78 protein-coding genes and 1 tRNA gene (1 of these 79 cut by a window edge) are annotated in these 93,773 nt (G+C 35.9%); 22 read left to right on the top strand and 57 right to left on the bottom strand.

The genetic code is table 11. The annotated features are described in order from the left end of the window. Nucleotides 1–91: 91 nt before the first annotated feature. From BMX24_RS19390 to BMX24_RS19340, 11 genes are all read right to left on the bottom strand, one after another. A complete protein-coding gene (locus BMX24_RS19390) occupies nucleotides 92–616 on the bottom strand; it encodes a hypothetical protein (RefSeq protein WP_089795807.1) in 525 nt (174 codons plus the stop codon). An 87-nt stretch (nucleotides 617–703) separates the two neighbouring features. Continuing rightward, complete coding sequence (locus tag BMX24_RS19385; RefSeq protein ID WP_089795805.1) at nucleotides 704–1,507, bottom strand: phospholipase D-like domain-containing protein; 804 nt, start codon at nucleotides 1,505–1,507, stop codon at nucleotides 704–706. A 102-nt stretch (nucleotides 1,508–1,609) separates the two neighbouring features. Further along, complete coding sequence (locus tag BMX24_RS19380) at nucleotides 1,610–3,019, bottom strand: hypothetical protein (protein ID WP_089795803.1); 1,410 nt, start codon at nucleotides 3,017–3,019, stop codon at nucleotides 1,610–1,612. 355 nt (nucleotides 3,020–3,374) lie between these two features. Further along, the gene (locus BMX24_RS19375) at nucleotides 3,375–4,397 is read right to left on the bottom strand and encodes a hypothetical protein (protein WP_139176908.1); all 1,023 of its coding nucleotides are present in this window, start codon (nucleotides 4,395–4,397) and stop codon (nucleotides 3,375–3,377) included. Nucleotides 4,398–4,811: 414 nt separating this feature from the next. Then, nucleotides 4,812–5,798: a toprim domain-containing protein gene (locus BMX24_RS19370; RefSeq protein ID WP_089795799.1), complete on the bottom strand. Its 987-nt coding sequence runs from the start codon at nucleotides 5,796–5,798 to the stop codon at nucleotides 4,812–4,814. 267 nt (nucleotides 5,799–6,065) lie between these two features. Continuing rightward, complete coding sequence (locus BMX24_RS19365; protein WP_089795797.1) at nucleotides 6,066–7,304, bottom strand: primase-helicase family protein; 1,239 nt, start codon at nucleotides 7,302–7,304, stop codon at nucleotides 6,066–6,068. Nucleotides 7,305–7,375: 71 nt separating this feature from the next. After that, complete coding sequence (locus BMX24_RS19360) at nucleotides 7,376–7,654, bottom strand: helix-turn-helix domain-containing protein (RefSeq protein WP_089795795.1); 279 nt, start codon at nucleotides 7,652–7,654, stop codon at nucleotides 7,376–7,378. 199 nt (nucleotides 7,655–7,853) lie between these two features. Then, nucleotides 7,854–8,591 carry a hypothetical protein gene (locus BMX24_RS19355; protein WP_089795793.1) on the bottom strand — a complete coding sequence of 246 codons (738 nt, stop codon included), beginning with the start codon at nucleotides 8,589–8,591 and terminating at the stop codon, nucleotides 7,854–7,856. A 143-nt stretch (nucleotides 8,592–8,734) separates the two neighbouring features. Further along, the gene (locus tag BMX24_RS19350; protein ID WP_089795791.1) at nucleotides 8,735–9,490 is read right to left on the bottom strand and encodes a DUF2321 domain-containing protein; all 756 of its coding nucleotides are present in this window, start codon (nucleotides 9,488–9,490) and stop codon (nucleotides 8,735–8,737) included. 89 nt (nucleotides 9,491–9,579) lie between these two features. Next, entirely contained in the window at nucleotides 9,580–10,314 is a 735-nt protein-coding gene (locus BMX24_RS19345) for a hypothetical protein (RefSeq protein ID WP_089795788.1), read from the bottom strand. 15 nt (nucleotides 10,315–10,329) lie between these two features. After that, entirely contained in the window at nucleotides 10,330–11,571 is a 1,242-nt protein-coding gene (locus BMX24_RS19340; protein WP_034693124.1) for a site-specific integrase, read from the bottom strand. Between the two features lie 905 nt (nucleotides 11,572–12,476). Here BMX24_RS19340 and BMX24_RS19335 point away from each other — a divergent pair. After that, entirely contained in the window at nucleotides 12,477–12,938 is a 462-nt protein-coding gene (locus BMX24_RS19335; RefSeq protein WP_089795787.1) for an Lrp/AsnC family transcriptional regulator, read from the top strand. A 379-nt stretch (nucleotides 12,939–13,317) separates the two neighbouring features. Here the strand turns inward: BMX24_RS19335 and BMX24_RS19330 are convergent, their stop codons facing one another. The 5 genes from BMX24_RS19330 to BMX24_RS19310 form a co-directional block, all read right to left on the bottom strand. Next, nucleotides 13,318–13,833 carry a hypothetical protein gene (locus BMX24_RS19330; RefSeq protein ID WP_089795785.1) on the bottom strand — a complete coding sequence of 172 codons (516 nt, stop codon included), beginning with the start codon at nucleotides 13,831–13,833 and terminating at the stop codon, nucleotides 13,318–13,320. A gap of 2 nt (nucleotides 13,834–13,835) precedes the next feature. Further along, nucleotides 13,836–15,875: an IgGFc-binding protein gene (locus BMX24_RS19325; protein ID WP_139176906.1), complete on the bottom strand. Its 2,040-nt coding sequence runs from the start codon at nucleotides 15,873–15,875 to the stop codon at nucleotides 13,836–13,838. A 247-nt stretch (nucleotides 15,876–16,122) separates the two neighbouring features. Beyond that, nucleotides 16,123–16,602 carry a thermonuclease family protein gene (locus BMX24_RS19320; RefSeq protein WP_089795781.1) on the bottom strand — a complete coding sequence of 160 codons (480 nt, stop codon included), beginning with the start codon at nucleotides 16,600–16,602 and terminating at the stop codon, nucleotides 16,123–16,125. An 8-nt stretch (nucleotides 16,603–16,610) separates the two neighbouring features. Continuing rightward, nucleotides 16,611–17,417, bottom strand: a complete 807-nt coding sequence (locus tag BMX24_RS19315; RefSeq protein WP_089795779.1) for a helix-turn-helix domain-containing protein — start codon at nucleotides 17,415–17,417, stop codon at nucleotides 16,611–16,613. A gap of 57 nt (nucleotides 17,418–17,474) precedes the next feature. Further along, nucleotides 17,475–18,371, bottom strand: a complete 897-nt coding sequence (locus tag BMX24_RS19310; protein ID WP_089795777.1) for an oxidoreductase — start codon at nucleotides 18,369–18,371, stop codon at nucleotides 17,475–17,477. A 1,119-nt stretch (nucleotides 18,372–19,490) separates the two neighbouring features. Between BMX24_RS19310 and BMX24_RS19305 the strand changes: the two genes are divergently transcribed. From BMX24_RS19305 to pyk, 5 genes are read left to right on the top strand one after another with little or no spacing between them, the layout of a single operon-like run. Continuing rightward, nucleotides 19,491–19,730, top strand: a complete 240-nt coding sequence (locus BMX24_RS19305) for an acyl carrier protein (protein WP_002976354.1) — start codon at nucleotides 19,491–19,493, stop codon at nucleotides 19,728–19,730. Between the two features lie 34 nt (nucleotides 19,731–19,764). Next, nucleotides 19,765–21,009, top strand: coding sequence for a beta-ketoacyl-ACP synthase II (gene fabF, locus BMX24_RS19300; RefSeq protein WP_089795775.1), 1,245 nt, complete (start codon nucleotides 19,765–19,767; stop codon nucleotides 21,007–21,009). Between the two features lie 9 nt (nucleotides 21,010–21,018). Beyond that, complete coding sequence (gene rnc, locus BMX24_RS19295; protein ID WP_089795773.1) at nucleotides 21,019–21,780, top strand: ribonuclease III; 762 nt, start codon at nucleotides 21,019–21,021, stop codon at nucleotides 21,778–21,780. Continuing rightward, nucleotides 21,758–22,231, top strand: coding sequence for an IPExxxVDY family protein (locus tag BMX24_RS19290; RefSeq protein WP_089795771.1), 474 nt, complete (start codon nucleotides 21,758–21,760; stop codon nucleotides 22,229–22,231). Before rnc ends, BMX24_RS19290 begins: the two co-directional genes overlap by 23 nt. Beyond that, complete coding sequence (gene pyk / locus BMX24_RS19285; RefSeq protein WP_089795769.1) at nucleotides 22,224–23,669, top strand: pyruvate kinase; 1,446 nt, start codon at nucleotides 22,224–22,226, stop codon at nucleotides 23,667–23,669. Before BMX24_RS19290 ends, pyk begins: the two co-directional genes overlap by 8 nt. A gap of 86 nt (nucleotides 23,670–23,755) precedes the next feature. On the opposite strand, the gene BMX24_RS19280 is transcribed toward pyk, so the two are convergent. The 4 genes from BMX24_RS19280 to hutI all read right to left on the bottom strand — a co-directional run bounded on the left by BMX24_RS19280 (nucleotide 23,756) and on the right by hutI (nucleotide 27,856). Further along, nucleotides 23,756–25,048, bottom strand: a complete 1,293-nt coding sequence (locus BMX24_RS19280; protein WP_089795767.1) for an aldehyde dehydrogenase family protein — start codon at nucleotides 25,046–25,048, stop codon at nucleotides 23,756–23,758. A 132-nt stretch (nucleotides 25,049–25,180) separates the two neighbouring features. After that, nucleotides 25,181–26,110, bottom strand: coding sequence for a formimidoylglutamase (gene hutG / locus BMX24_RS19275; RefSeq protein ID WP_089795765.1), 930 nt, complete (start codon nucleotides 26,108–26,110; stop codon nucleotides 25,181–25,183). 68 nt (nucleotides 26,111–26,178) lie between these two features. Continuing rightward, nucleotides 26,179–26,499, bottom strand: coding sequence for a GIY-YIG nuclease family protein (locus BMX24_RS19270; RefSeq protein WP_089795763.1), 321 nt, complete (start codon nucleotides 26,497–26,499; stop codon nucleotides 26,179–26,181). A gap of 127 nt (nucleotides 26,500–26,626) precedes the next feature. Further along, entirely contained in the window at nucleotides 26,627–27,856 is a 1,230-nt protein-coding gene (gene hutI, locus BMX24_RS19265) for an imidazolonepropionase (RefSeq protein ID WP_089795762.1), read from the bottom strand. A gap of 292 nt (nucleotides 27,857–28,148) precedes the next feature. Between hutI and ruvB the strand changes: the two genes are divergently transcribed. The 4 genes from ruvB to coaE all read left to right on the top strand — a co-directional run bounded on the left by ruvB (nucleotide 28,149) and on the right by coaE (nucleotide 31,458). Next, nucleotides 28,149–29,171: a Holliday junction branch migration DNA helicase RuvB gene (gene ruvB / locus BMX24_RS19260; RefSeq protein WP_089795760.1), complete on the top strand. Its 1,023-nt coding sequence runs from the start codon at nucleotides 28,149–28,151 to the stop codon at nucleotides 29,169–29,171. A 108-nt stretch (nucleotides 29,172–29,279) separates the two neighbouring features. Then, nucleotides 29,280–29,888, top strand: coding sequence for an FMN-binding negative transcriptional regulator (locus BMX24_RS19255; protein WP_089795758.1), 609 nt, complete (start codon nucleotides 29,280–29,282; stop codon nucleotides 29,886–29,888). A 57-nt stretch (nucleotides 29,889–29,945) separates the two neighbouring features. Continuing rightward, a complete protein-coding gene (locus tag BMX24_RS19250; protein ID WP_089795755.1) occupies nucleotides 29,946–30,812 on the top strand; it encodes an MBL fold metallo-hydrolase in 867 nt (288 codons plus the stop codon). 10 nt (nucleotides 30,813–30,822) lie between these two features. Further along, nucleotides 30,823–31,458, top strand: coding sequence for a dephospho-CoA kinase (gene coaE / locus BMX24_RS19245; RefSeq protein WP_089795753.1), 636 nt, complete (start codon nucleotides 30,823–30,825; stop codon nucleotides 31,456–31,458). 360 nt (nucleotides 31,459–31,818) lie between these two features. Here coaE and BMX24_RS19240 read toward each other — a convergent pair whose 3' ends face one another. From BMX24_RS19240 to lpxB, 15 genes are all read right to left on the bottom strand, one after another. Then, nucleotides 31,819–38,271 (bottom strand): GEVED domain-containing protein, encoded by a 6,453-nt coding sequence (locus BMX24_RS19240; protein ID WP_089795751.1) that lies wholly within the window; start codon nucleotides 38,269–38,271, stop codon nucleotides 31,819–31,821. A 324-nt stretch (nucleotides 38,272–38,595) separates the two neighbouring features. Further along, complete coding sequence (locus BMX24_RS19235) at nucleotides 38,596–41,535, bottom strand: reprolysin-like metallopeptidase (RefSeq protein ID WP_089795749.1); 2,940 nt, start codon at nucleotides 41,533–41,535, stop codon at nucleotides 38,596–38,598. A 164-nt stretch (nucleotides 41,536–41,699) separates the two neighbouring features. Further along, nucleotides 41,700–44,621, bottom strand: coding sequence for a reprolysin-like metallopeptidase (locus tag BMX24_RS19230; protein WP_089795747.1), 2,922 nt, complete (start codon nucleotides 44,619–44,621; stop codon nucleotides 41,700–41,702). A 163-nt stretch (nucleotides 44,622–44,784) separates the two neighbouring features. Further along, nucleotides 44,785–47,691: a reprolysin-like metallopeptidase gene (locus BMX24_RS19225; RefSeq protein ID WP_089795745.1), complete on the bottom strand. Its 2,907-nt coding sequence runs from the start codon at nucleotides 47,689–47,691 to the stop codon at nucleotides 44,785–44,787. Nucleotides 47,692–47,909: 218 nt separating this feature from the next. Further along, the gene (locus BMX24_RS19220) at nucleotides 47,910–49,922 is read right to left on the bottom strand and encodes a M43 family zinc metalloprotease (protein WP_089795743.1); all 2,013 of its coding nucleotides are present in this window, start codon (nucleotides 49,920–49,922) and stop codon (nucleotides 47,910–47,912) included. Nucleotides 49,923–50,159: 237 nt separating this feature from the next. After that, nucleotides 50,160–50,819, bottom strand: coding sequence for a DUF6048 family protein (locus tag BMX24_RS19215; RefSeq protein ID WP_089795741.1), 660 nt, complete (start codon nucleotides 50,817–50,819; stop codon nucleotides 50,160–50,162). Beyond that, entirely contained in the window at nucleotides 50,785–51,267 is a 483-nt protein-coding gene (locus BMX24_RS19210) for a DUF6452 family protein (protein WP_089795739.1), read from the bottom strand. Before BMX24_RS19210 ends, BMX24_RS19215 begins: the two co-directional genes overlap by 35 nt. A gap of 36 nt (nucleotides 51,268–51,303) precedes the next feature. Then, the gene (gene rlmD, locus BMX24_RS19205) at nucleotides 51,304–52,713 is read right to left on the bottom strand and encodes a 23S rRNA (uracil(1939)-C(5))-methyltransferase RlmD (RefSeq protein WP_089795737.1); all 1,410 of its coding nucleotides are present in this window, start codon (nucleotides 52,711–52,713) and stop codon (nucleotides 51,304–51,306) included. A gap of 153 nt (nucleotides 52,714–52,866) precedes the next feature. Next, the gene (locus tag BMX24_RS19200) at nucleotides 52,867–54,417 is read right to left on the bottom strand and encodes a TlpA family protein disulfide reductase (RefSeq protein ID WP_089795735.1); all 1,551 of its coding nucleotides are present in this window, start codon (nucleotides 54,415–54,417) and stop codon (nucleotides 52,867–52,869) included. Nucleotides 54,418–54,553: 136 nt separating this feature from the next. Then, nucleotides 54,554–55,321 carry a succinate dehydrogenase/fumarate reductase iron-sulfur subunit gene (locus BMX24_RS19195; RefSeq protein ID WP_089795733.1) on the bottom strand — a complete coding sequence of 256 codons (768 nt, stop codon included), beginning with the start codon at nucleotides 55,319–55,321 and terminating at the stop codon, nucleotides 54,554–54,556. Between the two features lie 24 nt (nucleotides 55,322–55,345). Further along, entirely contained in the window at nucleotides 55,346–57,358 is a 2,013-nt protein-coding gene (locus BMX24_RS19190; RefSeq protein WP_089795731.1) for a fumarate reductase/succinate dehydrogenase flavoprotein subunit, read from the bottom strand. Nucleotides 57,359–57,374: 16 nt separating this feature from the next. Continuing rightward, nucleotides 57,375–58,040 carry a succinate dehydrogenase cytochrome b subunit gene (locus tag BMX24_RS19185; RefSeq protein WP_089795729.1) on the bottom strand — a complete coding sequence of 222 codons (666 nt, stop codon included), beginning with the start codon at nucleotides 58,038–58,040 and terminating at the stop codon, nucleotides 57,375–57,377. 145 nt (nucleotides 58,041–58,185) lie between these two features. Next, complete coding sequence (locus tag BMX24_RS19180) at nucleotides 58,186–59,955, bottom strand: ComEC/Rec2 family competence protein (protein ID WP_089795819.1); 1,770 nt, start codon at nucleotides 59,953–59,955, stop codon at nucleotides 58,186–58,188. 165 nt (nucleotides 59,956–60,120) lie between these two features. Further along, nucleotides 60,121–61,476 (bottom strand): flavin monoamine oxidase family protein, encoded by a 1,356-nt coding sequence (locus BMX24_RS19175; RefSeq protein ID WP_089795727.1) that lies wholly within the window; start codon nucleotides 61,474–61,476, stop codon nucleotides 60,121–60,123. 155 nt (nucleotides 61,477–61,631) lie between these two features. Then, complete coding sequence (gene lpxB / locus BMX24_RS19170) at nucleotides 61,632–62,735, bottom strand: lipid-A-disaccharide synthase (RefSeq protein ID WP_089795725.1); 1,104 nt, start codon at nucleotides 62,733–62,735, stop codon at nucleotides 61,632–61,634. Nucleotides 62,736–62,894: 159 nt separating this feature from the next. Here lpxB and BMX24_RS19165 point away from each other — a divergent pair, with 159 nt between their 5' ends. Next, entirely contained in the window at nucleotides 62,895–63,404 is a 510-nt protein-coding gene (locus BMX24_RS19165; protein ID WP_089795723.1) for a DUF2480 family protein, read from the top strand. Between the two features lie 123 nt (nucleotides 63,405–63,527). Beyond that, a complete protein-coding gene (locus BMX24_RS19160) occupies nucleotides 63,528–64,187 on the top strand; it encodes a DUF937 domain-containing protein (RefSeq protein WP_089795721.1) in 660 nt (219 codons plus the stop codon). A gap of 55 nt (nucleotides 64,188–64,242) precedes the next feature. Here the strand turns inward: BMX24_RS19160 and BMX24_RS19155 are convergent, their stop codons facing one another. Continuing rightward, complete coding sequence (locus BMX24_RS19155; RefSeq protein ID WP_089795719.1) at nucleotides 64,243–64,362, bottom strand: 30S ribosomal protein THX; 120 nt, start codon at nucleotides 64,360–64,362, stop codon at nucleotides 64,243–64,245. Between the two features lie 184 nt (nucleotides 64,363–64,546). Continuing rightward, nucleotides 64,547–65,941 (bottom strand): MATE family efflux transporter, encoded by a 1,395-nt coding sequence (locus BMX24_RS19150; protein WP_089795717.1) that lies wholly within the window; start codon nucleotides 65,939–65,941, stop codon nucleotides 64,547–64,549. 250 nt (nucleotides 65,942–66,191) lie between these two features. Between BMX24_RS19150 and aspS the strand changes: the two genes are divergently transcribed. The 5 genes from aspS to ligD all read left to right on the top strand — a co-directional run bounded on the left by aspS (nucleotide 66,192) and on the right by ligD (nucleotide 71,943). Then, nucleotides 66,192–67,949, top strand: coding sequence for an aspartate--tRNA ligase (gene aspS / locus BMX24_RS19145; protein ID WP_089795715.1), 1,758 nt, complete (start codon nucleotides 66,192–66,194; stop codon nucleotides 67,947–67,949). Nucleotides 67,950–67,994: 45 nt separating this feature from the next. Next, entirely contained in the window at nucleotides 67,995–68,537 is a 543-nt protein-coding gene (locus BMX24_RS19140; RefSeq protein WP_089795713.1) for a YcxB family protein, read from the top strand. Between the two features lie 60 nt (nucleotides 68,538–68,597). Continuing rightward, on the top strand, nucleotides 68,598–69,383 hold the full coding sequence (ku, locus tag BMX24_RS19135; protein WP_089795711.1) for a non-homologous end joining protein Ku: 786 nt from the start codon (nucleotides 68,598–68,600) through the stop codon (nucleotides 69,381–69,383). Continuing rightward, nucleotides 69,383–69,985: a DNA polymerase ligase N-terminal domain-containing protein gene (locus BMX24_RS19130; RefSeq protein ID WP_089795709.1), complete on the top strand. Its 603-nt coding sequence runs from the start codon at nucleotides 69,383–69,385 to the stop codon at nucleotides 69,983–69,985. The genes ku and BMX24_RS19130 overlap by 1 nt, the downstream gene beginning before the upstream one ends. A gap of 74 nt (nucleotides 69,986–70,059) precedes the next feature. Further along, entirely contained in the window at nucleotides 70,060–71,943 is a 1,884-nt protein-coding gene (ligD, locus tag BMX24_RS19125) for a DNA ligase D (RefSeq protein WP_089795707.1), read from the top strand. 50 nt (nucleotides 71,944–71,993) lie between these two features. On the opposite strand, the gene BMX24_RS19120 is transcribed toward ligD, so the two are convergent. From BMX24_RS19120 to BMX24_RS19105, 4 genes are all read right to left on the bottom strand, one after another. Then, nucleotides 71,994–72,725 (bottom strand): SDR family NAD(P)-dependent oxidoreductase, encoded by a 732-nt coding sequence (locus BMX24_RS19120; RefSeq protein WP_089795705.1) that lies wholly within the window; start codon nucleotides 72,723–72,725, stop codon nucleotides 71,994–71,996. Nucleotides 72,726–72,860: 135 nt separating this feature from the next. Continuing rightward, nucleotides 72,861–73,241: a preprotein translocase subunit YajC gene (yajC, locus tag BMX24_RS19115; RefSeq protein ID WP_089795704.1), complete on the bottom strand. Its 381-nt coding sequence runs from the start codon at nucleotides 73,239–73,241 to the stop codon at nucleotides 72,861–72,863. Nucleotides 73,242–73,245: 4 nt separating this feature from the next. Then, complete coding sequence (locus BMX24_RS19110) at nucleotides 73,246–73,758, bottom strand: DUF1573 domain-containing protein (RefSeq protein ID WP_089795701.1); 513 nt, start codon at nucleotides 73,756–73,758, stop codon at nucleotides 73,246–73,248. Nucleotides 73,759–73,768: 10 nt separating this feature from the next. After that, entirely contained in the window at nucleotides 73,769–74,674 is a 906-nt protein-coding gene (locus BMX24_RS19105; protein ID WP_089795699.1) for a transcription antitermination protein NusB, read from the bottom strand. A gap of 91 nt (nucleotides 74,675–74,765) precedes the next feature. Between BMX24_RS19105 and BMX24_RS19100 the strand changes: the two genes are divergently transcribed. Together BMX24_RS19100 and BMX24_RS19095 are read left to right on the top strand one after the other, a co-directional pair. Continuing rightward, a complete protein-coding gene (locus BMX24_RS19100) occupies nucleotides 74,766–76,427 on the top strand; it encodes an ABC transporter ATP-binding protein (protein WP_089795697.1) in 1,662 nt (553 codons plus the stop codon). A 99-nt stretch (nucleotides 76,428–76,526) separates the two neighbouring features. After that, nucleotides 76,527–76,862 carry a DUF3276 family protein gene (locus BMX24_RS19095; protein ID WP_089795695.1) on the top strand — a complete coding sequence of 112 codons (336 nt, stop codon included), beginning with the start codon at nucleotides 76,527–76,529 and terminating at the stop codon, nucleotides 76,860–76,862. Nucleotides 76,863–77,151: 289 nt separating this feature from the next. Here the strand turns inward: BMX24_RS19095 and BMX24_RS19090 are convergent. The 11 genes from BMX24_RS19090 to BMX24_RS19040 all read right to left on the bottom strand — a co-directional run bounded on the left by BMX24_RS19090 (nucleotide 77,152) and on the right by BMX24_RS19040 (nucleotide 87,848). Next, nucleotides 77,152–77,227, bottom strand: a tRNA-His gene (locus tag BMX24_RS19090). A gap of 35 nt (nucleotides 77,228–77,262) precedes the next feature. Then, on the bottom strand, nucleotides 77,263–77,982 hold the full coding sequence (gene bshB1, locus BMX24_RS19085) for a bacillithiol biosynthesis deacetylase BshB1 (RefSeq protein WP_089795693.1): 720 nt from the start codon (nucleotides 77,980–77,982) through the stop codon (nucleotides 77,263–77,265). A gap of 81 nt (nucleotides 77,983–78,063) precedes the next feature. After that, nucleotides 78,064–79,713 carry a tetratricopeptide repeat protein gene (locus BMX24_RS19080; protein WP_089795691.1) on the bottom strand — a complete coding sequence of 550 codons (1,650 nt, stop codon included), beginning with the start codon at nucleotides 79,711–79,713 and terminating at the stop codon, nucleotides 78,064–78,066. 89 nt (nucleotides 79,714–79,802) lie between these two features. Next, complete coding sequence (locus BMX24_RS19075) at nucleotides 79,803–80,675, bottom strand: PstS family phosphate ABC transporter substrate-binding protein (protein ID WP_089795689.1); 873 nt, start codon at nucleotides 80,673–80,675, stop codon at nucleotides 79,803–79,805. Continuing rightward, a complete protein-coding gene (locus tag BMX24_RS19070) occupies nucleotides 80,665–80,862 on the bottom strand; it encodes a DUF308 domain-containing protein (protein WP_170835757.1) in 198 nt (65 codons plus the stop codon). Before BMX24_RS19070 ends, BMX24_RS19075 begins: the two co-directional genes overlap by 11 nt. Before the next feature lie 73 nt (nucleotides 80,863–80,935). Next, nucleotides 80,936–81,778, bottom strand: a complete 843-nt coding sequence (locus tag BMX24_RS19065; protein WP_089795683.1) for an energy transducer TonB — start codon at nucleotides 81,776–81,778, stop codon at nucleotides 80,936–80,938. A gap of 24 nt (nucleotides 81,779–81,802) precedes the next feature. Next, nucleotides 81,803–82,375, bottom strand: coding sequence for an ExbD/TolR family protein (locus tag BMX24_RS19060; protein WP_089795681.1), 573 nt, complete (start codon nucleotides 82,373–82,375; stop codon nucleotides 81,803–81,805). 11 nt (nucleotides 82,376–82,386) lie between these two features. Beyond that, a complete protein-coding gene (locus BMX24_RS19055) occupies nucleotides 82,387–82,995 on the bottom strand; it encodes an ExbD/TolR family protein (RefSeq protein WP_089795679.1) in 609 nt (202 codons plus the stop codon). Between the two features lie 59 nt (nucleotides 82,996–83,054). Beyond that, entirely contained in the window at nucleotides 83,055–83,918 is an 864-nt protein-coding gene (locus tag BMX24_RS19050; RefSeq protein WP_089795677.1) for a MotA/TolQ/ExbB proton channel family protein, read from the bottom strand. A 241-nt stretch (nucleotides 83,919–84,159) separates the two neighbouring features. Beyond that, nucleotides 84,160–87,198, bottom strand: a complete 3,039-nt coding sequence (locus tag BMX24_RS19045) for a leucine--tRNA ligase (RefSeq protein ID WP_089795674.1) — start codon at nucleotides 87,196–87,198, stop codon at nucleotides 84,160–84,162. A gap of 176 nt (nucleotides 87,199–87,374) precedes the next feature. Then, nucleotides 87,375–87,848 (bottom strand): lipocalin-like domain-containing protein, encoded by a 474-nt coding sequence (locus BMX24_RS19040; protein WP_089795672.1) that lies wholly within the window; start codon nucleotides 87,846–87,848, stop codon nucleotides 87,375–87,377. A 199-nt stretch (nucleotides 87,849–88,047) separates the two neighbouring features. On the opposite strand from BMX24_RS19040, the gene BMX24_RS19035 reads away from it, so the two are divergent. Genes BMX24_RS19035 through BMX24_RS19025 form a run of 3 tightly spaced genes read left to right on the top strand, consistent with a single transcriptional unit; the run spans nucleotide 88,048 to nucleotide 90,434 of the window. Then, nucleotides 88,048–89,025 (top strand): acyltransferase family protein, encoded by a 978-nt coding sequence (locus tag BMX24_RS19035; protein WP_170835756.1) that lies wholly within the window; start codon nucleotides 88,048–88,050, stop codon nucleotides 89,023–89,025. A 24-nt stretch (nucleotides 89,026–89,049) separates the two neighbouring features. Beyond that, complete coding sequence (locus BMX24_RS19030) at nucleotides 89,050–89,808, top strand: glycosyltransferase family 2 protein (protein ID WP_089795667.1); 759 nt, start codon at nucleotides 89,050–89,052, stop codon at nucleotides 89,806–89,808. Then, nucleotides 89,808–90,434, top strand: coding sequence for a deoxyuridine 5'-triphosphate nucleotidohydrolase (locus BMX24_RS19025; protein ID WP_089795665.1), 627 nt, complete (start codon nucleotides 89,808–89,810; stop codon nucleotides 90,432–90,434). The genes BMX24_RS19030 and BMX24_RS19025 overlap by 1 nt, the downstream gene beginning before the upstream one ends. Here the strand turns inward: BMX24_RS19025 and BMX24_RS19020 are convergent. The 5 genes from BMX24_RS19020 to BMX24_RS19000 all read right to left on the bottom strand — a co-directional run. Further along, entirely contained in the window at nucleotides 90,426–91,655 is a 1,230-nt protein-coding gene (locus BMX24_RS19020) for a 3-deoxy-D-manno-octulosonic acid transferase (protein ID WP_089795663.1), read from the bottom strand. The two genes, BMX24_RS19025 and BMX24_RS19020, sit on opposite strands and share 9 nt — an antisense overlap. Before the next feature lie 11 nt (nucleotides 91,656–91,666). Next, nucleotides 91,667–92,005, bottom strand: a complete 339-nt coding sequence (locus BMX24_RS19015; RefSeq protein ID WP_089795660.1) for a cupin domain-containing protein — start codon at nucleotides 92,003–92,005, stop codon at nucleotides 91,667–91,669. Then, complete coding sequence (locus BMX24_RS19010; RefSeq protein WP_089795658.1) at nucleotides 92,002–92,469, bottom strand: DUF1648 domain-containing protein; 468 nt, start codon at nucleotides 92,467–92,469, stop codon at nucleotides 92,002–92,004. The genes BMX24_RS19015 and BMX24_RS19010 overlap by 4 nt, the downstream gene beginning before the upstream one ends. An 18-nt stretch (nucleotides 92,470–92,487) precedes the next feature. Then, nucleotides 92,488–93,204 (bottom strand): C40 family peptidase, encoded by a 717-nt coding sequence (locus BMX24_RS19005; protein ID WP_089795655.1) that lies wholly within the window; start codon nucleotides 93,202–93,204, stop codon nucleotides 92,488–92,490. Between the two features lie 78 nt (nucleotides 93,205–93,282). Next, nucleotides 93,283–93,773 carry the 3' portion of an O-methyltransferase gene (locus BMX24_RS19000; protein ID WP_089795653.1) on the bottom strand. 157 nt of this gene lie beyond the right edge of the window, so the window shows 491 of its 648 coding nt (coding positions 158–648); the start codon falls outside the window, past its right edge — the gene reads right to left on this strand; its stop codon occupies nucleotides 93,283–93,285.

Raw genomic sequence — 93,773 nt, 5'->3', positions numbered from 1 at the left:
TTTGATAATTTTTTGTTGTGTTGTCATAATACTTAATCTGTTTTAAAGTTATTTAATTTGATTATAACTGTCAGATTAAGTATTGACTAATTCATTTTAAATAATTTAAAATGTTCTCTTTTATTCCCAATACTAAACACTCCGTACTTCCTCTAAATTTCAACAATGGTTTATATGACAAACTTGCATATTTCTTTTTTAATTTGACTTCAATTTTCATAGCTTCTTCTCCAATTTCAATTTTTTTTGAAAATAATCGTGTATATGAATATGGTAATTCACCTTTTAATGTCCTTGTTTCAATATCAGTAATTGTAACACCAAATTTTAAGAATTTTTCATTGTTTCCGTAGCATTCAATTAAATATATATATTTGCTTTTATCATACCATATACTTTTATGAAATCCACTTTTATGACTATTGTCACATTTTGGACAACCTCTGTTTTCTGCGTAGTGAGCACGTGGTCTCATATCAAATTCACCGTGCTCTGGACAAATTATTATTACTCTAGATTCGGTTGTTTTATAAACTACCTTTGAATAATCATATTTGTTACCATGAATTTCTTTAGATCTTCTTAAAAAATCTTCTAATGTCGTTCTTTGTGCCATAATTTTCTATAAGCTAGCTGATAGCCATTTGCAGTTTGGTGAATTGACAAACTATGAAGTGCTAAACCTCATTTGAAATGCTGATGATTATTTTATTAGTTGTTTAAATTCTGTCGCATATTTTTCTGCTAATTCTCTGCTATTTTCGATACTTATTGTTTCTCTATTCCATTTCGCTTTTGTTGTCCAATTATATGAACCGTGTACTATTGTTTTCAAGTCAATTATGCAAAATTTATGATGCATGATATTCTGATAGATTCCTGTTTTATGAACTCGTTTTGTTTCAAAATATTTCTCGTATTGAAAACCATTTTTAGCATTTATTTCATCGTCAAGTATAACCAAGCGGACATTTATTCCTTTTTGCTTTTGTTCATAGAGTTCCCTCATTAAATCTTTGTCAGTAAACCAAGCTACTGCTACCCATATAGTAAATTTTGCAAGTCTAATTTGTTCGATTATTTGCCTTTGAATTTCTTCGAAATGCACTTCTACTTCAATGTCATCCGGTAATTCAGCACCAATGATTTTATATTTACCATCAATATCTTCAAGTCTATAACCGTCTTGCTGTAATAATACATTTATTTTTTCAACAGCAGTTGCAATATCCTTATTTACATCTTTCGCAAAGTGTCTTGGGTCAAAAACTATTTCTAATAATTGAATTAATTCTTTTTGTCCATTGATTTCAGTAAGTTTTTCTATTATATAAGCATTTCGGCTTAATTTTCGTGGCATTCCGCCTTCTTCCCATTTATAAACATCTTTAAAACCAACTTGATTAAAAAGTTTCAAAATTAATGGTCCAGAAAGTCCAGGAGTCAAACCATTGTCGCCTGATATAAATTCTTTAATGCTTTCTATTGTTAGGTCGGAAAGTTTCATTTGCTTTTAGTCTAGGTTTAAATTGTAGCTTATCAAAATAAAAATCCAATTTGCAGAATAGTGGAAATATAACTTTATACTTAATTCTACATTTTGCAAAACCTATGTTTGGCGAGATTTAGTTTTTGGAATTGGAGGAAAAGTTACAATTTTACCGAGCCCTTTGTAAATGGCATCTCTACATTTTTTCTTATAATTATCGTTATCATTTTCTTTTAAATATTTAATAACAAAAAATAAATCCGACGTTTTTACTAATGCTATTTTTTCTCTTTCAGCACCAATTTTGCACTTTTCTGTAAAATCTAAAGTTCTCGAATTTGGTTCAGATAATCTTTGAGGGTTTCCAAATAAAATACCGAAAGCTTTTTCTTGAACTTCATCTCTTGCAAAATCAGCATTTAAAGATTCTAAGAGTTGTCTAAATTTTGTGATATTAATATCTTTAGTATCTTTTCCCTCACATTCACCTATGAATCGGTGCTTTTCGGGACTTACTATGACTTGATCAAGTTCTAATACGCCATCTTCATAATTTTGTGCTTCGTAGCCCAAAATATTTAGAGCATTAGTTACCGCATCCTCCAATGGTTTACCCGATTCGAAAAGTAAATCTTTAATTTTATTTTCTTCAAGCAGTAAATCATTGTATTTAATATTGCTTTCTTTCAGCTCAAGTATCTTCTTATTATTAGTTTCGATAGATTTTTCAATAGATTTTGCTTTTGAAGTTACAAACTCATCTAACGAAGCCCAATCTGGGATAGGGGTTTTATTCGAATTACTTGTGAGATTTTTGTCAATTTCTAATAAATTTTGAATGAAGTTTTTACCAAAACTAACTCCTTCCTTTGTCCAAAAATATTTATCCTTTTCCTCATCGTACTTTGTGAAGTCTTTATTAAACTCTATCATCGGTAATGTTATCAAATGACCATTTCCAACTTTTTGAATTGAACCTAAAATTTTGTTTGTGTCTTTTCCGGTGTATACAATATTGCAGTTCTCTGAATTTTCTACGTAAGCTTTATAAACCAAATTCTTATTGTATTCTTTATTAAAATTAGCAAAAATCGAATTTCCCGTAAAAATTATTTTGTCACCAGATGCAGAGGTTAGCTTCCCAATACTAATTGGTAAAAAATCATAATTTGATGAGGAGGTTGTGTTGTATGTAGTTTGTCCTTTTCTGGGATGTGAAGTGCTTAAAGCAATAAGGAATGTATTTTTTTCACTTAAAAGTATAAAGATTGTTTTCCCAAGTTTAAGCATGTCAGTTAATTCTTTTTTCAAATGCTGCAACTTGTTAATAAAATTTGTCGAAGCTGACACATCATAACAACCGCCGCCACCTGATGAAAAGCTCACCCAACTATGACTACTTGGCTTTATTATTTCTGGACAAATAACAACAATATCAGCATCCATAAGGGATACGTTGGATGTTATATTTTTTTCAAAATTTGAATAACCTGGAATCTCAAATCCAAATGTAATGATATCTTTTTCCATATGTATTTTTCATGATGATAAATATTGCCTAGTGGTTGGGCGCTTGCCGAACAAGTAATTTCATTTATAGAACTTCCTATTGTAATTCTTATCACTAATTTAAAATTTATTTTGATGATTTGATAAATAAGCGCTTACAAATATTTATTATTTTTTAATTTTCTATGGATTTAAAAATGTTTTGTGAGAACAAATGCAGATAAAATGAACTCCATTGCTCTTATAAAAAATTGAAGTATTAATTCAATTATGAAAACATATTTTTAGTTTGGTGATCTTACATAGGAAAAATTTCCGGAATGAATAGATTCTTTTAACTCAAAGGCAAAAAGACACATTTTGACACTACTTGTATTTACAGTCTTTTTCTCCTCTTTTGCTTGCCAATTGGAATATCCTCAGTCATATAATTTGCATCATTAGTACCGAAACGTAGTATAGAGAAAAGCTGAACTGCCATCTCATTATTTTTAAAAATCTCATTAATAGCAGAGAATGGGATATTATTTTCTTTACAAATGTTTTCTGCAATCTGCCCCATTTCCGATATTAGCTTTTGATTTTCTGTCCTGTCAATATTAGGATATTTATATCTTTCAAATTTGACCTTTCTTTCAAGAATATTGGTGACAGAATCTAAATATTTTTTCTTTTCTGAAGCAAAAACATTTGGCTCAGTCAATAGCACGGAATACTTATTTTTGAATGATTGAACTTCTTTATTTAAGCTATCAACTTTTGTACTGAGTTCAGCAATCTGTTTGGACTTAGATTCCAAGTCTGTTTTACTTTTTTGAATTGTGCTTCTATAGATTCGAAATGTTTTTTCATAATTCGCAATTGTTTTATCAGTATTGAGTCTTTTAAAACCCAAAAAATCATTTTCCTTTACAATCAGTTGCTGGGATTTATCTAAACTCATCTCAGATTTCATTTTGTTATACATTTCTTCCAAAACTTTGAGATCTTCTTCTTTCTTTTGAATCTTAAACTCAATAGCTTCCAATCTTCCTCTAGATCCAGAAATCCCCCTTTCCATATTCAGGCATTCAGCTGTCAGATCTTGCATTTTTGAATAGTGGTAAGATTGATGTTTAAGTGTTTTACCCGTTTCCAAATCTTGCCAATCAGCCACCAAATGAGCGTGGTAATTTGGCTTCCATTCTTTCGTGTCCTTATCGGTATGACCTTCATCTTTATGTATAGCAATTTGAAAAACACGGATTTTCAGTTCATCTTCCAGTCTTTTTGCCAAGTTTTGAAGTTCCAACATCGTCGTATTTTCTTTTATAACAACTACAGCTTCCCGAATTGGCATTGCATTCTTTTGCAATTTTCTTCCTGACTTAGCTTTGCAATATGCTTCAATCTTCTGCATTCTAATAGATATTTTCTGTTCTAACCAATATTCATTGTTTGGTGTCAGATCTTTACGGATGTAGTCGAAAGTTTTCTTTCTGAAATTATGAGTTTCAGAGTCCGATTTGACTGCCTTGAAATTTATCGAAGTCTTCATTAGTTTTCATCTTTGAAGTTTGTGCTATATGTTTCCAATCAAAATTGTTGTATAAAAATTATACAGCAATTAAATTTACCTGTGCATTTTTTACACACCTTCGTTAAAGACCTGCGTATTTTTTACACAGGTTGGTAACAATCAACCTTATGCTATTTTACTCAGGTTGAAGCCTCGCAGAGCGTATTTGAAACTTTGTTGGGAGGAACGACCTTCAAAGTTGCGAATGCGCTCCTAACTTCTGCAGGTAGTTGGTAAAACATACAGCAAGCTTTATCAACGTTTCCTTTTAAAACCATTTAAATTTTTAAGTTCAGTTTCCTGATGTCTTATTTGCAATTCGTCCGCTTCAGGAAATTTTTCAGATTGTTTTCCTAATTTATTAACTACATCATTTTTTATTCGATGTATCAAAAATTCGTTGAGATCTTTATGGTTGGAATAAATTCCGGAGTAATCTTTTGCTTGCGAAAAAGATTTTATGATCTGAGATTTACATTTAATTCCTGCATTATCGTTGTCGAGAAACAGATTGATATCAGAGTAGTTTTTCAAACGTTCTATGGATTTGTTTAAAAGAGCAATGGAATTCATTACGAGAAGATCTCCGGCGAAAGATCTTTGCATTTCTATAAAAGACAAGGCATCCATAAAGCCTTCAAAAACCGCCACGGCTTTGATGTTTTTATCTTGAACATTTGATAAAGCCATTGCATTATTATTGAGATCGATTATTGAAATATCCTTTTTCAACAATGAACCTTTGTAAAATGAATTACGAAGCTCAAAGCCTCCGGATAAATTTTCGAATCCAATTGCGTAGAGTTTCTTTTCTCCGACTGTAAATCGTATTTCTTTAATGTGATCGTATATTTTTGAGGTCAAGCCTCGTCCCTGTAAATATTTTTTCAGGTTTGGATTCTCTAAATTCAGTATTCCATCAATTCTGTAATTTGGTTCCGACTTTTTAAAATGTTGTTGTTGCTGATGAAAAAAAGAAAAATTTTGTTTTTGTGCCCATTCCAGAACTTCATTGACCGAAGTTTTCAAATACTTTTTCATAAAATCGGTGTTATTCCCACCTATACCCTCTGAGTGAAGATACCAAGCGTTAATTTTTTTATCCAATTTAAAAGAGGCTTGGGATTCGCTGGCAAAGGGGTTGAGATACCAAGCTTCTTTTTCATTTTGTTTCGTGGGAAGGTGTCCGAGAGAAAGGAGGACTTCTTCCAACGATATGCTGTTAAATTTTTTGCAGTTCATTGTTATAATAATTAATGTTTTTTAATAATAAATAGAATATCCCCTGTTGGCGAAAGCGGATGAGTTTGTATTTGAGTAATTTTTGATGAATTGATGAGAAAGCTTTGGAAAAAATTGAATAACAATAATTTAAATCCTCATCAAAGTCTCATCGTCTCATCAAAGTGGAAATATTCTACTCATCATACTCTCATCAAAAACCAATATTAAAAAATTTGATGAGGCTTTTGATGAGATGTAACTAATTGATTTTATTTTCATTATCAATTAACTCATCATTTCATCAAATCTCTGAAGAATAAAATTTCTTTCTATTGTAAAATACCGTCCTGCTTTGTTCTGTTGGAAAAAACTCAAACCATAATCGAGGTCGTATTTTACATATGCCAAAGAATTACTTTGAGGTTCAAGTTTCCAGTTTTCTTTCAAGATTTTCCGGACATCATTGACTGTCCAATATTGTTTGCTGAACATCTTACCGAGCATATTGAAAATATCCTGAGGAATACAATGGATCTTGCTGTCTTCATTACTTTCGAAAAACTCATATAAAAGTTCGATAATCTTGGATTCCAGTTTATTGTTGTTCTTCCAAACCAATCTTTGAAGAGCCTTTGTTCTGATCTGTGAATCCGTGAACCACATCCTTGTCTGTTTATGACTGTGGAAAGGTCTTTGAATTAGGTATCGAAGAAAATACGGGATCTCTTCATTGAGATTTTTTAGAAATTCGGTGTTCTCGCTTTTGATTGATTTTACTTTGATAATCCAGAATCTGATCTCATTTTCATCGATCTGAATAAAGTTGTCCTCGTTATTGGAACAGAGAATGAATTTGCCAAAGAATTCGACTTCTTCACGGTCTTTTCCCTTTGCCTCCTTCTTATCTTTGTCAGTCGTCGAAAGATATTTTAAGCGTTCTGTGATTTCCTTTTTGTCAAAGAATACTTCGTCAATCGCAACGATCAGCATCGAAGTCCAATCTGAATTGAACTGACTGCTGAATGAGTCACCTTTGATGTAGGTCATATTTAATCCAAAGATGGATTTCAGCCATTTTATGAAAGTTGATTTTCCGGTAGATCTTTCCTTACTTACCAAACATAGAATAGGAAGTATCTGTGTTGGATATTCAAGCAATATCTTTATGTAATCTAAACCTAATTCTAATTGCTCTCCGAAAATATGCTCCATAAATTTAAGTGAGAATGGAATTTTGTTTTCTAAATCTTCAGAATTAGTATTTTCATTGATTGGTTGATAAGGAATCTCATTATAAATATTGTAGAATCCGTCAATGATCTGCTTGTAGTCAAGATGAGAAGGAATACAGCAGAAGCCATCATACTTTGAAACTTTTGATACGTAGATTTTTCCGTGGTCGCTAATTATCGTTTCACGGTTCCAACGCACCAAAATTGAAATCTTGTCTCCGGAGATCAATGGTTTCTCGATAGTTTTATAATAGGTTGTGCCTACTCTGAGGTATGGGATTTTTTCGCTCATATTTTTAAGGTTTGATTCTGTACAGGAAGTACAGAAAGGTGAATTACAATGCTTGATAAATAAAGTCTAACCTATCTTCTGTACTTAAGCGATTTGACCTCGTTTAAAGCATCCATCAGATCAAAATGGTTAACCCTGTAGAATCTTCCTATTTGCTCCGCTTTGATGTTACCTTTTAAAATGTGTGAGCGTACGGTCTGATAATCAAGTTTAAGAATTTCTGAGCACTCTTTGATAGAGTATAGTTTTTTTTTCAACTCAATTTCAGGTTCTTTTTTGAGAGAATAGAGTAAGTCTTTTACTTCCTCTAATTCGTCGAGAATGGTTTGGAATGGATTTGTTGCCTGCATAATCTGTTGTATTTATTTGCAGACAAAATTGTATGATTGGAATAACTAATGATGCAATTCTACTCAATTGCGTAAAGTTTGATAGCTGATATTAAGCAATTTAATCTAAACACAGAATTAGAATAATGTATTATATGTTAGAATTTAAGATTTCAATAAATTATAAATTCCTGTAAGTAAATAGATAATTTGAATTTATTTATCTTTTTTTCGCTTCTGATATTTTATTTATTAAACCTTCGTGTACAGATATTGTATTTTCATTTGAAAAATGCTTGATAACTGTAATAGAATCATACGGATTGATTATTGAGCCAGGAATACGTTGTAAAATATTATTTAGTTCAGGTAAAAATGTATCCGGAATTTGTTCTTCTTTCGAAAAAAGAATTGAAAAATAGTATGAATTTATGGCAACTGTCCGCATTATAAAATTCTCGGAAGTTATTCCTATATCTAAAGTTCCACATCTCGCAGATTTTGGATAAACTTTATTTCCATCAATAATTGCCGGTATAACTATATCAAGTTTTACTATTATATCTTCTCTAGTCCTTCCTCCTTCAAGGATATAATCTTTGTATTTTTGAAAGAAATTATTTGATTTTACAATAGTTCTAGAAGAGTTGTAAGTTATTTTTAAAAGACTTCTAAGCAATAAATCATAGTTACATTCAAACTCAAAAGTTTCTCTCTTGTCTTTAAAAAATTTGAAGTATCTATCATATAACTGACAAATATATGCATCTAGATATGACAGTTTAGTGTTATTGCAATCAGAACAAACATCAGAAATAACTAATTCTCGGGAAAATACTTTCTTTTGACTTTCTAAGTATTTCATATTTAGCTCAGGAGCTCTTTTAATAATACATTTTGGCCAAATATGTTCTTTAGTTAATTTAGATTCTTTTCCACAATAAGAACATTTCTTCATAGATGTAATTTTTTATTAATTCGGAACAGTGATTTGGATACTTTCTTCAAGACGGGTTTCAGCTAACGAAACTTAGATTATTATAGTCAACAAAGACAAAGTTTAGAAATAACTTACACAAGAGATGATTAACCGCGAATTATCTAATGTCCTTTCGGAATAATTTTTACTTTGACTTGCATTTCTTCCTTCCTGTCTTGCTTTAAGTCATTTTCTATTCCGATAGGATTATTGATATAGCCATCGGGATCATAAACAAAACAAAACAGTAGGTTGCAATCGGGGTGCGTTTTATATTTTGCAATGTCAATAATAAGTTGTTCTCCTAATTGTTTTGCTCTTAAAGTGTTTCTTGTCTTTTTGACCTCAATAACGATTTTTTCATTTTTAAGTAAAAAGTCCGACCGCGTGCTACTTCCTGCATAGCTAGGATTCCATTCTTCAGTTCGTATATCGTCGTAGTATATTTTCAAAAGTGAATGTAACAAGTCTTGAACATCATATTCATCTTCAACGTCTAATGTAGTACGGTCATTATATCGCTGTCTTATTTGTTTAACAACAAGATGGAACTTGTCCATAATTGTTTCCAATATCAATATATCGTCTTTATTGGTTGATTTTACATTCTCTGCTATTTTTGCCCTTATAGACTTCCAAGGAAAGTCTGTACCACAATATTTACATATGTCTGGGACAGGCGTTGGGCCTGCTGTTAAATCAATAACTCCTTCAATATGATAATCGCCTTGAATTTCTTTACCGCAGGTTGGGCAATTTTTTAATGTTTTAGCACCACAAGTTGTACAGAAATTCTTATTAAATTCTGGATTCTTGTAAAAAGAGTCATTAACTCCGTGTCCATTTTCACATACTAAATAAGCATCGTAGTGTCCCATTTTTTCTTTAATGTGTTTGTTTAATTGCAGCTAAAATCAAATATAAGCAATTTGCCGAAAGTAATATTGGGATAGTTTATAGAAAGTGCTTAAAATTTAATATTGAAAATCTTAGATAACTCTTGATAGATATTTTCTTCAAAATCATTAGCTTTTACAGTAACTGCCCTAGAAAATGTTCCTTTGTCAAAATTGGTATTATATTCATTTTCCATAGCCTCGATTATTGTAGTATCTTGAAAATCTGGATTGATTATGTGATTGTCTTTTAGAAAACGGTGAATTCTTATAAATGAAGATTTCTGATCTACTAGCAGGTTGTGATTTTCATCGATGAATTTTTTGTCTTTTAAAAAAGCGAGGAAAATTTTTGAACTGTTATCACCAATCATAATATCAGATAAACTAATTTCTCTATTTGTTTTATGTTTTAAGGCGAAATATAGAAAAAGTGTAGTTTCGACACCATTTAAAAAATTGCCCTGCAATTTCATCAGATTACTTGAACTTAACAGGCTGTTTGATTCTTTTTTATATTGATCCAAACAGTATTGGATCTTTTCTTCAAAATTGTGATTTCTTGATGCATCAATATCTCTGAAATGAAAACTGAAGAAATTGTCTAACTTGTCATATCTAATCAAAAATTCATTTCTCAACTTTTCATCGAGAACGATTTTAGAGGATTTTTGTTGCGCTTTTTCAATTCTACTTCGCAAACGTTTGTGAATTTTTGGCCTTCTAATCCATAAATAAATCATCATTGGATAGCCTACAAATTCTTCCCAAAAATTCCAACGTCCGTAAAGTTTTTTCTGATCCATAACGTAAAGTGGAGATTATTTAAAAACTTCATTCATATAGTTGATCTTATCATCTTCACTTGGTCTGTAATAAGCATTAAAGACTTCTAAGCTAGTATGACCAGTGTAACTCATAATTACTTTATCCGGAACTCGTTTGTTCTTCATTATAGTGATGAAACTCCTCCTTGCAGTATGTGAGGAAATTCTTGTCCAAAACTCAGCTTTTTGGTCTACCAACTCATCACCATACTTCATAGTCTTCTTTATTTCATCAGTAAATTCTAGCTTTTTAAAAACCTCCTTAATATACTCATTCATCTTCTGATTTGTAATACTAGGCAGGTTATAATCATACTTTTCGAGTATTGATTTAGAAATACTGTTTAAAGGAATTGCTAAGTTTTTAGATTTACTTTTTAAATCGATCACTCGTATGAAATTACCATCAACATCACTTTTTGAAATCGTGCTGTAATTGCCAAACCTCATCCCTGTAGTGCATCCAAAAACAAAAAGGTCACGTACCCTTTCCAATCTTTTATTATCACTGAAGTCATAATTGTATATGAGCTCAACTTGTTCATAATTTAAAGCTATTTCATCAGTTGTGAATTTCGCAGGTTTTTTAAAAGTAATAAAATTGTTATTGTATGTATATTTTTTATTGAGAGCCCAAAGAAGGAAAGTTTTGAGCAAACCAACATTTCTATGTAATGTATTTGCAGAATGCTTTTTTTCCTCAATACAGTACTTTAAAAACCTATTGTAAAGTTTATCATCAAATTTTCCCAGAGTAATCTTAACTTTACAATTGCTTTCAAAATCTTCGAGTAGATTCTTATTGCATTTGTAACGCTTTAAAGTAGAATTTGAAATTGAATTCCCAGTATAGTCATTTTCTTTCTCATCTAAAAACTCCTGATAAATTCTAAAGAAATCACTTTTAACAGTAATTTTTTTGAACTTTTCATCAAATCTTTGTTTAAGAATATCGACGGTAAGTTCCTCATTTATGTTCTTATATCGATTAACGATCTCTGTGAAGAAACTGCTGTACCGATCTAATTGCATTTTGACGCTTCGATGAATTTCTGCCCTTTTAGTCCTCCCGTTTAGATCATTTGGTTGTCTGCCTTCAAAATCCCATTCGCTTGGTTTTATTTTCTCACCCGTAGAATAGATGAAATTCTTATTTTCATTGTTGAAAAAAGAACGGAAATAAATCAAAGATTCCTTTGTACCATTGGGCTGTTTAAGTTTAAAAGTGTAGTTCATCAGGTGCCAGTTTAGGTGCTACTTCTTCTATATTTAGACATAAAAACTAAGTATATTAGCTTATACAAATATAGTTAAAATACTGATAAATAGATACATTACATATTTTAGGTTATGTTAAAATATGATAGGTTCAAAAACCTCCAACTCCACAAAAACCACTGACTTCCAGTGGTTTTTTATTTTTAATTATATTGAACCTTAATCATACATAAAAAGACAACTACAAATCATGCAGTTGTCTCAGCAAAATTATTAATCTAGTGATTAATTTTACCTTTCCTTTTTTACAGGTATTTATTTCAAACTCAATTACAAATTACAAATCATTTATTTCATTTAAAAGTAGAAATAAAGAATAAAAACACAATTAATATATTAAAGATAAGCAAATTAATCTTTAAATAAATTATGAAACAGAATAAAAATCTAAAACACTGCTGGAATTTCAAAAATGATAGAATAATATTCTAAACAGCAAGATAAAATCAACAAAGACAATGACTTAAAACGTACAATATCTCATAGAATATTTATCATCATTATTCAAAAAACAAAAACAGCCATACATTGTACAGCTGTCTCCCTAAGATTATTTAATAAGTAAAACTTTTAAATTTATTTTTTAATGAAGAAATTTTTAATGTAAATTATTGAATCACATAAAATTTTTAAGTTTAAAAAGAGACCACTCGTTAATTAGAGTGATCCCATTATAAAATATTCCCTTACTTTTAATTTTATGTTGATTTTTTAAAAGCCTTATTGTTGTCTAAAGATATATATAACGAATAAATAAATAACTATCTGGCAATAATTAAGCAAATTATGCTCCAAAGCAAATCCTATAAAGAATATAATTCTGTATCTTTGAATAAATACTCACACTTAAAGAATAATATTCTATGGAACATCTTGATAACAAAGATTTACAATTACTTAGATTGCTTCAAAGCGACGCAAAACTCACCGTTAAAGAACTTGCCAAAGAGGTAAACCTCTCTCCATCCCCCGTTTTTGAAAGGGTAAAACGACTCGAACAGGAAGGTTATATTAAAAGATACGCTGCCGTTCTTGATGCAGAAAAGCTCAATCTTGGATTTACCGTTTATTGTCAGTTAAAGTTAAAAAGTAACGACAGTTACCTGGCCATAGAATTTGAACGTGAAATTATGGAGATCGAGGAAGTGGCAGAATGCTACAGTATCTCTGGGGATTTTGATTTCCTTCTGAAGGTTCATGTGCGGGATATGAAGCAGTATCAAAATTTTGTTTTTAATATTCTTGGTGCCGTTCCATCGATAGGGAGCACCCACAGCACATTTGTGATGGCTCAGATAAAAAATACTCATGGATTAACAATATAACAGCAATCATTTTTCGATAAATAATTGGAGCTATCTGTAGAACCTTGTCAACAAAATACTACAAATACGTAGTTTTATTACTACGCGATTCATGCTGGAATTTTTAAGGGATTGAATAATTTTGTTCCAGAAATAATTTATGTTATTACTTAATAACAAACTCAGTGGACACTTATAAGATAATTGTCTTTTTTTCATCCCTGATCTGTCGGATTCCGATCTGACAGATCGCTTTTTTTACGGCCCAACAATCATTAATTTTAAAATAAAAAAGCATCACAGTAGGGAAACCTGTGATGCCAAATTAAAACTAAGCATTTGATAAAATAAACTCTATGATTAATCGCACAAATTAATTCTAAGACGTTTTTTTTGATTGTTAATTGATATTCCCCCAGAAAGACCAGCTCGCCCCGTTATAGAAGCAGACCAGCTTTGCCACAGGATCATAACACATCATTCCTGCAGTGGGAGATTTTACTGTGTTTACAGGGTCGATAACTTTAGGAAGGATAAGCGCTTTATCTTCAGATTCAAAAACAAGAACTCCCTTCGCTGCCGAATCAGCAGCTCCGATAATGACTCCTTTTGTTACGTTTTTTTCGGCACCCGAAAGTAAAGATTCAGCCAATCCACTTTCTCCGAAAAGTTCGATCCAGTTTGTTCCGTCAAAATATTTTGTTTTCGCTGTCGCTCCGTCAAAAACCAAAGTTCCTGCCGTAACGTCTGTCATTAAAGTATTATTTTGAACCTGTGGAAGAATAATTCCTTTTGCAGTACCTGTGGGAAAATCCATTAAAGCACTTCCGTCTACAGACTCTTTTTCCACGCCTATCTGAGCTTGTAAAAGACCATTAAGAACAAAAAAGAATATAGTAAAATAGGTTGTTTTCATAATTAATTACATGTTTGGTTTATACAGCTCCATTGGGTTCCGTTATATATTTTTAAACAATTATCATCCGTATCATACACCATCATTCCGTCTACGGGATTTGTAATGGATACTTCCGGTTCTGCTACTCTACTGATCACCATTCCTTTATCATTAGATTCAAGGGCAATAAATCCGTTGTTTCTGTCTGCAGGGAAGTTTGGCGTGCTGGCTGTTGTTCTGGTGGAGATTCCGATTTTTGTAATTTCCGGAGTTCCCGTTACGCCCGGTTTATAGCACGGACAAGCGAATGATGTCACCACATTAGAATACACAAGACATCCTCCCGGAACCGTTACAATCACATTATATTCCGCAGCTGTAGTATCCGTAACCGGAATAGAATAAGTGTTGGTCGTTGCTCCCGAAATAGCTACCCCGTCTTTATACCATTGATAGGTTCCCAACCCTGAGCTCACCGTTAAAACAGAATTTCCCGTACCTCCCGTACAAGGTCTTGCAGGATTTGGGCTTCCTGTGATATTAATTTCCACATTCGGCGCAGCTCCGAAACCTGAATAATAACCGCCGAATCCGGCATCAACATCTGCTCCTACAAGCTCAGCCTGTATCGCACCCGTAGAGCTTATTCTTACATTTTTAATGGTGGCTGTTCCTCCTGTTGCTGCTGCAATATTGTATCGGTAGCTCGTCCAGTTCGGATTTCCCGGTACGGCAATGTTTGCTGTTCCTGCAATAGGGTTCGCAGTCGTTCCACCCACCGTTACTGTAGGAGGAGCACCTGCTGCAGCCAGTACGGCAAGCTGCGTGTTGGCATATTCATTTGATCCGATTCGTTTGGCATCTGGAATCATATTTACGGATGTCTGCCCAAAACATGACAAAGGCGGAATAAACATAAAACTATTGGTATTAAGTGCTGTACTTCCATAAATTTTATGAAAAACATACACTGCTTTATTTGTTTTTATGTACATATTTTTATTGGTAAAGAACGATGCCGGAACAATCTGGTAATCTCCTATATTTGTCAGGGTATAATTAGGAGTGGTACTTCCATTCATACTGATCGTTGTATTGGCTTGTGTAGCAACCACAATCACTCTTTCCTGAGCTCCTCCATTTCCCTGCATGACTACATATTCGTTTCCTAACTGTTCCACAGGAACCAGCTGATCCACCGCAAAATCTCGACTGTCCGAGACCGTTCCGCTTGTTGCTCCTCCTTGCTGCATGAGTCCTCCTACTGTCACAGCTATATTTTTATCAGCCGTTATTTTTGCGCCAAGCCAACCTCTGTCTTGCAAGCTTAATGCATTGAGCTTTACTTTAGCATAAAGAATAAAAGATTGTCCCTTTTGTAAGGTTCTTGTAAAGGTAGTCCCAGTTAATGGCGTTGCATTCGTTCCATTTATAAACTGCGTTCCCGAATCGATATTATTAATGGTAACAGATGTATTATTTTCCGTTGCCATGATAGAAACCATATTTCCTACTTCAGGAACCTGTGTGGTGTATTCGTTCGGAGTTCCGCCCCAAAAAAAGTTCTTCCCTAAAGCTACTCTTCCTTTAGTCATTACAGAACCGGCCTGGGATTCGGATCGTCCTCTATAGTTGACATAGAAATTATCCGTGGATTGAAAAATTAATCCTCCTGCACTCCCCTGAATTATTGTTCCTGCTGTGTTAGTAGGACGTGTCATAGGTGAGGTTCCCGCATCCAGAATAACATTGGACGCATTCACAATGTTTATCCGTATAGGAGTTGTATTGCTAAAAGTGACCGAACCTGAAGCTACATATGAACCTGTTTCCGCATTAATATTATAAACATAAAGCCTTGGGATCGTTGTTCCGTCTGCTCTTCTTACAGTTACAGTAATATTGCTGGTAGATGGCGTAGATAAATAAATATGCTCTGCCACAATAGTAGCGTCTGTATAAGCTCCAAAAATAATGGGCTGAAGATAATGCAGATTATCGAGTTGCGCATAGGCAAAATTGAGCATCAAAAATGCCGTTAATAAATAAAATCGTTTCACAGTCGTATCTTTTTTCTCAGTTATTAAAATCTTCTTTTTTGCAAAAAGATGCAAATCAGAGACTCCCACCAAAGGTATATGATTCTGAAGCGTTTACAAGAATGACAACTGTACTAAAAGTACTACAATTTGTAGTAAAAGTACTACAAGACAATTGCTATACTATTCATTAAAAACTTTTAAATAAAAAAGAGATTCTGCCACTCACAGAACCTCTTTATTTTCATCTAAATTTTTAGTTTAAATATTATAACACTTTCTTTTTCTTTTTACTTTCCCTGAAATCCCAGGGTGACACGGCGTTTTTATCCGCCCACAATCCCAGATTTCCTGCCTTTGCCTGATCCTGTAACTTTTGCAGTTCCGTATTTCTTGAGGCTTTATAATACCACCATCCGAAACCGGCTTTTATAATTTCTGCGGAGAGATATTTATCATTATCATAAAAGATTTTGGCGATCGTTCTTCTGTACCGGTCTTTCCCGATTCTGTAGAACGTTACTGTTTTCCCAAAAATCTGCGAACTGGTAAATTGTTTGGCATTTTTTCCGAAAGGCTGTCCATTTTCCGGGCAATCGACGTCCGCCAATCTTAATGTTTCCTGAGTTTTATTCGTTAATAAAATGACAACGGTATCTCCGTCTTTCACACCAACAATCTTCCCTTTTACCTGAGAAAAAAATACATTAGAAATAAAAATTAATGTAATATAAATGAGTTTTTTCATTAAAAATTTTAAGCTGAAATTATTTTACTGGGAGCCAAACCATATTGTTTTTTGAAGGCAAATGAAAAATGAGACAAATCTTCAAAACCAAGATCCAGATAAATATCAGAAGCCATTTTTCCTTTTTCTAAAAGATAATGCGCCTCTTTCAATCTCTTTTGAAGCAGCCATTTCCCGGGTGTGATTCCGAAGATCTTTTCAAAATCTCGCTTGAAAGTTGCCAGACTTCTTCCGGTGAGATAGGCAAAACGGTCTAAATTAACATTAAAATGATAATTTTTATTCATAAACGCCTCGATATCCAGTTTCCCGGGTTCATTGAAATCAAATAAAACGTCTTTTAAATCCGGTTCTTCCTGCAAGAGTAAAATTAATACTTCCTTCACTTTCACTTCTACCAAACGGGAATCTGAAAGCTTATCCGAAAACTGATAAATCAGCAGTGATTGCATAAAATTTTGCAATAATGGATTTTCAGTTAATAACAATAAAGATTTGTCCACATATTTTTTCTCCGCCGTCAGGCCATATTCTACGCTGAAATCTTTTAAAATCTGCTGATCCAGATAAACCGACAAGGACTTAAATTCTCCACTCGGGGGTGGCTGTTTCGTGAATTTCAATAACTGATTTCTTTTCAAAAACCGAATCGATCCGTCGGTTGCAGAATAGTCTTTAAAACCGTCATTCAGCACCAGGTCTCCCGCAATCTGATAACTCAAAACATGATCAGATACAAAATGCTCTCCCTGCCGGCTCACCTGAGTGTAGCAGGAATAGACGATATTTCCAAAATCTTCTCTTTTAGATTTCATTGTAATACAAAGATAATTAAAATGAGACTGCAATATTTACAGTCTCATTATTTAAAATTATTTTACGTTAATTCCTTTATGAGCCAGGTATTGCTTTCCATATTCTGTTTCAAAAATATTCACGGCATCATCATGATCGGTAGAAACGGTGACATCCAGCCATTTTTCAAATTCTTCCTTTCTTTTTGCATCCGTCGCTCTCAGGATAGCTGCAGCTTCACTTCCCAACACCAAATGTAATGGAGGATTTTCATTTTCAACGATTTCGGTCATTACTTTTGCTGCTTTTGCAGGATCACCCATCGGAATGAATTTCCCGGAAGTCAAATGTTCTTTCACACCTCCCACAGTCGTTTCATAGCCTTCAATATCCTTAGCAAAACTCATGGAAGAACCGGCCCATTCTGTACGGAAACCACCAGGTTCGATGCAGGTTACTTTAATTCCCAGAGGAGCAACTTCTTTACTCAACGATTCTGAAAAGCCCGCCAATCCGAATTTTGCTGCCTGATAAATAGAAAGTCCGGCGTTCCCTACTCTTCCTCCAATTGAGCTGATTTGCAAAATATGTCCTGACCTTTCTTTTCTCATATATGGTAAAACTGCTCTTGTCACTTCAATCGGAGCGTATAAATTAACCTCCAGCTGATTTCTAACCTGCTCATTGGTAAACGCTTCAGCCGCACCCGTGATTCCGAAACCTGCATTATTTACCAAAACATCGATTTTCCCAAAATGATTCACGGCTTCATCCACCGTCGCATAGATTTGTTCTTTATTTTGAACATCCAATTCTAATGGTAAAAGCTGTTCCGGATATTTTCCGGCCAAATCATTTAACTGTTGAGGATTTCTTGCAGTCGCTACTACATAATCTCCTTTTGCTAAAACTGCTTCAACAAGGCTTTTTCCTAACCCTTTTGAGCTTCCTGTGATAAACCAAACTTTTTTCATTTTTATTACTGATTTTGTTTGATACAAATGTCCGTCAAATATGGAGACAACTGTTTTGTTAAAAAGCTCAATGTTACTTTGTTAAAAAAGTCATTTTTAAATTAATCTTAATTAAACTTTTTTAATATTTCTAAACACTATACCCGCAAAGTTTTTTTAAAAATAAACTTTGAAAATATTTTTCGTTCGCAAGGGCGTTACACTCCGCCAAGGCTTTATGCTATTATCTGCTGAGCAGAGTTTCATCAATTAGCCCTGCTATCATTCGCTGAACGAAGTGCCCTTGCGAACAAAAAACACAAATAAGCCATCAATAAAATCTTGCGAGCATTGCGTTAATAAAAAAAAACTACACACAAGACCTTAAAAATCAGAAGGTTTAAAATCATAGTATATTTTCTCTATTTAAAATAGAGTTTCATCAACTAGCCCTCTGCTATCATTCGCTGAACGAAGTGCCCTTGCGAACAAAAAACACAATAAGCTATCAATAAAACCTTGCGAGCATTGCGTTAATAAAAAAAACTACACTCAAGACCTTAAAAATCAGAAGGTTTAAAACCATAGTATATTTTTTTATTTAAAATAGAGTTTCATCAACTAGCCCTCTGCTATCATTCGCTGAACGAAGTGCCCTTGCGAACAAAAAAACACAATAAGCTATCAATAAAACCTTGCGAGCATTGCGTTAATAAAAAAAACTACACACAAGACCTTAAAAATCAGAAGGTTTAAAACCATAGTATATTTTTTTATTTAAAATAGAGTTTCATCAACTAGCCCTCTGCTATCATTCGCTGAACGAAGTGCCCTTGCGAACAAAAAACACAAATAAGCTTTCAATAAAACCTTGCGAGCATTGCGCTAATAAAAAAACTACACTCAAGACCTTAAAAATCAGATCATATATATAAGGATTAAAAACCATTTTCAACATTATTATTAAAATCGATCAAGATTGTTCCCATACATACAATTTATAAATACCTGAAAACTAAAATACTAAACACGCTCATCACAAAATAACTATCAGTAAGCCACAAAAAAGACTAAAAAAATGTTTTATCGTAAAGAATTTTATATATTTGCACCATCTAACAATTAAAAAAATAATTTACTATGTCAGACATTGCATCAAGAGTAAAAGCTATCATCGCTGATAAGCTTGACGTTGAAGAAACAGAAGTAACTCCTGAAGCTAGCTTCACTAACGATTTAGGAGCTGATTCATTGGATACAGTTGAATTGATCATGGAGTTTGAAAAAGAATTCAACATTCAAATCCCTGATGATCAGGCTGAAAAAATTACTACTGTAGGACACGCTATCGCTTATATCGAGGAAGTAGTAAATAAATAATATTCTTCAACAAAAAAGAAATTAAACAAAGTTTATGGAATTAAAAAGAGTAGTTGTAACCGGTTTTGGAGCAATAACACCGATTGGAAATAATGCAAAAGAATACTGGGAAAATCTTGTGAAAGGTGAGAGCGGTGCAGCTCCGATTACTCTTTTTGATGCCACAAACTTCAAAACAAAATTCGCTTGCGAAGTGAAGAATTTCGATCCGTTGCAGCATTTCGATAAGAAAGAAGCAAAAAAAATGGATAGAAATACACAGCTTGGGCTTGTAGCTGCAAGAGAAGCAGTGACACACTCAAGAATTATCGAAGACAGCGTAGACAAAAACAGAGTCGGAGTAATCTGGGGATCAGGAATCGGAGGTTTAGAGACTTTCGAAACTGAAGTTTTAGGATGGGCCAATACAGACATTCCTAGATTCAATCCTTTCTTTATTCCGAAAATGATTGCGGACATCACGCCGGGGCATATCTCTATCGAGTATGGTTTCCACGGTCCGAATTATACTACTGTTTCTGCATGTGCTTCTTCTGCAAATGCTTTAATTGATTCCAAAATGCTGATCCAGCTAGGAAAAGCAGACGTGATTGTGTGTGGAGGCTCTGAAGCAGCCGTTACAGCAAGTGGTGTCGGTGGATTCAATGCAATGATGGCACTTTCTACAAGAAATGACGATCCTAAAACAGCTTCAAGACCTTTCGACAAAGACAGAGATGGTTTTGTATTGGGCGAAGGAGCAGGATGTATCGTTCTTGAAGAATATGAGCACGCGGTAAAACGTGGTGCTACAATCTATGCAGAATTAAAAGGCGGCGGTCTGAGTGCAGATGCACATCACATGACTGCACCGCATCCTGAAGGATTAGGAGCTTATCTGGTAATGAAAAATTGTCTGGAAGATGCAGGATTAACTGCTGATGAAGTAGATCACATCAATATGCATGGTACATCTACTCCATTAGGAGATATTGCAGAATCCAATGCGATTTCAAAATTATTAGGAGAGCACGCTTACGACATTCAGATTAATTCTACTAAGTCAATGACTGGCCACCTTCTGGGTGCTGCAGGTGTTATTGAAGCTATTGCTGCGTTGGGAACTATTATTCATGGTATTGTTCCTCCTACCATCAACCATTTTACTGATGATGAAAATATCGACAGCAGATTGAATTTTACATTCAACGAAGCTGTGAAGAAAGATGTAAAAGTAGCCATGAGTAATACTTTTGGGTTTGGTGGGCATAACGCTTGCGTTCTATTTACGAAAATCTAAATTCAATGAATGGAGTTACAGAAATACTTTTCTAAATTCCTTCTCAAAAACAGAAAAAGAAAATTAACCGAAAGAGATTACTTTCTCAGCACCGAACTCAGCAGAATGTTAGGTACTGAGGTACAAAATGTTGCTCTTTATCGTGAAGCTTTTTCATTGAAAAACTCTTCTAAAAATCAAGACAGTAATTACGAGAGACTTGAGTTTTTGGGAGATTCTGTTTTGGGTACAATTATTTCTTGTCATTTGTTCCAGACTTATCCTCAGGCTAATGAAGGATACCTGACACAGATGAAATCTAAGATTGTTAATAGGAAAAATCTTAATAAATTAGGGGAAGACTTAAAACTGACAGATCTTTTGCAAAAATCAGGTTCTGTGGCTTTAGGTGAGAATATCTCCGGGAATTTATTTGAGGCACTTATCGGTGCGGTTTATCTGGATTTCCAATATGATGCCTGTAAAAAGATCATTTTGGAAAGACTTCTTACGCCCACTGAGATTAACAAGCTTGAAAATAAAATTGTAAGCTACAAAGGTCTTCTGCTCGAATGGAGCCAGAAGAAAAAGCTAAATATAAAGTACGAAACTTGCGAAGAAATACAGGTAAACAAATCGATTGTTTTCCGGTGTCATGTCTGGCTCGGAGAAGAAAGAATCGCCAATGCTACAGAAACTTCCAAGAAAAAGGCAGAAGAAAAAGCCGCACAGAGAGCATTTTATATTTTAAATAAAAAAGAAAATATACTTGGAAATCCAAAAACTTTATGATCTTGATGATATAGAATTTGAAGATATTGCCATAGGCTTGGTAAGATTAGCAAAAAATATACCCGATCACGAGTTTTTTTTCAATGTCAACCAAAAAAACGACCTGACGTTTAAAAGGATTGACGATCTCATCTTTCACGGTGCGTATTATGATTATTTTTTTCCAAGATTTGAGGCTTATCACAAGTTTACAAAGACTTGTTTTACTTTCATTTCAAACAAATCCTCAGAAAGTAAACAAAAAAAAATACAAACAGAACTCTTCTCAGAAGAAGAAAACATTAAATTTTTATTAAATAATCAGGTAGATGTGCAATATATTTTGCATAGTTCGGAACAGTTTCCTGATTTTTCCGTAATTTTGCTCCCTGAAAATCTTGTATTTCCAATTCAAGATTACACATTAAGTTCTGATGAAGAACTTTATCAAATTATCCAGTATTATGAATAAGTATTTAAAGAAGACAAAAATTATCGCGACACTTGGGCCGGCTTCATCGTCGAAGGAAGTTATGTTAGGATTGATGAAAGCAGGTGTTGACATTTTCAGAATAAATTTCTCACATGCGGATTACGACTTGGTTCGAAAAAATATTGAAATAATAAGAGAACTCAACAAAGAATACGGTTTCTCAGTAGGTATTTTAGGAGACTTACAAGGTCCTAAGCTGAGAGTAGGTGTTGTAAAGGAAGGCTCTTATCTAAACCCGGGTGACGTTCTTACTTTTACCAATGAAAAAATAGAAGGAGACTCTACGAAAGTTTATATGACGTATCAACAGTTTCCACAGGATGTACAAGTAGGGGAAAGAATCCTTATTGATGATGGTAAACTGGTTTTGGAGGTGATCGAAACTAACGAAAAAGATACCGTAAAAGCAAAAACAATTCAAGGGGGGCCGCTAAGTTCTAAGAAAGGTGTAAACCTTCCGAATACCAACGTTTCTCTTCCTGCTTTAACGGAAAAAGATATTCAGGATGCCAACTTCATGCTAGATCAGGAGGTTGACTGGGTTGCGCTTTCATTCGTTCGTCATGCTCAGGACATTATTGATTTAAAAGAATTAATTGCAAAACATCCGAATGGTAAATTCAAAACTCCGATTATCGCGAAGATTGAAAAGCCTGAAGGAGTAAAAAATATCGACGAAATTCTATTGGAATGCGACGGATTGATGGTTGCCCGTGGTGACCTTGGTGTTGAAGTTCCGATGGAAGAAGTTCCTGCCATCCAAAAAACTTTGGTAGAAAAGGCAAGATTTTATTCTAAGCCGGTAATCATCGCTACACAGATGATGGAAACAATGATCAACAGCTTGACGCCGACAAGAGCGGAAGTAAATGACGTTGCCAACTCTGTATTGGATGGTGCTGATGCGGTAATGCTTTCCGGAGAAACTTCTGTAGGAAGATATCCGGTACAGGTAGTGGAAAATATGGCGAAAATTGTGAAAAATATCGAGATGACCCATTTTTACCAACACAAAAATGAGCCGATCGAGAAAGATTACAACTGTATCGACGACAGGTTCATTACAAACAGAGTATGTCTTGCAGCGGTAAGGATTGCAAAAACGACCAATGTAGCAGCTATCGTTACTTTGACGCATTCTGGTTACACCGCTTTCCAATTGGCAGCTCACAGACCAAATTCACATATCATCGTATACAGCGGAAACAAAAGGGTAATCACGATGCTGAATCTTCTTTGGGGCGTTCACGCTTATTATTATGACATGAAAAAACCTACTGACGAGACAATCATCCAGGTAAATATGTTGACGCACAATTATGGATATATCGAAGGTGGAGATTTTGTAATCAACATCAATGCGACTCCGTCTTATGAAGGAGGTAAAACAAACACATTGAGATTAACAACAGTTTAATACAACAAAGCAACATTGCTTTCTTTATAAAATAAAAACTCCCGGAATATTCGGGAGTTTTTTTATGTTTAATTTTATTTTTAAAATTAATTTCCGACAATCATTTTTGCTGTCACAAATTCTTTTAAAGCTAATAAAGAAAGTTCCGTTCCATAGCCGGAAGTTTTGGTTCCTCCAAATGGAAAACGCGGATCTGAGCTTGTCATTTTATTAACACTCACCGTTCCCGATTCAAGGTTTTCGACGAAAAATAACTGTCGGTTTATATCTTTTGTCCAGACAGAATTAGAAAGCCCGAAAGGAATATCATTGGCCATTTGTAAGGCTTCTTCGTCATTTTTTGCCACCATTACCATTCCAAGCGGACCAAAAAACTCTTCCTGTAAGATCGGGTTACCTTCTTTCACCCTGATCAATCCTGGCTTGAATTCATTGCTTGAAATTCTTTCCAGAGGAATAATGATCTCCGCACCGTTTTCCAATGCTTTTTGGAATTGTTTTTCCAACTCATCTGCTAAGTCGGGTCTTGCCATACCACCAAGCTTAGTTTCTTTGTCCATCGGGTCGGCAGCAACAAATTTCTTATATTCTTCAATAAATTTCGGAAGAAAAACATCCTCTATTTTTTCTTCAATAATAAATCTCTTTGCAGCAATACAACTTTGGCCGCAATTCTGAAGTCTTGCCCAAGCTCCTACTCTTGCCGCTTCATCAAGATCTGCATCATCCAGAACGAGAAAAGCATCACTTCCTCCTAACTCAAGCAAAGATTTTTTGATATTCAGACCGGCAATAGATGCTACTTCACCTCCTGCTTTTTCGCTTCCCGTGAGACTTACTCCTTTTACTGTTTTGTGTTCAAGAATTTCTTTCACTACCTTATGTCCTACCTCAAGATTTTGGAAAACACCTTCTGGGAAACCTGCTTCTAAAAAGATTTCTTCAATAGCATTTCCACTACCGAAACAAATGGAAGCATGTTTTAGAACTACCGTATTACCCGCTAAAATTGTAGGAATAGCAAATCTCAGAACCTGCCAGAAAGGAAAATTCCAAGGCATTACACCTAAAATTACCCCTTTGGGAGCATAATGAATTTCGGAATAGCCAAATTCAGAATCTATTTTTTCAGGCTTTAAAATATTCTCGGCATCTGCATAATAATTCATCATTAAAGCAGATTTTTCAATTTCAGCGATCGACTGGGAAATTGGTTTATTCATTTCCGATGTGATGATCCTGCCAAACTTTTCGGAATTTGCTTTTATAACTTCAGCAGCTTTTGCAATAAGTTTTTGTTTGTCTTCGAATGGTACTTTTTTCCATTCTGAAAATGTCTTATCTGCTTTAATAAGTTTATTTTCAATTGATTGTTCCATAATGTAGTTTCTGTACTTTAAATTTCAGAATAATGATTTGTATTGCCCTATTTAAAAGCATCATGATGGTAACAAATTTTATTCCTTATAGTGAAATTAAATAATGATTTTCTCTATCGAAAAAATATAATTTCATGGCATTATCATAAACCATTCATTCATAAGACATGCCGCCAGTCTTGCTGTCCTGTCCTGGATATCATAAGCAGGATTAACTTCCGCCACATCCAGCGCCAAAAGTTTTTCATTCTTTAAAATATGCCTGTAAAGATGCATAAATGTCGCATCAGCAAAAATCCCATTGTATGCAGAAGCTGAAACTCCCGGTGCAATTGAAACATTAAAAACATCCATACAAATCGTTAAATAGACGTAATCTACACTATTCAGCAATTCATCAATCCGTTGGTAAATTGATGGTAAATTTTCAAAGAAAAGCTCATCGGCAAGGATATATTTCATTCCGTATTGGTGGGCTGTATCAAATAATTTCAAGGTGTTGGAATTTCTTTGAATTCCGATATGTAAAGAATTAATTTCACCTTCCTGCGCGATCTGCCAGAATCCTGTTCCTGAGCTTGCTCCTATTCCATTTTCGGGTTGTCTGTTATCGAAATGAGCATCAATATTGATGATCCCTATTTTCTGTTCAGGAAAAGCAGTTTTTATACCCAAATAATGAGCATACGTCACTTCATGCCCTCCTCCTAAAACCAGCGACTTTCCGCCTTTCAACAGAACTTTAGAAACATTTTTCGCAAGATTGTTTTGGGTTTCCTCCAAATTTCCGTCGTCACAGGTGATATTTCCAAAATCAAGCAATGAAAAATCAGGAAGAATCACCGGAAAATTAGACATATTTTTCCTGATGATATCCGGAGCATCTTTTGCACCCTGTCTCCCTTTATTCCTTCTAACGCCCTCATCTACTGCAAATCCGTGTAAAACGAAATCATTAGTTGAAATCGTATCGTAGTTACTTTCTTCTCTTACTCTCTGAAATATTCTGTGGTAAAGAAGTTCTTCACCGTCTAATCTTCCCTGCCAGATATTGTTGTTCATTATTGATAATTTTAATTTGCGTCCCACTTGTCATGCTGAAACCTTTAGGTTCGACGTAGTCAAAGCATCTAAACGGCTTGTTGAAAAAGGTGATTTAAAAATTCCAAATTAGGATTTACATTTCTTATCAACTCAAATTTATAGTTTCTTTTTAAAAGTTTTATCTCTTTTTCTCTTTCTATAGCTTGTTGTATCCAACCAAATTTTTCATAATAAATTAGAAAACAAGTATTATATTTTGCGGTAAAACTAGTCGGATTAATTTTATTTACATGTTCCTTTAATCTTTGATGTAAATTTCCTGTAACGCCTGTATATAAAACTGTTCTGTTTTTGTTGGTTAAAATATATACGTAAAATTTATAAATACCTTCATTTAATTCAAACATTGTTTTTTATCATTTGTGTTAAATTCTATGTTCAGATGCTTTCAGCATGACAATTCGTATGGTATATTATGCACAATGTTTGTCATGCTGAAAGCATCTCAGTCTAGTTTGTAATATAAAACATAATTTATTTTAAAACTTTATTCCCATCAATATAAACACGCTCTGCCTTCAAGCTTCCCTGATTATACAAAACATTTTGGAAATTATTCGTTTTAAAAGTTACAAAATCCGCCTTCAACCCATTTTCCAATTTTCCTCTGTCTTCCAATCCCAACGCAAAAGCCGAACGGAAAGTCATTCCCGCTAAAACTTCAGCAGTAGTCAATTTTTCGAATGTTGCTAAAATAGAAGCCTGAGTAACGAGATTTCCCATCGGAGCAGAACCCGGATTCCAGTCACTCGCAATTGCTAAAATGGCTCCTGCATCCAATAATTTTCTTGCCGGAGTAAACTTTTCTCCCAATCCTAAACTCGCCCCCGGAAGAGCCGTCGCCACCGTATTTGATTGTGCCAAAAACTCGATATCCTCATCAATGGTTGCTTCCAAATGGTCTGCAGATTGCGCTCCCACTTCCACAGCAATTCTTGAACTTCCCGGCGTGAACTGATCTGCATGAACAGTAATTTCAAAACCTAAATCTTTAGTTTTAAGCAAAAAACCCTTACTTTCTTCCGGCTGAAATGCTGATTTTTCAATGAAAATATCAACGCGTTTTGCTAGATTTTCTTTTTTTACTTTAGGCAAAATTTCAGTTAAAATATATTGTAAATATTCTTCATTGCTACCATCAAAATCTCTCGGCTTCAAATGTGCCGAAAGACAGGTCGGAACCAAAGTAGCTTTCGTCTGTTCCTGTGCTTTTTTAATGATTCGAAGCATTTTCAGCTCATTAGCTACATCTAAACCGTAACCGCTTTTTATTTCAATAGTTGTGATTCCCAAAGCGATTAAAAAATCAATTCTTTTTAAAATCGTTTTTAATAATTCTTCTTCCGATGCGTTTCTTGTATGCTGAACGGAACTCCAGATTCCGCCTCCGCTTTCTGCGATTTCAAGGTATGTTTTCCCGGCATTGCGCATGGCAAAGTCATTTGCCCGGTTTCCACCAAAGCAGATGTGCGTGTGGGAATCAACGAAAGCTGGAAGAACGATTTGTTCGCCTTCAATAGATTCGATTTCTATATTTTGATTTTCCGATTTTAATGTTTCAAAATTTCCGACTTTTTGAATGGTATTGTTATCAACTAAAATTCCTCCATCTGCAATAATTTCAAGTTGATCGTCAGAAAGTTTTCCTCTTAAAGGAAGGTTGGCAAGTGTTACGACTTGCTTGAAGGGGCCTATAAGTTTCATTTATTTTTTTTAAAGCTAAACTTTAGATAAAATTATTTTGACTGTACTTTGCTTAGATGCTTCCAGCATGACAAAAGTTGCGTTTAACATTGCCATTCCTTAAGAATACCTGCATAGAAATATGCCAGACAGTTTTATCTTATTTTCTCTCTCAAAAATACTTAAAATATATCAATCTGGTAAATCCTAAACACTATCAATTGTAATCTCAATCTTTGCCTGAAATTAATCTCAGCCTCAACCTCAATCTAAACCTAAATTTCCTATCTTTACGGTAAATGAAATTGAGTTAATGCCAGATTTTTTACATCCAGATAAAGACAATTATTCCCGCGAAGAGCTCATGCAGGAAGAACAGATCCGTCCCCAGAGTTTTAAAGATTTTGCGGGACAAAGGAAAACTTTGGAAAATCTTGAAGTTTTCGTGACTGCTGCCAAAAAACGTGGCGGAGCGCTCGATCATGTCCTGTTGCACGGACCTCCAGGGTTGGGTAAAACCACTTTAGCCAATATTATTGCCAATGAACTTGGGGTTAATTGTAAAGTTACTTCAGGACCTGTTTTGGACAAACCCGGCAGTTTGGCCGGTCTGTTGACGAATCTTGAAGAAAACGACGTGCTTTTCATTGATGAAATTCACCGTCTTTCGCCTGTTGTGGAAGAATATCTGTATTCTGCAATGGAAGATTACAAAATCGATATCATGCTCGAAACCGGGCCGAATGCAAGAAGTGTTCAGATCGGCTTAAATCCTTTTACATTGGTAGGCGCAACGACAAGAAGCGGAATGCTCACAAAACCGATGCTAGCAAGATTCGGGATTCAAAGCAGGCTGGAATATTATACGATAGAATTGTTGTCGACGATTATCATCAGAAGTGCAAGAGTTTTAGGCGTAAAAATATACGAAGACGCAGCGATAGAAATTGCAAGAAGAAGCCGTGGAACACCCAGAATTGCGAATGCTCTTTTGAGAAGGGTTCGTGATTTTGCAGAGATTAAAGGCAATGGTGAAATTGAAATTAATATCACAAAATATGCTTTAAATTCTTTAAATGTTGATGAATTCGGTTTAGACGAAATGGACAATAAGATCATGCGGGTGATGATAGAAAATTTCAAAGGGAAACCTGTCGGAATTTCAGCGTTGGCAACATCGATAGCTGAAAACCCTGAGACACTGGAAGAAGTGTATGAGCCATTTTTGATTCAGGAAGGGTTTATTATCAGAACACCGAGAGGTAGAGAAGTTACCGAAAAAGCATATAAACATCTGAATATTGCCATCCCTAGAAATCCGGGAGAGCTTTTTTAGTTTGGTTTAAAGTTTTTTTACCGCAAAAGTCACCAAAGATTTTTAATCTGTAATTTTCTTTAATTTAAACTAAAGCTTTTGTGGTTAAAATTTAAAATAAAAGAATTTATGTTTATACCGAAATTATATAAAAGTGAAGACTACGATTTGATGAAGGAAATCATCAGAGAAAATTCTTTTGCTTTATTAATTTCTTCAGTTGATAAAATCCGGGCTACCCATTCTATGATGATGCTGAATGAAGATGATCCGGAAAATGTTTATATTGAGAGCCATATTTCCAGAGCCAATCCACAGGCGAAAACGTTGAAAAACGGTGATGAAGTTCTTTGTGATTTTCTGGGCGCTCATACCTACATTTCAAGCAGCTGGTACGATCATATCAATGTTTCGACTTGGAACTATGAAGCGGTACAAATCTACGGAAAAGTAGAACTGATGAATGATGCGGAACTCTATCATCATTTGGAAAAATTAACCTATAAATACGAAAAAGTTCAGCAGTGTCCTGTAATGGTAAAAGATATGGGAAGAGAATTTGTGGAAAAGGAAATGAAAGGAGCTTTCGGCTTAAAAATAATTCCGACTGAGATTTTTATTAAACAAAAACTTTCGCAAAACAGAAAAGAGCATGACTTCCGGAATATCATTTCAAATCTTGAGGAAGGCGATGAAAATGCAAGGAAAATTGCTGAGAAAATGAAACTCATTAAATAAAAAAAGTTTTAATTTAGAAATATTAAATAATTAAAAGATAACTAATCAAAAATATATATGAAGCTATATCCAATACAATGCGGAAAATTTAAACTGGATGGCGGTGCCATGTTTGGGGTCGTCCCAAAGAGTCTGTGGGAAAAAACCAATCCTGCAGACGAAAGAAACCTGATTGAGCTGGGAACCCGCTCCCTTCTTGTAGAAGACGGAAAAAAATTAATCTTAATAGATTGCGGTCTTGGAAACAAACAAGATGACAAATTCTTTGGTCACTATTCGCTTTGGGGTGACGATAATCTGGATAAAAACTTAAAAAAATACGGTTTTGTAAGAGAAGATATTACAGATGTTTTCCTTACTCACCTTCACTTCGACCACTGTGGCGGCGCCATCGAATGGAATGATGACAGAACAGGATACAGACCTGCCTTCAAAAACGCACAGTTCTGGACCAACGAAAACCACTGGAAATGGGCAACAGAGCCTAATGCAAGAGAAAAAGCAAGCTTTTTAAAGGAAAATATTATTCCGATTCAGGAGAGTGGTCAGCTGAACTTTTTACCGCTTCCTACGACGGGAAATTATGGTTTTGCCCCTGACCTGAAAATGGATGTAATTTTCGTTGACGGCCATACAGAAAAGCAAATGTTACCTGTCATTCAGTATCAGGAAAAGACGATCGTTTTTGCAGCAGATCTTATTCCGACCGCTGGACACATCCCGCATGTTTATGTGATGGGATATGATACAAGACCACTTTTGACATTGGAGGAAAAAGGAAAATTCCTGAAACAGTGTGTGGATAATGAATACTTATTGTTCTTTGAACATGATGCTCACAACGAATTGGCGAGCCTTAAAATGACCGAAAAAGGAGTGAGGCTGGATGAGACTTTTAGTTTTAATGATGTTTTTGGATATTAATTTTTAAACTATGGAAGAATTACATTCAGAGCCCCAAAAGGCAGAACCGGAGCCGTTATCAGCATCCAAAGTTATTGGTTTAACAGGCGGGATCGGTTCGGGGAAAACTACCGTTGCAAAATTCATTGAAGAATGTGGATTTCCGGTATATTACTCAGACGACCGAGCGAAGGAAATTGTGAACGACAATGATGATTTAAAACAAAAAATCAAAGAACTTTTAGGCGAAGAAGCTTACGATAAAGATGATCTTTACGACAGAAAATTCGTCGCTGAAAAAGTTTTTAACAATAAAGAATTACTTCATCAATTAAATGAAATCATTCATCCCGCAGTACGCATTGATTTTGAGGATTGGGTGAAGAAACAGACCAAATATCTGGTTTTTAAAGAAACCGCCTTATTATTTGAATTAAAGCTAAATCTGCAATGCTACAAATCTATTCTGGTAACGGCCGAAGATAATATCAGAATAAAAAGGGTGATGGACAGAGACGGTAAAACCTACCGTGAAGTACAGGCCATTATGGAAAAGCAGATGCCCGAAAAAGACAAGATAAAACTGGCCGACTGTATTATCTACAACAATACAAATTTGGAAGATTTAAAGCATCAAACCGAAAAAATAATCTTCGATATCGAATAAAATTTTTAACTAAAAAATTAAACTCGCCGGATAAACTTCCTGCGAGTTTTTTTGTGCTACTTCTTTTATTTGAAACTTTCTCCCGCTTGAATTTTATGCTGAGCCTGTCGAAGTGCTGTATCTTTTTGGTTACGGGCTCCTGAACTACGTTCGTAAAGTTTCAGTTTATGCTCCATGTTCCGCCCGATAAAAAGGATATCGTTTCAATGGGGGCTAGTGATAAAGTTCTGTCAATCAAAACCTAACAGGTTTTTGAAACCTGTTAGGTTTGAATCCTCATAAAATCTTAAGGAAAAATCAACAAAATAGGCTCCCATTTCTGAGAGCCTATCTAAATTGGATTAATATTAAATGGTATTTCTATTCTTTGATGAATTTCTTCTGAACAGATATTGCATCTCCATCCTGGATGTCTATTACATAAACTCCATTTATCAATGCATGTACATCAATCTTGTTGTTTAAGATAATTCCGCTTGACACCAATTGTCCTGCAGCATTGTAGATCTTATAATTAGCTTTTTTGCTGATATTTTTCACATACAATACTGAGCTTACCGGGTTAGGATAAATCAAGATATCCGTTTGGTTTACCGGGTTCGGTACAATTTGTTTAGAAATTCTTACGGTATAATCTTCTACCTCACCATTCGGGAAGCTTGTACAGTTCACTGGGATAGCATCTTTCGACATCGCTACTCTCATTACTACATATTTGTAGTCCGTCAAGCTGATGAACGCGTCTGCCGGTACAGAGAATGTTCCGCTTACCGTCTGCTGATTATTCGGTGAAGAAACAAGGACTCTTTCATTAACATCAAAATATCCATTTCTGTTAAAGTCGATCCAAACTGCAACTCCAGCCTGAGCATTTCCTGATAATTTTTTCTCGATCGTAATCTGGTTGTTTGAAGAACCTTGTACCAATTCGATAAATGTTGCAGGAATACCTGTATAATCTGTGTAGTTCGAAGCATTAGACGGATTGTCCATTTCAGGCTTACCAGTAGGCTTCACATTAACTTTTGAAATATATTCTGAATTTGAAGCTGTAGAAGCCATCTGACAGTACACTACAGTAGGTGTTGTGAAGAAATACGGCAGTGTATATGTACCTGGTGTACCATTACATACGTTTGCAACCTGCATTTCATACTGAGTCAGTTCTGTCAATCCTGTTAATGTAACCGTATTCGTAGAAGAAGGAACATTTGTCCAGCTCGGAATACCTACTTTTCTATATCTTAAGATATAAGTCGCACCTGGGAACGGATCCCAAACCACTACTGCCGTTGTAGGCGTAAGGTTCGTGATAGTAAGTCCCGGAGGCGGAAGTTCACAAGTTCTTTCTGTAGTAAATACTTTAGGGTTAGACCAAGGGTTAACTGTAGTTTCACCGTTACACATATTTGCTATCTGTACCTCATATGTTGTATATGGGCTTAAACCTGTAATAGTATAAGAACCGAAAGGCGGAGTTGTAACGTTAATTGTAGTCCAAGTTGTAGTTCCTACAATTCTGTATCTAATCACATACGTTGAGCTAGCTGCAATCGGAGCCCAGTTTACTACTGCAGAGTTTGTGGTTATCGTACCGATTGTAACGTTCGGAGGTGTAGGATCACATCTCGTCGTGAACGTCTGAATATTGGTAAATGTACCTGGTGTCGTTCCGCAGCTTGCTGCAACCTGTACTTCGTACGTAGTAGCCGGCGTTAAACCTGTTAAAGCTATCGGTGGATTTCCAGACAATGTAGAAGCAGTTACTTCTGTCCATGTTGTAGTACCCGCAACTCTGTATCTTACGATGAATGTAAGCGTACCAGCAGGTACCGTCCAGTTTACGTTAGCTGAAACGTGAGTAATCGTATTGATTGCTACGTTCGTTGGCATCGTTGTAGCACAAGGTCTCAACTTCACAGCGTAATCTTCAACTTCACCGTTCACTGCATTCTGACACATTACAGGAGCACTTGAACGTTTCAGAACCACTCTCATTGTTGTTGTCAATGGCCCGTTGTATGCTGTTGAAGGTACGTTAAATAATGCCGTCACAGGAGTAGTAGTACTTGCTGCAGAAGCCATGATTTGCTCTGTAGTTTCAAATACACCGTTTCTGTTAAAGTCAATCCAAGCAGATACTGCATCACTTTGTGTAGCACCAGACCATCCTTTAGCTACAGAAATTTTATTACCTGTAGAACCAATTTCAAGGTTAATAAGTGTCGCTGGCGTAGTATAGCTGATATAGTTCGTTTGAACTGAAGTATTACTCATCACCGGTAGACCAGGATTCACGGAAGTCATTGTAACATTAGAAATGAAATCAGTAGTTCCCGTACCTGTCATATTACAATACGTAATAGGTGTCGTTGTAAATGGTAATGAAGTAGACCAAGGTCCCTGAACACCACCACATATTGTCGCAACCTGTACTTCATAAGCTGTTTGCTCTGTAAGACCTGTAATATTATAAGTATTACCTGTGATCGGTGCAGGAGATACGTTCCATGCTCCAATCGGAGAAGTAGTTCTCCATCTTACTAAATAAGTAGCACCTGTAGAAGAGATCCAAGATACTGTAGCTGTAGTAGCTGCAATATTCGTAACTGTAATTCCCGTAGGAGCTGCTGTAGTACAAGGCTGAATATCGATAAATTTCACTTGATAATCCTCAACTTCCCCGTTACTTGTAAGCGGTGAACAAGCATCAGTTGGAGTCAAGAAGTATACAATTACACGCATTTTCACTTTGTTCGTACCAGCATAAGCTCCGGCAGGAACAGCAAATGTAGCAGTAACAGGAGTTGTAGAAGAATATCCTAAATTCATGATTCTCTCCCCTCCTGGAACAGTAACCGGGTTATTATTAAATATTCCGTCACCGTTGAAATCCAGCCATGCATATGTAGAATATGTACTGGATAAGATTGTTCTTCCTACAGATAAGATGTTACCCGTAGAGTTACGAGCTAATGTGATAATCTTAGTAGCATCGTTTGAATAATCTGTATATGTAGTAGCACCAGAGTTGTTAGACATAGTTGGTGTGCTGGTACCCGTCACTGTTATATTATTGATATAACCATCCGTAACCGTAGCTGTTCCTGAGTTACAATATGTACTTGTAGGAGTCGTAAAGTTTACAGAGTTTGACCAAGCACCTGTAGTACCGCCACAGATTGTCGCTACCTGTACTTCATAAGTAGTAGAAGCATTTAAGTTAATAATAGTATACGGGTTGGTAGCAGCAGCAATCACCGTCCAAGCACCTGTACCTGTTCTATATCTTAATGTATAAGTAGCTCCGGTAGTACTTACCCAAGAAACAAGGGCTGTAGAAGCTGTTACGTTTGAAACAATAATCGGAGTCGGAGGAGCTGTTGTACATGGCTGCGGATCGATGATCTTAACCGCGTAGTCTTCTACCTCACCTTCTGAAATTGTTGCACAAGGATCATTGATTGTACTAGTAGCAACAATCACTCTCATTCTCAATGTCAACGGTCCGTTGTAAGAAGTCGCCGGAACCGTAAACGTAGCTGTGATAGGTGTAGTGATACTTGTACCTACGCCTATTACTTTTTCACTAGCTTCAAAAATACCGTTTCTGTTAAAGTCAATCCAAGCAGAAGTTGCTATATAAGACTGGAATGTTCCAGACCAAGATTTAGAAACAGAAATAGTGTTATTTGTAGAGTTACGAACTAATGTAACCAATTTAGCAGGGTCTGCAGAAAAGTTTGTATAAGTGCTTGCTGCTGAGTTATTACTCATCACATAAGAACCTGTTGGAGTAATTGTTACATTAGAAATATAACCATTCGTATTAGCGGTAGGAGTATTATTACAATACGTAACCGGAGGTGTTGTAAACTGATAAGGTGCAGTGAATGTACCTGTAACACCCGAACAAACATAAGCCACCTGTACTTCATATTGAGTCTGCTCTGTTAAACCATTAATAACATAAGAAGGTGTAGTTAAAGGAACCGTAGTCCATGTAGTAGAACCAACCGGTCTCCATTGAAGAACATAAGTACCTCCCGTTACCGGATCCCAAGTTACAAAAGCAGAAGTTGCCGTGATACTTGTAACATTAAGGTTTAATGGAGCATTACTTGTACAAGGAATCGGCTGAATTAATTTTACAGCATAATCCTCAACTTCACCATCACCAAAGCTCTGACACATTACAGGAGCTGTACTGTATCTCATTGCAACTCTCATTCTTGTCGTTGCAGGTCCGTTGTAAGCCGTAGCCGGAACGTTGAATGTAGCAGTAACAGGAGTAGTCGTGTTAGCTGGTGTATTCATGATTTGTTCCGTAGCTTCGAATGTTCCGTTTCTGTTAAAGTCAATCCAAACTCCCACGGCTTCACTCCATTGAGTACCAGGGAAGAATTTAGTAACAGAAATTGTATTTCCGGTAGATCCGATGACAAGGTTTACTAAAGCACTTGGCGTAGTAGTATAGTCAGTATAAGTAGAACCTGCAGAGTTGTTACTCATAGGAGCAGCTCCGATAGGCGTTACACTTACGTTTGAAATATATTCTGAACCAAAGTTACTAGACGTCATAGTACAGTAAGTAAGTCCCAGTGTAGTAAAGTTGGTAGATGCAGAGAAAGGTCCCTGAACACCACTACACACTGTAGCCACCTGTACTTCATACTGAATACCATCACTAAGACCTGTAAGACCTATAGAGTTTCCGGTAGACGTAACGGTAGTCCAAGTTGTGCTTCCTACAGGGTGATACTGAATTACGTATGTTGCATTAGCAGCTGCTGTCCAAGAAACTGTAGCTGTAGTCTGCGTAATTGCAGTCACTGTGATACCTGTTGGAGGAGCAGTTGTACAGTTAGCCAAACTTGCTATTGTAGCACTACCTATTGCATAGAATACATTTCCGATTGCACTTACTCTGATTTTAATAATATTTCCTACAGTAAGACCGGCAATGTTAAATGATTCATTTCCGTCGTTAGCAGTAGAAGCAGAAAGTACAGTCCATGTTACTCCGTTGTCTGTTGTATAGTCAATTTTAACGTTAGCAGTACTATAAGGAGCAGCCGTTGTATTCACAACATCCCAAGTAACGTTTGTAGGACCGTTATTGTAAGCAGTCGTAGTAGTTACTTTAAAAGGTCCGTCGTTTCCTACGGTAATCGTTTGTTCTGCAAACTGAGTCTGTTGTTGGTTTGCAGCAGGATTGTTGTCTCTTACTGTTACGGCAAACTTAGAGTTTCTTGCAATAGTGGAAACAGATTCCCATTGGTTGTTTGAGTTATTTAAAACTCCAGCCAATACAGAAGATAACTTAGGGAAGTACCTTGTAGGGCTGGTTGTAGGATTAAGTGATCTGAAGCTTGCTCCGCTTGCAGTTGTTCCTAAATTATTTTTATTAATCGTAACACTTGCATTATCTACTTCTTCCCAGCAGTACGTCATCGGGTCATTTTCAGCATCTGTAGCAGAAGCTGTTAACACGAAAGCCGTTCCTTTAGGAATAGTATAAGCAGGCAGAGCCGCAATTACAGGCGGATTGTTTGTAACTGTAGTTTCAACATCACAATTTTTGTTGATCAGGTTTGTCTGAACTTGTTTAATACTTGCAATATGGAAATAAGGATCTGAGTGCGGCTGAACATCAGTATTTGCACCCGTGATACCTGCATATCCCATAATAGTAGATCCGGAACCAGGTTCCTGGTTTACACCAGCTGTTTCCAGACCGTGAGAGAATGTGTGGTTAGCTCCCAATTGGTGTCCCATTTCGTGAGCCACATAATCAATATCGAAATTATCTCCCTGCGGAATTCCATCTGCAGGAGAAGTATATCCTGATCCTTTCTGAGTCGCTGTATTATTAGCAGGATCAATACAAACGCAGCCGATACATCCTGCGTTACCACCACCTCCTGTCGCACCGAATAAATGCCCAATATCATAATTGGCACTCCCTACATTTGCAGTCAGCGTTTGCTGTAGCTGCAAATTCCAGTTGTTCATCTGTGCTGCAGGTGAATAAGGGTCAGTAGCCGGGTCGGTATAAATTACCCCCGGAAAGTTCTGTAAGTTTAAGTGTAAAGCAAAATCTTTTTCAAATACACCATTTACCCTTGTTAAGGTAGCATTAATAGCCGTTAATGCATTGGCAACAGTGCCTCCGAAATATTGGGTGTACTCTCCTGTTACAGACATTGCCAGTCTCATTGTTCTGTATTTCTTATCAGAATTTTTAGAGAAATTCATTGTCTGATTAGAAAATGCTTTTCCTGTCGTGTAAAGATTTTCTATCTCTTGTTTAGATAGTCGATCTTCGTTCATAGAACATAGGAAGCCTTCATTACTTTTATCAGTTTTTGGATGCACACCGTAAACTGTTTTGTTTTTGTCGACCGGTTCTATAAATTCGTATTTGCCCTCCTTGATAATCATCGACTGAAAATCGTCGGGCGCCAAACTAAATCTCAGATACTTGTTGGGGTCGTCTATCCCAACTCCTACGTAAGATCCTAATTGATACTGATCTGCCAGTTCCTTCACCACTACTGGGAAGCTGTAAACGGCAAATTTTTCAATTTTCCCTCCTAAAGTTGGCAAAGAGATGGTGACGGGCTTTGCATTTTTGCCCGTTTCCTGCGCTTTTGCCAATTGAGACTTTAGTAAAGAAATGTCTAGAGAGTAATAGCCTTTAATGTCGGCATTCGCTCTGTTTTTTTCTCCCCTGAATGTCGTGGGACTCCATTGTGCACTGGTTATCGCAAACAAAAAGAGGAAAAAGAAAGAAGTAAATTTTTTCTTCATAACTTTCTCAATATATTATATTAATTACACAAATCTAATCATTTTTTGTTATTAATTTATAAATATATCCATTTTTTTTATACAAATTTCACAACAATTCAATTTATGTATTCAAAATAAAAAAATCCCCTACTATTCCCCATATTTAAAGTATTCTTAATTATTTTAAAGAAACTTTAAAGTGAATTAATCTTTTAATGCATTTCAATTTAGAAAACATATTTCTCCAAAAAGATCATACCGGCATTTTTTAGATTAAATAAAAACAAAAAAAATCCCCAGGTAAACCTGAGGATTTCTAAATATTATTTTAAATCGTATAGATTATTTCTTGATAAATTTAGAAGAGAATTGATCTTTTCCTTTATCTTCAATCGTAATTACATACGCTCCTTTGATAAGCTCAGTAACATTGATTTGTCCGTTATTGATAGTTCCGTGTTTTACCAATTGTCCGGCAGCACTATAAATTTTATAAGCAGCCTTATCAGATACCTTAGTGATATTTAAGATGTCTGATACCGGGTTTGGATATATTTGAATATCATTTTTAGGACCAGAAACTTCATCCGTTGCTAAAGGTGTAGCAGTTACAACAACATTGTAGTCTTCAACTTCTCCGTCATTAAAATTAACTCCACATACCCATGTTGCAGGTGCACTTAGTCCAGCGTTATCTTGTCCCGCATAGCCTAATAGAACTCTCATTCTTAATGTTTGACCTTCAACAACTCCAGTAGTTGGAACCGTGAACGATCCTGTGAATGTAGAAACATTGGCTACAGGGAAGTTCAATACTCTTTCAGTAGCAGCAAATACACCATCTCTGTTGTAATCAATAAATACCATTGCTGCATCGTAAGCTGCAATATTACTATTAATAGTCATCGGATAAGCAGTTCCTTTTACAAGGTTGATCTGAAGAGCCGGGTTTGCTGTATAACTTGTATATGTGCTTCCTGCAGAGTTATTGTTGATATTTGCAACCTGTACTTTTGAAATATAAAGGTTAGCAGCAGTAACTGTTGAAGCTGTACAATATGGTATCGCACTTGTAGTAAATGTAGCTGATGTAGAATAAGCACCAGGAGTTCCTGAGCAAACAGCTGCTACCTGTACTTCATAATTTGTACTGTCAGTTAAACCTGATAATGTTACCGTAGCAGTAGTAGAAGTTGTTTGTTGCCAAGTTGTTTCTCCTACTTTTCTATAACGGATAATGTATGTAGCATTCGAAACCGGCGTCCAGTTTACTGTAACTCCACTAACAGTAACATTACTAGTTGTCACACCTGTAACAGCAGAACCGTCACAAGGAGCAAAAGCAGCTACTGTGATTTTTCCTACTGCATAGAATACGTTATTGATAGCAGAAACTCTCAATCTAATAATCTGTCCGTTCATTGATGAAGGGAAAGTAAAGTTTTCTGATCCGTCGTTTGGAGTGGAAGCAGAAAGAACTGTCCAAGTCGTTCCGTTATCTGTTGTATAATCGATTTTAACGTTGGCAACATTGTAAGGAGCTGCAGTAGTACCTGCTACATCCCACTCAATTGGAGCCGGAGTGTTTACGTTTGCATACTGAGTATTTACTTTGAACGGTCCGTTATTTCCTACTGTAATTGTTACGATATCACTTTGAGTCTGCTGAGAAGTCGCAACAGGATTGTTGTCTCTTACCGTTAATACAAAGTTTGTCGGTCTTGCTACATTCGATACTGTTTCCCAATCTGCCGGAACGGTAAGGTTACCTGCTAAAACTGATGATAATTTAGGGAAATATCTCGTGTTACCTGTAGCTGTCGGAGTCCAAGATCTGAATAATGCTCCTGTTGTATTGTTTCCTGTAACTGTGGTTACTGAAGAAGTCGCACTGTCAAACTGCTCCCAAGTATATGTCATTGGATCATTTTCAGGGTCAGTAGCTGTTGCTGTTAAAACAAAAGCTGTTCCTTTCGGAATCGTATAATCTGTAAGAGCCCCGATCACAGGAGGGCTATTAGTAATGTTTGTTTCAACATCACAAGTTGTAGTTGAAAGATTGTCTTCAACCTGCAAAATACTTGCTACATGGAAATATGCATCTGAATGTGCCTGAACGTTTGCCCCAGGAACAATACCTGCATAACCCATAATAGTAGATCCGGAACCTGGTTCCATATTTACCCCTGTTCCTTCAATATTATGTGAGAATGTGTGATTAGCTCCTAACTGGTGACCCATTTCGTGAGCAACATAGTCGATATCAAAATTATCTCCTTGTGGAATTCCATCTGCTGGAGAAGTATATCCTGATCCTTTCCCTTCCGGTTCCGCAGTTGTAGGGTCTGTACATACACAACCGATACACCCTGCATTACCTCCACCTCCGGAAGCTCCGAATAAGTGACCGATATCGTAGTTGGCATTTCCTACGTTGGTAGTTAATGTATTCTGAAGTTCTAAGTTCCAAGCACCTGCTGCACCCGCTGCTGCTGCAGAATAAGGGTCAGTAGCTGGATTGGTATAAATTACCCCCGGGAAACTTTGCAGATTTAAGTGTAAAGCAAAGTCTTTTTCGAAAACTCCGTTTACTCTGGTCATTGTAGCATTGATCGCTGCAAGAGCTCCTGCTACTGTACCTCCATGAAATTGCGTATACTCACCTGTTACAGACATTGCCAATCTCATGGTTCTGTATTTCTGATCAGTGCTTTTCGCAAAATTCGTAGGCTGATTCGTAAAAGTTTTACCTTGTTTCAATAATTCTTGCATCTGCTTTACAGCAGCCGGGCTTTCATTTGTAGAACATAAGAAGCCTTGTCCGTTTTTATTCGTTTTTGGATGCACTCCGTAAACTGTTTTAGCAGTATTGGCAGGCTCAATAAATTCGTACTCCCCGTCTTTGATAATCATAGACTGGAAATCGTTCGGTGCCACAGAGAACCTCAAATATTTTGAAGGATCAGTAACTCCAACACCCACGTATGAGCCTAATTGGTATTGATCTGCAAGATCTTTTGCCATTACAGGTAAACTGTATACTGCAAACTTCTCAACTTTACCATCCATTGTCGGTAAAGAGATTTCAACTGCTTTCGCACCTTTTCCTGTCTCCTGGGCATTAGCCAATTGAGATCTTAGTGCTGAAATATCCAAAGAATAATAGGCTTTAATATTAGCCTCTTTTCTTACCTTATCTCCTTTAAATACTGTTGGCGACCATTGTGCACTTACTGCACCCAACATACAAAGAGAAAAGAAAGAAGTAAATAATTTCTTCATAGCTTTTCAATTAAATTTACGGAGCCAAATATAGCTATTTTAAGCTTTCGGATGATAAATTTCAATCTTAATTATTGAAAAAAAGTTTTTTATTCATCACACCCCTTAAAAAAATAAAAAATCCTCATGCGAACATGAGGATTCATTATTATTTAAAAAATTCGTTATTTTTTAATAAACTTAGATTTAAATAAATCTCTTCCTTTATCTTCAATGGTAATCACATAACCTCCTTTTATTAAGGCTGAAACATTAATTTTTCCACCATTAATAGTTCCGCTTTCAACCAATTGACCTGCAGCACTGTAAATTTTATAAGCTGCTTTATCAGAAACTTTAGTTACATTCAGGATATCTGAAACAGGGTTTGGATATAATTGAATTGCATTTTCAGGAGTATTAAGATCATTTGTAGCTAATGCAGTAGGTGTAACCATCACATTATAATCTTCCACTTCTCCATATGTATAAGATGTACAAGCAGCAGGTACAGTATTATATCTCAGTGCCACTCTCATTTTAAGAGTTTTATTCTGTACTGCTGTTACAGGAACTGTAAATGTTGCACTTACTGTTGGTGTTGTGCCAGCTGCAGAATTCAATACCATTTCAGCTGTATCAAAAGTTCCGTTTCTGTCAAAATCGATCCAAACTCTTACCCCTTCCGGATAAATATCAGCCGGCCAAGTTTTAGTTACAGAAACATTGTTATTGGTAGATCCGCTTATAAGATTTATCAATTTTGCAGGATCCGGTCCATAATCCGTATAAGTACTAGAACCTGAAGTATTATTAACATTGGCTAATGTAACATTGGAGATATACTCTTCAGAAGGATCAGAAGACGTCAATGTACAATAAGAAACAGACGACAGTGTAATAAACTGGCTGTTTGCAGAATAAGCTCCAGGAGTTCCTGAACAAACCGCCGCTACCTGAACATCGTATCTAACTCCTTCTTCCAAAGTATTTAATGTAACTGAATTTGTAGTGGAAGTCGTTTGTTGCCAAGCTGTTTCCGTAGATTTTTTATATCTGATAATATAAGTAGCATTTAAAATCGTATTCCAGTTTACAACTGCTGACGAAGATGTGATATTTGTAAATGTTACGTTTGTAGGAGCAGTTCCGTTACAAGGAGCAGCGGCTGTTACTAAAATTGATTTTACAGCGTAGAAAATATTTCCGATCGCCGAAACTCTTAGTTTAATATTTTGTCCATTTAGAGCAACCGGGAAAGTAAAGTTTTCTGACCCATCATTTGGAGTAGAAGCAGAAAGAACTGTCCATGTTGTTCCGTTATCTGTTGTATAATCGATTTTAACATTGGCAACATTGTATGGTGCTGCAGTAGTACCTGCTACATCCCATGCTACAGTTGACGGTGTGTTATGGTATACTTGAGAAGTGTTTACTTTAAATGGTCCTTGACTACCTACCGTAACCGTTACGATATCACTTTGAGTCTGCTGAGAAGTTGCAACAGGATTATTATCTCTTACTGTTAAAACAAAGTTGGTTGCTCTCGCTACGTTCGATACTGTCTCCCAATCTGCCGGAACGGTAAGGTTACCTGCTAATACTGATGATAACTTAGGGAAATATCTTGTATTACCCGTAGCTGTTGGAGTCCAAGATCTGAATAATGCTCCTGTTGTATTGTTTCCTGTAACAGTTGTTACCGAAGTACTTGCACTGTCAAACTGTTCCCAAGTATACGTCATTGGGTCATTTTCAGGGTCAGTAGCTGTTGCTGTTAAAACAAAAGCTGTTCCTTTTGGAATTGTATAATCTGTAAGAGCTCCGATCACAGGAGGGTTATTAATAATGTTTGTTTCAACATCACAAGTTGTAGTTGAAAGATTATCTTCAACCTGTAAAATACTTGCTACATGGAAATATGCATCTGAGTGCATCTGAACGTTTGCTCCGGGAACAATACCTGCGTAGCCCATAATGGTAGATCCGGAACCTGGTTCCATATTTACCCCTGTTCCTTCAATATTATGTGAGAATGTGTGATTAGCTCCTAACTGGTGACCCATTTCGTGAGCAACATAATCGATATCAAAATTATCTCCCTCCGGAATTGCGTCTGCAGGAGAAGTATATCCTGATCCTTTCCCTTCCGGTTCCGCAGTTGTAGGGTCTGTACATACACAGCCAATACATCCTGCGTTACCTCCACCTCCGGAAGCTCCGAATAAGTGACCAATGTCGTAGTTAGCATTTCCTACATTGGTAGTTAATGTATTTTGGAGTTCTAAGTTCCATGCACCTGCTGCACCTGTTGCTGCTGGAGAATAAGGGTCAGTGGCCGGGTTGGTATAAATTACCCCCGGGAAACTCTGTAGATTTAAGTGTAAAGCAAAGTCTTTTTCGAAAACTCCGTTTACTCTGGTCATTGTAGCATTAATTGCCGTAAGGGCTCCTGCTACTGTACCTCCAAAATATTGGGTATATTCTCCAGTTACAGACATTGCCAGTCTCATCGTTCTGTATTTCTGATCAGAACTTTTAGCAAAATTTGTAGGCTGATTCGTAAAAGTTTTACCTTTTGCATATAAGGCATCCATTTGTTGTTTAGACAATGCACTTTCATTCATGCTGCAAAGGAAACCTCCTGCTACTTTGTTTGTTTTAGGATGCACTCCGTAAACTGTTTTAGCGGTATTGGCCGGCTCAATAAATTCATATTCCCCGCCTTTGATAATCATAGACTGGAAATCGTTCGGTGCTACAGAGAATCTCAAATATTTTGAAGGATCATCAATTCCGACACCTACATATGACCCTAATTGGTATTGATCTGCAAGATCTTTTGCCATTACAGGTAAACTGTAAACTGCAAATTTTTCAACTTTACCATCCATTGTCGGTAAAGAAATTTCAACTGCTTTCGCACCTTTTCCGGTCTCCTGAGCATTGGCCAATTGAGATCTTAGTGCTGAAATATCCAATGAATAATAGGCTTTGATATTAGCCTCTTTTCTTAATTTCTCTCCTTTAAATGCCGTTGGCGACCATTGTGCACTCACTGCACCCAACACACAAAGAGAAAAGAAAGAAGTAAAAAATTTCTTCATAGCTTTTCAATTATGTTTATTATTCAAATATAATTAATTTAAGCAATCAAATATCAACTTTAAACCTCAATTAACAAAAAAAAGTTTTTTATTCATCATACCCCTTAAAAAAATAAAAAATCCTCATGCGAACATGAGGATTCATTATTATTTAGAGAATTCGTTATTTTTTGATAAACTTAGATTTAAATAAATCTCTTCCTTTATCTTCAATGGTAATCACATAACCTCCTTTTATTAAGGCTGAAACGTTAATTTTTCCACCATTAATAGTTCCGCTTTCAACCAATTGACCTGCAGCACTGTAAATTTTATAAGCTGCTTTATCAGAAACTTTAGTTACATTCAAGATATCTGAAACAGGGTTTGGATATAGTTGGATGTCATTTTTAGGACCATTCAGATCATTTGTTGCCAATACATCGGAGATCATTACATTATAATCTTCAACCTCACCATACTGAAAAGTTCCGCATGTAGGTGGCGACGCTGAATCACTCATTGCCACTCTCATTCTTAATACTTTATTTACAACAGCTGTAGAAGGGACTGTAAAGGTGGCCGTAACCGGGGTGGTTTTACTTAATGGAGAATCCATTACTAATTCAGAAGCATCAAAAGTTCCGTTTTTATTAAAGTCTATCCATACTCTTACCGCTTCATCATATAGAGTACTCACCCATGACTTAGAAACAGATACTACGTTATTTGTTGAATTTTTCACTAGATTCACCACTTTAGTAGGGTCTGTCGTATAGTTGGTATATGTACTCGCCATGGAATTATTATTAACATTTGCCAGCGTTACATTTGAAATATATTCATAATTCGAATCTACAGATGCTAATGTACAATAGGCCATCCCCTGTGTTGTAAAGTTTGAAGAAGCTGAATAAGCTCCCGGAGTTCCTGAACAAACTGCTGCTACCTGAACTTCATAAGTTGTACTGTCTTCAAGACCTGACAACGTTATACTATTAGTTGTAGAGGTGGTTTGTTGCCAAGTTGTGTCGGTAAGCTTTTTATAACGGATAATATAAGTAGCTCCTGAGACTAGCATCCAGTTTACATCTACTGTATTTTGTGTAATATTACTTGTCGTTACTCCTGTAGGTGCCGAACCATCACATGGAGTCATCGTATAAATAGCAATTGGCTTTACTGCATAAAATACATTTCCTATCGAAGAAATTCTCAATTTTATCGTCTGTCCACTTAAAGCTGCAGGGAAAGTAAAATTTTCTGTCCCGTCATTTGGAGTTGAAGCCGACAATACTGTCCACGTTGTTCCGTTATCTGTTGTATAATCGACTTTAACATTAGCTGCGTTGTATGGTGCTGCTGCTGTATTGGCTACAGTCCATTGAATTGTTGCAGGTACTGTATGAGGAGCATTAGGTGTATTTACTTTAAATGGTCCATCATTCGATACTGTAACAGTCACCAGACCACTTTGTGTTTGTTGAGAAGTAGTAACAGGATTGTTGTCTCTTACCGTTAATTTAAAGTTTGTAGGTCGGGCAACATTAGATACTGTTTCCCAATCTGCAGGAACAGTAAGGTTACCTGCTAAAACTGATGATAATTTAGGAAAATATCTTGTATTACCTGTTGCTGTCGGAGTCCAGGATCTGAATAATGCTCCTGTTGTATTGTTTCCTGTAACGGTTGTTACCGGGGAAGTAGCGCTATCATATTCTTCCCATGTATACGTCATCGGATCATTTTCAGGATCAGTTGCTGTTCCCGTTAAAACAAATGCCGTTCCTTTTGGAATTGTATAATTTGAAAGTGCACCTATTACCGGAGGATTGTTTGTAATTGTAGTTTCAACATCACAAGTTTTACTCATTAAATTAGTCTGAACCTGCTCGATACTTGCCACATGGAAGTATGCATCTGAGTGCATCTGAACGTTTGCTCCCGGAACAATACCTGCATATCCCATAATCGTAGATCCGGAACCTGGCTCCATATTTACCCCTGTTCCTTCTATATTTTGTGAAAATGTATGATTGGCTCCTAACTGGTGACCCATTTCGTGAGCCACATAATCAATATCGAAATTATCTCCCTGCGGAATTGCATCTGCAGGAGAAGTATATCCTGATCCTTTTCCTTCAGGATCTGCTGTTGTTGGAGCTATACATACACAACCGATACACCCCGCATTACCTCCACCTCCGGAAGCTCCGAATAAGTGACCAATGTCGTAATTGGCATCTCCTACGTTTGTTGTCAACGTTTGCTGTAACTGCAAATTCCAGTTGCCCATTTGTGATGCAGGTGAATAAGGATCGGTTGAAGGATTAGTATATATGATAGCCGGATAATTCTGCATATTTAAGTGTAAAGCAAAATCTTTTTCGAAAACACCATTTACTCTGGTCATCGTAGCATTAATTGCCGTAAGCGCCCCAGCAACCGTACCTCCGAAATATTGGGTATATTCTCCTGTTACAGACATTGCCAGTCTCATCGTTCTGTATTTCTTATCAGAATTTTTAGCAAAATTTGTTGGCTGGTTGGTAAAGGATTTCCCCATCTCGTAAAGCTTCTTCATTTCATCTTTTGATACTTTACTTTCAGTAGTAGAGCATGTGAAATCTCCGTTGCCTTTATTCGTTTTAGGATGTACTCCATACGTTGTTTTATTGGCATCAACCGGTTCTATAAATTCATACGCCCCATTTTTGATGATCATAGACTGGAAATCGTTCGGAGCTACTGAAAATCTCAAGTATTTCGAAGGATCATCAATCCCTACTCCTACATATGACCCTAATTGATATTGGTCTGCAAGATCTTTAGCCATTACAGGAAAGCTGTACACTGCAAATTTTTCAATTCTACCATCCAAAGTAGGTAAAGAAATTTCTACTGGCTTTGCATTTTTTCCTGTTTCCTGAGCATCTTTAAGCTGTTGTCTGATCTTATTAAGATCCAGCTTATAATAACTTCTTATATGAGAAGTTTTGTCCGTTCCCCCAGCAAATGTAGTCGGAGCCCATTGCGCAAACAGGGCACCTCCTAAAAAGCTGCAGAATAAAGTTGTAATAAGTTTTTTCATTTAAGAGTATTTTTTTACATTAACAAATATATACCTTTAAGCACTATGTATCCAGTTAATTTTCAATAAAACGTATATTATAATGCAGATAATTTAATAAGACTATTTTTTTCAACCAATAGTGATATCATTATTTAATTTTTAAAGATATTCTACATAATAAAAAAGCCTTGAGCAGATACCCAAGGCTTTATTTTTAATATTACAATTAAGTTTTTTTATTTCTTAATGAATTTAATGCTTTCAGAAATAGTATTGTCTTTAATAGTAATGATATAAGTTCCTTTTACTAAATCAGCAACTCTTACCTGATTATTGTCAATGGTTCCGCCTTTTACAAGCTGGCCCACTGCATTGTGGATTTCAAATTTAGCTTTGTTTGAAACATTCGTGATGTTTAATACATCATTTGCAGGATTAGGATACAATCCGAAAGTTTCTTTTTTCACCACTTCATGGGTAGCTAATACCTGAGCTTTCAATGTTCTGCTTTGTGTAGAGCTGAAATGAGATCCCGAAAGCAATACATTACCTGACTGAGATTTGATATTATAATATCCTCCGTATGGATAAAGCCCATCTCCGTAAGAGTCATTGATTGTAAATGTATAACACTCGTTCGGATTCAAAGTCCAGTTAAATGTCTTTAAAGCCGGTAAAGTAGGAAATGTAACATCTGTATAAGGACCACCGCTCTCAACTACTGTTCCTGCGCTGTTTTTCAATGACCAAGTCGTTTCAGTTCCGTAAGAATCCAACTGAAGATTAAATACAACGTTTGTATCCATTCTTGTAGGAGCTCCTAAATAATTAACAGAAATATTACTGTTTGAAGCTCTCTGATCTGCTCCTCCATTAGCTGAAGTTACATTGATGTTCATATAGCCTCCTAATGAAGCTGCGTTCATCGGTAAAGTTACAATATCAAATTTATCCTGAGCCAGGTTTCCTGACCAGTTGTAAGTTTGTGTGTTTCCGTTTACAGAATATGTGATAACAGCTGAAGTTAACGGGCTTGTTCCTCTGTTATAAAGAGAAACTTTTACGTTTTGAGCTGTTGTTGTAGAACAACCTATTGTGCTGCAATCTCTTTCCAGTTTCACTTCAGCATCATTTGCAAATAATGCAATTGGCATATCTGCAGTTGAAGTTTTAAGTTCAAGTCTTCTAGGAGAATTGTTCATTACCGCTGTGATTCTGTCTTTCTGGTTCACCGTAAAAACATTCATACAAGTATCGTTTGTATAGTCCATGTAATTTTGAACCATTTCGAAAATCGACGGGCTATCGCAGCTAGCAATACTTGCGTTACAAGTATAGTTGGAAGTATGTGCCGTTGGTGTATCTGCACAGTAATCTGTACCACAAGCAAGATCTCCCCAAATATGTCTTAACCCTAAAAAGTGTCCTACTTCGTGAGTCATTGTTCTACCTTTGTCATAAGGTGCAGCCAATATAAACGTTCCATTGTTATAATCACTGCTTCCAAATGTTGTGTATCTCGCAACCACACCATCTGTGTATGCTTCTCCTCCATTAGCATTCAGACCTGGAAGACCAGATCCTGAAGGGAATTGAGCGTATCCCAAAATCGTAGAACTGTTTGGGAAGTTTATACTCCACATATTCATATATTTTGTAGTATCCCAGATTGTTTCTGGTTTTACAAATGTTTCGATCTGAGCCTGAGTCCATGAAGGCTGGCAAAGATTTACCCTGTCGATACCGTTTGTTGGGTTACCATTCGGGTCTACTTTTGCCAAAGCAAACTGAATTTGTGTATCAGCCCCTACTGCATTTGTATTGAAACCCGGAGTTCCTGCTAATCTACGGAAATCGTTGTTCATTACCGTGATTTGAGAAATTACCTGCTCATCAACAATATTCGGAGCCACTCCTACCGCCTGACCATTATGAATAACATGGACAACAACAGGAATCGTAATAATATTTCCGTTTTGTGATTTTTCTACTTTTGCGTTTCTGATCAAAGGAGCCAGCCAAGATTCAAACTGTTCGGCAGTCATTCTTCCAGGAAATTTCTCCTGAAGATAATTTTCGTATTCTACAGTAGAACATCTGTCAAAACCATTCGATTTTGCAAGTTCACTCTGTGGTTTGTTTACATTAAATTCAGCATTCTTTTTTCCACCTGTATTTTGAGCATTTATTCCTGCTGCAAAAAAAGATAGCATAAAAAGAAATACTTTAGAAGTAGTAGATTTTCGCATTTAATCCTTTTTTTTAATTTCGCAAATATATACCTTTTAGGCTTACAAGATGTCAAAAAAATTATTAAAAAGAATATTTTAACATAAATAAATTATTAAAAATTATTTTTTCAAATAAAATAATGGATAAGACTTATTTTTTACATTTAACAATAAAAAGCCCTGAATAATACTATTCAAGGCCTTCATTATTTATTTAGCTTAATACTTTAAAATATTATTTAAATTAAAGATATATTAGAATTTATAAGCAATATTCCAGGCAAAACCCATATTAAATTTAGAAGAGCTTCTTCCAAATCCGGGAACAATCATAGGCTGAATATCATCCTGTTTTGTGGTAAACACCAAATATCTCGGCTGAAGATTAACATCGATATAAAAATCAGACTCAAATAGCTGAACTCTTCCTCCAATCGTGCCTTCCAGCCAATACGAAGACTGTGTAGATGACGGAAATGCAATAGAAGAATTGCTTCCTCCGTAACCGCGAACCGGAACTGCCATATATTCCTGCGTATAGAATGACCCTCCGATTTTCCCTCCGGCGAAAAAGCCGTTGAACTCGTTTTCCGGATCTCTAGCCAGCATATAAAATGCACCTAATTTCAGGAAAGGACCGTTGACTTTTGCATCATAACTGTTTTTATTATAAACATTAGATTCAAAGCCGGCCTCGATGATTCCGTGAATATTATCTTTAACTTTTGATGATATAAAACCCTGATACAATTTTCTGTCTGAGAAAAAAGAAACTCCTGTATTCAGAACATCAAAACCAACCATAAAATTCGGTTTGTATTTCCATTTTTCTTTTTTGGCTTCCTTATTCTCCTGAGCAAAGCTCAAAAGGCTTATTACACTAAAAAAGAAGGTAAAGATTAGTCTTGTCTTCATTCTCAATAAAGTTTTGTCCGGCTTCCAAAGCTTTTACCGGATTAGTTGTTGTAGGATCTAATACTGAATTCAAATCTTCGTACGTTTTCTTAATTCCGCAACCCGGAGAAACGTAAATAGATTTTGTCGTATAATTTATTCTCACTTTCGATTCAGCACCGGTTTTTGAAGTTCTGAAATACACATCTGTAAAGGGCGAATCGTCCACTCTTAAAGGAATTACCCTGGAAGTAATGGATGTCTGCTTACCAAGCTCCACTTTTCCTGAGCCATAATCTACGGCTACATATAGAGAATCCATCGTTTTTTCTTTTCCTGTATCAAAATTTTTGAATGACACTTTCATTCTCGGCGTTCCTTCTCCGCTTTCGCAAATATCATCATCGCCACCGCAAGAAAACAGCAAGCCTAAAAAACAAATGGCTATGAGAAGTTTAAAATATTTCATCTTCCTATTCAGATTTGATGGTCAAATTTAAATAAATTATTTTTTAATCAGCAATGCAATATTTTCTACGTGATGCGTTTGCGGGAACATATCTACAGGTAAGATCTTCACAACCTTATAATGTTCTTTCATTAAAGCCAGATCTCGCGCCTGAGTTGCAGAATTACAGCTTACATACACCACTTTTTCAGGGGAAAGCTTCAATATCTGTTCTACTACCTTCTGATGCATCCCGTCTCTTGGCGGGTCGGTGATCAGCACGTCTGCTTTTGGATGATTGGCAAGGAATTCATCATTGAAAATATCCTTCATATCGCCGCAATAGAATGTTGTATTGGTCAATCCGTTCAGTTCGGCGTGCTCGATGGCTGCATCGATGGCTTCCTGAACAGATTCTATTCCGATCACCTGCTTTGCATTTCTTGCCACATATTGAGCAATTGTTCCTGTTCCCGTGTATAAATCGTACACTACTTCATCACCTTTTAAATCAGCAAATTCCAACGTTTTTCTGTACAATTCCAGGGCTTGCTTATAATTGGTCTGAAAGAAAGATTTTGGACCTATTTTAAACTTCAATCCATCCATTTCTTCCATTAAGAATCCTTCTCCGAAATAGGTATTAATATTTAAATCGTAGATAGAATCATTAGGTTTAGGATTGATCGCATATACCAGCGTTTTAATTTGCGGGAATTTTTCCAGTAAGAATTCAAAAAGCTTTTCTCTGTTTTCTTTTTCTTCTCTGTACAGCTGGAAAAGAACCATCCACTCACCTTTTGAGTTTTGTCTCATCATTAAAGTTCGTAAGAAACCTTCATGATTTTTAACATCAAAAAAATCTAAGCCATTCTTCACGGCATAGTCTTTTACCGCTAATCTTATAGCATTAGAAGGATCTTCCTGAAGGAAACATTCTTTAAGGTCGAGAATTTTGCTCCACATTCCGGGAATATGAAAACCCAGAGCGTCTTTATTTCCGAAATTTTCTTCAGAACTTATTTCATATTGAGTAAGCCATCTCGCATTGGAGAAAGAAAACTCCATTTTATTTCTGTAAAAATAATGTTCTTCCGAACCTAAGATTGGAACTGTTTCGAAGTCATCAATGCCTCCGATTCTTTTAATATTATTATAAACCTCTTCCTGTTTGAAGGCAAGCTGTTTTTCATAGCTCATATTCTGCCATTTGCAGCCGCCGCAGACCCCAAAATGGATACACTTCGGTTCTACCCTGTCAGGAGATCTTTCAAGAACTTCTATCGCTTCCCCTTCGTAGTATTTTGATTTTGCTTTTTTTACTCTTACATTAACAATATCTCCGGGAATTGCTCCGGAAACCATTACCGTTTTTCCCTCTTCAGTTCTTCCGATTGCTACTCCTTTGGCTCCAGCATTTAAAAGCTTTATATTTTCAAGAATGAGATTCTTCTTATTTCTTTTCATTAAGAGATTTCTATTGTTCGTATTGTTTTTATATTTAAACTTTGTCAGAGATTTTCAACTTTGACAAAGTCGAAAATCTGCATTTCAGTTTGCAAAAATACAATAAAAAAAACCTTATCCGAAGACAAGGTTTTTATCTATATTCAATTTAAATTATTTTGTCTGAGCCGGTTGAGGATTTGCCTGTTGCTGAGCTGCCTGTTGAGCCGCTACTACAGCAGGATCCATACCCATTCCCGGTTGTAACTGAACGTTAGGATTTACTTTCGGAGCAGAAAGCCCAGTTTGTTTATCCAATACTGTTATTACATCTTGTTCTCCCAAGTTTACAAATACTTTGCTTGCAATTTTACCGTCTTTATCTACAACGATGAAACAAGGTAATTTGAATCCGTAAACTCCGTATTTTTTTGCAATTTCAGAATTTAATCCTCCTTCTCCATATACATTAGTTCCTGCAATTCCTTTCAGTAGAGAGTTACTTGTTTTTATGAACTGATCTTTCGTATCATCTACATTTACGAATACGAAATTCATTTTAGACTTGTAAAAGTTCACAACTTCTTTCAATACAGGGATTGTCGATTCACCGATGTAAGGATTCCATGATGCGTAGAAAGTTAATAAGTAAGGTTTTCCTTTATTTTCAGAAAGTTTGTAAGCTTTTCCGTCTTGTTTTACCAATGATGCTTCAGGAGCTAATTCACCCACTTTGAAACCATTGATAGCAAACTGAATTTTCTTTAAATCTTCCTTGATGGTAGCATCTTTAATATCTGTATCGATGATCTTTTTGATTTTCTCAACAGTCTTTTCAGAGCTTCCAAGATGCATATCTGACTGAGCCATTACAAAAGCCAAAAGATAATCTTTAGCGGTTTGTGAAAGATCTTTTTGATTCTTTTTCAAATACTCAGAGAACAATTCTGTAGTTGTAATATCCGTTTTTCCTTTGCTGTTTGCTTCTGCATATTTCTGGAAATCTGAACTCATTTTCCCTAAAAGGTATTGTCTGTAGTAAGGGTTTTCTTTTACCATTACATCTTTATTCTCCTGAAGTTTGTTTTCAAAATCTGTGAAAGCTTTCGTCACTTTGAAAGATGGGTTACCCATTTGCTTGTGAGTCAGCTCATATTGGTTCATGATCGTCAATAAAGTACTCGCCAGATCGTTTTTCTTCCAAGTGATGATTTCGTTATCAGGACTGAATTTTTTTACATTTTCATCGATATTCTTATTGATATCTGCCTGAACTTTTTCAATTCCTTTTAAGAAAGTTTTTTCATCTTTCATGATCAACTCATTCATGTTAACTGTCTGAGCATATGTTGAAAGATATTTTTGAGTAGCTGTAAAGAAATCGTTGTTTTTCTTAGCATCTCCAGTGATCACATATTCTGATGGGAAAGTCAATGCATTACCTGAAATCTCAAGTTTCTGACCTCCTTTTAGATAAATTAAATTTTGTTTTCCACCATAAGAAATTACATACATTCCGCTTTTAGGAGCTTCAAAATTTCCGGAAAAAGTTCCGTCTTTATTTACCCCGATATTGATTAATGGTAATGTAGCAACTCCCGAAGCTTCAATGAATTCGATTCTCTCCAAAGGAGAACCGCCAGTAATTTTTCCTTTTACTTCTACTTTTTTAGAGCAAGACACCGCAAAAACCGCGATGATAAACAATAAAAGATATTTTTTCATTTTGAATTTTATAATTACGCAAAAATAAGTTTTTCGATAAACTAATTACAATTAAATACTACTTTTATGAAAGATTTAACTAAAAAAATCGCCATCCAATAAGGAGACGATTTTTTTGTGGTATATTAAATCAATTCTATCCTTGATCAACGAAAGCCGCCATGTACTCTCTGTTCATTCTGGCGATGTTTTCAAGGGAAATTCCTTTAGGACATTCCACTTCACACGCACCTGTGTTTGAACAGTTTCCGAAGCCTTCTTCGTCCATAGCTTTCACCATGTTCAGAACTCTTCTCTTCGCTTCTACTCTACCCTGAGGAAGTAGTGCAAACTGAGAAACTTTAGCCCCAACGAATAACATTGCAGAACCGTTTTTACATGTAGCCACGCAAGCTCCACATCCGATACAAGCCGCAGCATCCATTGCTTTGTCTGCATCTTCTTTAGGAACCGGAATTGCATTGGCGTCCAAAGTATTACCTGAAGTGTTCACCGAAATGAAACCACCTGCAGCCATTACTCTGTCGAATGCGCTTCTGTCTACCATTAAATCTTTAATAACCGGGAAAGCAGCACTTCTCCAAGGTTCAATAACGATCGTTTCACCGTCTTTGAACATTCTCATGTGAAGCTGGCAGGTAGTAATCCCTGTATCCGGACCGTGTGCTCTACCATTGATGTAAAGAGAACACATCCCGCAGATCCCCTCACGGCAGTCGTGGTCGAAAGCTACCGGCTCTTTTCCTTCGTTAATAAGATTTTCGTTAAGGATGTCCAACATTTCCAAGAATGAAGAATCTGTAGAAACATCCGATATTTTATAAGTCTCAAACTGACCTTTAGATTTATTATTTTTTTGTCTCCAAATTTTCAGCGTAAGATGTAAGCCTTTTTTTGCACTCATAATGTTATATTTAAAGATTGGAGATTATTTGTAACTTCTCGTTTTAACTTCGATGTTGTCGTAGATCAGCTCTTCTTTATGCAACACTTCCGCGTTGATATCACCTCCCTGATATTCCCAAGCTCCGACGTATTTGTAATTCACGTCATCTCTTTCCGCTTCTCCGTCCGGAGTTGAGTGGTCTTCACGGAAATGTCCTCCACAAGATTCATTTCTGTGCAATGCATCGATAGCCATTAATTGTCCCAATTCCAGGAAGTCTGCTACTCTGAATGCTTTTTCAAGCTCAGTGTTCATCCCGTTATTATCTCCGGGAACCTTAACATTTTTCCAGAAATCGTTTCTTACTTCTTCGATTTCCTTGATCGCTTCTCTTAAACCTTCAGGAGTTCTTCCCATTCCTACTTTATTCCACATAATGTTTCCTAATTGCTTATGGAAATGGTCTACTGAATGTGTTCCTTTATTATTTAAGAAGAAATCAACCTTTTCTTTAATTCCTTTTTCAGCTTCGTCGAATGAAGGTGAATTTGTAGGAATAGCTCCCGTTCTGATATCTGCAGATAAGTAATCTGCGATCGTGTAAGGAAGTACAAAATATCCGTCTGCAAGACCCTGCATCAGCGCAGAAGCTCCCAATCTGTTCGCTCCGTGATCCGAGAAGTTGGCCTCACCGATTACGAAACATCCAGGGATGGTAGATTGAAGGTTGTAATCTACCCAAACACCACCCATTGTGTAGTGAACTGCAGGATAAATCTTCATTGGAGTTTTATAAGGATCATCAGCAGTAATTTTTTCGTACATTACGAATAAGTTACCATATTTCTCCTCAATCCACTTTTTACCAAGATCATAGATCTGCTGTTCGGTCGGGTTATGAATATGTTTTTCGATAGCGGCTTCTTTACCTTTTTTCATGATCTCTGTAGAGAAATCAAGGTAAACACCTTCCTGAGTATCATTATTTTCGATTCCGAAACCAGCGTCGCATCTTTCCTTAGCTGCTCTAGAAGCAACGTCTCTAGGTACAAGGTTACCAAACGCAGGATATCTTCTTTCCAAATAATAATCTCTGTCTTCTTCTTTAATATTTTCAGGTCTTAATTTCCCTTCTCTGATGGCTACTGAATCTTCAATTTTCTTAGGAACCCAGATTCTTCCTGAGTTTCTTAATGATTCAGACATCAACGTCAATTTAGACTGCTGCGTTCCGTGCACCGGAATACAAGTCGGGTGAATCTGTACATAACAAGGGTTTGCGAAGTACGCTCCTTTTTTGTGGATTTTCCAAGCTGCAGAAACGTTGGATCCCATTGCATTGGTAGAAAGGAAATATACGTTTCCGTAACCTCCGGATGCAATGACAACAGCGTGAGCAGAATGTCTTTCGATCTCACCCGTTACCAGGTTTCTTGCGATGATACCTCTTGCTTTTCCGTCTACGATTACAAGATCCATCATTTCGTGACGGTTGTACATTTTAATTCTACCTTTACCGATCTGACGGCTCATTGCAGAATATGCACCTAATAATAACTGCTGACCAGTTTGTCCTTTTGCGTAGAAAGTTCTTTTTACCTGAACCCCACCAAATGAACGGTTATCTAGTTGACCTCCGTACTCACGTCCAAAAGGAACACCCTGAGCAACACATTGGTCGATAATATTTGCAGAAACTTCAGCTAATCTGTAAACGTTGGCCTCTCTCGCTCTATAGTCACCACCCTTGATGGTATCATAGAATAATCTGTATGTAGAGTCACCGTCTCCCTGATAATTTTTAGCTGCGTTGATACCTCCCTGAGCCGCAATAGAGTGTGCTCTTCTTGGAGAATCCTGATAGCAGAATGCCTTTACGTTATATCCCTGCTCCGCTAAAGTAGCCGCAGCAGAACCACCTGCCAAACCTGTTCCCACAACAATAATATCAATCTTATCTCTGTTGTTTGGTGCAACAAGGTTCATATGGTCTTTATGATTTTTCCATTTATCCTTTAAAGGACCTGCTGGAATTTTTGAATCTAATTTACTCATAAGTATATTGATATTATTATTGAGTTACAAAGTGAAAAATTGCGATAAAAATAAAACCTGCAGGAATAAGGATTGAATACCATTTTCCAAATGCCTTAATTACCGGAGTATATTTTGGATGTCTCGCTCCCACTGACTGGAAAGACGACTGAAACCCGTGAGCCAAGTGTAATCCTAATAATACAAAAGCAATTACATACAAAGCCACTCTCCAGATATCAGCAAACTTTTCGTGCAATTCTGGCCAGAAACGTTCTGCATCAGGAGCAATACCTTCTACATACTTATAATTGATCTCATGTAACCAGAAATCGTAAAAGTGTAATGCCAGGAAAGCCAACACAACAGCTCCGGAAATAATCATATTTCTAGACATCCATGAAGAGTTCACAGAAGGATTGTTTGCAGCGTACTTTACAGGACGTGCTTTGTTATTCTTAATTTCAAGAACAAATCCCATAATGAAATGGAAAAGAACCGCAAAACCAAGAATAGGCTGCATTAAGAACTGTACAAACGGATTATACCCCATAAAGTCAGAAGCCGTGTTGAAAATATCACGATTCGGCAATACAGATAATAAGTTTGTCGTCAAATGCAGTATAAGAAAAATCAGCAAAAATAAAGCTGATAATGCCATAGCATATTTTCTACCTATCGTAGAACTCGTTAAACCTGCCATAAAAAGTTTAAATTTGATTTCCCACAAAATTAAGAAATGTTAACTATATCAAAAAGTGAGAAATCTCACAATTAGACAGTTTGTAATCTTTCTAAATAAGAGCTTAAAATGGTACAAATAAAGGAATTTAAGAAAAACTTAACAATTAATTTATCTCATAAATTTTACCATCATAAACAACTTGCCGGGCAGACTTCGGGGCAACCTTCATTTCAACATTATCCAACCTTCTTGAAGAGCAATAAGGATTAATAATAAACTGCGTAATCTTCTGTTTATCTGAATTTTCCTTGATCCAGAAACACACTTTATTTCCTTCTTTTATTGATAATACTTTATTTTTAGAGAAATCGTGAACCAGAATTTCCGTCTTTTGATTTTCATAAAAGTTGAATCCTATCCTTAAAATGAAAAATGTAAGCACAGCCATCATCAATCTTGCCAAATTTTTAAAGTTATATTTTAAAATGGCAAACCTCATCAAATAAACAATCAAAAACAAAGAAAAAACTTCAGCCAGATTCATAGGAATATTTTCAAAAAACACACTGTCGAAATCCGCAAACCAATGAATCACTTTTAATAAAATTTGAATAATATAGTCGTAAACGGTATTTATTAAAGTAAAATCAAGACTGAAAGCAATCAAACCCGTCATGACAAATGAGAAGACAATAATAATTTCCGAAAACGGAACAATGAAAAAGTTGGCCACGATGGAAATCAAAGAAAATTGATGAAAATAATACAATACCAAAGGCAATGTAGCCAATTGTGCAGATACGGAAATTGAAATCGTATTGAAAATTAATTTTTTAAACCAATTATTCTGTTTTGGAAAATATTTTAAAATCGGCTGATTCAGCCAGAAAATTCCTAAAACCGCCAGAAAACTCAATTGAAATCCGACATCAAAAATCTGTTGCGTATCAAAAATCAAAATAATAAAAGCAGATAAAGCCAGAGAATGCAATACATCCGGCTTCCTTTGAAGCAATACATACACAAAATAAACACTCAACATAACACAGGAACGTACCACCGAATTTCCCAATCCAATCAATAAAGCAAAAAGCCAGATGAAAATTAAACTTAAAATAATTGCATACTTTCTAAATTTTAAAGGAAAAAATTTCATCAATAAAAAATAAAACAATCCAAAAATCACAACGATATGTGTTCCCGAAATGGCCAGAAAATGCACCAATCCGGATCGGTTGAAATCCTGTATGGTCTGCGAATCTATCTCTGTACGATCGGCGAGAATAATTCCTTTTAGAAAATCTTTTGTCTTTTGAGAGATCTCTGACTTATCAATATTTTGAAGCAGTTCCAGTCGTTTTTGTGAAAATTTTTCAATGAAGCTTACATCTTTTCTTCCAGCAGACAAAATATCACCATTACTATAACACTGATAATCAATACTTTTTCTTTTTAAATATTTAGCATAATCAAACTGGAAATCATATTTTGCAGGTTTGGGACTTGTGATAAAAGCTTTTGTTTTATAATAATGATTAAAATCCAATTCCTGATGATCTTTCGGAACGTACAAAACCGCATTCACAGTTTTCTTATCAACATTAATTACCGCTTCATACTTTTTATTTTTTTCAGTTGAATTTAATTTCTTGGAAATTTTAAAAATAATAAATTCATTTCTAGGAACAGATAAACTTTGAGGTGAAAAAGAATTAAAAAAATGTAGAATAATTCCAATTCCGAAAAACATTATTCCTAATAAATAAGGTTTTGCTTTATGCAAAAAATACGACTTGAAAAACGTAGCAATAAATACCAAAAGGCAGATCCCGATAACAAGATAAATATAATTTTTATCCAAAGAAAGTTTGTCCTGAAGCAAAACTCCAACAATGAAACAAACTGCAAGAATGAGTAAAGGCTGTTTATTCAACTGAAAAAATTTGTGTTTCCGCAAAAATATTTATTCAGATAAAAATTTGCACATCAAAATTTCAGAATTTTAAAAACCTCATCAAATTCATTATTTAAAAGAAAAATCGCAGAAAAAACTTCTACGATTTATAGTATATTTTTAAAAATTTTAAACTTAAAAAAATCAAAATTCTCCGGCAGCCTCTTCTCCGGAAACAATCGCTCCCTCCATAAAACCCTGCCAATCTGCAAGATGTTCTCCCGCAAAATGTGTATGCATAAAAGGTTCTTTCAATACCGGCCTCACGCGGAACCACTGTCCGGGACCGTAAATCGCATAAGAACCGTGTGACCGCTGATCGTTGCCCCAATAATAATTGGCCTGCTGCTTCAGGTGAGACTTTACATCCCCGAAAACAGGCTGCAATGTCTCCTGAACACTTTTAAAATTGGTCATATCGTTTTGATTGGCTATCACTGCGGCTTTGTCGCCAATACTGTAAGAAATCAGCACGCCCGACGATCCGGATTGCCCTTGGGTCGCGTGATAGAAATAATGTGGCAACTGATCGGTCACCATATCAAAATTTTCTGATTTCCAGAAACGATTGTCGAACAGCATGGCATGTTTATTAATCCGTGCATATTGAAGTTCATTAAGAGCTTCGATTTTATTTTCAGGTAAACCGGGCTTCCAGTCTATATTTTTAAGGGCAAAAGTCGGCAGGGTACAAATGACTTTATCCGCTTCGAAAACTTTTCCGTTGGCACAATATACTTTTACCTTATCGCCTTGTTCAATGCGGGTTACAGCATGATTCAGCAGTATTTTTTCTTTTCCTAATTTTTCCGAAAGTCTTTGAGCCAACATCGTGTTGCCCCCGATAATTTTCTTGTCCATTTGATTTTGGGTATCTCCGGTATTTTCCACATATTCGGAAAGGGCTGCATTGGCCGAGACTTTTCTTATGCTTTCTCCAAAATCTGTGCTGTCCATCAATTCCCGAAGATCAAGATCACGGTCTTTGCAGCCGTTATTCACCAAATACCGCCACCAATCCATTTTATCAAGAATCAATTTATCTTTATCATTAAGATGCCTGTAGTTTTCCAGCAGGCTTTCCATTTTTAATTTCCAGTTTTTACTGAAATCCCATTGTCGTGCAGGACTATAAATGCCCTTGTACAAAAGGTGGGTATCCATTTGGTTTTCGGATAAATCTAATTTCAATTCATTACAAAGCTCAAGAATTCTGTTGTGTGAATTGCCTACCCATTCAGCGCCGAGTTCTACAACCAGATTATCATTCATCTGGTGAGAAAACACTCTGCCGCCAATTCGGTTTTGGCTTTCCAGTACGGTTACGTCAAAATTTCTTTGATTGAGCTTATTTGCGGCTGCAAGCCCGGAAAAGCCGGCTCCGATTACGATGACTTTCTTTTTACCTGATAAAATGAAATTGGCAAAAGACGAGCTCGGAATCATCAGACCACCGGCAGCAAGCAGACCTTGTCGTATAAAGGACCTTCTCGTTGTCATAAAATATGTTTTTGGTTAAAAGTTTTTTAAATATCAATGCGCTCAAAAACATATATCCAACAGAAGGTACGCGTCTTAAATGTAATGAAAATTATATTACAAATAAAAAATCGCAGAAAAACTTCTACGATTTATATTATATTTTTAAAAAAATTTTAAACTTTCAAAATCACCTCAGCCGCATGATCACTGGCTCCGCTACCTCCTAATTTCTTCCTCAAAAGTTCGTAATCATTCAAAACCTGTGCTCTTTTATCACCATCTATAATCTTTTTCAATTCTTCAACTAAATTTTTAGTATTCAAATCATTTTGGATCAATTCCTTTACAACTTCCCGATCCATAATGAGATTAACCAAAGAAATATAATTGATATTTTTAACTAATCTTTTCGCAATAGCGTAAGAAATTTTACTTCCCCGATAGCAGACCACTTCCGGAACATTGAGTAAAGCAGTTTCTAAAGTGGCTGTTCCAGAAGTTACTAGAGCCGCTTTCGAACATCGCAATAAGTCATAGGTTTTATTGGAAACAAAATGCACATTATCATCAACATACGTCTGATAAAAATCTTTCGGAAGACTTGGCGCTCCGGCAATTACAAATTGATATTCTTTAAAATAAGGTCTCACAGAAAGCATCATTTCCAACATTTTTTCCACCTCCTGTTTTCTCGAACCGGGCAAAAGGGCTATGATTTCTTTTTCGTTTAAGCCGTTTTCTGCTTTAAAATTTTCAGTATTAATTTCCTGCAGGTCTGAAATGGCATCTAATAAAGGGTGCCCCACAAAGTGTGAGTGAACCCCATGTTTTTTATAAAAATCTTCCTCGAACGGAAGAATCACCATCATTTCATCTACATATTTTTTGATGATCTCTACCCTTCCTTCTTTCCAGGCCCAAAGCTGCGGTGAAATATAATACACAACTTTTATCCCCAGCTCTTTGGCGAATTTTGCAATTCTTAAATTGAATCCCGGATAATCAACCAAAATCAAAATATCCGGCTGATGGTTTTTGATATCCTGTTTGCAATATTTAATATTATTCAGAATGGTACGAAGATTTTTTGCCACTTCCAAAAAGCCCATAAAAGCAAGGTCTTTGTAATGTTTTACCAATGTTCCACCCTGAGCAGCCATCAGATCGCCACCCCAAAATCTAAATTCTGCAGCGGGATCTTTTTTCTTCAAGGCTTTCATCAAATTACTGCCGTGCAAGTCTCCGGAAGCCTCTCCTGCGATAATATAATACTTCATTTTTCTGAAATCTCTTATTATTTATATGTCATCAAGAATCTCTTTTATTCTATTTAAATTAAATTTGAATTATGGGAGGTTTCTATGATAGGAATAGAGAACAAATTAAGCCTTTGTACGATCTTAATTTGTAAATTTGTTCAAAGATAATGATAAAAAATGTCAGAAGAATTTGAAATCCGAAATAAAGTTGCAGAAAGTGGCCTCATCAATTTTGATCTTACCGATCTTGTTCCGAAAGGAGAGAGAAAAGGGATTGATCTGAAAGATTTTCTCTTCATGGAAATGATTTTAAAAGAGAAAGATTTTCGTGAAAAAGTGGCAGACATCAATGTTGAAGAGTATCGCGACACATATGTTTACATCTACAATTCTGCGGATGCTATTGTTCCGCTTTGGGCGTATTTTTTAATCACGGCCAGACTTACGGATGTCACTAAAAAGATCGTTTTTGGAGACCGCGAAGATCTGGAAGTCATTTTAATGCATAATGCCATTAGAAATCATGATTTCGGGGAAATGAGGGGAAAAAGAGTATTGGTAAAAGGCTGTTCAGACAAAGAAATTCCCGAAAATGCTTATATCGAATTGGTAGAACAACTGAAGCCGATCGTAAAATCTTTAATGTTCGGAGAGGCGTGTTCAAACGTTCCGGTTTTTAAAAATTAATATTTTAAAATCAATAGCTTAAAGAATTCTATAAACTTTAACAGTGTTTTTTAATTAAAAAAAATTATCAAAGAATATTTTTGATAACTTTGGTTTACTTAACAATTAAAATAAACACAAACTATGAGTTTAATCGACCTACTTACAGGAAACACAGGCAATCAGGTTGCTGAACAGGCCGAAAACAAATTCGGGATCAGCAGAAACCAGGTCATTGCTTTATTGGCAGTAGCTGCCCCATTGATTATTTCTTATCTCAGAAACAAATCTCAGGACACGAATGAAGCTGAAGCGTTGAACAATGCTTTGGATAAAGATCATGACGGAAGCATCCTGGACGATGTTTCTCAGGCAGATGCAAGACAGGCTGAAGGAGGCTCTATTCTAAATCATATTTTTGGTGGAGATAAGCAGAATGTAGAAAATCAGCTTTCTCAGAATACAGGGATTTCCATTGACAAGATCGGACCGATTTTATCAATGCTGGCTCCGGTAATCATGGGATATATCGGCAGAGAAAAACAACAGAATAATGTTGGTGCCGGTGGTTTGGGAGATCTTTTGGGAGGAATTCTCGGAAATGCTTCCAATCAGGCTCAGAATCAGCAATCCAGTCCGTTGAACGACATTTTAGGAAGTGTTTTAGGTGGTGGACAATCTCAATCTTCGGGCAATCCTTTGAATGATATTCTGGGAAGCGTTCTTGGAGGAGGCAATCAGCAAAAGCAGCAAGGCGGTGGCGGATTGGGAGATATTCTCGGAGGCTTTTTTGGCGGAAAATAATTTAATTTGTAATAAAAAAAGGCCGGAGAAAATTTCTCCGGCCTTTTTTATGTCTTTACTTTTTAGCTTTTTCTGCGGAAGCTTCTATCGATTTTGAAGCCTTTCTAGGTCTTCTTTTACCATAACTTCCGTTGTTGATTTTTCCTCTTTTTGATTTTTTGTCTCCTTTTCCCATAATAATAAATTTAGTTGATTATTACGAATTTAGAAAATCTGGCTTTAAGGACAAATATCCGGGCTGTTAAAATTTTTATAATCTTTTATTTTTGGCTGGAAGATAGAGGCTGGAGGCTGGAAGTTTTAAACCCAAGAAAATTTACGTTGCAATAGTAACTTCCATCTTCTATCTTCCCTGCCACCTACACTTTCACCGTCTTCCATTTTCCTCTTTTAAACAAAATAAAAGCGACAATTGTGATCAGAGTTTCCGCAGCAGGAATGGAGATAAAAACGCCTTTTGGCCCCATCCCGAAATGTTTGGAAAGAAAATATGCCAAAGGAATCTGAAACAGCCAAAACCCAAAAACATTCACCCAGGTCGGCGTCCATGTATCGCCTGCCCCGTTGAAAGCGTTGATCATTACCATCCCGATTCCGTAGAAAATAAATCCGACACTCATAATGTGTAAGGCATTTTTAGCAAAATTTTTAATTTCAATCTCCTGTGTAAAAAATCCTACCAAGAAGTCACCTAGCAAGAAAAATATTAAGCTTACCGTCAGCATGAAAATCACATTGTATTTCACCGTTTTCATGACAGATTGTTCGGCTCTCAGCATTTCGTTGGCTCCCATGTTTTGTCCGACCAGAGTGGATGCAGCATTGCTCAGTCCCCAAGCCGGAAGCATGAAAAACATCATAAGTCGTAAAGCCGTTTGGTATCCCGCCGAAGCATTTTCACCGCCAGTTGTGGCAACCAGTTGTGCCAGGAAAATCCAGCTGCAGGAAGCGATCACGAACTGAAAAATCCCTGGGGTTGCGATTTTTATGACAGATTTTATTAAATCAAAATCAGGTTTAAAATATTTTGTTTGAATTCTAATTTGCGTATCTGCAATTAAAAGATGGTACAATTGATATATAACGCCAATACTTCTTCCGATCGTGGTTGCCAAAGCGGCTCCCGTTAAACCCATTGCCGGAATTGGTCCAAAACCTTTGATTAAAACCGGACACAGAATAATATTGGCAATGTTCGCGATCCAAAGAGATTTCATAGCAATGGCGGCATTTCCTGCCCCTCTGAAAATTCCGTTAATTAAGAATAAAAGCATGATAATAACGCTGCTTCCCATCATAATTCTCGTAAAATCCTTCCCGTAAAAGGCGGCTTCCGGTTTTGAGCCCATCAGAATTAAAATTTCTTCAGCATAGATCACTCCGAATAAACTTAAAATAAAAGTTACCGCAAACGAAACCAATAAAACCTGCGCCGCACTTCTGGAAGCCTGTTCAGGATTTTTCTCCCCGATTCTTCTTGCTACCAAAGCCGTTGCAGCCATACTCATCCCGATCGCGATGGAATACATGACAGAAAGCACAGATTCCGTAAGACCTACCGTCTGGATCGCATAGCCGCTTTCTTTCAGGTGCCCTACAAAATATAAGTCGACCAACGCAAAAACAGATTCCATCGCCATTTCCAGCATCATGGGAATCGCCAGCAGAAGCACTGCCGTTCTTATACTCGTCTTTGTGTAATCTACATCGTCACCGCTTAACGCCTTCTTGATAAAGTCTATATACTTCGTCATAACCTTTCCATTTTAGTTTTAAGCAAAAGTATTAATTCAAAAATGATTGAAACTTAGCATATGGAAAGTTTTACGAAAAATTATTCTTGAAGTAGTTCTTAATAATTTGTTTTAAAAACATCCAAAAATCTTATCTTTGCACTCGGAAAATTCAATGTTCAGCATTCTATGTTTTGGGTTTGATATTCAAAACTTTAAACGGGAAACTCTGAACCTTGAACTTTAAATATTGAACTTTAAACAAATAATTATGTTTCGATCGCACACAAACGGAGAATTATCTCTTAAAAATCTTAATGAAGAAGTTACACTTTCAGGATGGGTACAAACCATTCGTGATAAAGGATTTATGATTTGGATAGATCTTCGAGATCGTTACGGAATTACTCAGTTGTATTTTAGTCAAGAAATTTCTTCTAATGAATTATTTGAAGAAGTAAAAAAATTAAATCGTGAATTTGTTATCCAGGTTACAGGAAAAGTAATTGAAAGAAAGGATAAAAATAAAAATATCCCAACAGGAGAAATTGAAATTTTAGTTGAAAAATTAACAGTACTTAATGAATCTCAACTTCCGCCATTTAAGATTGAAGATGAAACGGACGGCGGTGAAGAACTGAGAATGAAATACCGTTATCTGGATATCAGAAGAGCTCCGGTAAGAGATAAATTGATCTTCCGTCACAAAATGGCGCAAAAAGTGAGAAATTATCTTTCAGACGAAGGATTTATTGAGATTGAAACGCCTGTTTTAATTAAATCAACTCCGGAAGGAGCGAGAGACTTCGTTGTACCGAGCAGAATGAATCCGGGACAGTTTTACGCTTTGCCACAATCTCCGCAGACTTTCAAACAATTGTTGATGGTAGGCGGAATGGATAAGTATTTCCAGATCGTAAAATGTTTCCGTGATGAAGATTTAAGAGCCGACAGACAGCCGGAATTTACACAGATTGACTGTGAAATGGCTTTTGTAGAACAGGAAGACGTCATGAATGTTTTTGAAGGAATGACGAAAACATTATTACAAGATATTACCGGTCAAAAATTTGACAAATACTTCCCAAGAATGACTTTCGCTGATGCGATGCAGAAATACGGAAACGACAAACCGGATATCCGTTTCGGAATGGAATTTGTCGAGCTGAACGAATTGGTAAAAGGAAAAGATTTCAAAATATTTGATGATGCGGAATTGGTTGTCGGAATCAATGTTGAAGGATGTGCAGATTATACAAGAAAACAAATCGACGAGCTTGTTGACTGGGTAAAAAGACCTCAGATTGGAGCTTCGGGAATGGTTTGGGTTAAATTCCAGAATGACGGCGTAAAAACTTCTTCTGTGAATAAATTCTACAACGAGGAAGATTTAGCGAAAATTATTGAAAAATTCGGAGCTAAGGAAGGCGATTTAATGTTAATTCTTTCAGGAAACGAAAACAAAGTAAGAACTCAGCTTTCTGCGTTGAGAATGGAGCTTGGAAACCGTCTGGGATTAAGAAAAGGCGACGTATTTGCACCACTTTGGGTTGTTGATTTCCCGTTATTGGAATTTGACGAAGAAAGCGGACGTTACCATGCAATGCACCACCCTTTCACGTCTCCAAAACCGGAAGATATTCACTTATTGGAAACTGATCCGGGAAAAGCAAGAGCCAATGCTTACGATATGGTTCTTAACGGAAACGAAATCGGTGGAGGTTCTATCAGAATTTTTGATAAAGATTTACAATCAAAAATGTTTGATTTGTTAGGATTCTCGAAAGAAGAAGCAGAAGCTCAGTTCGGATTTCTGATGAATGCCTTCAAATATGGAGCTCCGCCTCACGGTGGTTTGGCTTTCGGATTTGACCGTTTGGTAGCTATTCTCGACGGAAACGAAGTGATAAGAGATTATATCGCGTTCCCTAAGAATAACTCAGGACGTGATGTGATGATTGATGCGCCTGCTGCGATTGCCGAGGCACAGCTCGATGAATTGCAATTGCAATTGAATTTAAAAGCATAAATTTAGAGCGGAGATTTTTCTCCGCTTTTTTTAATTAAAAATATCATGACTGAAGAAATTCTGACCTACAATACTCCAAATTCAGAACAAATTTTAAGGCAAATCAATCAATACGAATTCAAAAGAATTTGGGAAAATAATTTGAAAAAAAACAATAAAAATCTTTTTTGGACTGTTTTCTTTCTTCTGTTAGCGGGTTTCATGTTGTTTTATAAAGAACATCTAGGTTATTTTTTTGCAGGATTGGGCTTAATGTATATTTCAATATTTATCAATTATCGCTCAATATATAGAAAGCAGAAAGAGAAATTAAACACTTTACTTGATAAGGAAATTAAAGATCTTACAACAAATTCAAAAGATGTGATTTGGGAATTTACCCCTACCTATTTCAGGTTCAAAAACTATAAATCAGATTTTAAATTTAACTGGGAGACTATTAGCTATTGTCTTCTAGACGATCAATATTTATATATCACAGTCTCTCCATATATGAATTTCATTTTAGACAAAGCCAATATCGACGAAGAAAATTTCAACAAAACCATAGATTACCTTAAGAATAAATCACATTTTAAAGCAGTTTAATTATTAATTTTCATTTTCAACGGCACAATCATTGCACGCTCTTACACAAAACGTAAGACAATGAAAGCAATTTGGAACGGCGCCATTGGCTTTGGTTTAGTCAATATCCCTGTAAAGATTTATTCCGCCACAGAAACCAGCAAGTTGGATTTGGATATGCTTGATAAATCCGATTTTTCTAATATTAAATTCAAAAGAGTCAACGAAAAAACAGGGAAAGAAGTAAAATGGGAAAACATTGTAAAAGGTTATCTCATGGACGATAAATACATCATTCTTGAAGAAGAAGATTATGAGGCGGCAAGCCCCGAAAAATCAAAAATACTTTCTATCGATCAGTTTGTAAAAGAAGTGGAAGTAGATTCCGTTTATTTTGAAAATCCTTATTATCTGGAACCTCAGAAAAATGGCGAAAATGCCTACAGACTGTTGTTAAAAGCCTTATCTGAAACAGAAATGGTAGGAGTCGGAACATTCGTTCTTCGTGAAAGTGAAGCGATCGGAATGATCCGTCCGTACAATGATGATGTTTTGATTTTAAACAGATTAAGATTTGCCCAGGAAATCAGAGATTATAAAGACCTGAAAATTCCGGCCAAAAAAGCTCCGAAACCTGCCGAACTCAAAATGGCAATAAGCCTTATAGAACAGCTTTCCCAAGAATTCGATCCCGAAATGTATAAAGATACTTACACCGAATCTTTACTAAAAATAATCAAACAAAAAGCTAAAGGTAAAGGTGTAAAAGCTAAAAAAGCCGAACCTGCAAAAGAAGGTAAAGTGATTGACCTGATGGCACAATTGAAAGCCAGTTTACAAACTCCCAAATCTAAAAATGCATCGTAATGGCTCTTAAAGATTATAACGAAAAAAGGAAATTCGACGAAACCAGCGAACCGCAAGGAAAGACAAAAAAAAGCAAAGACAAACTTATTTTTGTGATTCAAAGGCATGCTGCATCGCGGCTTCACTATGATTTCAGGTTGGAAATGGAAGGCGTTCTGAAAAGCTGGGCCGTTCCGAAAGGTCCGTCATTGGATCCGAAAGACAAACGTCTGGCGATGATGGTGGAAGATCATCCTTACGATTACAAAGATTTTGAAGGAAATATTCCCGAAGGAAATTATGGAGCCGGACAGGTGGAAATCTGGGACAGCGGAACCTACGAACCATTGGACGAAAATTCTAAACTTTCTGACGAAAAAGAATTGTTGAAAGAATTAAAAGCCGGTTCGTTAAAATTCATTTTACACGGAAAAAAATTAAAAGGTGAATTTGCCTTGGTTAAAATGAAAAATGCCGAAAATAATTCTTGGCTGCTCATTAAACATAAAGATGATTTTGCAGAAGAAAATTATGATGCAGAAGAAAATACCGCCAAAAATTCTCAGGTCACCAAATTTTTAGAGGAAAAAAAAAGCCTAAAAAGCAGCAAAAAGAAGTCATAACAGACACAAAACCACGATTTCAACGATTCAATTCTTTAGTTGACGAAAAAAAACTAAAGAATTTCATTAAGCCCATGCTCGCCAAATCTTACGAAAAAGCTTTTGATGATGAAGACTGGGTTTTCGAAATAAAATGGGATGGTTATCGCGCTATTGCCGATCTTAGCAAAGATCAGCCCCTCTTCTACTCCCGAAACGGAATTTCTTTTTTATCAAAATTTGATAAAGTATCGCAGGATTTCAAAAATCAAAAACACAAAATGATTCTGGATGGTGAAATTGTGGCGTATGACGAAAACGGAAGGCCTAATTTCCAGTTATTACAACAGATTGGAGATAACCCTAATTTAGCCTTAGTGTATCACGTTTTTGACATTCTCTGGCTCAATGGTCATCCTACTGAAGAACTTCCTTTAATTCAACGAAAAGAACTTTTAAAAGAAGCTTTAGTTGAAACTGATGTGATCAAATACTGTGATCATATTCCCGAAAAAGGCATCGATTTTTTTGAACAGATGAAAAAAATGCAACTCGAAGGAATGATCGCCAAAAAAGCAGACAGCCTGTATATTGAAAATCACAGAACTTCCGACTGGCTGAAAATAAAATTTACCAATACCGAAGAAGTCATCATCTGTGGTTTTACAGAACCTCGAGGTTCCAGAGAAGGTTTCGGGGCGTTGATTTTAGGAAAATATATTGATGAAAAGCTGATTTATGCAGGACATACAGGAACCGGTTTTAATAAAACATCCTTAAATGAAATGTATGAAAGGCTTAAGAAATTAGCGGTAAAAACTTCCCCGTTTGAAAATAAGCCGAAAACCAATATGCCCGTAACATGGACGAAGCCTGAGCTGGTGTGCGAAATAAAATATTCTGAAATTACCAAAGACGGAATTTTCCGGCACCCGGTTTTTGTAGCCATCCGTGAAGATAAAAATCCTGAAGAAATTGCAGATTCGAGTGAAAAGAGTAAAATTAATGAAAAACCTAAAGAAATGAAAGCTAAAACTCCCCCAAAAAGTACAAAATCTTCCGAAAAAGAAAAGGAAATCACCTTAAATAAACATACAGTAAAACTGACCAATCAGGACAAAATCTACTTCCCGAAAGATAGTATAACAAAAGGTAATGTGGTCGATTATTACCAATCCGTCGCAGATTACATTCTGCCGCATTTGAAAAACCGTCCGCTTTCGTTAAACCGTTTTCCGAATGGAATTGAAGAGCAAAGCTTTTATCAGAAAGATGCAAGCGATAATATTCCCGACTGGATAAAAACGACGCAGGTTTATTCGGAATCGAACGATAAATACATCGATTATATTTACTGTAACGACAAGGCGACTTTGGCTTATCTCAACAATCTGGGCTGTATCGATTTAAATCCGTGGAACTCATCGCTTCCTGACCTGGAACATCCTGATTTTTTGGTTCTGGATCTTGACCCTTCCAAGAAAAACACTTATGATGATGTCATTGAAACGGCTTTGCAGGTGAATGAAGTTTTAAAATCCATTAAAATTCAAGGCTATTGCAAAACTTCCGGTAGCACGGGAATCCACATTTACATTCCGATGGGTGGAAAATATGATTTTAACCAGGTGAAAGATTTTGCTCATATTCTGATGAAGCAGGTTAATGAAAAGTTACCGCAAATCACCACTTTAGAAAGAAGCTTGCAGAAAAGAGATGATAAAAAAATCTATCTCGATTATCTTCAAAACAGAACCGGACAGACGTTGGCCAGCGCTTACAGTTTACGACCAAAAGAGGGAGCTTCTGTTTCCATGCCGTTGGAATGGGAAGAATTAAAACCCGGTTTAAAACCTACGGATTTTAATATTCATAATGCGTTGGATAGAATTAAGGAAAAGGGGGATTTGTTTAAGCCTGTTTTGGGAAAGGGAATTGATATGATGAAGGCGTTGGAATTGTTGCAGGGAGGTGAATAATATTTTTTAATGCTAAGTTCTTTTGACAAAACTACATATTTTTATACAAATTAAGGAAGTTTCGCGACCAAACTCTCCGGCAAAATTTTCAAAATCAAATAAATCATTTTCCACTTAAAATTCGGAACAATGGTAAAAGAATTCCCGGCATTGACAATGAATTTTGCAACATAATCCGGCTCCATTATTAAAGACTCATTCAACTGTAAACCTTCATTGATTTTTGTTCTGATATAACCAATAACTAAAGCATTAACCTTAATATCTCTTGAAGCCAGTTCTTGTCTCAAACCTGCTAGATAAGTAGTAAAAGCCGCTTTTGTGCTTCCGTAAACAAAGTTACTTTTTCGACCTCGAACGCCTGAAAGTGAGGATAACCCAATGATCCTTTCTAAGTTTTTATTACTTTCATCTGTCGCAATAATATTTAAGATGGAAACCGCCCCCATATAATTCACCAGCATCATTTGTTGAGTACCTTTAAAATCTCTCAATGCTTTTTCGTTATCAACTAAAAATCCTGCAGCATATACTACAAGATGAGGTTTCACAGGAAGTTCGTTGTAAAATTTTTGGTGTGAATCGAAATCAACAGAATCAAAATGTAAAACCGTAACTTTTGAATGAAGATTATTTTGGCCGATAAAATCTTCCAGAGATTGTGTATTTCTTGAAGCCGCAATTACAGAAAAATCCTTTTCAATATATTGTTTGATACATTGTTTGGCAACATCGGAATTGGCACCCAGAATGAGAACGGTTTTGTTTGTGTTTTGATTCATGGGGCAAAGATAGAGTAAACCACAAATTTCACAAATTTTTTCACGAAGAACACAAATTATATGATTATATAAAAAGTTTCGGCGGGGTGAGCTTTGCTCACCCCGCCGAAACGAAATATCTTCAAAAAAGAAAAATTAGTTTTTCTCTTCGATTTCTTTTTTGTCAGTAGCTTTATCTGCTGTTTTTTCCGCAGCTTTTGCTTTATCTCCGAAACGGGCTTCTGTAAATTCTCTTGAAACAGCTGCTTTTTCGAATTTTAATTTCCCGGATAATGTTTCAATAACAAAACCATCATCCTGAACCTGAGCAATTCTTCCGTGAAGACCTGAAGTAAGGACAACTCTTGTTCCTACTTTAAGGGTTTCCTGGAAGTTTTTCTCCTGTTTCTGTTTTTTCATTTGTGGTCTTATCATTAAAAAATAAAACCCCACAAACATTACACCCATCATGATCAGCATCATGGAAGAATTTCCTCCCTGACCGGGTGCCTGTAAAAATATTGTTAGTATATTCATTATATTATGGTTGAATATTCGCAGTGAATGTTAATTTAATCGGTGCCTTTTCTACGTTAGCAAAAACATCAGCATACTTCTGAACATTTCCATCGAAGTTTGAAGAATCGAAATGTAACGTGATTTTTCCTTTTTTACCAGGCATGATCGGCTCTTTTGTAAAATCAGGAGCAGTACATCCGCATCCGGGTTTTACCTCAGAAATTACCAACGGATTTGTTCCTGTGTTTGTAATTTCGTAAACGTGCTCTACTTTATCTCTTTTTTTGATGTTTCCGAAATCGAAATTGTTTTCAGAAAGAGCAATTGTTGTTAGTGGCTGGTTAGAAACCGGTGCAGCTGGTGTTTCACCTGAAACCGTCGTTGCAGTAGAATCTCCGGCAACAGGAGCTGTAGGCGCAGCAGTAGAATCTGTAGTAGCAGATTCTGTACTTTGAACTTCTTTGTTTTCTTTTTTGCAAGAAACCAAACCAAAGCCTATGATAGACAAAGCGATAATTGATAACGTCTTTTTCATGTTTTATTCTTTATATTCTATTTAGATCTTTACAATATTTATCCAAAATTCCGTTAATGAAAATATTCGAACGGTCTGTTGCAAACACTTTTGCAATCTCAATATATTCATTAATAATAACTCTTGAAGGGGTAAAAGGAAAATTGTCAAGCTCCGAAATTGCCGTTGATAAAATTACTTTATCCATTAAAGAAACTCTGTCCAAATCCCAGTTTTCCAGTCTTTCTTCCAGTTTCTTTTCGTTGTTTTCCCAGTTGTTTAAAGTATCTCTCAATAATTTCCCGGCAAAATCTTTATCATCTTCATCTTTAATCATTTTGATCAAAGTTCTGCTTTCTTCATCTTCCTTCAGGAAACCAATCGTTTTCTGTACCATCGAATTGGCAATATGAATATCATCATACCATGAAAGTTCTTTGTCACCAAGATAGTCGTGGAAATCATCATTTTCAGCAATATATCTTAAAAATAATTTTCCGATAAACTTCTGATCATCCTCAAAAGAATATCCATCCTGTTTCATGAAATCCTGATACCGTTTTCCGGCAGTGATTCTCTGGAAAGTTTTCACCAATAAATCATCGTGCATATCCCATTTCAATTGCTTGTGCTGTCCTGTGAAGAACAATCTTTCAGGATTTTCCTCCAGCTTAATTAAAACTTGGTTGTTGATGAATTTTTGATTAGGATTAATATCAGCATCGGTTTTCAAATATTTATTTTTACCGATCTCGATTTGATTCTCTGCCAATTCTTTCAGAGCCACCAAAAAGTTTAGCTGATAGATATAGAGATAATAGATTTTCTCTATTCCGGCAAACATGTTTTTCTCTAAAACATCAAACTTTACAGGATTCTGGTAGTATGAATACACAGTCTGTACTACTTTTTCACGGATTTGTCGTCTTCCTAACATTCAAAGAGCTTTTTTATGGGTGCAAAGATACGAAATTTAAAATTTATGAAATTCGTAGTCTGCTTACATTTTCGTAATTTTGTAAAACTTTATGAAAGCGCTAAAAACCTTAAACCCCTATTTTTGGAAGCACAAAATATTGTTGTTTTGGGGACTGTTATTTATTATTGCCAGTAATTTTTTCAATATATATAAAGTTCAGTTCGTGGGTAAGTCGGTCGACGAGCTTACAAAGAACGGAAACTTAGGCTTCAATCAACAGGTCTTGATGTATGTTGGGATTATTGTAGGATGTTCTTTACTGACCGGATTTTTCACCTTCATGATGCGACAAACCATCATCGTGGCATCCAGAAGAATCGAATATGAGCTTAAAAATAAAATTTACAGACATTATCAGGATTTATCATTAACGGATTACAAGCAGACAACCATCGGAGATCTTATGAACAGGCTCAGTGAAGATGTTGTGGCAGTAAGAATGTATCTGGGACCTGGCGTCATGTATGTTGCCAACCTGATTGTCCTTGTCCTGATCACAGCAATTTACATGATAAAAACCGATGTTTCAATGACGCTTTGGACGTTGTTGCCACTTCCTATTTTATCGTATGCTATCTACAAAGTAAGTTCTATTATTAATAAAAAGTCGAAAATCATGCAGAAAAGCCAGTCTGCCATTTCAACTTTTGTACAAGATAGTTTCTCCGGTATCCGTGTGGTAAAATTTTTCGCAAGAGAGAATTATATCAAAAAAAATTGCGGTGTAAAAGTCACCGACTATCAGGACAAAGCGCTTGATTTGGCGAAAACTGAAGCATATTTCTTTACCATTATTTTATTCGTAATCGGATTATTGAATGTTGCCATCATCTGGATCGGCGGCGAAAAATATATTGCAGGACAACTAAGCATCGGTAAAATTGCAGATTTCTTCATGTACATCAATACATTGATCTTCCCGTTCTCAATGGTAGGCTGGGTAACTTCCGTGAACCAAAGGGCGGAAGCTTCCATGCAGAGAATTAATGAATTTATGGATAAAAAATCTGAGATCGTTAACAAAAACTTTGAAAATTATCCTATTAAAGGAAATATTGAGTTCAGAAATGTTTCTTATGTCTACCCGAATACAGGGATTAAAGCGCTTGATAATTTAAGTTTTTCAATAAAAGCAGGAGAATCTTTAGCAATCATGGGAAAAACCGGAAGCGGAAAGTCTACCATTGCCCTTCTTCTGTGCCGTTTGATAGACCCTACTGAAGGGGAAATTTTAATTGACGGCGTCAATCTCAAAGAGCATAATCTCGAAAATTACAGGAATTTTATCGGATATATTCCACAGGAAAGTTATCTTTTCTCCGATTCTATCGAAAATAATATCGGTTTTGCCATCGACAAACCTACGCACGAAAAAGTAGTGGAATATGCAAGAATTGCCGACGTTGATAAAAATATTGTTGAGTTTAAAGAACAATACAAAACCATGGTTGGAGAGCGTGGAGTGATGCTTTCGGGAGGTCAGAAACAAAGGATTTGTATCGCAAGAGCCTTAATTAAAGACCCTAATATTATTATTTTCGACGATTCTCTATCTGCATTAGATACCGAAACGGAACAAAATATCCTGGAAAATATCGACAGGAAAATTCATAATGCAACATCCATAATCATCACACACAGAGAGTCTAGCGCTCAGAGAGCAGATAAAATTATCAACCTTACTGAAATTACCAATTCCGTAACCGCTTAGCCGTTTCATTCTCAATTGTTAAATAAATCATAAAAAAAATTTTGTGATTAAAAGAAAACTTTTATATTTGTTCTTAACAAGATTAAAAAATATCTAACAATGAGTGAATACAAGGAACGCCATGAAAATGAAATTTTCACGAAGGTGTTAAAAGCAGGGAGAAGAACTTATTTCTTTGATGTGCGCGAGACGAAAGCAGGAGATTATTATCTTACGATTACCGAAAGTAAAAAGAACTTCGGGGAGAATGGGGAAGCTACATTCGAGAAACACAAAATTTACCTATACAAGGAGGATTTTAAAAGTTTTCAGGAGATGTTTAATGAGTCCACAGAATTCATCATTAATGAAAAGGGTGAGGATGTAATATCAGAAAAACATGACAAAGACTTCAAATCAAAATCTTATACGATCGATTCTGACGACGAAGTCTAAAAAAGAATAATTAAAAACACAAGCATCTGAAAAAGGTGCTTTTTTTATGCCCTTTATTTTTAAATAAATTAAAACTAGCCTAAAATTCAATTTAAAAGTTGTTTTAAAATAATTCTTAAAGAAGAAAAAAAACGATTTTTTATCCTGTCAATTTACATCTTGTTGCATTTTCCCTTAACGAACTTTAACAATTTTATTCTTTTTAATTGTTAAAAAATCTGAATCAACTATTTCAAAAAAAGGAAGTTAGAAATAAAAAAAGTACACTTTCACAAGTGTACTTTTATTTGGGTGAATGATGGGTCTCGAACCCACGACCTTCGGAACCACAATCCGACGCTCTAACCAACTGAGCTACAATCACCGTTTTGCGTGTGCAAATATAATAAAGAATTTTTAATTACCAAACTATTCCATCAAAATTTTTCAGTGCAATCAGCTTTTCAGACGTAAATCCCTCAGCATAAGTCACTCCCGAAAGTCTTCCTAAATCCTGAGCACGGTAAGTTAAGCTTTCATAAAAATCTTTTGTGGCAATTGGAGTCACCGGCTCTTTGGAAGTCGGATCATAAAACTGGGTTTTGAAGGCCATACAAGCTTCAATCTTTTTGTCCAGATGTTCTGAGATATCAATCACGAATTCCGGCTCGATATTTTTCCATTGAATATAATGGAAAATATGCTTAGGTCTCCAGACCTCCTGATTTTCGCCATCAAAAACTGTTTCAATTTTCCTCAGCCCTGCTAAAAAGCACGCATCTGACACTAATTTCGCTCCTTTTGCATGATCCGGATGTCTATCATCAATCGCATTGGCTAAGACGATTTCAGGCCTGTATTTGCGGATCATTTTTACGATCTTCATTTGATATTCTTCAGAATTCACCAGAAAGCCATCCTTCATTCCAAGATTTTCCCTGGCGGAAACTCCCAAAATTTTTGCGGCATCCATCGCCTCCACTTTTCTTGTTTCGTCGGTTCCTCTTGTTCCGAGCTCACCTCTTGTAAGATCTACGATAACGCAGTTTTTACCTTCCGAAACCATTTTGGCAATAGTTCCGCCACATCCCAGCTCTACATCATCAGGATGTGCTCCAAAAGCAAGTATATCTGTTTTCATATTTTCAAAGATAAGATTTAAACAAAAACTTCCCAAACATTACGAATGGGAAGTTTTAATATCTATAATTTACTATTTAAATTATTTGTTGATCTCTGCATTTAATTTCACTGCATCCTGATAAGAAGGATCCAACTGAAGAGATTTAGCAACATAGTCTTTAGCTTTTGCCATATCAGAATCTTTGCTCATGTATGCAACGGCAAAGTAAGCATATGCCAATGTCTGTTTGTTTGCTTCCTGCTCTGCCGGTTTTACGGTAGAAATAAATTTCTCATAAGCAATTTTAGCAGCATCATTATTACCAGCCTGCTGATAAGAATATCCTAAACTGTAGTATCCAGGTGCCCAATCAGGAAGAAGTGTATTCATTTTCTGCCAAGTTACAATAGCTCCGTTCCAGTTTTTGGCATCCTGATAAGCTGTTGCCAACTTAAATAATGAATCTGTATCTTGAGCATTAGCCGCAACTTTTTGTTTTAAACCTTCGATAGTCGGGTTTGTAGGTCCTGCATCTATATCAGCCTGAGAAGCACCTCCTCCTGCGATTTTAGCCAATTCCATATCCCACTTCATCGTTTCATCCTTAGCAGCTTTTGCGATAGCAATTTTTTGCTGAGCTTCAGCTGTCAATGCAGATTTTTTAGCAGCATCCGTTTCCGTTTTAGCCAATCCTGCAGCGATCAAACCTTGCAGACCCTGATCTGCAGGCTGTACTCTTGCTTTATCAGCCTGAGAAACGAAGTTATCCATATTTTGTTTTGCTTCAGCGTATTTACCGTCAGCATATAATTGATAAGCTCTTAATTTAAACTTAATCGGATCATTAATTTTATCAAAGATTTTATCTAAAACCTGCTTAGAGTTTGCATAATCTTCGTTTGTAAAATAAAGCTTAGAAATCTCTAATTGCGTATATGGGTCTTCATCAGCATATTTTGTATAGTTGATAAGGTCTTGTGTCGCTTTTGCATTTTGCTGATATCTGATATCATATGCCGCCATTACTTTGTAAGCCGGTGCATAAGACGGATCTGTAGCGATTGCCTTCTCAATATTTGTTTTTGCTTGTTGCCATTGTTGTGCAGCCATCCATAAAGAACCGATTCTTGTATACACCGATGCTTTATTTTTAGCAAGAGGTAATGCTTTTTCATAAGCTGTCATCGCATCACCAGGCATTCTTTTCAGTCTGTAAGCATCTCCTAAAGTATAATAGTAATGAGCAGGAACTCCTTTCTTTTCAGCTCTTTCAATAGCTTTATTCAAAAATTGAATCGCTAAGTCAGGAGAGTTATTTTTTTCAAATAATGTTAAAGCTTCAGCAGCCCTGAACAATACTTCCGCATCTTTTTCTTTAGAATCTGTTACAACTTTCTGGATTTCAGCAATTGCATTTTTATCACCTTTACCAAGTTTTACAGCTGCCAAACCGATTTTATTTAAATAGCTTTTGCTGTCTGCCGCAATACCTTTGTTAAAGTTTTCTGTAGCCGCCGCAAAGTCCGGATCCACCTGCTTCAAATATGTATTTCCTAAATAGAAATAATTTTCAGCACTTGGCTCCTTCGCGATCATGTTCGTAAAATTAGTTTTTGCTTGAGCATACTTATCACTATCAATACTATTGATACCATCCTGTACGGTCTGCGCAAAGGTAAAGTTGGTAAAAAACACCACAGCTGCTCCAAAAGCAATCTTCTTTACATTCATATTCATTATATCTTTCATTTTATATTTATAAATCAAGTTATTTTATACACAATTTTTAGACCAAAATAGTGTAGTTATTATGATAAAAAAGTTAATTTAATATTTTTTTAACGCATTTGCACCTCTCTTCTGTACAAATTGTATGGTTGTAAGCCTTCTTTTTGAACGATCATTTGTCCTAATTGTGTACAAGAATATCTTATAAAACCGTTGGCAATATTAAAATTTCCTTCATTGGTTAAAAAATAAAGTACTCTTGTGAAAGGATAGTTCATTTTGCGAAGATTTTCGGAATCTGTATTGTATAATTTTCCTTTGCTTTCCACAGGAAGAATTTTTACCATACTTCTCAATTCCTCAGATTCTTTATCATAAGGGCGACTGAATGTATTGAGCCCGATCACACCAATTTTATTAGGATATTTACTTAATTCCTCAATAATATTTTTACTCCCCGGAATCACGGAGAATTTTAATTCTTTCGGCTGTTTTTTAAGCTTTTGTGCAACAAAATTCAAGTTACTTGAATTCGCTCCGTCGAAGATAAATTCTTTATTATCCGACTGCATTCCCTGTGCAATTTCTTCCATAGAAATACTCTCTTTCGGAGAATCTTTCGGAACGATAAAAACCACAGCATCTGCAGCAAACCTGGCCGGTAAAAATTTTAGATCTACCTGTTCTTCATACGTTTTAATTTCCTCAGGAGACAGGTTTCTGGACATGACAATAATTCTGGCCTTATCTTTTAATAAATCGATAAAACCTAAATCTTCTTTTTTTGTAACAACTTTGATTTTTGTCTCAGGATAATTAATCATATAACCATCCGCTAACGCTTCTGTAACGCTTTTAAAGGACTCATCGGTAAAAATGGTCATTTCTCCTTTGTGATAAGACGGAGATTTGTCTTCATTTTTGCAGCTTACTGCTATAATACTAAGAAAAAATAGTATTACGAGTTTAACACTATTTTTCATTTCCTGAATTTTTTAATCTCAAAATCGCTCTGTAAATTCTGAAAATACCATAAAGAATCAGAAGTGCACCTAACGCATAGGCAACTCCAGGATCCAGAATTGTAAAGAAAAATTTGTAGATAATAACTACAATTCCCAGAACGATATAAAACAATCCCGTAACTAGGGATAACCAATTGAACATCATATAACAAAAATACCAAAAAAAATAAAAAGAGAAGCATAAGCTTCTCTTTTTTAATTATTATTTAAAGATAAAATTATCCTTCGAAATTCATCTTAACAGGGAAACGGAAACGAGAACGAACCGGTTGTCCGTTAACTTTACCAGGAATCCACTTAGTTTTGATACTCTTAACAGTTCTTTCAGCTTCTCTGTTGAAATCTGAATTAGAACCAGAAGCTTTAACCTGACTTAAAGATCCATCTCTTTCTACAACGAAAGTGATTTCAGTACTTAAAGTCCCTTCTCCTTCTACAGAAGAGTTATCAAAGTTATCCATGAATTTAGATCTAAATCCGTTGATACCACCTGAGCTAAAATCAGCTGCCTGGTCTACAGACTCATATACGTCATTAGTCACCTGAGGCTTAACTTCTACTGTTGAAGCCTTAGTACCTGTAGACGGTGGCGGTGGCGGTGGAGTATAAGCCGGAGCTTTTACACCTTCCTGATTCACCAAACCAGTCGTAGTTTCTAACTGCTTAGAAATTGGCGGTGGTGGAGTTTCGATCTTAGGAGCTTTTACAGGCTCCGGAACCACGTTCTGAATAATTTCAATTTTCTCTTCCTCTTTTGGAGGTGGAGGTGGTGGAGGTGGTTCTTCTTCTTTCGGCTGTTCTAAAACTTTATCTTCCTGAAGAATCTCTACAAGATCTGCCTTTACTTCTTGCTTAGGCGGTTCTGTAAGTCTCTTAATAGTAAGATAAATGAAAGGAGACAATGCCGCAATAAGGAATAATGCTGTTCCAACGATGAAAGATTTTGTCAAAAGTTTTGGATACTGATGTCTTAAATCGTATGCACCATATTCCTTGTTTCTATTTTCAAATACAATCTCGTCTAATGTAAGACTTGGATCGTATGCATTTTCATTTGCCATAGATTTACAATTTTATGGTTTAAATTACTTAGTAGCCGGTGCTGCAGGAGCTCCTGAGTTACCTACTTTTCTATCGTAAATAGCTTTTTCCCAAGGCTTAAGATCAGTAACACCGTACTGCTCACTCTTAGTAATAGCCATTTCGTCTAGAATATCTACGAAGTTTTTATATACAGCATCGTCAGTCGGTTTGATAATCACAGTAAACTTAGATCTATCAGCCGCGTTTGCTTTTGCCTGCTCAATAACTTTTCTAATTCCTTCTCTATCGAAAGAAGTTTCATTAAGATTCTGATCCGTTAAAGATGTATTATCTTGTTGGTGCCAGTAAATTTTATTGTTCTTCCCTAATAAAAGAGAGATAGAGTTAGAAAGTTTAATTTCTGTTGGAGGTGGTTTTTTATCTTTATCTTTCGGTTTTGCCGGAAGACCCAAATCCATTACATTCGGTTTAGAGAATGTGGTTGTGAACATAAAGAAGGTAATCAATAGAAAACCCAAGTCCACCATCGGAGTCATATCAACTCTGGTACTCTGCTTCTTGGAACGTACCTTGCCGCCTTTGGCGCCCTTTTCCTGTACTTGTACTTCTGCCATTTCTATCGATATTATTCGTTAGGTTTACCTTCTTGTGATGTAATCAACCAAAATTTAAGAAAATCAATATCTCTTAAACCTTCAAATAGGCTTTTAACTTTTGGATATTCTGTACTAACGTCACCTTTGATAGCTAGTTTGTACTCAGGGTTTACTTTTAAACTCTGCTCTACCCAATCTACTAATTGCTTATTTGTACTGTCCATAGGAATTCCTTTAGGACTTCTAAAATTCTTCTGCTCATCTTCCGGCAAATCCAAGAAGCTTTTCAGTTGGTTCATAGGAACCCCGATTGCTTGTACTTTTTGGAATGCAGCTTTTTCGTTGTTGTCAAAAGTAACACCGTACTTTTGTCCCATGTTGTCTAAAAGCTGAAGTCTTTCGGATGCATTTTCTACCGGCTGGAAATAAAATTTTCCGTCCGGAGTAGCGTTGATAGTCATCAAACTTGCATCAGGAAGTAACTTCTCTGATATTGAAGATGGCGGTTTGATCTGCTCCACGTCAGGTTTTTTAAACTGAGTGGTCAAGATAAAGAACGTAAGTAGTAGGAACGCAACGTCACACATTGCCGTCATATCCGTCACTACTCCATGTCTTTTAGGTTTGACTCTCGCCATTATTATTAATGATTTTTAATTAAACTTCTTTTTACTTAATGCAAATATCTTGCTAATTCTTAGTTGAATTCAGCGAAAGATTGTTGGATACTCATTGCGATCTCGTCGATCTTGTAAGTTAATCCATCAATTTTAGAAGTAAAGAAGTTATAAAGGATGATAGCGATTGCTGAAGTACCAATACCTAAAGCCGTGTTAATCAAGGCTTCAGAGATACCTGTAGAAAGTGCAGCCGCATCTGGAGTACCACCTCCTGAACCTAATGCAAAGAACGCCTTGATCATCCCGATTACAGTACCTAAAAGTGCTACTAACGTTGCAACAGTACCTAAAGTAGAAAGGATCATCATGTTTTTCTCAAGCATTGGCATCTCAAGAGTAGTAGCTTCTTCGATAGCTTTGTTCAGAGCTACCATTTTTTGCTCCTTATTTAAAGTAGTATCATGAGAAAGAGCTTTGTAAGTAGTAAGACCTTCTTTCACTACGTTACCTACAGAACCTTGTTGTCTGTCGCACTCTTCTAAAGCTTCGTCGATTTTGTTTTGGTTTAGTAAGCTTCTTACCTGTACTACGAAGTTGTCTAGGTTTCCTTTTCCAGCAGCTTTGCTAAGAACGAAATATCTTTCGAAAGAGAAAACGATTACCGTGATCATGAAAGTAATCAATATTGGTACGATTACTCCTCCTTTGTAGATAATCCCTAAGAACGATTCTGGATGAATGTCTTTTCCTTCAACACTTGAAAAAGCCACAGATCCGCCTCCTAGTTTTTCTGCATCTTTGAAGTTTCCTGGGTTACCAAGAACGAATAAATAAATACAAACTCCTATAATAAATAGAATAGGAATAATTAAAGCTGGGTTTAAACCTCCTGCTTTTCTAGCAACTACTTGCTCATCATTTTTTGAAACATTCATTTCCATATTTAACTAAATTATATTGTTTTAAAAATTTTACAAGGTGTAAATTAAAGGCAAAAATAATTAAAATGCAAGAGTCTTAAATAAACATTTGCCTTTTTTTTGACAAGGAAATTTTAATACACTTTCGATATTATAATTATTTTCTCTTTTTTTGGCAATAATCCTTAATTTTAACATTTACGTTAAAAAATTAAAAAAATAAGACCCTCATTTTTTTTAATTTGCCAATGTTAATTTTTTTTTAAATTACGATATTCACAATTCTGTGAGGCACTACAATGATTTTTTTCGGCGCTTTTCCTTCCAGAATCTGTTGCATTTTCTCATCATTTATCACCAAATCCTCCACTTCCTTCGGAGATAACTGAGCAGATAGGGATATTTTAAACTTTGTTCTTCCGTTTACACTCACCGGATATTCTATTTCGTCTTCTACTAGATAATCCTCGTTCAGCACAGGGAATTTCTCGAATTCGACAGAAGTATCATGACCCAGCAAACTCCAAAGCTCTTCACAAATGTGCGGGGCATAAGGAGAGATGATAACGGCTAAAGGTTCCAAAATATTGCGTTTGTTACATTTTATTTTTTGTAATTCATTTACAGCGATCATAAATGAAGATACAGACGTGTTGAAAGAGAAGTTTTCGATGTCGTAAACTACCTTCTTTATTAATGTATGCAATACTTTATATTCGGCTTTTGTAGGTTCTTCGTCTGAAACTTCAAAATTTTCTCCATTAAAATAAAGATTCCAGAATTTTTTCAGGAAACCGTAAACACCACTCAGTCCTTGCGTGTTCCAAGGTTTGGATTGCTCTAGCGGACCTAAGAACATTTCATACAACCTTAAACCATCTGCTCCATATTCATTACAGATGTCATCAGGGTTTACAACGTTGTATTTTGATTTGGACATTTTTTCTACTTCACGTTCGGTAATGTATTTTCCATCTTCTTCTAAAATAAATTCGGCATCAGCAAATTCCGGTCTCCACTTTTTAAAAGCATCAATATTTAATTCATCTGATGTTCCTTTTAATAAAGATATATCAACATGAGTCACAAACCTCTGGAATGGAATTAGTGAATCCAATTCATATTCTTTTATGTCAAGGTTTAAATTCTTAAATTCTTTCTCAATATATGGAGTAAGTAAATCAAAAAACTTGTTTTTGTTTTCTGTAAAGCCTTCCTCCTTAGAACTTAATGTTTTAATATATTTTTTATACCCGTTTGAAATAAACAAATTTTTTAAAACAATTTGTTCAACTTCATTTAACTTAGTCAACTTGCCATTTCCTACTCTTTGAGACTCTGCCTTTTTTCTCATATTTAAGGCAATCCTAAATACAAAAGCACTCATCCCCAAAATCATACCCTGATTAATCAACTTCTGGAAAGGCTCATCATGACTGATATACCCTCTGTCTTTTAAGAACATATTCCAGAAACGGGAATATAATAAGTGACCTGTCGCGTGCTCGCTGCCTCCTATATATAAATCTACCTGTCCCCAATAATCTGCCAGTTCTTTTTTAACAAAAACCTCATCATCATTCGGATCCATATATCTCAGGAAATACCAAGAGCTTCCAGCCCAACCGGGCATTGTAGATAATTCTAATGGGAAAACAGTTTTTTCATCAATTAAATCTGTAGCCACCACTTTTTGATTCGCTTCATCCCATGCAAAAGTTTTTGCATTTCCTAATGGCGGATCTCCGTCTTCTGTCGGTAAATATTTTTCAACTTCAGGAAGTTCTAAAGGCAATGCAGAAGTCGGCAACGTGTAAGGCATCCCATCCTTATAATATATAGGAACAGGCTCTCCCCAATAACGCTGTCTTGAGAAAATCGCATCACGCTGTCTGTAGTTCGTCGTTCCGTGACCGATGCCTCTTTTTTCTATGGCTGTAATAATTAAAGCTTTTGCCTCGTCATAACTTAAACCATTCAAGAAATCAGAATTTACGCAAACGCTGGTTTTAGAATCAAAAGATTTTTCCTGAACGTCTTCGTCTGTTTCTACAACTTTTTTAATTTCAAGATTAAATTTCTTCGCAAATCTGTGATCGCGCTCGTCATGTGCAGGAACCGCCATTACAGCTCCCGTTCCGTATCCCATCAATACATAATCTGAAATATAGATCGGCATTCTCTCATTGCTGAAAGGATTGACCGCATAACTTCCCGTGAAAGCACCCGAAACGTTTTTCACATCAGACATTCTGTCTCTTTCGGTTTTTTTGGAAGTTTCTTCAATATAAGTATCTACTTCAGCTTTTTGTTCGGCTGTAGTAATTGTTTCCACCAAAGGATTTTCAGGAGCCAATACCATAAAAGTCGCTCCAAAAATTGTGTCAGGTCTTGTCGTGAACACTTCAATGATCTCATCGTGACCTTCAACATTGAATCTCACCTGCGCTCCCTGAGATTTCCCGATCCAGTATTCCTGGGAATCTTTCAGAGGTTGTGGCCAGTCAAGAGTTTTTAAACCTTGTAATAACCTTTCTGAATATGCAGAAATTCTCATGCTCCACTGCATCATTTTCTTTTGGAAAACAGGGAAACCTCCTCTTTCAGATTTTCCGTCTTTCACCTCATCGTTTGCCAAAACTGTTCCTAAAGCCGGACACCAGTTTACTGTCGTTTCTGCTCTGTAGGCTAAACGATAATTTAATAAAATATCTTCTTTATCAATATCAGAAGCTTCTTTCCATTCTTCTGCCGTGAAATGTAATTCGTCGTTTTGATTGGCATTTACATCTTCCGTTCCTTTTTCTTCAAAATGTTTGATTAAAGTTGAGATCGGTTCTGCCTTGTCTGTATCCTTATTATACCAGGAATGGAACAATTCGATAAAAATCCATTGTGTCCATTTATAATAGGAAGCGTCGGAAGTTCTTACCTCCCTGCTCCAGTCGAATGAGAAACCAATCTTTTTTAATTGTTCCTCATATCTTGTAATATTTTGTTCAGTGGTGATCGCAGGATGCTGCCCAGTCTGAATTGCATATTGCTCAGCAGGAAGTCCGAAACTGTCGTAACCAACCGGGTGGAGAACATTGAAACCCTGATGTCTCTTATATCTCGCGTAAATATCTGACGCAATATACCCAAGCGGATGGCCTACGTGAAGCCCTGCTCCTGATGGATACGGAAACATATCGAGAACATAAAATTTTGGTTTGTCTGTGTTATTGGAAGTTTTGTACGTTTGATTGTCTTCCCAGTATTTCTGCCACTTTTTTTCTATCTGCTGATGATCGTAAAACACTTTTTTATAGATATTAGATGTTAGACTCTAGATGTTAGATTTTTTTTAATTCTAAAATCAAGATTCACAAAAATAATGATTTTAAAAGAAATGGAAATTTTAATTTTCGATTAATTAGCAATCACAAAAAAATCCCATCCGAAGATGAGATCTTTATTTTAAATATTTAATTCTGATTATTGTTGAGGAATTCTCTTGAATGTATAAGTCACAGAATGATATTCAGTAGGATCTGTTGTATCTTCGATCGTAAGGTTCAGTGTAGTTTCGTTGAGACCCGTTACTTTCCCTTTGTCTGGTTCTACAATTCCTTGATACTTCACTTCAATAGCTTTGGTGTCATTATTATAAATATAAGTAAAGTTTCTGTCAAAAGTTGTCACACATTCTCCGGGAATTGCGCCATCACCTTTATCCGTTGCTTTTCCGGTATTTCCGGAATTGAAAACCCATCTACCTTGTTTCTGACAGTCTGTATAAGTGATCTCGTCGGAAACAGGAGTGCCTCCTACAGGGACAGTCGTAACAACTTCTTTCACCGGCTGCCAAGTTCCAACAAGCGGATATTCAATAGTAGTATCGTCGTCGTTATTACATCCGGTAGCTACAAATAATGATAAACCTGCAAATAGTAATGCTAATTTCTTCATGTATCAAATTTTTCAAGGGCTAAAATTATAATTTTTTTGATTTATTTAATAATTTTTTGTGAAAAATTATTGGAAACTTATTTATTTTCAAAAATATAAAAGCATTTTCACCCAATATTACCTCTATTTAACAAAATATTGAACACCGGAATAACCCTCTATTCTTCGAAAAAAGCTATTTTTGCACAAAACAATGCAAATGCAAGACATTACGAAAAATAATTTTGACTTTTTACGTGTTCTCCTCGCTTTTATCGTTTTTGTAGGACATTTAGGGACGCTAAGTGCCTCCAAAGAGCTCAAAATACTAGAAAACAGCCCGATTGAGATTGCAGTTTTCGGTTTTTTTATTGTCAGTGGATTTCTTATTGCAAGAAGCTACGACAGATCTTCAAGCTTAAAAAGCTATATTAAAAAGAGAATCAACAGAATTGTTCCTGCTTATTTATTAGTTGTTTTTTTATGTGCTATTTTGCTAAGTTTGGTCAGTACCCTTCCTTTTAGAGAATATTTCAGCAATACACAGGTGTATAAATACCTTTTCTGGAATTCTTTATTTCTAAATTTCAAAGCACCCTGGCTTCCGGGAGTTTTCGGCAATCAGGCGGTGAACGGTGCGCTCTGGACTTTAAAAGTTGAAATGTCCTATTATTTTTGCGTTCCGTTATTGTTTCTTCTTTTCGGTAAAAACAATAAATACAGAAATACCAGCTTAATTATCATCTATTTTTTATCTCTTATTTACCTTAATTATTTTGAATCCATAGGAAAGGTTTCAATTGCGAAACAAATTCCGGGAACTTTATCCTACTTCATTCCTGGAATGCTGATTTATTTTAATTTTGATCAATTTATTAAACATAAAAATTTACTGTTTATCATTGCTATTATAACCGTTTGGATCGATCTATTCACAGGAATTATTTTATTCTCTCCCGCGATGATCGGTATCATTACGCTTTATATCGCCTATTCATTCAAATTCTTAAATAACTTCGGAAAATACGGAGATTTCACGTACGGAATTTATATTTTCCACTTCCCTATCATCAGAACTTTTACGACATTGGGGCTTTTTCAGGATTATAATCCTTATGTAATGGCTATTGTCTGTATGTTGGTTGTGATTGCGGTGGGAGTAAGCTCATGGCATTTTTATGAAAAAAGATTTTTATAATTTTAATGAAATTTAAAACACAAAATGAAAGACCTGGTTTCCATCATTACCCCATCTTACAATTCCGCCGAGTTTATCGAGGAAACGATACAATCTGTTTTAGATCAAACCTATGAAAACTGGGAATGGCTCATTACGGATGATTTGTCCAAAGACAATACCGTTGAAATCATTAAAAAATACAACGATCCCAGAATAAAACTACAGGTTCTTGAGCAAAACGGAGGTGCCGGAAATGCGAGAAATAAAAGCCTGGAAAGAGCTCAGGGAAGATACATTGCCTTCCTGGATTCCGACGATTACTGGTATCCGGAATATCTGGAAACCATGACAGATTATATGCAGGAAAATAATGCGGAACTTGTCTACTGCAACTATTCCAGATGTGATGAACATACGATGGAACCTATTCTAAAGGATTTTCTGGCGGATAAAGTTGTGACTTTTTCTAATTTGCTTAAAACCTGCAGACTGGCTCCGGTTTCTACCATTTATGATACAAAAAGGGTCGGAAAATTTTTCTTTCCTGTAAAAAGCAAGCGCGAAGATCACGTCATGTGGCTGAATTTACTAAAGGAAATTCCAAAAGGGTATCCCGTAAAAAAGACGTTGGCGAAATACAGAATGCGTGAAAACAGTGTTTCCAGAAAGAAGAAAAATATTATTAAAGATCAATATCTGGTGTATAAAGATTTTATGAAATTTTCTACAGTAAAATCTCTGTATTACACGGCAAACTGGGCAGTAAACGGATTTCTGAAATATTCAAAAATATTTAATTAGTGGAGTATTCAAAAGAGTTTAAAGCCGCACTCAGTGCATTTTCCAGCATAGAAAAAGACCGTCTTATTTTCAGATTATTGAAAAAGGATAAACTTTTGTCTAAAAAATTGTATTTTGAACTGATCGATCAGGAAACCACCGACGACAAACGAGATGCAATGGAAGAAAATGTCCGGGAAAAAGTGTTATTGGCTTCAAAATATATCGGAAATCAGAAATATTTTTTAAGCATTATTCGAAAAATCAGTGCAGAAATCACTGAACATGTGAAAATTACCACCGATAAATTCGGAGAAGTTTCTCTTAATTTATTATTGATTGATAAAATTTTAGACTACAACGAAGATCTTAGTCGACAACGATTTGATAATGTCTACAAGCTCTATATTTATATCATTAATAAAATTTTCAGAGCATTACTTCTTATTAAAAAGCTGGATGAAGACTACTGGATGGAAATTGATGAATACCTGCAAAGTCTTGAAACCAAAATCAATAAAAATCATTATCTGCAAAAGCTTTGCATCAATAATCACCTGGATTTTAAATGGCTGAGATGTGAAAATATTCCTGAAAATATAGATCAGATCGTAAAAGAAATAAAAAATCAGGGGTTTTTACGATAAAATTTTCTTTATAATTAAATCTGTTGAGTTCGGTTTTTCTGTAACGAATTTCTCGGCATTTTCAGACATTTTCAGAAGCTCTTCTTCATTATTTAAAAGAAACATAACAAAATCTGCGGCCAAACCTGCATTTTCAAAAGATCTGCCACCGTCAACTGAAATCAGTTCATCTGCTTCAGGATTTTTTCTGTAATGATTTCCAAAAATTACAGGTACCCCAAAAATCGCTGCTTCCAGAATATTGTGCAGTCCGGCATCATGAAAACCACCGCCAACTACCGCAACATCGGCATAAGAATATAATTTTGAAAGTAAACCGATACTGTCAATAATTAAAACTCTTGACTGAAAATTTTTAACTAATTTTTTTATTTCACTGTATAAAATTGCGTCAGGGAAAATTTGTTTTAAATGCTGAACTCTTTTCAAATCATGAGGAGCGATGATTAATTTGGCATACGGGCTTCCCTGCAAAACCTCTTCAGCAACTTTTTCTTCCGCCTGCCACGAACTTCCAAAAACCACCACCTTATCATCACCAGTGAAATCTTTGATGAAGTCCACATGATTATTGCGGGTTCTCAATTGTTTTACCCTGTCGAATCGGGTGTCTCCGGTCACGGAAGATTTTGTCAATCCGATACTTTTTGCCAATGCAAAAGACATTTCAGTCTGATGAAAAAACCAGTCAATATTTTTTTGCAGTTCCTTTACAAACCACTTTCCATAAGAGGTAAAAAAGGATTGTCTTTCGTAGAACAGCGCTGAAATGACGTACGTTTTTGCCCCTTTGTTTTTTAATTCTTCCAGAAGATTATACCAGTAATCATACTTCACCGTAAAAAATAGTTGAACATCAAACTGAGAAATAAATTCTTTCACGGAAGACTTCTTATCAAATGGCAGATAACAAATGGCATCTGCGATATTTTTTTTCTTAACAACGTGTTCATACCCCGATGGAGAGAAGAATGTTACAAGAATCTTATGGTCCGGAAAATTTTCTTTTAACTGTTCTAAAACAGGAAGTCCCTGCTCATATTCGCCCAAACTTGCAGCGTGCATCCAAATGACTTTATCCGTCTTTGAAAATGCAGATTTAACTTTTTGTAACGACTTTTTCCTTCCTTCAACGCCCTTTTTAGTTTTATCATTAAACAACGAAAAAACCTTCATCCCAAAGATGAGCAGATTGATGAATATGTTATAAAAAAAATACATCTCAATTTATTTTAAATCTCTATTCTGTCGTTATTAGTGGAAGGATTTGAAATTACTAAAAACTCCAGCTCTTCTAATGATTCGTTTGCAATATAATGTTTTGATTTCGGTAAAACAGAAATGCTTTCTCCTGTTTTCACTGAAAATTTTTCATCATCACAATAAAACACTGCTTCCCCTTTTAAAATATAAAAAAACTGTTCTGAGTACTCATGAAAATGCAGTTTCTCTGCAGTTCCCGCAGGCATGATTTCCTGTTTTACGGAAAGATTTTGGGAGTCTTTCAGAACCCAGCTGTCACAGGCATTTCCCCAGATATAATGTTCCGTATTATTTTTAGATTTTATCATTTGAAAAGACCTACAAAAATGAACAGTATAATTAAACTTCCAAACAGTGTCAGAATAGCCGTTGTCATCGGCACTCGCGGCTTTGCATTTTCATCAAAAGAATACCTGAACATATAATCCTGACTGTTCAAAAAAATCAGAGCAATAAGCGCATACAGCCATCTGATGAAAATTTCCATAATCAAAAACTGAGCGTGCATATTATCCTCTGTAATTTTTACAGGATAATTGGCATATTCAGGAGCTCTCACAACAAAAGCAAATACAGTGTAAAATATTGTAAGTAAAACCGGCGTTAAAAAAGAATATTTTTTAGTTCCGAAATTATCTGCCTTCCCATCAAAATCGAAATGAATAGGAATGGTCTGCGGCAAAGTTTTATAGTTTCTTATTGTAAACTGCCACAAAAAAACAAGTAATCCAAAATTAAAAACATCAAATATGATGAGGAAAATATTCTCCATTTCAGACGATTTTAAAAATTACAATACACTTTTTATTACTCTTAATTTATGAGTATGCTTATTCAGTTCTTTGTTGAAAATCCCTGTAGAATCCAACGTATCAATTCTCACTTTTCCTGAAGCGTGAATGATTTTCTGGTTCTCCAACATGATCCCCACATGGATAATTCTGCCTTCTTCGTTTTCAAAAAACGCTAAGTCTCCGGGCTGGCTTTCCTCAACGAAAGTTAATGGCTCTCCTATTTCCGCCTGTTGATAAGTGTCTCTCGGCAATTTTACATCATGGATTTTATACACCAATTGTGTAAACCCTGAACAGTCAACCGCAAAGAAACTTTTTCCGCCCCATAAATACGGAACATTTAGGAATTCTCTAGCCGTTAAAGCGACACTTTCACGCACATCATGACTTCTTCTTGATGCCACAGCAGGAAACTCAACTTCCGAACCCATCGAAAGTAAAATTTTTCCATCATTCATTAAAACCGAAGAAAAATCTTCAGTAATCACCGTTACTTTTCGTTTTGCCAATTCTTCGTCTGTTACAGTCTTGATCTGTTTCGTATCCATCCATCCTTCATAGCCGTCGTAGTGCATTTTTATCTTGGTCCAGTTTTTATTCACTTCCAAAATATCTGCACTTTCTCCAAATAATATTTCCGTAACAATTTCTGCTTTGTCCGAGCTTTCTGCACGAACGGGCGCTACTGTAACAATACAAATTCCTTTATTCATCAATTTATATTAAAAGTTTTAGGTTGAGGCTAAGCTGAGAAATTTTTCAATAATCTTAAACTTACACTCCGCCTTATTCTATTTTCTGCGAAGAAAATTTACTCCGTCTCGCAAAGGTAAAATAAGATTTTCAAAATCATCATCTTTTGCGATCAAATCATTTAATTCCTTAATCACCTGTGTCGATTTCTGCTTCGGGTTTTCTTCCAACACTTTGCCGTACCAGAGCACGTTGTCGAATAGTACCACCGATCCGGATTTTGTTCTTGGTTTGATTAATCTGAAATATTCAGCATAATTTTCTTTGTCCGCATCTATGAAAATCAGATCAAAAATTTCATTGGTTTCTTTTAAAAATTCTTTTGCATCCTGAAGTTTAAAATCAATCTGCCCGGAATATTCGCTTTCTGCAAAATATTTTTTGGGTAAATACGCTAGATCTTCATTCACATCCAATGTGGTAATTTTTCCGTCTTTTGCTAAACCTGCCGTTAAACAAAGTGTAGCATATCCCGTAAAAGTTCCGATTTCAAGAATATTTTTCGGCTGCATCATTTGAGAAATTATCG

The sequence above is a fragment of the Chryseobacterium wanjuense genome (assembly GCF_900111495.1).
Classification (GTDB): Bacteria; Bacteroidota; Bacteroidia; order Flavobacteriales; family Weeksellaceae; genus Chryseobacterium; species Chryseobacterium wanjuense.
Note: the sequence above shows the minus strand (reverse complement) of the source record. Positions and strands in the feature narration are given on the sequence as shown.

Coding starts and splice junctions, on each gene's coding strand:
- BMX24_RS19380 (WP_089795803.1), bottom strand. CDS start 3,019: ATGGAAAAAGATATCATTACATTTGGATTTGAGATTCCAGGTTATTCA.
- BMX24_RS19250 (WP_089795755.1), top strand. CDS start 29,946: ATGAAGCTATATCCAATACAATGCGGAAAATTTAAACTGGATGGCGGT.
- BMX24_RS19390 (WP_089795807.1), bottom strand. CDS start 616: ATGGCACAAAGAACGACATTAGAAGATTTTTTAAGAAGATCTAAAGAA.
- BMX24_RS19350 (WP_089795791.1), bottom strand. CDS start 9,490: ATGGGACACTACGATGCTTATTTAGTATGTGAAAATGGACACGGAGTT.
- BMX24_RS19315 (WP_089795779.1), bottom strand. CDS start 17,417: ATGAAATCTAAAAGAGAAGATTTTGGAAATATCGTCTATTCCTGCTAC.
- BMX24_RS19355 (WP_089795793.1), bottom strand. CDS start 8,591: ATGAAGAAATGTTCTTATTGTGGAAAAGAATCTAAATTAACTAAAGAA.
- BMX24_RS19335 (WP_089795787.1), top strand. CDS start 12,477: ATGGAACATCTTGATAACAAAGATTTACAATTACTTAGATTGCTTCAA.
- BMX24_RS19010 (WP_089795658.1), bottom strand. CDS start 92,469: ATGGAGAATATTTTCCTCATCATATTTGATGTTTTTAATTTTGGATTA.
- BMX24_RS19230 (WP_089795747.1), bottom strand. CDS start 44,621: ATGAAGAAATTTTTTACTTCTTTCTTTTCTCTTTGTGTGTTGGGTGCA.
- BMX24_RS19210 (WP_089795739.1), bottom strand. CDS start 51,267: ATGAAATATTTTAAACTTCTCATAGCCATTTGTTTTTTAGGCTTGCTG.
- BMX24_RS19050 (WP_089795677.1), bottom strand. CDS start 83,918: ATGGAAATGAATGTTTCAAAAAATGATGAGCAAGTAGTTGCTAGAAAA.
- bshB1 (WP_089795693.1), bottom strand. CDS start 77,982: ATGAAAACAGATATACTTGCTTTTGGAGCACATCCTGATGATGTAGAG.
- BMX24_RS19240 (WP_089795751.1), bottom strand. CDS start 38,271: ATGAAGAAAAAATTTACTTCTTTCTTTTTCCTCTTTTTGTTTGCGATA.
- BMX24_RS19105 (WP_089795699.1), bottom strand. CDS start 74,674: ATGTTAGGAAGACGACAAATCCGTGAAAAAGTAGTACAGACTGTGTAT.
- ligD (WP_089795707.1), top strand. CDS start 70,060: ATGCTCGCCAAATCTTACGAAAAAGCTTTTGATGATGAAGACTGGGTT.
- rlmD (WP_089795737.1), bottom strand. CDS start 52,713: ATGAAAAGAAATAAGAAGAATCTCATTCTTGAAAATATAAAGCTTTTA.
- BMX24_RS19305 (WP_002976354.1), top strand. CDS start 19,491: ATGTCAGACATTGCATCAAGAGTAAAAGCTATCATCGCTGATAAGCTT.
- BMX24_RS19185 (WP_089795729.1), bottom strand. CDS start 58,040: ATGGCAGGTTTAACGAGTTCTACGATAGGTAGAAAATATGCTATGGCA.
- aspS (WP_089795715.1), top strand. CDS start 66,192: ATGTTTCGATCGCACACAAACGGAGAATTATCTCTTAAAAATCTTAAT.
- BMX24_RS19130 (WP_089795709.1), top strand. CDS start 69,383: ATGGCTCTTAAAGATTATAACGAAAAAAGGAAATTCGACGAAACCAGC.
- coaE (WP_089795753.1), top strand. CDS start 30,823: ATGGAAGAATTACATTCAGAGCCCCAAAAGGCAGAACCGGAGCCGTTA.
- ruvB (WP_089795760.1), top strand. CDS start 28,149: ATGCCAGATTTTTTACATCCAGATAAAGACAATTATTCCCGCGAAGAG.
- BMX24_RS19070 (WP_170835757.1), bottom strand. CDS start 80,862: ATGATGTTCAATTGGTTATCCCTAGTTACGGGATTGTTTTATATCGTT.
- fabF (WP_089795775.1), top strand. CDS start 19,765: ATGGAATTAAAAAGAGTAGTTGTAACCGGTTTTGGAGCAATAACACCG.
- BMX24_RS19065 (WP_089795683.1), bottom strand. CDS start 81,778: ATGGCAAATGAAAATGCATACGATCCAAGTCTTACATTAGACGAGATT.
- BMX24_RS19100 (WP_089795697.1), top strand. CDS start 74,766: ATGAAAGCGCTAAAAACCTTAAACCCCTATTTTTGGAAGCACAAAATA.
- BMX24_RS19215 (WP_089795741.1), bottom strand. CDS start 50,819: ATGAAGACAAGACTAATCTTTACCTTCTTTTTTAGTGTAATAAGCCTT.
- BMX24_RS19370 (WP_089795799.1), bottom strand. CDS start 5,798: ATGAACTGCAAAAAATTTAACAGCATATCGTTGGAAGAAGTCCTCCTT.
- BMX24_RS19385 (WP_089795805.1), bottom strand. CDS start 1,507: ATGAAACTTTCCGACCTAACAATAGAAAGCATTAAAGAATTTATATCA.
- BMX24_RS19280 (WP_089795767.1), bottom strand. CDS start 25,048: ATGGAACAATCAATTGAAAATAAACTTATTAAAGCAGATAAGACATTT.
- lpxB (WP_089795725.1), bottom strand. CDS start 62,735: ATGAAGTATTATATTATCGCAGGAGAGGCTTCCGGAGACTTGCACGGC.
- BMX24_RS19140 (WP_089795713.1), top strand. CDS start 67,995: ATGACTGAAGAAATTCTGACCTACAATACTCCAAATTCAGAACAAATT.
- ku (WP_089795711.1), top strand. CDS start 68,598: ATGAAAGCAATTTGGAACGGCGCCATTGGCTTTGGTTTAGTCAATATC.
- BMX24_RS19365 (WP_089795797.1), bottom strand. CDS start 7,304: ATGAGCGAAAAAATCCCATACCTCAGAGTAGGCACAACCTATTATAAA.
- BMX24_RS19120 (WP_089795705.1), bottom strand. CDS start 72,725: ATGAATCAAAACACAAACAAAACCGTTCTCATTCTGGGTGCCAATTCC.
- BMX24_RS19165 (WP_089795723.1), top strand. CDS start 62,895: ATGTCAGAAGAATTTGAAATCCGAAATAAAGTTGCAGAAAGTGGCCTC.
- BMX24_RS19360 (WP_089795795.1), bottom strand. CDS start 7,654: ATGCAGGCAACAAATCCATTCCAAACCATTCTCGACGAATTAGAGGAA.
- BMX24_RS19340 (WP_034693124.1), bottom strand. CDS start 11,571: ATGAACTACACTTTTAAACTTAAACAGCCCAATGGTACAAAGGAATCT.
- BMX24_RS19060 (WP_089795681.1), bottom strand. CDS start 82,375: ATGGCAGAAGTACAAGTACAGGAAAAGGGCGCCAAAGGCGGCAAGGTA.
- BMX24_RS19270 (WP_089795763.1), bottom strand. CDS start 26,499: ATGTTTGAATTAAATGAAGGTATTTATAAATTTTACGTATATATTTTA.
- BMX24_RS19175 (WP_089795727.1), bottom strand. CDS start 61,476: ATGACAACGAGAAGGTCCTTTATACGACAAGGTCTGCTTGCTGCCGGT.
- BMX24_RS19330 (WP_089795785.1), bottom strand. CDS start 13,833: ATGAAAACAACCTATTTTACTATATTCTTTTTTGTTCTTAATGGTCTT.
- BMX24_RS19110 (WP_089795701.1), bottom strand. CDS start 73,758: ATGAAAAAGACGTTATCAATTATCGCTTTGTCTATCATAGGCTTTGGT.
- yajC (WP_089795704.1), bottom strand. CDS start 73,241: ATGAATATACTAACAATATTTTTACAGGCACCCGGTCAGGGAGGAAAT.
- rnc (WP_089795773.1), top strand. CDS start 21,019: ATGGAGTTACAGAAATACTTTTCTAAATTCCTTCTCAAAAACAGAAAA.
- BMX24_RS19040 (WP_089795672.1), bottom strand. CDS start 87,848: ATGAAGAAATTAGCATTACTATTTGCAGGTTTATCATTATTTGTAGCT.
- BMX24_RS19320 (WP_089795781.1), bottom strand. CDS start 16,602: ATGAAAAAACTCATTTATATTACATTAATTTTTATTTCTAATGTATTT.
- BMX24_RS19195 (WP_089795733.1), bottom strand. CDS start 55,321: ATGAGTGCAAAAAAAGGCTTACATCTTACGCTGAAAATTTGGAGACAA.
- BMX24_RS19345 (WP_089795788.1), bottom strand. CDS start 10,314: ATGGATCAGAAAAAACTTTACGGACGTTGGAATTTTTGGGAAGAATTT.
- pyk (WP_089795769.1), top strand. CDS start 22,224: ATGAATAAGTATTTAAAGAAGACAAAAATTATCGCGACACTTGGGCCG.
- BMX24_RS19220 (WP_089795743.1), bottom strand. CDS start 49,922: ATGCGAAAATCTACTACTTCTAAAGTATTTCTTTTTATGCTATCTTTT.
- BMX24_RS19030 (WP_089795667.1), top strand. CDS start 89,050: ATGAAAGACCTGGTTTCCATCATTACCCCATCTTACAATTCCGCCGAG.
- BMX24_RS19005 (WP_089795655.1), bottom strand. CDS start 93,204: ATGAATAAAGGAATTTGTATTGTTACAGTAGCGCCCGTTCGTGCAGAA.
- BMX24_RS19035 (WP_170835756.1), top strand. CDS start 88,048: ATGCAAGACATTACGAAAAATAATTTTGACTTTTTACGTGTTCTCCTC.
- BMX24_RS19055 (WP_089795679.1), bottom strand. CDS start 82,995: ATGGCGAGAGTCAAACCTAAAAGACATGGAGTAGTGACGGATATGACG.
- BMX24_RS19155 (WP_089795719.1), bottom strand. CDS start 64,362: ATGGGAAAAGGAGACAAAAAATCAAAAAGAGGAAAAATCAACAACGGA.
- BMX24_RS19375 (WP_139176908.1), bottom strand. CDS start 4,397: ATGCAGAAGATTGAAGCATATTGCAAAGCTAAGTCAGGAAGAAAATTG.
- BMX24_RS19080 (WP_089795691.1), bottom strand. CDS start 79,713: ATGAAAGATATAATGAATATGAATGTAAAGAAGATTGCTTTTGGAGCA.
- BMX24_RS19190 (WP_089795731.1), bottom strand. CDS start 57,358: ATGAGTAAATTAGATTCAAAAATTCCAGCAGGTCCTTTAAAGGATAAA.
- BMX24_RS19020 (WP_089795663.1), bottom strand. CDS start 91,655: ATGTATTTTTTTTATAACATATTCATCAATCTGCTCATCTTTGGGATG.
- BMX24_RS19160 (WP_089795721.1), top strand. CDS start 63,528: ATGAGTTTAATCGACCTACTTACAGGAAACACAGGCAATCAGGTTGCT.
- BMX24_RS19095 (WP_089795695.1), top strand. CDS start 76,527: ATGAGTGAATACAAGGAACGCCATGAAAATGAAATTTTCACGAAGGTG.
- hutG (WP_089795765.1), bottom strand. CDS start 26,110: ATGAACAACAATATCTGGCAGGGAAGATTAGACGGTGAAGAACTTCTT.
- BMX24_RS19310 (WP_089795777.1), bottom strand. CDS start 18,371: ATGAAAAAAGTTTGGTTTATCACAGGAAGCTCAAAAGGGTTAGGAAAA.
- BMX24_RS19015 (WP_089795660.1), bottom strand. CDS start 92,005: ATGATAAAATCTAAAAATAATACGGAACATTATATCTGGGGAAATGCC.
- BMX24_RS19255 (WP_089795758.1), top strand. CDS start 29,280: ATGTTTATACCGAAATTATATAAAAGTGAAGACTACGATTTGATGAAG.
- BMX24_RS19075 (WP_089795689.1), bottom strand. CDS start 80,675: ATGAAAAATAGTGTTAAACTCGTAATACTATTTTTTCTTAGTATTATA.
- hutI (WP_089795762.1), bottom strand. CDS start 27,856: ATGAAACTTATAGGCCCCTTCAAGCAAGTCGTAACACTTGCCAACCTT.
- BMX24_RS19225 (WP_089795745.1), bottom strand. CDS start 47,691: ATGAAAAAACTTATTACAACTTTATTCTGCAGCTTTTTAGGAGGTGCC.
- BMX24_RS19235 (WP_089795749.1), bottom strand. CDS start 41,535: ATGAAGAAATTATTTACTTCTTTCTTTTCTCTTTGTATGTTGGGTGCA.
- BMX24_RS19150 (WP_089795717.1), bottom strand. CDS start 65,941: ATGACGAAGTATATAGACTTTATCAAGAAGGCGTTAAGCGGTGACGAT.
- BMX24_RS19200 (WP_089795735.1), bottom strand. CDS start 54,417: ATGAAAAAATATCTTTTATTGTTTATCATCGCGGTTTTTGCGGTGTCT.